The 115,343-nt window shown below is 48.3% G+C and carries 82 protein-coding genes and 1 tRNA gene (2 of these 83 cut by a window edge); 55 read left to right on the top strand and 28 right to left on the bottom strand.

Going from position 1 to position 115,343, the window contains the following annotated elements; translation table 11 throughout:
- The 3 genes in view from C8N47_RS00660 to C8N47_RS00650 are tightly spaced (at most 30 nt apart) and all read right to left on the bottom strand, a layout consistent with a single transcriptional unit that may run on beyond the window.
- Window positions 1-542 carry the 5' portion of an FkbM family methyltransferase gene (locus C8N47_RS00660; protein WP_107820583.1) on the bottom strand. The gene continues 208 nt to the left of window position 1, outside the view, so the window shows 542 of its 750 coding nt (coding positions 1-542); it begins with the start codon at window positions 540-542; its stop codon lies off the left edge, out of view.
- A gap of 30 nt (window positions 543-572) precedes the next feature.
- The gene (locus C8N47_RS00655; RefSeq protein ID WP_483869231.1) at window positions 573-1,574 is read right to left on the bottom strand and encodes a glycosyltransferase family 2 protein; all 1,002 of its coding nucleotides are present in this window, start codon (window positions 1,572-1,574) and stop codon (window positions 573-575) included.
- A gap of 10 nt (window positions 1,575-1,584) precedes the next feature.
- Complete coding sequence (locus tag C8N47_RS00650) at window positions 1,585-3,084, bottom strand: lipopolysaccharide biosynthesis protein (protein ID WP_107820581.1); 1,500 nt, start codon at window positions 3,082-3,084, stop codon at window positions 1,585-1,587.
- A 73-nt stretch (window positions 3,085-3,157) separates the two neighbouring features.
- On the opposite strand from C8N47_RS00650, the gene C8N47_RS00645 reads away from it, so the two are divergent.
- The 10 genes from C8N47_RS00645 to C8N47_RS00600 all read left to right on the top strand — a co-directional run bounded on the left by C8N47_RS00645 (window position 3,158) and on the right by C8N47_RS00600 (window position 15,216).
- Entirely contained in the window at window positions 3,158-5,659 is a 2,502-nt protein-coding gene (locus C8N47_RS00645) for a YfhO family protein (RefSeq protein ID WP_107820580.1), read from the top strand.
- A complete protein-coding gene (locus C8N47_RS00640) occupies window positions 5,637-6,512 on the top strand; it encodes a cell division protein FtsX (protein ID WP_107820579.1) in 876 nt (291 codons plus the stop codon). Before C8N47_RS00645 ends, C8N47_RS00640 begins: the two co-directional genes overlap by 23 nt.
- A gap of 26 nt (window positions 6,513-6,538) precedes the next feature.
- Window positions 6,539-7,315 carry an FkbM family methyltransferase gene (locus C8N47_RS00635; RefSeq protein ID WP_107820578.1) on the top strand — a complete coding sequence of 259 codons (777 nt, stop codon included), beginning with the start codon at window positions 6,539-6,541 and terminating at the stop codon, window positions 7,313-7,315.
- Between the two features lie 104 nt (window positions 7,316-7,419).
- Entirely contained in the window at window positions 7,420-7,677 is a 258-nt protein-coding gene (locus C8N47_RS00630) for a DUF3098 domain-containing protein (RefSeq protein ID WP_107820577.1), read from the top strand.
- Complete coding sequence (locus tag C8N47_RS00625; protein ID WP_107820576.1) at window positions 7,677-8,459, top strand: undecaprenyl-diphosphate phosphatase; 783 nt, start codon at window positions 7,677-7,679, stop codon at window positions 8,457-8,459. The genes C8N47_RS00630 and C8N47_RS00625 overlap by 1 nt, the downstream gene beginning before the upstream one ends.
- Before the next feature lie 51 nt (window positions 8,460-8,510).
- The gene (gene truB, locus C8N47_RS00620; protein WP_107820575.1) at window positions 8,511-9,224 is read left to right on the top strand and encodes a tRNA pseudouridine(55) synthase TruB; all 714 of its coding nucleotides are present in this window, start codon (window positions 8,511-8,513) and stop codon (window positions 9,222-9,224) included.
- A gap of 89 nt (window positions 9,225-9,313) precedes the next feature.
- Window positions 9,314-10,363: a tRNA preQ1(34) S-adenosylmethionine ribosyltransferase-isomerase QueA gene (gene queA / locus C8N47_RS00615; protein WP_107820574.1), complete on the top strand. Its 1,050-nt coding sequence runs from the start codon at window positions 9,314-9,316 to the stop codon at window positions 10,361-10,363.
- 194 nt (window positions 10,364-10,557) lie between these two features.
- Window positions 10,558-11,028, top strand: coding sequence for a ribonuclease HI (gene rnhA, locus C8N47_RS00610; protein ID WP_107820573.1), 471 nt, complete (start codon window positions 10,558-10,560; stop codon window positions 11,026-11,028).
- 65 nt (window positions 11,029-11,093) lie between these two features.
- On the top strand, window positions 11,094-12,332 hold the full coding sequence (locus C8N47_RS00605) for a 3-deoxy-D-manno-octulosonic acid transferase (protein ID WP_107820572.1): 1,239 nt from the start codon (window positions 11,094-11,096) through the stop codon (window positions 12,330-12,332).
- A 322-nt stretch (window positions 12,333-12,654) separates the two neighbouring features.
- A complete protein-coding gene (locus C8N47_RS00600) occupies window positions 12,655-15,216 on the top strand; it encodes an adenosylcobalamin-dependent ribonucleoside-diphosphate reductase (protein ID WP_107820571.1) in 2,562 nt (853 codons plus the stop codon).
- A 733-nt stretch (window positions 15,217-15,949) separates the two neighbouring features.
- Here C8N47_RS00600 and C8N47_RS00595 read toward each other — a convergent pair.
- From C8N47_RS00595 to C8N47_RS00575, 5 genes are all read right to left on the bottom strand, one after another.
- Entirely contained in the window at window positions 15,950-16,984 is a 1,035-nt protein-coding gene (locus C8N47_RS00595; protein WP_107820570.1) for a DUF4837 family protein, read from the bottom strand.
- Window positions 16,985-17,104: 120 nt separating this feature from the next.
- Window positions 17,105-17,311, bottom strand: coding sequence for a twin-arginine translocase TatA/TatE family subunit (gene tatA / locus C8N47_RS00590; RefSeq protein WP_107820569.1), 207 nt, complete (start codon window positions 17,309-17,311; stop codon window positions 17,105-17,107).
- A 52-nt stretch (window positions 17,312-17,363) separates the two neighbouring features.
- Window positions 17,364-18,698 carry an RIP metalloprotease RseP gene (gene rseP / locus C8N47_RS00585; protein WP_107820568.1) on the bottom strand — a complete coding sequence of 445 codons (1,335 nt, stop codon included), beginning with the start codon at window positions 18,696-18,698 and terminating at the stop codon, window positions 17,364-17,366.
- An 18-nt stretch (window positions 18,699-18,716) separates the two neighbouring features.
- Window positions 18,717-19,877, bottom strand: a complete 1,161-nt coding sequence (locus tag C8N47_RS00580; protein ID WP_107820567.1) for a 1-deoxy-D-xylulose-5-phosphate reductoisomerase — start codon at window positions 19,875-19,877, stop codon at window positions 18,717-18,719.
- Between the two features lie 9 nt (window positions 19,878-19,886).
- Window positions 19,887-20,747, bottom strand: coding sequence for a M23 family metallopeptidase (locus C8N47_RS00575; RefSeq protein ID WP_170111251.1), 861 nt, complete (start codon window positions 20,745-20,747; stop codon window positions 19,887-19,889).
- A gap of 210 nt (window positions 20,748-20,957) precedes the next feature.
- On the opposite strand from C8N47_RS00575, the gene C8N47_RS00570 reads away from it, so the two are divergent.
- The 3 genes from C8N47_RS00570 to C8N47_RS00560 all read left to right on the top strand — a co-directional run bounded on the left by C8N47_RS00570 (window position 20,958) and on the right by C8N47_RS00560 (window position 21,692).
- Window positions 20,958-21,030 (top strand) — tRNA-Met (locus C8N47_RS00570).
- 51 nt (window positions 21,031-21,081) lie between these two features.
- The gene (locus C8N47_RS00565) at window positions 21,082-21,333 is read left to right on the top strand and encodes a GIY-YIG nuclease family protein (protein ID WP_107820565.1); all 252 of its coding nucleotides are present in this window, start codon (window positions 21,082-21,084) and stop codon (window positions 21,331-21,333) included.
- A gap of 107 nt (window positions 21,334-21,440) precedes the next feature.
- Entirely contained in the window at window positions 21,441-21,692 is a 252-nt protein-coding gene (locus C8N47_RS00560; protein WP_107820564.1) for a GIY-YIG nuclease family protein, read from the top strand.
- 167 nt (window positions 21,693-21,859) lie between these two features.
- Here the strand turns inward: C8N47_RS00560 and C8N47_RS00555 are convergent, their stop codons facing one another.
- From C8N47_RS00555 to C8N47_RS00545, 3 genes are all read right to left on the bottom strand, one after another.
- Window positions 21,860-22,492, bottom strand: coding sequence for an NAD(P)H-dependent oxidoreductase (locus C8N47_RS00555; protein ID WP_107820563.1), 633 nt, complete (start codon window positions 22,490-22,492; stop codon window positions 21,860-21,862).
- A gap of 38 nt (window positions 22,493-22,530) precedes the next feature.
- Entirely contained in the window at window positions 22,531-22,965 is a 435-nt protein-coding gene (locus tag C8N47_RS00550) for a MarR family winged helix-turn-helix transcriptional regulator (protein ID WP_107820562.1), read from the bottom strand.
- Window positions 22,966-23,275: 310 nt separating this feature from the next.
- Window positions 23,276-24,133: an AraC family transcriptional regulator gene (locus C8N47_RS00545; protein WP_107820561.1), complete on the bottom strand. Its 858-nt coding sequence runs from the start codon at window positions 24,131-24,133 to the stop codon at window positions 23,276-23,278.
- A 408-nt stretch (window positions 24,134-24,541) separates the two neighbouring features.
- On the opposite strand from C8N47_RS00545, the gene C8N47_RS00540 reads away from it, so the two are divergent.
- From C8N47_RS00540 to C8N47_RS00520, 5 genes are all read left to right on the top strand, one after another.
- Entirely contained in the window at window positions 24,542-26,797 is a 2,256-nt protein-coding gene (locus tag C8N47_RS00540; RefSeq protein ID WP_245915642.1) for a GH92 family glycosyl hydrolase, read from the top strand.
- Window positions 26,798-26,821: 24 nt separating this feature from the next.
- Window positions 26,822-28,120, top strand: coding sequence for an MFS transporter (locus C8N47_RS00535; RefSeq protein WP_107820560.1), 1,299 nt, complete (start codon window positions 26,822-26,824; stop codon window positions 28,118-28,120).
- A gap of 80 nt (window positions 28,121-28,200) precedes the next feature.
- Window positions 28,201-29,169 (top strand): glycoside hydrolase family 130 protein, encoded by a 969-nt coding sequence (locus C8N47_RS00530; protein WP_107820559.1) that lies wholly within the window; start codon window positions 28,201-28,203, stop codon window positions 29,167-29,169.
- Between the two features lie 23 nt (window positions 29,170-29,192).
- A complete protein-coding gene (locus C8N47_RS00525) occupies window positions 29,193-31,394 on the top strand; it encodes a GH92 family glycosyl hydrolase (protein WP_107820558.1) in 2,202 nt (733 codons plus the stop codon).
- A 59-nt stretch (window positions 31,395-31,453) separates the two neighbouring features.
- Window positions 31,454-32,584 carry a glycoside hydrolase family 18 protein gene (locus tag C8N47_RS00520; RefSeq protein WP_107820557.1) on the top strand — a complete coding sequence of 377 codons (1,131 nt, stop codon included), beginning with the start codon at window positions 31,454-31,456 and terminating at the stop codon, window positions 32,582-32,584.
- Window positions 32,585-32,633: 49 nt separating this feature from the next.
- Here the strand turns inward: C8N47_RS00520 and C8N47_RS18630 are convergent, their stop codons facing one another.
- The 12 genes from C8N47_RS18630 to C8N47_RS00455 all read right to left on the bottom strand — a co-directional run bounded on the left by C8N47_RS18630 (window position 32,634) and on the right by C8N47_RS00455 (window position 57,971).
- A complete protein-coding gene (locus C8N47_RS18630; protein ID WP_146161394.1) occupies window positions 32,634-32,897 on the bottom strand; it encodes a hypothetical protein in 264 nt (87 codons plus the stop codon).
- Window positions 32,898-33,433: 536 nt separating this feature from the next.
- Entirely contained in the window at window positions 33,434-35,968 is a 2,535-nt protein-coding gene (locus tag C8N47_RS00515; protein WP_170111249.1) for a glycoside hydrolase family 95 protein, read from the bottom strand.
- A gap of 521 nt (window positions 35,969-36,489) precedes the next feature.
- Window positions 36,490-37,611 carry a glycoside hydrolase family 88/105 protein gene (locus C8N47_RS00510; RefSeq protein WP_107820555.1) on the bottom strand — a complete coding sequence of 374 codons (1,122 nt, stop codon included), beginning with the start codon at window positions 37,609-37,611 and terminating at the stop codon, window positions 36,490-36,492.
- Window positions 37,612-37,653: 42 nt separating this feature from the next.
- On the bottom strand, window positions 37,654-38,988 hold the full coding sequence (locus C8N47_RS00505; protein WP_107820554.1) for a rhamnogalacturonan acetylesterase: 1,335 nt from the start codon (window positions 38,986-38,988) through the stop codon (window positions 37,654-37,656).
- A 40-nt stretch (window positions 38,989-39,028) separates the two neighbouring features.
- Window positions 39,029-40,951 carry a rhamnogalacturonan lyase gene (locus C8N47_RS00500; protein WP_107820553.1) on the bottom strand — a complete coding sequence of 641 codons (1,923 nt, stop codon included), beginning with the start codon at window positions 40,949-40,951 and terminating at the stop codon, window positions 39,029-39,031.
- Window positions 40,952-40,973: 22 nt separating this feature from the next.
- The gene (locus C8N47_RS00495) at window positions 40,974-42,497 is read right to left on the bottom strand and encodes a rhamnogalacturonan acetylesterase (protein ID WP_107820806.1); all 1,524 of its coding nucleotides are present in this window, start codon (window positions 42,495-42,497) and stop codon (window positions 40,974-40,976) included.
- A 282-nt stretch (window positions 42,498-42,779) separates the two neighbouring features.
- The gene (locus C8N47_RS00490) at window positions 42,780-45,680 is read right to left on the bottom strand and encodes a glycoside hydrolase family 2 protein (RefSeq protein WP_107820552.1); all 2,901 of its coding nucleotides are present in this window, start codon (window positions 45,678-45,680) and stop codon (window positions 42,780-42,782) included.
- Between the two features lie 28 nt (window positions 45,681-45,708).
- Window positions 45,709-47,856 (bottom strand): hypothetical protein, encoded by a 2,148-nt coding sequence (locus C8N47_RS00485; RefSeq protein ID WP_211315996.1) that lies wholly within the window; start codon window positions 47,854-47,856, stop codon window positions 45,709-45,711.
- 1 nt (window position 47,857) lies between these two features.
- Window positions 47,858-50,725 carry a glycosyl hydrolase gene (locus tag C8N47_RS00480; protein WP_107820551.1) on the bottom strand — a complete coding sequence of 956 codons (2,868 nt, stop codon included), beginning with the start codon at window positions 50,723-50,725 and terminating at the stop codon, window positions 47,858-47,860.
- A 1,328-nt stretch (window positions 50,726-52,053) separates the two neighbouring features.
- The gene (locus C8N47_RS19075) at window positions 52,054-52,599 is read right to left on the bottom strand and encodes a transposase (protein ID WP_107820548.1); all 546 of its coding nucleotides are present in this window, start codon (window positions 52,597-52,599) and stop codon (window positions 52,054-52,056) included.
- Window positions 52,523-56,905, bottom strand: a complete 4,383-nt coding sequence (locus C8N47_RS00460) for a hybrid sensor histidine kinase/response regulator transcription factor (RefSeq protein WP_170111247.1) — start codon at window positions 56,903-56,905, stop codon at window positions 52,523-52,525. Before C8N47_RS00460 ends, C8N47_RS19075 begins: the two co-directional genes overlap by 77 nt.
- Before the next feature lie 55 nt (window positions 56,906-56,960).
- Entirely contained in the window at window positions 56,961-57,971 is a 1,011-nt protein-coding gene (locus C8N47_RS00455; RefSeq protein ID WP_107820804.1) for a bile acid:sodium symporter family protein, read from the bottom strand.
- A 310-nt stretch (window positions 57,972-58,281) separates the two neighbouring features.
- On the opposite strand from C8N47_RS00455, the gene C8N47_RS18725 reads away from it, so the two are divergent.
- From C8N47_RS18725 to C8N47_RS00420, 8 genes are all read left to right on the top strand, one after another.
- On the top strand, window positions 58,282-58,434 hold the full coding sequence (locus tag C8N47_RS18725; protein WP_170111246.1) for a hypothetical protein: 153 nt from the start codon (window positions 58,282-58,284) through the stop codon (window positions 58,432-58,434).
- 34 nt (window positions 58,435-58,468) lie between these two features.
- Window positions 58,469-59,065, top strand: coding sequence for a CPBP family intramembrane glutamic endopeptidase (locus C8N47_RS00450; RefSeq protein WP_107820546.1), 597 nt, complete (start codon window positions 58,469-58,471; stop codon window positions 59,063-59,065).
- Window positions 59,044-59,955 carry a CPBP family intramembrane glutamic endopeptidase gene (locus tag C8N47_RS00445; RefSeq protein WP_107820545.1) on the top strand — a complete coding sequence of 304 codons (912 nt, stop codon included), beginning with the start codon at window positions 59,044-59,046 and terminating at the stop codon, window positions 59,953-59,955. The genes C8N47_RS00450 and C8N47_RS00445 overlap by 22 nt, the downstream gene beginning before the upstream one ends.
- A 219-nt stretch (window positions 59,956-60,174) precedes the next feature.
- Window positions 60,175-60,900, top strand: a complete 726-nt coding sequence (locus tag C8N47_RS00440; RefSeq protein WP_107820544.1) for an ABC transporter ATP-binding protein — start codon at window positions 60,175-60,177, stop codon at window positions 60,898-60,900.
- 7 nt (window positions 60,901-60,907) lie between these two features.
- Entirely contained in the window at window positions 60,908-62,161 is a 1,254-nt protein-coding gene (locus C8N47_RS00435) for an ABC transporter permease (RefSeq protein ID WP_245915641.1), read from the top strand.
- A 185-nt stretch (window positions 62,162-62,346) separates the two neighbouring features.
- The gene (locus tag C8N47_RS00430; protein ID WP_245915640.1) at window positions 62,347-63,555 is read left to right on the top strand and encodes an ABC transporter permease; all 1,209 of its coding nucleotides are present in this window, start codon (window positions 62,347-62,349) and stop codon (window positions 63,553-63,555) included.
- Window positions 63,556-63,651: 96 nt separating this feature from the next.
- Window positions 63,652-64,779: an efflux RND transporter periplasmic adaptor subunit gene (locus C8N47_RS00425; protein ID WP_107820542.1), complete on the top strand. Its 1,128-nt coding sequence runs from the start codon at window positions 63,652-63,654 to the stop codon at window positions 64,777-64,779.
- 142 nt (window positions 64,780-64,921) lie between these two features.
- Window positions 64,922-66,238 (top strand): TolC family protein, encoded by a 1,317-nt coding sequence (locus C8N47_RS00420; RefSeq protein ID WP_170111245.1) that lies wholly within the window; start codon window positions 64,922-64,924, stop codon window positions 66,236-66,238.
- Window positions 66,239-66,477: 239 nt separating this feature from the next.
- Here the strand turns inward: C8N47_RS00420 and C8N47_RS00415 are convergent, their stop codons facing one another.
- Complete coding sequence (locus C8N47_RS00415; protein WP_107820540.1) at window positions 66,478-67,176, bottom strand: MarR family winged helix-turn-helix transcriptional regulator; 699 nt, start codon at window positions 67,174-67,176, stop codon at window positions 66,478-66,480.
- Between the two features lie 425 nt (window positions 67,177-67,601).
- Between C8N47_RS00415 and C8N47_RS00410 the strand changes: the two genes are divergently transcribed.
- Window positions 67,602-68,015: a GreA/GreB family elongation factor gene (locus C8N47_RS00410; RefSeq protein WP_107820539.1), complete on the top strand. Its 414-nt coding sequence runs from the start codon at window positions 67,602-67,604 to the stop codon at window positions 68,013-68,015.
- 204 nt (window positions 68,016-68,219) lie between these two features.
- On the top strand, window positions 68,220-68,627 hold the full coding sequence (locus tag C8N47_RS00405; RefSeq protein WP_170111244.1) for a GreA/GreB family elongation factor: 408 nt from the start codon (window positions 68,220-68,222) through the stop codon (window positions 68,625-68,627).
- A 102-nt stretch (window positions 68,628-68,729) separates the two neighbouring features.
- Here C8N47_RS00405 and kbl read toward each other — a convergent pair whose 3' ends face one another.
- The 3 genes from kbl to C8N47_RS00390 form a co-directional block, all read right to left on the bottom strand.
- Window positions 68,730-69,917, bottom strand: coding sequence for a glycine C-acetyltransferase (gene kbl, locus C8N47_RS00400; protein ID WP_107820802.1), 1,188 nt, complete (start codon window positions 69,915-69,917; stop codon window positions 68,730-68,732).
- A 276-nt stretch (window positions 69,918-70,193) separates the two neighbouring features.
- Window positions 70,194-70,811, bottom strand: coding sequence for a ribonuclease HII (locus C8N47_RS00395; RefSeq protein WP_107820537.1), 618 nt, complete (start codon window positions 70,809-70,811; stop codon window positions 70,194-70,196).
- 526 nt (window positions 70,812-71,337) lie between these two features.
- On the bottom strand, window positions 71,338-72,465 hold the full coding sequence (locus C8N47_RS00390) for a glycosyltransferase family 4 protein (protein ID WP_107820536.1): 1,128 nt from the start codon (window positions 72,463-72,465) through the stop codon (window positions 71,338-71,340).
- Window positions 72,466-72,557: 92 nt separating this feature from the next.
- Here C8N47_RS00390 and C8N47_RS00385 point away from each other — a divergent pair, with 92 nt between their 5' ends.
- The 13 genes from C8N47_RS00385 to C8N47_RS00325 all read left to right on the top strand — a co-directional run bounded on the left by C8N47_RS00385 (window position 72,558) and on the right by C8N47_RS00325 (window position 94,777).
- Window positions 72,558-74,003: an oligosaccharide flippase family protein gene (locus tag C8N47_RS00385; RefSeq protein WP_107820535.1), complete on the top strand. Its 1,446-nt coding sequence runs from the start codon at window positions 72,558-72,560 to the stop codon at window positions 74,001-74,003.
- Window positions 74,000-74,641 carry a DUF3267 domain-containing protein gene (locus tag C8N47_RS00380; RefSeq protein WP_170111243.1) on the top strand — a complete coding sequence of 214 codons (642 nt, stop codon included), beginning with the start codon at window positions 74,000-74,002 and terminating at the stop codon, window positions 74,639-74,641. Before C8N47_RS00385 ends, C8N47_RS00380 begins: the two co-directional genes overlap by 4 nt.
- A 41-nt stretch (window positions 74,642-74,682) precedes the next feature.
- Window positions 74,683-76,896 carry an APC family permease gene (locus C8N47_RS00375; protein WP_107820533.1) on the top strand — a complete coding sequence of 738 codons (2,214 nt, stop codon included), beginning with the start codon at window positions 74,683-74,685 and terminating at the stop codon, window positions 76,894-76,896.
- Window positions 76,897-77,085: 189 nt separating this feature from the next.
- On the top strand, window positions 77,086-77,643 hold the full coding sequence (locus tag C8N47_RS00370; protein ID WP_107820532.1) for an RNA polymerase sigma-70 factor: 558 nt from the start codon (window positions 77,086-77,088) through the stop codon (window positions 77,641-77,643).
- A gap of 1,609 nt (window positions 77,644-79,252) precedes the next feature.
- Window positions 79,253-80,422: a FecR domain-containing protein gene (locus C8N47_RS00365; protein WP_107820531.1), complete on the top strand. Its 1,170-nt coding sequence runs from the start codon at window positions 79,253-79,255 to the stop codon at window positions 80,420-80,422.
- A gap of 164 nt (window positions 80,423-80,586) precedes the next feature.
- Complete coding sequence (locus C8N47_RS00360) at window positions 80,587-83,772, top strand: TonB-dependent receptor (protein WP_170111242.1); 3,186 nt, start codon at window positions 80,587-80,589, stop codon at window positions 83,770-83,772.
- Window positions 83,773-83,783: 11 nt separating this feature from the next.
- Complete coding sequence (locus C8N47_RS00355) at window positions 83,784-85,301, top strand: RagB/SusD family nutrient uptake outer membrane protein (RefSeq protein ID WP_211315995.1); 1,518 nt, start codon at window positions 83,784-83,786, stop codon at window positions 85,299-85,301.
- Between the two features lie 15 nt (window positions 85,302-85,316).
- Window positions 85,317-86,204, top strand: coding sequence for a DUF4984 domain-containing protein (locus C8N47_RS00350; protein WP_107820530.1), 888 nt, complete (start codon window positions 85,317-85,319; stop codon window positions 86,202-86,204).
- A gap of 12 nt (window positions 86,205-86,216) precedes the next feature.
- On the top strand, window positions 86,217-87,752 hold the full coding sequence (locus tag C8N47_RS00345) for a DUF5003 domain-containing protein (protein ID WP_170111241.1): 1,536 nt from the start codon (window positions 86,217-86,219) through the stop codon (window positions 87,750-87,752).
- Window positions 87,753-87,781: 29 nt separating this feature from the next.
- On the top strand, window positions 87,782-90,388 hold the full coding sequence (locus C8N47_RS00340; protein WP_107820528.1) for a leucine-rich repeat domain-containing protein: 2,607 nt from the start codon (window positions 87,782-87,784) through the stop codon (window positions 90,386-90,388).
- Between the two features lie 31 nt (window positions 90,389-90,419).
- Window positions 90,420-92,102: a BACON domain-containing protein gene (locus tag C8N47_RS00335; RefSeq protein ID WP_107820799.1), complete on the top strand. Its 1,683-nt coding sequence runs from the start codon at window positions 90,420-90,422 to the stop codon at window positions 92,100-92,102.
- Between the two features lie 6 nt (window positions 92,103-92,108).
- On the top strand, window positions 92,109-94,160 hold the full coding sequence (locus C8N47_RS00330) for a S8 family serine peptidase (RefSeq protein ID WP_107820798.1): 2,052 nt from the start codon (window positions 92,109-92,111) through the stop codon (window positions 94,158-94,160).
- A gap of 122 nt (window positions 94,161-94,282) precedes the next feature.
- Entirely contained in the window at window positions 94,283-94,777 is a 495-nt protein-coding gene (locus C8N47_RS00325) for a hypothetical protein (protein WP_107820797.1), read from the top strand.
- Window positions 94,778-95,887: 1,110 nt separating this feature from the next.
- On the opposite strand, the gene C8N47_RS00320 is transcribed toward C8N47_RS00325, so the two are convergent.
- The gene (locus C8N47_RS00320; protein ID WP_107820527.1) at window positions 95,888-96,331 is read right to left on the bottom strand and encodes a DUF4395 domain-containing protein; all 444 of its coding nucleotides are present in this window, start codon (window positions 96,329-96,331) and stop codon (window positions 95,888-95,890) included.
- Between the two features lie 155 nt (window positions 96,332-96,486).
- On the opposite strand from C8N47_RS00320, the gene C8N47_RS00315 reads away from it, so the two are divergent.
- The 14 genes from C8N47_RS00315 to C8N47_RS00245 all read left to right on the top strand — a co-directional run.
- Complete coding sequence (locus C8N47_RS00315) at window positions 96,487-97,770, top strand: S28 family serine protease (RefSeq protein ID WP_107820526.1); 1,284 nt, start codon at window positions 96,487-96,489, stop codon at window positions 97,768-97,770.
- A 170-nt stretch (window positions 97,771-97,940) separates the two neighbouring features.
- Window positions 97,941-100,061, top strand: coding sequence for a glycoside hydrolase family 36 protein (locus C8N47_RS00310; protein WP_107820525.1), 2,121 nt, complete (start codon window positions 97,941-97,943; stop codon window positions 100,059-100,061).
- A gap of 137 nt (window positions 100,062-100,198) precedes the next feature.
- Window positions 100,199-100,642 carry a PaaI family thioesterase gene (locus tag C8N47_RS00305; protein ID WP_107820524.1) on the top strand — a complete coding sequence of 148 codons (444 nt, stop codon included), beginning with the start codon at window positions 100,199-100,201 and terminating at the stop codon, window positions 100,640-100,642.
- Window positions 100,626-101,798, top strand: a complete 1,173-nt coding sequence (locus tag C8N47_RS00300) for a chorismate-binding protein (RefSeq protein ID WP_107820523.1) — start codon at window positions 100,626-100,628, stop codon at window positions 101,796-101,798. Before C8N47_RS00305 ends, C8N47_RS00300 begins: the two co-directional genes overlap by 17 nt.
- The gene (menD, locus tag C8N47_RS00295; RefSeq protein WP_107820522.1) at window positions 101,737-103,419 is read left to right on the top strand and encodes a 2-succinyl-5-enolpyruvyl-6-hydroxy-3-cyclohexene-1-carboxylic-acid synthase; all 1,683 of its coding nucleotides are present in this window, start codon (window positions 101,737-101,739) and stop codon (window positions 103,417-103,419) included. The genes C8N47_RS00300 and menD overlap by 62 nt, the downstream gene beginning before the upstream one ends.
- A gap of 296 nt (window positions 103,420-103,715) precedes the next feature.
- The gene (locus tag C8N47_RS00290; protein WP_107820521.1) at window positions 103,716-104,171 is read left to right on the top strand and encodes a transposase; all 456 of its coding nucleotides are present in this window, start codon (window positions 103,716-103,718) and stop codon (window positions 104,169-104,171) included.
- A 306-nt stretch (window positions 104,172-104,477) separates the two neighbouring features.
- Entirely contained in the window at window positions 104,478-105,302 is an 825-nt protein-coding gene (gene menB / locus C8N47_RS00285; RefSeq protein WP_107820520.1) for a 1,4-dihydroxy-2-naphthoyl-CoA synthase, read from the top strand.
- A gap of 154 nt (window positions 105,303-105,456) precedes the next feature.
- A complete protein-coding gene (locus tag C8N47_RS00280) occupies window positions 105,457-106,365 on the top strand; it encodes a 1,4-dihydroxy-2-naphthoate polyprenyltransferase (RefSeq protein ID WP_107820519.1) in 909 nt (302 codons plus the stop codon).
- The gene (gene menC / locus C8N47_RS00275; RefSeq protein WP_107820518.1) at window positions 106,366-107,391 is read left to right on the top strand and encodes an o-succinylbenzoate synthase; all 1,026 of its coding nucleotides are present in this window, start codon (window positions 106,366-106,368) and stop codon (window positions 107,389-107,391) included.
- A gap of 135 nt (window positions 107,392-107,526) precedes the next feature.
- Window positions 107,527-108,597, top strand: coding sequence for an AMP-binding protein (locus tag C8N47_RS00270; RefSeq protein ID WP_170111240.1), 1,071 nt, complete (start codon window positions 107,527-107,529; stop codon window positions 108,595-108,597).
- 547 nt (window positions 108,598-109,144) lie between these two features.
- Window positions 109,145-109,858 carry a hypothetical protein gene (locus tag C8N47_RS00265; protein WP_146161393.1) on the top strand — a complete coding sequence of 238 codons (714 nt, stop codon included), beginning with the start codon at window positions 109,145-109,147 and terminating at the stop codon, window positions 109,856-109,858.
- A 977-nt stretch (window positions 109,859-110,835) separates the two neighbouring features.
- Complete coding sequence (gene era, locus C8N47_RS00255) at window positions 110,836-111,720, top strand: GTPase Era (RefSeq protein ID WP_107820514.1); 885 nt, start codon at window positions 110,836-110,838, stop codon at window positions 111,718-111,720.
- A 107-nt stretch (window positions 111,721-111,827) separates the two neighbouring features.
- Window positions 111,828-113,141 carry a ribosome biogenesis GTPase Der gene (gene der / locus C8N47_RS00250; RefSeq protein WP_107820513.1) on the top strand — a complete coding sequence of 438 codons (1,314 nt, stop codon included), beginning with the start codon at window positions 111,828-111,830 and terminating at the stop codon, window positions 113,139-113,141.
- An 865-nt stretch (window positions 113,142-114,006) separates the two neighbouring features.
- Window positions 114,007-115,343, top strand: partial view of a SulP family inorganic anion transporter gene (locus C8N47_RS00245; protein WP_107820512.1) — the 5' portion only. Its footprint extends 262 nt past the window's final position; 1,337 of the gene's 1,599 nt are visible here — the first part of the coding sequence; it begins with the start codon at window positions 114,007-114,009; the stop codon falls past the right edge of the window.

The following is a 115,343-nucleotide window of genomic DNA, read 5'->3' as shown; positions in this document are numbered from 1 at the left end:
AAAATGTCAATTGTCGGTATGTTGTAGTCCTCAATGAGTTCTGGTATTGTATAGGCTTGAATTCCTTTGTCGTCATTTGATTCTGTGACCTGTATTGCCCACTTGCTTGCAGTAGGATTCACTACTTTAAGTTTGCATTTTGAATTCCAAATGCCTCCTTCAATTCCAATAATGTTGGAACGATTTGCTGTGTTTTTGCAGAGCGCCGAGAAGTTCTCGCGGTCTGGCTCCAAAGCTATTATTTTGCTGTCTTCGAATCTGTTGGAAAAGAATATGCTGGTGTATCCGACATTGGCTCCGATGTCTATAATGTGCAAAGGATTAAGGTTTTTTAATTGTTGAAGATCGTATTCTCCCTGAACTATAATTTCCTCAAAAAGAATACGATCTGAGGTGTTCCTGCGTAAGTAAACTGTTTGTGATAATTGATTAATAAAGATTTCTTCGGAGTTAATCATTCTTATCCTAATGTAATCAATAAAACCACGAATGAGACCAAAGAATTGAATATACTTTCCAAGGTGATAGATTGATTCATACATGATATGGGGCTTCGTTTGGGTTATGTAATCTTATTTCGACAACAAAATCGACATCGCTTTGACGAGTTTAAAATAATTGAAATGAATGAAATTTATTGATAAAATGTTGTGGAGTTTTTTTGTGTGAATGCAATAGACGATCCACCGGCTTAGTAGAAAGCTTTCAAAAATAAATGGATTGTACTGTTTTAACTGACGGTTTGCCAAGGCCAGTTTTTCCAGCCATCCTCGAATTGCGGGACCGGAGTAAGAAGATTTGATCTTCTGGTCGAAACGGTATAGATTGAATGTTGCTAAATGCAGATCAAGGTCAATGTCGTGGGTATTCAGTAGTTTCTGTAATTCTTGTCGGAGCAGTTCTTTCTTCTTTTCGTACTGAAAGTTGTCATTGACAGCCGAGATGTTTGAATAGTGCCATCGGTAGTCGAGTAGGAACTCCGGCAGGTTGTGAAATTCAACCTCCGGATCTTTGGCAATTTTAATCCACAGGTCAAAGTCTTCAGTGTGTAAAGCGTTTTGGTTGTATTGGAATTTTTTCAGGATATCGGCCCGAACCATTACTGATGGGTGAAGAATCGCTGGTGTAAATAAAAGGCTGGCTCGGATCACCGGGTTGCTGACCGGGTTTTTAATCCGGCCGGTTTTCTGATTCTGCGCATCGATAATTCGAGCCCAGCTACCGCAAACACCGCAGTCGGGGTGTTTGGTCATATAGGCTATTTGTTGTTCAAACCTTGTCGGTGCACAAATATCATCAGCATCCATTCGGGCAATATATTCGCCCGAGCAAACTGTTATCGCAAAGTTTAAAGTCTTGATCAATTTCAGGTTGGTTTGGTTGCGGTAGTACCTGATTCTTGGGTCGCGGATCGCTTGGATGATTTCCTCGGTTCGGTCGGTCGAGCCATCATTGATAATGACCAACTCAAAGTTTGGATAGCTCTGATTTAGTACACTCTGTATTGCATCGTTTAGATATTGCTCGCCATTGTAGACGGGCATAATGACCGATATTAAAGGATTTTCTTTCACTTCTTCGAGGCTAGTTTTCAGGCGTACCGGTTGATATTTTGCGCAACCGTTCCATCACCTGACGAAATAATTGGTTAATATCAGCCGAAATTGGGAGAAAAGCAAAAAACAGGCCCGACAGAATTGTAATAATTCCACCACGGAGTAGGATATCCGGAATTAATGGCAGTTGGGGAATAATAAGGAGGCTTATGTAAATGCCGAGGTAGAAAAAGGTAATAACAATAAAGCGCCAATTGAATGGTTGGAATCTGTATTTCCACAGTAAAAAAATAAATCGTAGAAAATTATTCAGAAATAATGAGCTGGCGATGGCAATGGCAGCTCCAACGATCCCCCATAGCGGGATTAGCGAATACATCAGGGCGATCGCAACAACCACAAGAATAGCCAGCGAGGCCAGATTGAAGCGGTAGTACGGTGATAATCCGATAATCTGACTGTTGGTGCCGGTCATCATGTCGAACAGGTAGCCTAAACCGATAAAGAAAATCACCCATTTGGATTGCAGGTAGTCCGGCCCCAGTATGGTGAGAATGTTGTCGATGTTAGCCCAGATCCCCAGAAAAAGGAAGCCGCCGATGATAAATTGGTTTAAGCAGCTGCGGGTGTATATATCTTTGATTTTCGGAATAGCGTTTTCGCGCCATGCATCGGCAATTAAGGTTCCCGAAATTTTCAATAGCGGACGTGAGGGGATGATCACCAGTGTTCCAAAATAGAATGCAATGGTGTAGACGCCGGTGTCATTCAGGTTAACCATCTGGTTGACGATGATCTTATCAATATTGAAAACGAGCATATAACCAATTCCACCAAGAACAGAAAATAGTGCGACATCCAGAATTTCACGGCGAAGATTTTTGTCGATAAAATTTCGTTCTATTCTGATTTTTAACTCTCCTTTTCGTGTCATAAATACTAACATTATCAGGCCTTTGGCAATAAGGGCCAGGGCATAGCCCATGATGAGTTGGGAGAGTGATATAAGCTGAACAGCATAAAGGAGCGTGACGAGCAAAACCAGTACACGTTGTATAAATTCCTGGAGAAATGTCCCGAATACAGCATCGTACAATACTTTGTTATAGATGTCAAGAAATAGGTAAAGCATTGTAAAAAAGCTTAACGGAATGATCAGGTAAGTGTAGTCCGCAAATAATTGTGATTTTTCAATATTGCTTTCAATCAGATAAGGAGCAAAGAAATAGTAGGCTACCAAAAACAGCGCAAAACCAGTAGCCATAAAGCCGGCAGGTATCAGTAAAAAACCATGATGGCCGCTCTTTTTATCCCTGAAGTAGGGGAACAGCCGGGATGTTACACCATGCACACCCAATAGCGAGAACTGTCCGAATAAAGTAGAGTAGGCAACAAGCAGTCCGAATAGCCCAACGATATCCGGACTCAGAAAATTAGGGTATAAGTAGGCGGTGGTCACAAAGCCAATAATGACACCCAGATACGACCAGATTGTCCCTTTGATTGATTGCTTTATGATAATCCCCATTTTTGTCGGTTTCCGTAATTATTTATTTACTTTTGCTTCAATCCAAAAACAAATGAAATCCATTTCTTGAACTATGGCAAAGATAAAAGGCAATCGCAATATTTTCATTACAACCGCAATTATTCTCTTTTTCATTATTCTCTCGTTTGTTTATTACTCGCCCCAATTAGAGGGCAAGCAGCTGATGGCGTCCGATTTGTTGAACTACAAAGGGATGTCGAAAGAAATTAGCGACTACCGGGCCGACACTGGCGAGGAGGCGCTGTGGACCAATAGCATGTTTGGTGGTATGCCGGCCTATCTTATCTCTGTCGGTTACGGAGGTGAGCTGGTTGCGAAAATTCAGCATTGGTTTTTGTCGGCTTTCCCGCGTCCTGCGGGCTACCTGGCCTTAGGCTTTATTTGCTTTTTTGTGATGTGTCTGGTGCTGGGTGTTGACCGCTTTATTGCTTTGGCCGGAAGTATGATGTGGGGCTTTGGAACCTATTTCTTTGTGCTCATCGAGTCGGGGCACTATACCAAGGTGCACACGCTGATGTATATGCCGTTGATTGTTGGCGGCGTGTTAAGTGCTTACCGCAATAAACCTTTGTGGGGCGCTTTACTGACGGCCTTGGGCTTGTCGTGGATGCTGAGTGCCAACCATCCGCAAATGACCTACTATGCCGGGCTGATGGTTTTGATTATCGGAATTACGTACCTGGTTTATGCTTTTCGGGAGAAGACTTTGCCCGCTTTCTTTAAGTCGACTGCTTTGTTGGTGGTTGCCTTGCTGTTGGCGGTCGGGACGAATTTTGGCCGCTTGTATTCGGTTTACGAGTATGGTAAATATTCAACCCGTGGTAAATCGGAATTGAAGGTGGACGAGCAAAATCAAACCAAAGGTTTGGATAAAAATTATATTCTGGAGTACAGCTACGATCTTGGCGAAGCGATGACTGCCTTTATCCCTCGCTTTAAAGGCGGTGGCATGAGTGAGCCGCTGGGAGAAAAATCGGAAGTTTATTCGTTTTTTGAGAAAAACCAGGGCAGGGCCGCAGCAAAACAGGTTACAGAGTCGCTGCCGCTGTACTGGGGAAGTCAGCCCATATCGGCGGCACCTTTCTATTTTGGGGCGGTGGTGTTTTTCCTGTTTGTGTTTGGTTTGTTTGCCGTGAAGGGCAAGGACAAGTGGTGGATTGTTGCCGTTGTGGCGGTTTCGTTCTTGCTTTCGCTCGGAAAGAATTTTGCCACGCTCAGCAATTTTATGATCGACTACTTCCCCGGCTACAATAAGTTCCGCGATGTGAAGAATATCATTTTCATCCAGCATTTTGCCATGGTGGTTATGGGAATGCTGGCCGTTCGGGAGCTGGTGCTGGGGCGTATCGAGAAAAAAGAGTTACTGAAATCATTAAAATATTCGTGGTTCATTGTAGGAGGTGTAGCCCTGTTGTTTGCTGTATTACCAGGAATTGCGGGTGACTTTAGAGGCCCTTCTGATATTCGCTTGGCACAAGCTGGCTGGCCCGAGCAATTACTGAATGCACTGCGCGACGACCGGCGATCGGTATTGCGAATGGATGCTTTCCGCTCGTTGGTGTTTGTGTCGCTCTCGGCCGGCGTCGTCTGGCTTTTCATTCAGGAAAAATTGAAAGCCGCTTATGCCGTGGCTTTATGGGTATTGCTGATCCTGGTTGATTTGTGGCCCGTGAACAAGAAATATATGAACAACGAAAGCTTTGTGGCGAAGTCGAAGGTTGAAAAGCCCTTTACGCCTTCCAAAGCCGATCAGGCGATTCTGAAAGATCCGGATCCGGATTATCGGGTGCTGAATCTGACGGTTAGTCCCTTTCAGGATGCGTCGACTTCGTACTTTCACAAATCGATCGGCGGTTACCATGGCGCAAAAATGGAGCGTTACCAGGAGCTGTTCGACCATCAGCTGTATCCCGAGATCCAACGACTGATCGGAGGCTTCCGGAACCCAACAACGCTGGATTCGGTATTGACATCGCTGGATGTGCTGAATATGCTGAACACACGCTATTTTATTTACGATCCGAACAGTGCGCCGCTACCGAACCCGAATGCACTGGGAAATGCCTGGTTTGTAAACGATTTTAGGGTGGTAGCCAATGCGAATGAGGAGATCGAGGCGCTCTCGGATTTTGATGCGGCGAGCGAGGCCATTGTCGACGAACGCTATGCCGATCAGCTAAAAGAGGTGAGCCTGGGTACCGGCCGTAATTCGCAGATCAAGCTGGTTGAATATCAACCGAACTATCTGAAATATCAGGCTAAAGTGGCCGGAGGTACGGCGCTGGCCGTGTTCTCTGAAATTCATTACCCGAAAGGTTGGAATGCCTATATTGATGGTGAAAAGGTTGATTATTTAAGAGCCAACTATGTGTTAAGGGCGATGGCAATCCCTGAAGGAAGCCACGAAGTTGAGTTTAAGTTTCACCCGTCATCCTATTTTGTCGGTAATAAAATATCGCTGGCAAGTTCGTTGCTGCTGCTCATCGCCGCTGCCGGTCTTATTTTCGTGGAATGGAAAAGAAAACCAAAGCATGAGGAAGAAGCGGCCCAGTAAATTGAAACGACGGTTGTTCCGCTCGTATCTGACCGTCACCATCAGTATCAGCCTGATCCTGTTTATGGTTGGGCTTTTGTCCTTGCTCGTGCTAAATGCCGGGCGGTTGACAGATTACGTGCGCGAGCATGTTGGCTTTACCTTGGTGCTGCAGGAAAACCTGCGCGATGCAGAGGTTCTGCGGCTTCAGAAAATATTGAGCGCCTCAGCGGCTGTGAAGTCAACCGAATATATCAATAAGGAAGACGCTGCGGAGAGTTTGGCCGACGATATGGGCGAGGATTTTGTCGACTTTCTGGGATTCAACCCGTTGTTCTCGTCCATCGACCTGAAGCTGCATGCGCCCTATATGCAGGAAGATAGCTTGCTGGTGCTGGAAAACGAATTTTTAGCCTATCCGCAAGTCCGGGAAGTCTACTACCAGCGCGATTTGGTGAAGGTAATCAATAACAATGTCCGGCGAATCAGCTTGTTTCTGCTGGTTTTGGTGTTCTTGATGTTGTTCATTTGCACGGCTTTGATCAATAACACCATCCGCATATCGATATACAGCCAGCGATTTGTGATTAATACCATGAAGCTGGTTGGGGCAACCAGATCCTATATCCGCCGACCGTTTGTTGTGCGCACTGTAAGCTACGGCTTGCTGGGAGGCTTGTTGGCTAACTTTGTGATTTGGGCATTGGTGCTGACCTTTTACGATAGCCTGCAGAACTTTGTGGACACCAACCAAATTGATGCTCTCGGAATTACCTTCGTTGTTACCTTGCTTTCGGGGCTTATAATATCGTGGTTGTCAACTTATTTTGCCGTTAATAAATATTTGCGAATGAGTTACAACGAATTATTCTAATTTTTAAACGAACTAATCTCTACCGAATGGATGTTTTTAAACGATTCTTGTTTAGCTTTTTGGGGCTCAAATCGTATTTGAGAACGGTAAGCCGCTTATTCTTTATTTCTTACGATTCAGGCGTACTAAAAGGGAAGCCAAAGTTTGCATGTCACTATTTTATCAACAATATTTTAGCGCCGGGAGATGTAGTCATCGACCTGGGGGCTAATTTGGGCTATTATAGCCGTAATTTCTGCCGGTTGGTTGGCGATACCGGTTGTGTGTACAGTGTGGAGCCGGTAGGGGTATTTCGCGAGGTGCTGGAGAGCCATACCCGGAAGTATAAGCAAATTCGGATTTTGCCCTTTGCCGTAGGAGAAACCGATGGCCTTAACGTAGTGCTGGGAGTGCCGGCCTCGTCAAAATATTTTAGTCACGGACGTACGCATCTGTTGGATGGCCAGCAGGAAGAGTTGGCAATGCGTTTCCCGGCCGAAATGAGGACTCCGGATTCCATGTTCGCCGGCCTCGAAAGACTGGATTACATTAAGTGTGATATCGAAGGCTACGAGGGGGTTGCAATTCCCTTAATGGATCGCTTGTTGAAACAGTTTTTCCCCATCCTGCAACTGGAGTTGGATAAAGATAATCAACGAAAAATATTCGGTTATATGGATGCTTTGGGCTACTCTGCCTATTTTTTGGCGGACGGGCAGCTTCGTAGAATTGATACTTCGAAGCCCAAATTTCAGGGAGATATTTTCTTTGTGCATCCTTCCAGATCAACGAAACTTGCACCTTTTATTCATTCGTCGAACTGATGTCTTTTCATGCTGTCAAGCTATTTTGCAGTAAATAAATTTCTAAAGCTCAAGTTCGAAGAGTTATTTTATTAATTAACTTTGGGGCTCAATTCAGAAACAGTATGGCTAAAAAAGAAACTCCACAAACAGACGTGCAATTCGCGTTGGGAAAAGAGAATTACCGCTTATTGCTGATCGGATTTGTGATCATCGTCATCGGATTTATCTTGATGGTCGGCGGTAAAAGTGAAGATCCATCCATTTTCAATCCCGAAGTGTTTAGCTTCCGGCGGATAACTTTAGCGCCCGTTGTGGTGCTCTTCGGATTTCTGTTCGAGATTTATGCCATCATGAAGAAACCCCGTAACAAGCAGGATTAATGAGCGAAATACAGGCCCTTATTCTGGGCATTATTCAAGGATTAACCGAGTTTTTACCGGTTAGTTCCAGCGGACATTTGGAGTTAGGGCATGCCTTGTTGGGGGTTCACGGTCACGATCACCTTATTTTTGCGGTTGTTGTTCACGGAGCTACGGTCTTAAGTACCCTGGTTGTTTTCCGAAAAGATATCCTGACGCTGTTCAAAGGTTTGTTGCAGTTTAAATGGAACGAGGAAACCCGTTATGTGCTCAACTTGCTGCTTTCGGCAATTCCGGTTGTTGTGCTGGGCTTGTGCTTTCGCAAGCAGATTGAAGGCCTCTTCTCGGGCGACTTGTTTTTTGTGGGCTGCATGCTGCTGATAACAGCCAGTTTGCTGGCTTTTACCTATTTCGCCAAGTCGAAAGTTAAGCCTATCCGACTGCCCGATGCACTGATTATCGGCATTGCGCAGGCGCTGGCCGTCATGCCGGGGATTTCGCGTAGCGGCTCCACAATTGCTACCGGCTTAATACTGGGAAAAAAGAAAGAAGATGTTGCCCGTTTCTCCTTTTTGATGGTGCTCATCCCAATCCTGGGAGCCAATTTCCTCGATCTGATCAGTGGTGATTTAACCGGCGGAGAGCAAGTCGGATTTTTGCCCTTGGCCGTTGGTTTTGTTGCCGCTTTTGTCTCCGGCCTGCTCGCTTGTAGCTGGATGATTAATATTGTCAAGCGCGGGAAACTGATTTATTTTGCCGCTTATTGTCTGATTGTCGGCTTAATTGCTATTTTTGCAGCCTGAAAAATCCGCGCCGTCGGATTTTGTTAATTCGATAATTAAAGCGTTCATTTCATGGGGGAAACACCCAAACAATACGATTTTCAACAGGGCGAAATTTTACTTTTCGACAAAGCCCTGGACTGGACTTCTTTCGATCTTGTAAAAAAAGTGCGGAATAAACTTACGCGTGCTTTAAAGTTGAAGAAGATAAAAGTAGGTCATGCCGGAACGCTGGATCCCAAGGCTACCGGCCTGATGATTTTATGCACCGGCAAAGCAACCAAGCAAATTGATCGTATTCAGGCTCAGACAAAAGAGTATGTGGCAACCCTGAAATTGGGGGCTACAACACCCTCTTTCGATCTCGAAACCGAAGAAGATCAGCACTATCCGGTCGATCAGATCAGCCGGGAATTGATCGAGCAAACGCTCGGAAAATTTTTGGGCGAACAGATGCAGGTGCCGCCGGTTTTTAGTGCCGTTCGGGTGGCTGGTAAACGTGCCTACGAGCATGCCCGTAAAGGGCAGGAGGTCAAGTTGAATGCCAAATTAATTCACTTGTATGCTCTGGAAGTAGTCGATTTTCAGAACAATCTGTTGGTGATCCGGGTAGAATGTAGCAAGGGAACTTATATTCGCGCTTTAGCCCGCGATTTGGGTGAAGCCCTGCAGTCGGGAGCCTACCTGGTTGGTTTGAAACGAACAAAGATCGGCGACTATCGACTGGAAGAAGCCATGGATATCGACTATTTCTTAGAAAATATCGATCTTTTTGTAACTAATTAACAAACGCTCCGTAGAAGGTACCTTTGAAATACAGCGGCGCGATTGTCTGAGCAATCAGATTTCCGTAAGAAAAACAGAATTAGATATATATGAAATTATCCAAGTTTAAGTTTAAATTGCCTGAAGAGTTAATTGCACTTCATCCGGCAGATAATCGTGATGAGTCACGTTTAATGGTTGTCGATCGGAAGACCAGATCAATTGAGCACAAGTTGTTTAAGGATGTTACCGACTATTTCGACGACAAGGATGTGATGGTGTTTAACGATACAAAGGTGTTTCCGGCACGTTTGTACGGGAACAAGGAGAAAACCGGAGCTGAAATCGAAGTGTTTTTGTTGCGCGAGTTAAATCGCGAACAGCGCTTGTGGGACGTGTTGGTTGATCCAGCCCGTAAAATCCGGATCGGGAATAAACTTTACTTTGGGGAGGATGATTTGTTGGTTGCCGAGGTGATTGATAACACCACTTCGCGCGGACGAACCCTTCGCTTCTTGTTCGACGGTCCTTATGACGAGTTTAAAAACACGCTGTTCGGACTTGGAGAAACTCCGCTGCCTAAATTTATTCAGCGTCCGGTTCAGCCCGATGATAAAGACCGTTACCAAACAATTTTTGCCAAGCACGAAGGCGCTGTTGCCGCTCCTACGGCCGGTTTGCACTTTAGCCGCGAGCTGATGAAGCGTTTGGAAATTATCGGCGTTGACTTTGGTTTTGTAACGCTGCACGTTGGACTGGGTAACTTCCGCAGCGTGGATGTTGAGGACCTGACCAAGCATAAAATGGATTCGGAGCAAATCTGGATTTCCGAAGAGGCTTGCGATATTGTGAATAAAGCCAAAGAGGCCAAGCGCAACGTGTGCGCGGTTGGAACAACGGTGATGCGTACCCTGGAAAGCTCGGTGTCGACACAAGGTTTTCTGAAGCCCTTCGAAGGTTGGACGAATAAGTTCATTTTCCCGCCTTACGAGTTTAGCGTGGCCAACCGCATGATCACCAACTTTCATCTGCCGTTGTCAACGCTGATGATGATGGTTGCTGCTTTTGGCGGTTACGACTTAACCATGGAAGCCTACCAGGTTGCCATAAAAGAAGGCTACCGTTTTGGAACTTACGGCGATGCGATGTTGATTTTGTAATTCAATTCGAACCCGATGATACAGGGCTGTTCTCGTTTGGGGACAGCCTTTCTTTTTGTCTGAAAGTCTCTTTGGGTGATGCTGTTTGTTAAGGATTGGTCGAATTCCGGCAAATCGAGCCGGTGTTGTTTTCGGGCAAGCGGGCGTTTTTGGTTTTCGATTGCTTCGTTTATCTTTGCCCGAAATAAAAAATTATGGCTGCAGGTCCCCGAATTATAATCTATACTGATGGTGCTGCCCGTGGGAATCCCGGTCCGGGAGGTTACGGAGTGGTGCTGATGTCTGGTCAGCATCGTAAGGAGCTATCGGATGGTTTTGAGTTAACAACCAATAACCGGATGGAGTTGTTGGCTGTGATTATCGGGCTCGAAGCGCTGAAAGTGCCCGGCAGTCAGGTAACCATCTATTCGGATTCGAAATATGTGGTCGATGCTGTTGAAAAACGCTGGCTCTGGGATTGGGTGAAAAAGCGTTTTAAAGGCAAAAAAAATGCAGACTTGTGGCAGCGCTTTATTCAAATTTACAACAAACATTCGGTGCGCTTCGTTTGGGTGAAAGGGCATGCTAACATTCCTGAAAATGAGCGTTGCGATCAGTTGGCTGTCGAAGCCTCCATGGCTCCCGGATTAAAAAAAGACCTTGGCTATCTGCAAGCGCAGGCTTAACACAGTGGCGTCGTCATTTCTTGAATTGATCTTATTTGTACCTTCGCGCGACTAATTTTACGTGTATGAATTTTCTTTACCAAGTTGGAATTTACCTTTATCGCTTTGTTGCAGCTTTGATGTCGCCATTTAACGAGAAGGCCCGGTATTTTAGTAAGGGGCAGACCAGTGTGTTTGGCGAGCTGAAAGAGCGCTTTCCGATGGAGGGCGATGTTGTTTGGGTGCATTGTGCCTCGTTGGGCGAATTTGAGCAAGGACGCCCATTGATTGAAGCGATTAAGAAGCAATACCCAACTTATAAGGTGCTACTGACCTTCTTTTCGCCTTCGGGCTACGAGGTGCGTAAGGATTATGCACAGGCCGATATGGTTGCTTACCTGCCGGTTGATACGAAAGCCAATGCTCGTCGCTTTCTGGATTTGGTGCAACCTCGGGTGGCCTTCTTTGTGAAGTACGAGTTTTGGAAAAACTATATCGATGGGCTTTCGGCCCGGAGTATTCCTCTGTATTTAGTGTCGGCAATATTTCGCGAGGAGCAGTTGTTCTTCAAAAAAGGCTTGCGCGGAAGTTGGTATCGTCAGGTGCTGAGTGGTGTGGATCATTTTTTTGTGCAAAATCAGCAGTCGGCCGACTTGCTGGGGGCTGTTGGCCTCACAAATTCTACCATCACTGGCGATACGCGATTCGACCGGGTGGCTGAAATCGCTGCCGCCCGAAAAGATCTGCCGATCGTTGCTGAATTTAAAGGGCAGTCGCCTTTGCTGGTGGTGGGCAGTTCGTGGCGTCCCGATGAGGAAATCATTATGCCTTACCTGCAGGCCAATCCGGAAGTGAAGATTGTTTTTGCGCCTCACGAGGTGAAAGAAGCGAATATTACCCGATTGATGAGTATGGCAAAGGGGCAGGCTGTGCGATACACACAGGCTGCCGAAAGCGATTTGACCAATGCCCGAGTGCTAATTGTGGATTGTATCGGGCTTTTGTCGAGTGTTTATCGTTATGGTGACCTGGCCTATATTGGAGGCGGATTTGGCGTTGGGATACACAATACGCTCGAAGCGGCGATTTACCATATTCCGGTTCTTTTCGGGCCCAATTATCTGCGTTTTCAGGAGGCTGTGGAATTGGTGAGCCGGAAGCTCGCTTTTCCGGTTGATTCCGAAGAACAATTGCGCCAACAATTGGATGCGCTGTTCGAAAGTACGGATCGTCGTGCAGCGATTGCACAGGCTTGTAGCCGGTTTATGGAAGAGAATATCGGAGCGACGCAAAAAATTGTGCAAAAAGTTTTCAACAATCAGTAAAATGTCAAAACACTTTTAGGTAAATTACGTAGCCGTTTCGCGCGGGGGTAAATACTTCATTTTCTGTTCTCTTTTGGGATGGTATATTTTGTACAGTTTGCAAAATCTGTAAACATTTTCGACTTATTAAATATTTAAAGTGCGGCGCATCAATCAATTAACGAATTGAAGTTGATAACTTTCGGCTTTTTCGGAAATTAAAGTATTCTTTTTTTTGAGCCGGCGCACTATCTTGCATGTAGCATTTCCTTAACTAAACAAGCTGGTTTCTCTCTTCAAAAACAACCAGTTAATTAACGAACCGTTTTTAATTTTTTGGTGTATGGCTTTCAAAAATGTGGTTACTGCTCCCGAACTGAGCAAGGAGACTTTTTCTCAAGACGAGGCGTTTCAGGAAACCCTCAAGTATTTTAAAGGCGACGACTTGGCAGCACGCGTGTGGGTGAACAAATACGCGTTGAAAGATTCTTACGGTAATATTTACGAAAAGAGTCCGGATGATATGCACCGGCGCCTGGCTAAAGAAATCGCTCGGATTGAAAAGAAGTACAAAAATCCGATGGATGAAGAGCAGGTTTATCAACTGCTGAAAGACTTTAAATATATTGTCCCGCAAGGTGGCCCAATGACTGGTATTGGCAACGAGTATCAAATTGCGTCGCTTTCGAACTGCTTTGTTGTGGGTAACGAAGGGGATTCTGACTCGTACGGCGGTATTATGAAGATCGACCAGGAGCAGGTGCAGTTGATGAAACGTCGCGGTGGTGTGGGACACGACCTGTCGCACATCCGTCCGAAGGGATCACCGGTTAAAAACTCAGCGCTGACATCTACCGGCATTGTTCCTTTTATGGAGCGTTATTCCAACTCGACCCGCGAGGTTGCACAAGATGGCCGCCGCGGAGCACTGATGCTTTCCGTGTCCATTAAGCACCCGGACTCGGAGAAATTTATCGATGCCAAAATGGAGCAGGGGAAAGTAACCGGCGCCAATGTGTCGGTGAAAATTCACGACGATTTCATGAAGTCGGTTGAAAGCGGAAAGCCCTATCTGCAGCAGTATCCGATTGAAGCCGAAGAACCTAAATATTCGAACGAAATTGATGCCAACGCGCTTTGGGGAAAGATCGTTCACAATGCCTGGAAGTCGGCCGAGCCGGGAATCCTGTTCTGGGATACCATTATTAAAGAATCGGTGCCTGATTGTTATGCTGACCTGGGCTATCGGACTGTTTCGACCAACCCTTGTGGCGAAATTCCGTTGTGCCCTTACGACAGTTGTCGCTTGATTGCCCTCAACTTGTATTCTTACGTTGAAAATCCGTTTACCGCTGAAGCGAAGTTCAACTTCGACCTGTTTAAAGAACATGTTGCTTATGCACAGCGCATGATGGACGATATCATTGACCTGGAGCTGGAAAAAATCGATGCAATTATAGGCAAGGTGGATGCCGATCCCGAGGCTGAAGAAATTAAATATACAGAACGTCATCTGTGGGAAAAAATTCAAACTAAAGCACGCGAAGGCCGCCGTACCGGTGTGGGTATTACCGCCGAGGGTGATATGCTGGCCGCTTTAGGGCTGTGCTACGGAACTGATGACGCGACTGATTTTAGCGAAGAAATTCACAAAACAATTGCGGTGGAGGCTTATCGTTCGTCGGTGAATATGGCCAAAGAACGTGGTGCATTCAAAATTTACGACCCCGAGCGCGAGAAAAATAACCCGATGATCAGCCGCATTCGTCAGCAGGATGAAGCCCTGTATCAGGATATGGTGAAACACGGTCGCCGGAATATCGCTTTGCTGACTATTGCCCCAACGGGAACAACCAGCTTGATGACGCAAACAACTTCGGGGATTGAGCCGGTGTTTATGCCCGTTTATAAGCGTCGTCGGAAAGTAAACCCGAACGACAAAAATGTGCGTGTTGATTTTGTGGACGAAGTTGGCGACAGCTGGGAAGAATACATCGTATTTCACCATAAGTTTGTGACCTGGATGAAAGCGAATGGTATTGATACCAACAAAAACTATTCGCAGGAAGAACTGGATGAGCTGGTGAAAAAATCACCTTATTTTAAAGCAACCTCGAACGATGTTGACTGGCTGAATAAAGTGCGCATGCAGGGACGTATCCAAAAGTGGGTGGACCACTCGATCAGCGTAACCATCAACCTGCCATCGGATGTGGAGGAAGAGCTGGTTGGACGCCTCTACTTCGAAGCCTGGAGAAGCGGATGTAAAGGTGTTACTGTATATCGCGATGGTTCGCGTGCCGGGGTGTTGATCTCGAACAAGAAAGAAGACAATAAAGACGATTCGTCGGCTGGGTTCCCCACAAAACGTCCGGAAGAACTGGATGCCGAAGTGGTTCGTTTTCAAAATAACAAAGAAAAATGGGTTGCTTTCATCGGATTGGTTGGCGATCAGCCTTACGAGATTTTTACCGGTTTGCAGGATGACGAAGACGGCATTTTGCTGCCCCGCTCGGTAACCGAAGGAAAAATTATCAAGAGCCGCGACGAAGAAGGAAATTCAAGATACGACTTCCAATATTGCAACAAGCGGGGGTACAAGACCACCATCGAAGGACTGTCGTATAAATTCAACCCGGTATTCTGGAACTATGCCAAGCTGATTTCCGGAATCCTGCGTCACGGAATGCCGATCCACAAAGTGGTGAACACCGTAAACGGTTTGCAGCTGGACAACGAAACCATTAACAGCTGGAAAGCCGGTGTTGCCCGTGCGCTGAAAAAATACATTCCCAACGGAACGATTGCCGAAGGCGCTGCCTGTGGCGAATGTGGATCGAAAAATGTGATTTATCAGGAAGGATGTTTGACTTGTCCCGACTGCGGATCATCCAAATGTGGTTAATCAAAGTAAATTGCCCATACACCAACGAAAAGACTGTCCGAAAGGATGGTCTTTTTTTGCAAGTTTACCACACAGAAGTGCTAAGGCACCATGTCAATAAAGGTTTTGATTAGAAGTGGAACGACAACCCGACAACTTGAGACAACAACACAATCAGTGACAAGCCTCGCCTTCGGTCCCTGTTGCTGATTCCCCGGTGATAGGAAGGTTTTTCTGAAAATTGTAGATTGCTCAGCGCGATAGCCGGGAACCTTCTACCATTTGTAGAAAGTCCAAAGTGGTTGCTGCGGCCTTTCTACAATTTGTAGATGTTCAAATGGAGTGCCGGGAAGCTTCTACCATTTGTAGAAGTTCCAAAGTGGTCGCCGGGAAGGTTCTACCATTTGTAGAAGCTTCCCCGCGCTTCCGCTGACAAATCTACCATTGGTAGAATTGCCGTTTGTAGCCTGGCTGTGTTCATCCGAGTTGTGGCGGCGGTACGGCAGCCTGTTTGGAGCAAAAAAAAAGCTGCCGAAATCTCTTTCGGCAGCTTTTTTCTGCGTAGTCTTACACGGCAGAGGTGCTAAGGCGCAAGGCCAATAACTGTTTTTGACTAGAGGTGGAACGACAACCCGACAACTTGTGAAAACAACGACAACAGCCTGGTCGAAAATCCTAAACTTTCATTCCTGTTGGTGATTCCCGGGAATCATGCGTGTTTTATTAGTTGTGCTTCAGCAACATCGCTACGGGTTTAGTTACCCATCTCGATCTGGCTTTTTATTTTATCGTTCTTCGCCTGGTCGGGCAGTGCCAGTGAGTAGACGATGGCTTCGACCTGGCGCAGGTAGTTGCGTTTATCGTAGCGTGGGGCGTACACAAAGCCTTCGGCAACAACCACGCGGTTGTTGGCGGCATCGAGCACGGCAAGGCTCACGTAGGGGCCTCCCATGAAGTCGTTTTCAACGCGCCACAATCCGCGCATTTCGGCGGCATAGTTATTCTTGTACTCAAATACGGTGAAGGTCGGATCCAGCCGGTGTTCTGTAATCATGTAGCTGCCCGGAGTTGGCCCGTCGATGTATTGTTTAAGCACCGAGTCGCGCTTGGCAACCAGGTATTTGGCGGTAAAAGTACTGTCCGACACGTAGGGAAACGAATAAACAGCAATTCCCTGAAGGGCTTCGGCCGGGTCGTAACGGGCCCAGGTAAAATCGGCACCTTGGTTGGCAAGCTGATAGCCCACCGGAACTGTAAGTTTCACATCGACATTCTTTTTGACAGCCTCTTCCACTTTCTTTTCGTTGTATTTGGCGTAGTTCATCATCAGCCGGTCGCGTTCGGCTTTCAGCAGATAGGCCACAATCTTGTCGGAGTTTTGGTTGAACACGGTGTTGAAATCCTCATTGTTCTTGGCCGATATGTTGATTACGGCTTGCGGCCAGGCCCAGATATCTTTTTTGAATTCGACCCGGGTGGTGTCGGTGCCCGGCGAAATACGAACATTGATGATGTTTCGGTTCGATTTAAAAATGTCCTTAAAGGCAGCCGGCGGCACATTAACCAGATCGAAGAGTGGTTCTTCCTGCGGGAGTGACAGCTGCGCCTGAGCCAGTGTCTTGCGGATGCTTTCGCCCACGCTGCTGTTCCAGCTCTCGTTGGGGATTACAACAACAACTTCGCCGGCTTTCCCGGTAATTTTTTTGCGCAGCTTGGTGTCGTCCTTGCAGGAGCTGATAAACAAACCAAGACCGATTAGTGTGAACAGAATGAGGCTTATACGTTTCATGTTGCTGATTTTTTGTTGTGGGGTAGTTAGTACAAAAATCCTACCAGATTAAATGGGTGAAATGCTCCGGTAAAAAAAATCCCGCCAGGCAATGACGGGATATATCAATCGAGTGCGGAATTATTCTTTAATTTTTCCTTTGGTCTGGGTTTTATCATCATCGTCATCGTCGTCCTCCGACGAAGCTTTCTTGAACTCTTTCATCCCTTTGCCCAGTCCTTTCATGAGTTCCGGAATTTTGCGGCCTCCAAAGAGCAACAAAACAATAACCAGGATGATAATGATCTCCTGCGGGCCAAACATTCCCAGAATAATTGATAAAAGCATAGCGAATAAGTTTATATGGTTTCTACAAAAATAGAAAAAATCTAATTTCTTCTTAATTAAACAGTTTTATAATGTCGTTGGCGTTGGCGAAGAGTACCAGCCCCAATAGGATGATCATACCTGTGATCTGGGCATATTCCAGAAACTTTTCACCCGGTTTGCGTCCGGTAATCATTTCAAACAGCAGGAAGATCACATGGCCGCCATCCAGCGCGGGAATGGGCAGCAGGTTCATCACGCCCAGAATGATCGACAGGAAGGCCGTCATATTCCAGAAGGCATACCAATCCCAGGCGCCGGGGAAAATGTTGCCAATGGAGATAAATCCACCCAACGATTCGTAAGCCTTGGTTTTAGGCGAGAAGATCAGCTTGAACTGTTTCAGGTAGTCTTTCACCGTGTTGATGCCTCGCGTAATTCCGGCCGGGATCGATTCGGCGAACGTGTATTTAATGGTTTTTGTTTCGAGATAAGCCATCGTTTCCTGATCGAACTCGGCCTGAAAGCCCAGTTTCCCGTCAGCATCAACCGTTGCAGTTACATCGGTTGCCTGCTGGTTGCGCAGCAGGTTTAACACCACTGTTTGTTCTTTATGGTCGCGCAGGTAGTTGATGAACTCATCGTAAAAGCGGAAGTTCTGACCATCGACTCCCACAAACTCATCTCCCTTTTGTAATCCGGCCTCAGCCGCAGGACTGTCTTTGACGATTTTGGCGACCGAGCAGTCGAACAAATAGCGCGGCGAGATAGTCACCTGCCCTTTAATTAAAGGAACCAGGTGGTCGTCGGTAATGGCAACGTCAACTTTTTCCCCGTTACGATCAACGGTAATGCTTTGTGCTTTGTCGAGCACAATGGTTGGCAGAATTTTTTGGAAGTTTTCGATGTATTGTCCGTCAACAGCCAGAATTTTGTCGCCGTTGTGCAGGCCTATTTCTTCGGCAGCTTCGTTTACCATGATGCCGTATTTGGCACTCGCAGTTGGTAAATATTCGGTTCCGTAAGCGTATAAAATGGCAATGTAGATCACAAAGGCCAGGATGAAGTTCATCAACACCCCACCAATCATGATCAGCAGGCGTTGGTAAGCTTTTTTCGAGCGAAATTCCCAGGGTTGCGGTTCCTGGCTCATGGCTTCTTTATCCATCGATTCGTCAATCATCCCCGATATTTTCACGTAACCGCCCAGTGGCAGCCAGCCCACACCATATTCGGTGTCTCCTTTTTTTACTTTAAACAGCGAGAACCAGGGGTCGAAGAAAAGGTAGAATTTTTCGACCCGCGTTTTAAACAGGCGGGCGAAGGCAAAGTGCCCGAATTCGTGGAGAATCACCAGTAGCGAGAGACTTAAAATTAATTGGGCAGCTTTTATGAGTACTTGTTCCATTCGTTTTTACTTGTGTTTTTAGCTTCGTTTTTTAATTATTGAAGTTGTTAACAATCGTGTTTCCTTGTCGGTTTGAATATAATCATTCAAATCGGGATTTTTTATGAAAGTCATCTTTTGCATGCTTTCTTCAATGATGTCGGGCATTCCCACAAAGCGTATTTTCTCGCGCAGGAAAGCTTGTACAACAATTTCGTTGGCGGCATTCAGGATGCAGGGCATGTTGCCCGCCTGATCCAGGGCTTCGAAGGCCAGTGCAAGGTTACGAAAAATTTTTGTATCAGGCTGTTCGAAGCTCAGTGTGGGGTAGTCCATGAAGTTGAAGCGTTCAAAATCAGAAGGCAGACGCTTGGGGAAATTCATGGCATACTGAATGGGCAGCTTCATGTCGGGCAGTCCCATTTGGGCTTTCATCGAGCCGTCGCGAAACTGAACCAGCGAGTGCACAATACTTTGCGGATGAATTACCACATCAATCTGTTCGGGTTTCAGGTCGAAGAGCCATTTGGCCTCAATCACCTCAAAGCCTTTATTCATCATGCTGGCCGAGTCGATGGTGATTTTGGCCCCCATATCCCAATTGGGATGTTTCAAGGCATCGGCGGTCGTTACGTGCTGCAACTGTTCCAGGCTAAATCCCCTGAAGGGGCCGCCTGAGGCAGTCAGGTAAATCTTCTCAATTTCGTTCATGTGCTCGCCGGCCAGGCACTGAAAGATGGCCGAGTGCTCGGAGTCAACCGGGTAGATATTCACCTTGTTTTGGATGGCTTCGCGGTTCACAATTTCACCGGCAACAACCAGTGTTTCCTTGTTGGCCAGGGCAATATGCTTGCCGGCACGAATGGCATTCAGCGTTGGCAGCAGGCCCGAATAGCCCACCATGGCCGTCAGCACCATGTCGATGCTGTCCATCGCCACAATCTGATCCAGCGCATCTTTGCCGGCATACACCTTGATGTCTTCGTTTTGTAAAGCTTCCTGCAAGCTGTGGTAGCGGCATTCGTTGGCGATAACCACGGCGTTGGGCTTAAACTTGCGGGCTTGTTGAATCAGTAAATCAATATTGTTGTTGGCAGTCAGCACTTCAACGGAAAAGTGATCCGGATTTTGTTCAATCACTTCCAATGCTTGGGTGCCGATCGATCCGGTTGATCCCAGGATTGCGATTCTTTTTTTCATGATGCGGGCTTAAAAGTCGATATATTCTTCGGGGTTTAGTGGAACGCCTTTGTGCCACAGTTCGAAGTGAAGGTGCGGCCCGGTCGACAGTTCGCCGGTGTTCCCCATGTAGGCAATTATTTCGCCGGCTTTAACCAGATCGCCGGTTTTCTTCAGGAGTTCCGAGTTGTGTTTATATACTGAAATAAGATTGTTGTCGTGCTGAATGTACATCACATAGCCGGTGTTCACGGTCCAGTCGGCAAAAATGACCGTTCCGTCCATAACGGAGGCGATGCGAGCGTTGGGAAGCCCCACAATGTCGACCGCAAAGTGGTTGATGCCTTTGTTGAAGCCCTCGGTAACCATGCCCTTCATGGGGTTGAAAAGATGCAGGTTTGCCAGACTTACATTCTTTTGGTCTTCGGCACCAATCGACAAGTCAAGCTGTTCTTCCAGCAGATGTTGCTCAAAAATCGAGTCGTGGTTGTAGCTTCGTACGTTCAACTCGGCCGGTTTTAATACCGTGTCGGCCAGGTTGGCCTGTTCGGCCGGAACTTCTCCGTTGAGCACGGTTTGAATGGTCTTCAGGTAATTGTCGCGTAACTGAATTTGCTCTTCCAGCGAGTCGAGCATCACCGCGTTTTGAACCATTAACTCGCGGACATCGCCTGTTGGATAACCGGGTATGAGCTCTTTTACCGGGGTGGTGGCAATAATCAGAACCGTGAGGGCAATGAGTAAAATGCTACCCAAACCCAGAATAAGAAATACATTGATTCGTGTGAGGCGCGTACTCCAAACCGTCTGAAACGAGGTGTCATTATAGATGATCAGCCGGTAGCGGTTTTTTAATTTCTCTAAAAGTTTCTTTTTTTTCTTCTCTTTCATGCCTCCGATTTGGGACGTCAAAATTAGCCAAATTAGGCGGATAGCCATCTTTGCGGGCCTGAAATTAATACTTTTTAACGCATGAGGAAAATTAAAAAAAATGCCTCCGGTGTTTGGTAGTTGAAAAACTTGTTCTATATTTGCAACCGCATTCGGGAAATGAAACACCGAAAGACGTTCAAAAAAAGACTAAAAATAGTTAAGATATATTGCGGGGTGGAGCAGTTGGTAGCTCGTTGGGCTCATAACCCAAAGGCCGTCAGTTCGAGTCTGGCCCCCGCTACAAGTGAAGGAGAATCAACACGTTGGTTCTCCTTTTTTCATTTTTAGCGCTATGGAATTTCATGTTTATGTACTTTATTCGGCAGCTCACGACAAAATTTATGTTGGCATGAGCACCGATCCGGAGAAGCGGTTGTTTGCACATAACCATCTGCCCAAGGGCTGGACCCGTCACTATCGCCCGTGGAAGATGGTTTATACCGAAGTATTTTCGGATAAATATTCGGCATTGAAACGGGAACAGGAATTGAAATCGCACCAGGGACGGGATTTCATCCGCACAAAAATATTAGGGCCGAGGTAGCTCGTTGGACTCATATCCGGCAGCTGCCGGACGCAGTTCGAGTCTGGCCCCCGCTACAAGTGAAGGAGAATCAATACGTTGGTTCTCCTTTTTTCATTTTTAGCGCTATGGAATTTCATGTTTATGTACTTTACTCGGCAGCTCACGACAAAATTTACATTGGCATGAGCACCGATCCGGAGAAGCGGTTGTTTGCACATAACCATCTGCCCAAGGGCTGGACCCGTCATTATCGGCCGTGGAAGATGGTTTATACTGAAGTATTTTCGGATAAATATTCGGCATTGAAACGGGAACAGGAATTGAAATCGCACCAGGGACGGGATTTCATCCGCACAAAAATATTAGGGCCGAGGTAGCTCGTTGGACTCATATCCGGCAGCTGCCGGACGCAGTTCGAGTCTGGCCCCCGCTACAAGTGAAGGAGAATCAATACGTTGGTTCTCCTTTTTTTATTTGGCAGAAATCGATCAAAAAAAAGACCAGCCCGCAGGATGGTCTTTCATGGCGTATTCTTTGGGTTGGCTTAAAATTCCAAAACAAATTCTTCTTTGGGGTTGCGGACTTTTTTCATGCCGGCCAACCAGTCGGCAGAGTCGTCGCGGTAGCCAATCGGAAGCATGGTTACGCTTTTCAAGCCTTTTTCTTTCAATCCCAGCAGTTCGTCCAGTTCTTCCGGGGTGAAACCTTCGACCGGTGTACAGTCAATCTTCAATTCGGCGGCTTGTGCCATGGCCAGGGTAAAGCCAATGTATGATTGGCGTGCGGTATGAATAAAATTTTCTTCGGCTGTTTGAGGCAGGTAAGCGGCTTTCAACTTGTCGGTGTACGAGCCGAAACGTCCGCGGGGCAATCCGCGTTCATCGGTTGTTCGGTTGTAGATGGCATCGATACGCTCTTCGGTATAGCGATCCCAGGCCGCGAAGACCAGTACATGCGAACAGTCGGCCACGATTTCCTGTCCCCAGGCAATGGGAACCATCTTTTTTTTCAGTTCCTGGTTCGCTACCACAATTACCCGAAACTGCTGTAAGCCGGACGACGTGGGTGCCAGCCGCGCCGCTTCAACGATTTTGTCAACGTCTTCTTGTGCTACTTTTTTTGTCGGGTCGTACTTTTTGGTGGCGTAGCGCCAGTTTAAATTTTCCAGTAATGACATTTCTGTTTTCTTTTTTTATTGTTCGTGTAATAAAATACTTAGCTGTTGCACGACTGCTTGTCCAGAATTTTCAGAACCACTTCCTTCAATTCCATCAGTTCCTCAGCCGTTACGTTCATGGCTTTCATCACTTTTTGCGGAACCTCGGCTGCTTCTGTTTTTAGCTTACGGCCGACATCGGTCAGGTTGATTTCAACCACCCGTTCGTCGCACGATTTGCGCCTTCGAGCGAGTAGTCCCTTAGCTTCGAGCCGTTTGAGCAAGGGCGTTAAGGTGCCGCTATCCAGATGTAGTTTACAACCAATTTCGTTCACGCATTGCGGTTCGTTTTCCCACAAAGCCATCAGTACCAAATATTGCGGATAGGTCAGCCCTAGTTCATCAAGAATGGGGCGGTACTTGTTCGTTATTTCCCGCGATAAGCTGTAAACAGGGAAGCAAACCTGGTTTTTTAACAGTAAAGGATCGTCCATGATTTTCGTTTATGCCGACAAATGTAGGTTGATATTAAATTGCGCACAATATAACATGGCATCACTTAATAATTTGGTAACAAAAAGAGATCTCGTGGTCTTTAATTAAGGCGGATTCAGTTCTGCTAAAGGTGTGAATCTTTTCGTTTGAAGCGATCGGCAGAAGAGCATTTGCTTTACGCTAAGAACCATGCTACGATTGACATCGGCATGAGCATAGATCGGCAGAAGCGGTTGTTGGCACATAACCATCTGCCCAAGGGCTGGACCCGTCACTATCGGCCGTGGAAGATGGTTTAGACCGACCTGTTTACTTCTGAAATACCCGGTGATTGATCGCCCTGTATGTGTTGGGCGTCATGCCGTTATATTTTCGGAATACTTTATAAAAATGTCCGATGGTATTAAAGCCGCAGTCGTGGCAGATCACCTTGATCGGAACATTAGTCATCGTCAGACGCTGAGCTGCGTAATTTATCTTGATTTTGGTTACTGTTTCGGTTAATGTTTGATTCAGATGCTGCTTGATGACTTTGTTCACATGATCCAAAGTGCGCCCGGTGAGACTGATGAATCCGGGTACTCCTTCTCTGAACAGCTGGGGGGTGTTGTATTGTTCAAGTGCAAAAGCCAGCCAATGGGGGATGCTGGTTGACTGGGCGTTAAAATCTTCCGTAAGTAATTTGAAGACATGCAATATAAGCATGTCGAGATGAATATAGTCCCGTTTTTTCGAGAGAACATAGTCTGTCAGTGTCGATATTTCATTTAGCTGATCAATGTTCAGGTCAACGGTATAGGGCGTTTCTTCTTTTGTCCAAAAGAAGGTCTCCGAATCAGGGAAATAACGCGCTTTGTATAAGCTGAGACTCTCCAGGTTGAAAGCAATGTTGGTGACAACTAAACCTGCATTTTTTCCGGTGCAGATAAAGGTGTGTGTGTCTTGCGGCCTGATCAGGCACAGTGTGCCTTTTTTAATGGGGTGTTTTCTGCCGTTTATGACATGGATGCCGGAGCCTTCTTTGATCCAGAACATTTCCGCATAATCATGATTGTGATAATCAAGATTTTCTTCAGTCGAGATTGTGCGCCTTACAATGTGAAAAACATCATTGGGCTCAATCAAGAATGATGGCAGGCTAATTCTGACTTTTTTATCTGGTATCATGCAACACAAAAAAACGTTGAATCAGAACAAATCTCATTTTTCAATGAGGTCATTTCCAAAAATTGAAACAGGCGCAATTTAGTCTATTTTACGGATTTAATCAAAGACAGCAGAAATGTCCGGGCGGTCGTTGAAGCAGGAGATCTCCGTCACGAATCTGTTTGGTTTTTGTTACATCACGCTTGTCAGGGATATGTCGTTCACCACGGAATAGGATAATAAATCTCGGTTTGTGCACAATATATCTGTTTGTCAGGTCCTTTAAATAGGCGTACTTTTATTTTTTGAATTTCGCTAAATCCGGGCACGAAAGGATCGGCTCGGGATATTGCTGCAACTTGTTTTCTTTCAGGGGAAACAGACCGACAGATTTAGTTTATTTTAGTTGAAAATTAACAGTGATAAACAATGTTATTTAATTCAAGGCAAGCAAAAGGGAGCCTGCTCCTTTTCATGATTATGGTTTTGACCAGCCATATATCGACGATAAAAGCACAGGAATACACAAGGTATGTGAACCCATTTATCGGAACCACCAACTATGGAACAACAAATCCCGGAGCTATTGTACCTCAGGGAATGGTTTCGGTAGTCCCATTCAACGTTAGTGGATCGGCCAGTAACAAATGGGATAAAGATAACCAATGGTGGTCAACGCCTTACTCGTGGGATAATCATTTCTTCACCGGCTATTCACATGTCAATTTAAGCGGAGTCGGTTGCCCCGAGCTTGGGGTAATCCTGTTGATGCCAACAACCGGCAAAGTTGAAGCCAGCAATAGCCTTTATGGTTCTCCAATGACCAATCAGAAAGCTTTGCCGGGCTTCTACTCGAATTACCTGGAAAAATACGGCATTACCACTGAAGTTACAGCCAGTGCCCGGGTGGGATTGAGTAAGTTCAGGTTTCCCAAGGGTGAATCCAACATTCTGCTGGACCTTGGAACGGGATTGACCAACGAGAGCGGAGCAGCATTGCGCATTGTTAACAACCGCGAAATTGAAGGATGGCGTATGACGGGGACTTTTTGTTACAATGCTGGTACCGAGCGCCCGGTTTATTTTGTTGCCCGCTTCAGCAAAGCTGCCAAATCATTCGGAGCCTGGAAAAAGATGCCACAAATGAAGGCCGAATCTGCCTGGTCATCCTCCGATGGAGCATTTAAATTTTATCCTGAATTTCAAACCCAAATGGCTGGTGACAGCATTGGCGCTTACATGACATTTGATACCGACAATAACGAGGAAGTACTGGTAAAAGTGGCTGTTTCGTATGTTAGCATTGAAAATGCCCGCCAGAATATGGAGTTCGAAATGCCGGACTTCAACTTTGATCAGACACGGGCGGATGCTCAAGCCAGTTGGGAAGAAGCGCTATCGCGCGTGTCGGTTAAAGGAGGAACGGATGATCAGAAAACAGTTTTTTACACGGCACTGTATCACATGAACATTCACCCAAACGTAATCAACGATGTTAACGGACAATACCCTTTGATGGAGTCCTTTGGAATTGGCGAAGTTCGGGACGGCGACCGTTACACTGTTTTTTCACTTTGGGATACGTATCGCAACTTTCATCCGCTGATGAGTTTGATTTACCCGCAGCAACAGTTAGACATGGTGCGCTCAATGGTGGACATGTATAAAGAAAGCGGCTGGTTGCCTAAATGGGAGCTCAACAGCACTGAAACGCATGTTATGGAGGGCGATCCCGCTATTCCGGCAATTGTGGATACTTATATGCGCGGATTGCAAGACTTTGATGTGGAGGCAGCCTACGAGGCCATGTATAAGTCGGCCACCACCAAAGGAGCTGAAAATAAACTTCGCCCCGACATCGACTTCTATCTGGAAAAAGGATATGTGCCTTACCTGGAAGAATACGACAACTCGGTATCGCACGCCCTGGAATACTACATTGCCGACTGGAACCTGGCTCAATTTGCGAAAGCTTTGGGCAAAGATGCAGACTACAAACGCTTCCTGGCACAGTCGCTGCGTTACAAAGAATACTACGATAAGGATGAATTTCAGATGATTCGCCCCAGAATGGCCGATGGCTCATTCTATAAAGATTTCGATCCAAAACAAGGAGAGAACTTTGAACCAAGTCCTGGTTTCCACGAAGGAAATGCGTACCAATACACCTTTTGCGTGCCTCACGATATTAAAGGCCTCATGAAGTTGATGGGTGGCAAGAAAAAGTTCACCCAAAAATTACAGGGTATTTTTGATGATGGGCACTACGATGTGGCCAACGAACCCGACATCCATTATCCGTGGTTGTTCAACTACCTTAAAGGCGAAGAATGGCGCACCCAAAAAGAAGTGAGCCGCTTGCTGAACGAACATTATAAGAATGCGCCGGGCGGAATTCCGGGGAACGACGACTGCGGAACACTTTCAGCATGGGCTGTGTACAGCATGATGGGTTTCTATCCGGTTTGCCCCGGAAATACCGACTACAGCATTGCTCAACCCGTTTTTGACGAAGTGAAAATTCGTCTGGATCAAAATTTCTATCCCGGCAAAGAGCTCATTATCCGCACCAAAGGCGATGGGCAATACATTCGTAAGATAAGCAAAGACGGTCAGCAGCTGAATGGTTATTTCATCAGCCACAAAGAGCTTGTTTCGGGTGGTGTTCTGGAAATCGAGAAATAAAAAAACACAAAAATACCAACGAACATGCGTTTTAATCAACTAAAAAAAATCCACCCTGCGGCCTGGATCCCCACGGTGTACTTTGGCATGGGGCTGCCTTTTGCTGCCATTAACCAAGCCTCGCCATTGATGTATGAGAGCCTGGGCATTAGCGATGCAATGATTGCCTTTTGGACTTCGCTGCTTCTGCTGCCTTACACGCTAAAATTTTTATGGAGTCCGGTGCTGGAAATGTTTAAAACAAAGAAACATTTTGTGGTAGCTACCCAGTTTGTAACCGGCGCTACTTTTGCTCTGGTTGCCTTTTCATTACAACTGAACGAGTTTTTCACCTACTCCATTGCGCTGCTGGGCGTGATCGCCCTGAGTGGATCAACCCACGATATTGCCACCGATGGGGTGTATATGAATGTGTTATCGTCGCAAAACCAAGCCCGGTACATTGGCTGGCAGGGAGCTGCCTACAACATCGCCAAGGTGTTAACGGCTGGCGGACTGGTTTATTTGGCCGGAGTATTGGAAAACACCATTGGCGCCGTTCATGCCTGGATGATTATCATGATAATTTATGGAGCAACCATGATCCTGCTTGCCCTTTACCATACGCGGATGTTGCCCTCCGGAGGGGCTGCCACGGGCCAGGTTGATTCATTGAAAGAAGGTTTTCAAACCCTCTGGGATGTGTTGCGAACATTTTTTCAGAAGAAATACATTGGCTGGTATATCGGCTTCATCATTATTTACCGGTTTGCCGAAGGCTTTGCCGTAAAAATTGCACCCCTGTTCTTCAAAGCATCCGTTGCCGACGGCGGACTTGGCTTAAGCACTTCTGAAATTGGGCTTTTGTATGGCGTATTTGGGTCAGCTGCATTTGTGCTGGGCTCCTTACTTGCCGGCTATTTCATTGCGGGCAAAGGATTGCGAAAATCGCTTTTCACCCTCATCTCTATCTTTAACTTTCAATTTGTCGTATACGCGTTGTTGGCTGTTTTTCGCCCCTCAAACATCTATTTAATCAGTTCGGCCGTTGTTGTTGAATATTTTGCCTACGGATTTGGCTTTGTCGGACTGACCTTGTTTATGATGCAGCAGGTGGCTCCGGGAAAATACAAAATGGCTCACTACGCTTTTGCTTCGGGGATCATGAACTTTGGCGTTATGCTCCCGGGTATGTTTAGTGGCTTTATAAGCGACTCAGTTGGCTACAAAGCATTCTTCCTGTTTATTTTAGCAGCCATGATTCCGTCGTTCTTTGCAGCCCGGTTTGTACCCTTTACCCACCCCGATAATAAGGAAGAAGCTGAAAAAGGCATCGAAGAATAAAAAAATCAAATAACACAGCCCGGATGAGCTGAATTCATCCAAACAACAAAACAGAGATTAATCATTATAAGAATACAATCATGAGCACAAATCCAATGATTCCTTGGGAAGACAGACCAGCCGGTTCAACCGACGTAATGTGGCGTTATTCGCAAAATCCGGTGATCGGACGTTACCAGATTCCTACTTCAAACAGTATTTTCAATAGTGCTGTAGTACCTTTCGGCGATGGTTTTGCCGGCGTTTTCCGCTGCGATAACAAAGCTGTACAGATGAACATTTTCGCTGGTTTCAGTAAAGATGGAATCAACTGGGACATCAATCACGAGCCGATCGTATTTCAGGCAGGAAACACCGATATGATTGAGTCGGATTATAAATACGACCCGCGTGTGACGTTCATCGAAGACCGTTACTGGGTAACCTGGTGTAATGGTTACCATGGTCCGACAATCGGCATTGCTTACACCTTCGACTTTAAAGAGTTCTTCCAGTGCGAGAATGCATTCCTGCCATTCAACCGCAACGGGGTGTTATTTCCTGAAAAAATTGACGGCAAATATGCGATGCTGAGCCGCCCGAGCGACAACGGACACACACCGTTTGGCGACATCTACATCAGCTACAGTCCGGATATGAAATACTGGGGCGAACACCGTTGTGTGATGAAAGTAACCCCGTTTCCCGAAAGCGCATGGCAATGTACCAAAATTGGTGCGGGTTCAGTTCCAATTAAAACCAAAGATGGCTGGTTGGAATTTTACCATGGCGTAATCAATACCTGCAACGGATTCCGTTACTCAATGGGAGCGGCGCTGCTCGATCTCGAAGATCCGTCAAAAGTGTTGTACCGCACACAACCTTACCTGTTGGCTCCCGCTGCTCCTTACGAACTGGTTGGTGATGTTCCCAATGTGGTATTCCCTTGTGCTGCACTTTGCGATGGTGAAAAGGTAGCCGTTTATTACGGTGCCGCCGATACGGTTGTAGGCATGGCTTTTGGCCATCTGCAGGAAATTATCGATTTCATCAAAAACAATTCGATTTAATACGCTGAAAAATAGTTATACGAATGCGATTAATTAAAGGACTAAGCCTGTTAGCTTTACTGATGGCTGTTTATTCGTGCAAACAGCCCAAAGCCCAGTTAGCCTTATCTTCGGATTTAACACAGTATGTCGATCCGTTTATTGGAACTGACGGCCCCGGGAATACCTATCCCGGGGCTGTAGTGCCGTTTGGTATGGTTCAGCTGAGCCCCGACAACGGCTTGCCCGGATGGGATCGCATAGCCGGTTATTTCTGGCCGGATTCTACCATTGCCGGATTTAGCCATAAACACCTGACCGGAACAGGTGCCGGAGATTTGTACGACATCCTGATAATGCCTTACAACAGTCGTTTTACGGCCGATCTTTGGCCCGACCAGGAGGACTATCGCCCCTATTCCATGTTTAGCCATGATCAGGAGTCGGCTTCGCCAGGCTATTACCAGGTCCAACTCTTGAGCTCAGGCATTAAAGCCGAGTTAACGGCAACCAAACGGGTGGGAGTGCATCGCTATACCTTCCCGCAGGACGATCAATCTAAAATTTTGATCGATCTGGGCTATAAGCTGAACTGGGATAACCCGACCGACACGTACCTGAAACTTCAGGATGAACATACCATTGTGGGCTACCGATATTCAACAGGCTGGGCTCCCGACCAACGCGAACATTTTGTGATAGCATGTTCCAAACCAATTGAAGCAATCGATTTTTATTCGGATGGCAACAAACTGCAATCGACTGAAGCCAAAGGACCGAATACCAAGGCTGAAATTACATTTAAGTCAACCGAAGGAGAACAGCTTATTTTAAAAGTAGCGTTGTCTTCACACTCCATCGAAGGTGCACGGAATAATTTGAAAGAAGAGTGTGCCGATTGGGATTTCGACCGGATTGCAGAAGAGGCCCGGGAAAACTGGAACGACCAACTCCACCTCATAGAAGTACAGGGAACTGAACTTCAAAAAACGATCTTTTATACCAATTTGTACCATTGCTTTTTGACTCCGTCGCTGCACTCCGATGTGGATGGATGGTATAAAGGAGCCGACGGGCAAATGCACCAGGCCAAAGGCTACGATAAGTATGATACCTTTTCGTTATGGGATACTTACCGGGCCGCTCATCCGTTGTACACGATTATTGCTCCCGCGAAGGTGAAGGATATGATTGCTTCGTTTCTTAGTCATTTTAACGAAACAGGCTTGTTGCCCGTTTGGAGTCTTGCCGGCAATGAAACCAATATGATGATTGGCTATCACTCGGTTCCTGTTATTGTGGATGCTTATTTAAAAGGCATTCCAATGGATGCGGAGAGAGCCTATGAAGCCTGCAAAGCAACAGCGAACAGTAACGCCTGGAGCCTGCAGCCATATAAGGAATTGGGATACATCCCTTACGATCTGGAAAATCACGGACACTGGTCGGTATCGAAAACCATGGAATATGCTTACGACGACTGGTGCATTGCACAGTTTGCTCAAGCGTTGAATAAGGACGACGATTACAGCTATTTGTCAGAAAGAGCCAATTACTGGAAGAATCTGTACGACTCGCAATCAACCTTCATTCGTCCGAAGGATAAAAACGGGAAGTTCCTTGCTCCGTTTCAGGCAAAAGACTACACCGAGCCATACTGTGAGAGCAATGCCTGGCACTACTTTTTCCATGTTCAGCATGATATTCCCGGCCTGATTGAACTGATCGGGAAGGACGCTTTTGCCGCCAAACTCGACAGCCTGTTTAGCTATCATCCCGAAGCCGATGATGAGTTGCCGATTTTCAGTACCGGAATGATTGGCCAATATGCGCACGGAAACGAACCCAGCCATCATGTGCCCTGGTTGTTCAACGAAATTGGTCAACCTGAAAAAACACAGGAAATGGTTCGCCGCATCCTCAATACCCAATACAGCACCAAACCCGATGGCTATTGTGGCAACGAAGACTGCGGACAAATGTCGGCCTGGCTGGTTTTTGCCTCCATGGGGATGTACCCGGTTAATCCGGCTGACGGAATCTACCATCTGAATTCCCCCTGGCTGAGCGAAGCTGTGATCAATTTGCCCAATGGGAAAACCTTTAAAATAGTGACAGAAAATCAAGCTCCTGAAAACCATTTTATTCAGGAAATGTTCCTGAATGGAGAAAAACAGACGAAACTGACCATTTCGCATGCCGATATTTTAAAAGGCGGTGAGTTGAAGTTTGTATTGACGAAGTAAAACTTTAGTGATCGGATGACTCTGGGTCGTCCGATCGCTGATAACTAAAAGATATAGCAATGAGAGTTTCAATTTTTATTTTACTGATTTCGGTGTTGGTTGCCTGTTCACCCAAAACCGAAACCCCGGCTCCGGCAAATAAAGAATATAAAATAGTTGGTTATGTAGCGGGATACGAGAACTTTGATCCGGCACAGGTCGACGCCAACAAGCTGACACATATTAATTACGCATTTGCGAACATCAATATGAAAAACGGTGGCGTACAGTTTGAGCTGGACACCGATTCGCTGAAAATTGCCAAACTGATGGCGCTGAAACAAACCAACCCGAATCTGAAAGTATTGTACTCGGTGGGCGGCTGGGTTTGGTCTGACCAATTCTCGCACGTGGCTGCTTTCGAGGCATCGCGAAAAACCTTTGCTGCGGCTTGTGTGCAACTGATGAAAAAGCATGGTTTCGACGGCGTTGATCTGGACTGGGAATACCCCGGGCAACGAGCCGAAGACAACGCTTTCCGCCTGTCGGACAAAGGGAATTTCACCTTGCTGCTGGCCGAAATTCGCCGGGCACTCGACGAACAAGGCAAACAGGACAACACACATTATCTGCTAACCATCGCCACCGGAGCCGATCAGGCTTATATCGATCACACCGAGCTGGGAAAAGCTCAGGAATACCTCGATTTCATCAACGTGATGTGTTACGATTACTATCATGGCTGGCATTATCAAACCGGGCATCATGCCAATTTATTCCCGTCTGATCAGGAAAAATTTGGTGGTAACAGCGGCTTGGAAGCGATTGAACGACACCTGAAAGCCGGAGTGCCAGCTGAAAAGCTCGTCATGGGAATTCCGTTCTACGGAAGAGAATGGGAAAAAGTAAATCCCGAAAATGGTGGACTGTACCAACCAGCCATGGCTACCGGAATGATTGTTGCCTACCGCGATATTGTTGAAAAATTACAGTCGGGCAAATACGAAAAACGGTACGACGAATCGGCCAAAGCATCTTACTTATGGAATGCGGAAGACAGCATCTTCATTTCGTGGGAAACACCGGCTGATGTAGCGCAAAAAGTCGCTTTTATCAAAGAAAAAGGCTTGGGCGGCGCCATGTTCTGGGAGTATAGTCTGGACCACAACCAAGAGTTGCTCAACAGCATAAACGCAGAATTTGGCAAGTAATACCATTTTGCAGGCTAAATTCCACACTGAACCAGAACGGTATAACGTACTATCGTGAAGCGCAAAAAAGCGGATGACCAGAATCATCCGCTTTTTTTATGATCGTTTCTTCGGGTGATGCGGTTTTTAACCGCATCGGGGATGCTTTGAATGGCGATTCAGCTCGAACCTGGAGCAAAGGCTCATCCTGTCGCAAACTTTTGTTGGTGAGTCTTGTTTCAATCCGACTGCTTTTTCTATTTCTACTTTTGATCAAATAGGAACCTTGTCCTACCGGACGGGTTTTCATTTTTGTAGCAATGGCTTTAGCCATTCAATACCGATTAGCTTCAAAAGTGTCGCATCCAATCACTTCGTTTCAATGCTCCTTTTTCAGTCTATCGGCATTATACCGTCCTATTTCAGAGTATAAATTAGCCTGTAAAACGGTATAATTTGGGTCGCACCAAAGGCAACACCAAGATTCCCCCGGTCGTCGTTAAGCTACCCAAATTACATCCCTCTGGGATTGCAGAAAGCTTTTCGTTTGATTTTCGGCCTCGATAAAACCAGGCCAACCGCCTCCCGACTTTTCCTGATTGATCAGAAGACCTTCTTTCTTGTTGATGGCATTATCATTTAATGATGGCTTCCCCAACGGCAGGTGGGCTCGTTATCATTTAATGACGGCTTCCCCAGCGGTTGGTGGGCCCGTTATCATTTAATGACGGCTTCCCGAAACAGCAATTCGCATCATCAGTCCGATGATCTAATGCCACCTGTTTTTCAGCATGCACCTTACGCGAAACGCTGAAATTCCAAGGATTAATGCGATAGACAATTGAAAAGGCGAACGAATGGAAGCTCAAATCAATTGCTTATCGGTCTTATTTCTTGCTTTCCACCTTGGGGAATTTCGATCAAATACCGGTGATATTTCTTTTTGTTTTGGGGTTGAAGGTCGGGTGTGCCGACGACTTCGGGGGCTGCTACTGCTGTGGGCATCATCAACGGGTTGGGCTCTGCGTCAGCACTGGCTTCGGGTAGATCCAGCGGCCACTCCGAACGGATGAGGCATTTTCCACCCAGTGCAGAATGAATTGTTGCTGAAGTCAGTTTCCCATCTTTCCAACTCAGGTCGACTGTAAAACCACCGCGGGCTTTCAATCCGCTAACAGAACCGGCAGGCCATTGGTCGGGCAGTGCGGGCAGCAGATGAATGGCTCCGGCATGGCTTTGCAGCAGCATTTCGGCAATACCTGCCGTAACACCGAAGTTGCCGTCGATTTGGAAAGGCGGGTGGGCATCGAGCATGTTCTTGTAGAGGCCACCGCCATGCCCTTCCCGTTTTGGGCCGAAATCCATTGGAGTAAACAAGTTGTTGACGATTTTCAAGGCGTGATTGCCATCGAGCATGCGGGCCCACATATTGGTTTTCCAACCCATCGACCAGCCCGTTGCCTCGTCGCCGCGTCGAAGCAGCGAGTTTTGTACTGCTGTGAATAGTTCCGGCGTGTCCCACAGGTTGATTTGGTTGGCCGGGTGGAAACCGTACAGATGGCTTAGGTGACGATGGTGTGGGTCCATTTCCTCAAAGTCCTCGTTCCACTCCATCAGGGTGCCTTTATCATTTACTCGGAAAGGCTGCAAACGAGGAATCAGGCTATCCAGTTCGGCCCTGAATTCGGGGTCAGTATTCAATATTTTTGTTGCCAGGAGGCAGTGATTCAGCAATTCATTGGTCATGGCCAGGTCGCTGGCCGGACCGGCACAAACCGACACTGCCTCACCGGTCACCGGATCGTGGAACTGGTTTTCGGGCGACGTGCCGAATCGGGTTTCCAGGAAACCTTCAGCGTTTTCAGCCAGCATACCAATCAGGAAACGGGCAGCACCTTTCATGCGCGGATACATGTCGGCGAGGAAAGCGGTGTCGCCTGTAAAAGCGTAATGTTCCCAGGCGTGGCTGAGCATCCAAACGCCGCCCATTGGCCAGTTGGCCCACATGGGATCGTCGTGCCCGTTGTCTCCAACCGGCGCGCAGTGTCCCCAAATATCGCCGTTGTGGTGGCTGCACCAGCCATCCAGGTTATAGTAGGATTTGGCGATGGCTTCACCTTTCACCGAATTGGTTCGGATCAGGTTCATCAACGGATCAGTCAGTTCGCTCAGGTTGGTGAGCTCGGCCGGCCAGTAATTCATTTCCAAATTGATGTTCTGCGTGTAGTTGGCGTTCCAGGGTGGCTGGACCGAACGGCTCCAGATTCCTTGCAGGTTGGCGGCCTGTGTTCCGGGGCGCGAACTTGAAATTAACAGGTAGCGGCCGTATTGAAACAGCAAGGAAACCATGGCCGGATCTTCGTTCTCGTGAAAGGCAATCAGGCGCTGATCGGTCGGGATGGTGTCGGTGCCGGGTAGCTGTCCCAAATCGAGCTGCACCCGGTTGAACAGCGACTGGTAGTCGGTAGTGTGATTCTTTTTCAGGTTGTTCCAGTCCGATTGTCCCGCGTGATGCAGGATGCTGTCGGCAATGGCGGCGTAATCTTTTCCTTCGAAAGCCGGTGATTTAAACGGGCCGTTGAAGCTGGTCGCCGCTGAAATCAAAATAAGCGCTTCCTCTCCGTTGGTGAGCTGGATTCCTTCATCCGAAACCGACAGGTCGGCATGGTGAGCCAGCACGCGGACATCAACCTGGGCAAACATGCCTTCGCCATCCCAGCCGTCGTACACGCGGGCTTCGTTGTCGCGAGCCCGATAGTTGGGGAGGATGTCTTTATCGGTTTTAACAAGCATTTTGTAAACGTCGCCTTCCGCTTTTACCTGGTAATGAAGTAGGCTTTTCAACCCTAGTTTGAAGTTGAGCGAATCGGCAACCGAAGCGGTCAGGTGGATGGCGATAACCTGATCCGGAAAGCTGGATAGCAATTCGCGGGTATAGGTCACGCCATTGTTTTCGTAACTCAGGTTGGCAGAAGCGTTGGAAATATTCAGTTCGCGCTTATAATTCAGCGGGGTTTTATGGTCGAATTGCAGGTTGAGGTCGCCCAAAGGTTGGTAGGGTTCGCTGTAAGGACCTTGAATTTTTCGAATCAGTTTGTTGGCTTCGGCATACTTCCGTTCTTTAACCAATTGCGCAACCTGGTCGGCAACGCCCGCTGCATTCGGGTTGGTGAGGTCGCGGGGAGCGCCGGCCCAAAATTCGTCGTGGTTCAGTTTGATGATCTCTGTGTCGGTGCGGCCATAGACCATGGCGCCCAGCGAGCCGTTGCCAATGGGCAGGGCTTCCATCCACCCGGCGGCGGGTTGATTGTACCAAAGCTTCAAATCGGGTTTTTCTGCTTCGGGGGTTTGGCAGGCCGCAAGTGCGAATAAGAGAAAAAGGTAAAGGGAGGTTTTTTTGAACATGATTAGTTTTGATTTCCGTTTACCCAAAAATAGCGTAAATGCAAGTTGTTTCAATAAAAAACATTCATGATTCTGAGAAATTTTAAACAGGGATGAAGACTGTTGAAGGCGTTGAGAGGGGGCCGCAGAGAAGGTGAGAATTGGAAAAGGTCGTTGGTGGTAAGAAATGAGTATGTATGCCCGAAGCGATTCCGGCCTACTTTTTATCGATGGTGAGAGGCGAACTGAAAGCATAGTGAAACCGGGAAGCTCCGACGATAGGAGGAGATCACCCGGCTGAACTTAGCTTTCAGGAGTTGACACCTGAAGATAAAAATAAGCCTGGACTTTTTTGTTTCGTTTTTGTGTCAGTACAAAAATGAAAACCCGTCCGGTAGGACAAAATACCGGCATTGAGCATAAGTAGAAGTATAAGAACAGGCCTAGACGAGTCTGAAGATCGACTTTCACAGAAAAAAGGGTGAAAAAATGTTGCCATCAACACTTCTTCACCCTCTTTTTTTAAGGATTCCGGCGATTTCTTATTCTGCCATTTTGTACACTTCGCTTCCGGCGAGCAGGTAGCAACCCAGGCCGTAATCTTCAAAATCGGGCATGCTGGTGTACGTTACCGGTTGGCCGTCTTTCGGTTCTTTCCCGGTTCCTTGTACATAACCCAGGAATCCGTTTTCGTGAACTGCGTCTTTCGCCATGGCATTCCATGCTTTTTGAATGATTGGTTTGTAGGTGGCTGCATCAACCAGGTTGTTGTTCACCGCCCAGGCCATTCCGTATACAAACAAAGCTGTTCCGGTTGTTTCTTTGCCCCCAAAATGATCCGGATCGTGCAGGCTGCAGTTCCAGAAACCGTCTTCGCGTTGCAGGTGAGTCAAGGCTTCCAGCATCTGCAATAAGGTTGTTTCGTATTCGTCGCGATGCGGATCGTTTGGCAGAAGGTCCATCACACGAACCAAAGCTGCAACAACCCAGCCGTTTCCACGCGACCAATAGCAATCTTCGCCGTTGGGCTCGGTGTACGGAGGCAGGAAATCGGCATCGCGCCACCACAGGCTGTCGGCGGCATTCCAAAGTCCTTGGGTTACTTTGCTGTCCATATACATGTCGTAGGCACGTTCTGAGTATGCCGTGTCACCAGTCAGTTTTGTCAACTGCGCAAAAACAGGCATTGCCATCTGGATGGCGTCAATCCAGTCCCAGTCGTCAATTTTATCGGTCACCATCATCGAGTCAATCGACGCTTTGATGTCGTGAATACGAACCGAATCCTGCTCGATGTTATACAGGTCGATGTAGGTTTGGCCACAGCACTGGTTGTCGGCGTTGCGGGTGGTAATGCCGTCGCGCAGTCCCCAGTTGTGGTTTTCACCCCACGACAGAGCGTAGTCGTGGAAAGTTTGATCGGGATCAATTGAATACAGCGCCATCAAACCTTCATAGTAAACGGCACGGGTCCAGATGTTACTCGGACGTTCTTTATTGGTGATAATACTTTTGCCGGTGTCCGGCCATTTGTCCATAAAGTATTGGTTGGTTAGTACCATTTTATTGAGTACTTCCTGCTTCGTCGGGAAGGTTTCGGCCTTCGGTTGGCACGACATCAGCGCTGCTGTGAGGGCTACAAAGCCCAGAATTTTTGATTTCATTGTCTAGTTGTGTTTAAGTATTTATTTCTGAATACATAGTTACTAATTTCCGTCGGGTTTTATAACATCGGCAGCCGGGCTCAGCGGCCAGAAGAAGTTCTCGAAATCGTCTGGCGTGGCCGGATCAAAACCTGCAAAGTCGTCGACAACATAGTTTGCCAGTTCCAGCTTTTGGTCGATGATGCTTTGAACCACACATTTGGCCAGTTCGTACGCGCCATAAGGGTTGAAGTGGGTGTTGTCGGCCAATGGTTTATCCTGTCCCGGGAATGTGTTTGCCGGATAGTGTACAAAGGCATGAGTTGAATTTGCAACGCCCAAAGTTTCGTAGAGCACTTTTGTCATCGCGTTCAGGTCAACCAAGGCAACATTTTCTTCTTTCGCTAATTGGCGCATGGCATCAGGATATTCCAAAAGGGTTTTTTTGATTTTGCCGTTTTCGTCGAAAGCCCTTCTGGCGGTTGAGGTAACCAGTACCGGAATACCACCTTTTTTGCGGGCTTCGTTCATGTAGAAGCGAATCTGTTCCTGATAAGTCGTAAACGGATCGACATGGTTGCCTCCCGGTTTTTGGTCGTTGTGTGCAAATTCGATAAACAGGTAATCACCCGGCTTCATCACGCTGATGATTTTCTCCAGTCGGTTTGCACGGCGGAAAGCTTTCAGGGTTTCGCCGGATTCAGCATAGTTACAAACAACGATCTCCGGTTTCAAGAATCGTGGAAACATTTGCCCCCAGGAAGCCCAGGGTTCGTTTTCCTGATCGGTAACGGTGGAGTCGCCGGCGAGGAAAATGGCACGCAGGCCATTGGCGCTTTCGATCACGATGGATGAAACGCAGGGTTTTGGGCCGTTGAATTCGAGTGTGAGGCTGTTGTCCCAGTTCAGGTAGGTCATCTCGCGTGCTTTGCGATGTACCTCCAGCGTGTCGTTAATGCGCGGCGTACGAAGATCGACAACAAAGGTCTTCGTGATCACTTCACCTTTTGGGGTTTCAATATTTTCGAGCATCAGGCGACGCGACTCTGCTTTTACGGTTGTAGCCGTCGCTTCTTCCGAGTTACCCAATGTCACCGTAATCCGGTAACGTCCTTCCGGCAAGTCTATTTTGAAGTAGAACGGAGCGTCGGAAGTTACCCAATCGTTGGTCAGATTGCATTCTCCTTCTCCCGTTTCTGCTTTTACCGGTGAAGCACTGACAATACCGAATCCATTTTCAGGAGTGTAAACTGACTGAGCATTAACCTCGGTGAAGCCGCTGTGCACTGCTCCGCTTCCAAAGTCAAACTTCCGGACAATGTCCTGTGCCGAAATCGTTTGGCTGCCAATGATCCCGGTAGCGAGCATTAAGATGATTTTTTTGAAATGTAGTTTCATGAGTAGTTGTTTTTATCTGATTCGTTTGTTTCACCTTTACTTAATTGCCCCGGTTGCCGGATTCATCACGCTGGTATTTCACCAGTTTGAAGTTTGTTTTTTCGGGCGCTTTCATTTCATCACCGATATAAAAACCAGGATGCGGCGGTTGGTTGTAGCCCACATTTTGCCAGGCAATGCTTAACCGGTAAATCGGGTCTTGCATCAGTGTTACAAAACGATGTGTTGTCGGGATGGTTGTCGTATAAATTCGCAGTGATTGGTTGTCGCGTGTGCGCAGGATAACTTCCTCGCGCCAGTCGCCAAACAGGTCGGCGCTGAGCACCGGAGTTGATTTTGTACCGTTGTTGCTCCAGCAGCCGTCGGCCTCCAGCAAAGTCACCAACTGTTCGTTTTTCCAGTCCCATTTCATCACGCGGTTGCGGTCGAGCAGTTCGCGAAGCAGATCGCCGTCCCACCAAACGGCAAAGTTGCAGCTGCGTGGCGTTGTCTCGCTGATCTTTTTACCTTGGGCATTCCACATCCCGTCGATGCCGGCACCAAAGGCCCAGCATTCGTTTCCGGGGTAGCGCGGGTCGACGTTGAAGGCCACGCCGCGGCCCGGTCCTTCGCCTTTATCGCCACCTGATTCCGCCGCGTGAACGGAAGCCACTTTCCACAGTATTTCGCCGGTTTTTGCGTCGCGGAAGTTCATGCCGGCATCGTCAAAACGTTCCTGAATGTTGAAAACTTCCAGTCCCGGGTGTGTAGGGTCGAGATCCGAAAAATGCAAAGCATCAGCGTGTCCCAAGCCGGTTGAATACAAACCTTTGCCATCATTATCAATCACTGCGGCTCCGTAAACAATTTCGTCGCAACCGTCACCATCCAAATCACCAACGCTCACGCTGTGGTTTCCTTGTCCGTGAAAAGCGCTGTTTCCGGGTGTGCCGTCGTCACTGTCGAACAGCCAGCGGTTGGTTAATTTTCCGCCTTGCCAGTCAAAAGCTGCCAGGGTGACGCGTGTGTAGTAGCCCCGGCACATCACGATCGACGGATGAATGCCATCCAGGTAGGCCACGCAAGCCAAATAGCGTTCCGAGCGGTTTCCTCGTCCGTCACCCCACACTTTGGCCAGATCTTGTGGCGTTGGATCTGCTTTTGTCGGGTGGCGGCGCGGCTCATAAGGGACAGTTGCCAGTTCTGCACCGGTCATTCCATCAAAGACAGTGAGGTACTCCGGTCCTTCCAAAATATGGCCCAACTCGTTTCGGTGGTCGGCTTTGGAGTCACCAATGGTTTTGCCCATTCCGTCAACACTGCCATCGGCGGTTTTCATCACAACTTCAGCCCGGCCATCGCCATCGAAGTCGTACACCAGGAATTGCGTGTAGTGCGAACCTTCGCGAATATTTTTGCCCAGGTTGATGGTCCACAGTAGTGTTCCGTCGAGCTTGTAAGCCTGGAAAATAGGCGGATCGGTCGGGCCATTGTGGCTGTTGTCGTGGCCTTTGCCAGTCGTATGGATGACCAGTTCGTAGTCGCCGTCGCCATCTAAATCAGCAGCCGATGCATCGCCCGGTGAGTAGCCCGGGGGAGTTTGAAGCGGGACGGTGAAATAGGCTTTCCCTTCGGACGATTTATTTAGGGTGAATTTGCAGTCGTGAATATTCTCGCGACCATTGACGGCGGCATTTAAGCTGTAGGTAATTTTTGTGTCGGGGAGCTTGGCCACATCCAGATAAGAAGTCGCCTTGTCAATCGGCTGCTCGTTGATCTGAACGGGCTTGTTATTGCCGATTTGACGGTACAGGTTGAAGGTGGTGTTCTCGTCGTCGGAAGCCAGCAAACGCCAGCTCACAAAAACACTGTCTTGTCCGGCCTGCACGGCAACAAGTCCACGGCTAAGAAATTCCATCTGTCGCTGGGCTTGAGTAGTAGTCAGCCCAACGACAAATAGAAGGATTGTTAGTAATTGTTTCATGGTAGTAGGTTTGTCGGAAAAATCAGTTCTTCGGAATTTCCACGTACCCGGACAACGGGCACTCGCGCATATCTTTTATTTCTTTTGCCAGAGTCAACGCGTTTAATTTCGCGCCTGCATCGTTGGTATGGGTGTGGTCTTTCGGGAAAAACTTTTTGACGATGTCTGGTCCCATGGCTTCGTATTCTTCGGCAACTTCTTCATTCAGATTGATGAAGAATGCGTCTTCTGCCTGCGCTGCTTCTGCCGCCCAGCTTCCGTACGAACCGGTAGCTCTTTCAACCTTGCCGTCTTTCCAGATGTTGCGTGGAATCATGCTGATCACGATTGGCGTGGCACCTTTGGCTTTGGCTTCCGAGATGTATTTTTTCATATACCAGCCGTAAGTGTGAACGACTTCGATACCAGCGCTGTCGCGGTGAGCTTCCTGGGTTTCTTCGCCCATTCCGGGCAGCGAGCCACGGTATTTGGGTTCGTCGATTTTTCCGCCATCGTTATGGCCAAACTGCATCAACAGGAAGTCGCCTTTGCCGAGTTGGGCCAATACTTCATCCCACAGACCTTCGTAACGGTAGCTGCGGCTGCTGCGTCCACCACGGGCTTTGTTGATGATTTCAACACGGCTCGTATCAAAAAACTGCGGCAGTTCAACGCCCCACCCAACAATCGGATCTTGTCCCTTTGCGACAGTTGAGTCGCCAATGATGAAGACTTTCTTTTTCACCGGGAAGTTGATCAGCGGGTTATCAAGCAGGTAGTCTTTCAGCCAGCAGTCGTCCAGCTCTTTTAGACCTTCAACAACTTTACTCGCTGATAATAATGCTCCTTTAGCAGTCGTGTGCGTGTGATCCCAGTCCCAAAAATAAGTTCCGGTTACTTTGGTCTCGCCCAGCGAATCCAGAACATCAGCCATTTTGGCATTTAGGTCGATGAATGGTACTTCTTCGAGCTCTGCAATTTCTTTAGCCCATTTACCGTAGCTCTCATCATTACGTCCCACCTTGCCATCTTTCCAAACATTACGCGGGATGGGGGCAATTACGACGGGATGTGCGCCTTTCGCTTTCGCTTCGTTGATGTATTGACGAATGTACCAACCATACGAGTGAACGATCTCGTGTTCGCCGGTCAGCATGTTGTCGATTTCTTCGGTTTCCTCGCCAATACCTTTGAAGGTTCCGCGGGCACGGATGGTATCGTTGATCGGGCCGGCATCGTTGTGCCCGAACTGCATTAAGACGTAATCTCCCGGTTGCAATTTCCGAAGCACCTCATCCCACAAACCTTTGCTGCGGAACGAGCGGCTGCTGGTGCCGCCAAGCGCATGATTTTCAATGTTGATTTTAGCTGTGTCGAAATACTGTTGAATGGGATCACCCCAACCCCAGCGGCCGGAAGCACCGTCACCGCGACCATGTTTTACGGTCGAGTCACCAATAATGTAAAGACTGGTTTTTCCAGTGATGCCTTCATCTTGTCTCTCTCTCTTGCTTTGACAGTTTGTCAATAAAATTACGAGTAAACTAAGGGTTAATAAACGTATCATCTTTTTGGTTTTTAATTGGGCCAGGCCCTTATTGTTTGCTGTTTGAAGTATTGTTTGATTTGTTATTCTGAACACAAACGGCGATGCGGTTTGGTATTTTCCACCTTGTGAAGTTACAAATAAATAGGTGGGCTTAGTCTGTTACATCCGGATTTTGGCCGTTCGAAGCGTCCGTATTTTTTTAGTGTGTCGGGGCAGGAGGCTGCACGAATTCCGCGACGAGCGAGTCGTTTATGACAACGTTGAGGGCTTGACTCGAAGTCAAACCCTCAATAAGCTTGTTTATCTCAATCCAAAATAGAAATAGAGGGTGCGGTTAACCGGTTTTTCCATCACATTCAATTCGCCGGATGGCCCCAGGTTCCAGGTGTCGTTGCTGATACCCATGGCCAGTTTTGTTCCGATTGGAGGAATGCCGTCCAGGAAGCTGATGTCGCCTGCCGGCAGTTGCGGGTAATTTTCAGGACCTGAAATGCCGTAGAAGCTGAACAGGCGCACGAACAGATCCGGCTCCTGCGCAACAACGGTGAATTTGCCGTGAACCGTGTTGAACTCCATCCAGCTAACGTCGGCATAATACCCTTTGAATTGGTCGCCCCAGCTGTTTGTCGCAGGCAGAATGGTGTTGTACAAACGTTGGTAAACGTCCAGCTGGCCTCCTTGCAGGCGGTTTTTCCAAACATGCGCAGGACCATCGCCCAGCCACTTCGCGCTGATGATGTCCGACTCGGGAAAGCTGAAGGTGATACCGGTAAACAGTTGCTTGTCGGCAACCTGGTATTCATAGTTCAGCTCCAACCAGCCGCTGGTGTACATGGTCCAACTCAGTTTTTTGATGTCGCCGCTGTAAGTCATTTCCAATACTTGTGCGCCCTCTGCTTCGTGATGGCTCACACCTGTTAATTCAGCGTTGCCGCTCACCAAAACAGGACCATTGCCGAACGGAATTGGCAAACCAAAGTCGTTGGTGACTTTCAGGATTGTTCCATTTTTTTTGCTGAAGCTTACGGCAATTCCCGATGCTTTTAGGATCACTTGCTCTTCGTCTTCGGTCAGCTCAACTTTTGAGCTGAGGCCGGAGTCATCTCCTTTTTGCTGCTCAATCGGCAGAATGTTGTCTTCTTCAACACCTTGTGCTTTCAGTTCTTCCAACAGTGCTTTTTCGTCTTCGCCCAGCGATTTCTCTACGAGTTTCAGAACCTCTTTGCGGTTGCCGTTTGTTTTCCAGCTCCAGCAGTACAGTTCGTTTCCGTGTTGGTCGAAGGCTCGGAGGTACAAGCCGTCGTATTTTTTATAGTCTGAAGGTAAATTTAGCTTCAATTCTCCTTTGGATACCGGAGCAACGTCGGGTGCTGTTGCCGTTCCGTTGGCCATTACTTTGTGACCGGCTTCGCGAACTTCGGGTTGTACGAAGTTGACCAGCTCCCAGGTGAATTTGCATTCGTTGAGGTTGGTAAAGTGGAAGCGGTTTTCAACGGCAATCGTCCCGTCGAAATCGCCTGGCAGTTTCTTGAGGTCAATCTTTACCGGGCTGTAGATTTGACGCAGCGCATAGTAGCTACCTTCTTTTTCGCGATGCGGCCCGAGTACGCCGTCGGGAGCATTTACCCGGTTTACATCAATGGCGTTGTCCAGGTCGGTGCGAACGATACCTTCGTCGGAGAAGTTCCAGATGAAACCGCCGGCACCCAGTTTCGAGTTCCAGTGCAGTTCCCAAAAGTCGGCCAGGCTGGCAGCAGCGCCACCATCGTCCTGTGCATGCAGGAATTCAGTTGGCATGTAAATCAACTTGTCTTCCAATATTTTTTTTGTGCTGTAGTAGTTTTCGTAGTGGTTACAGTCGATGCCGTTGTAGTCGTTTCCCGGTTTGTGGTGGGCATGAATGACCGGGCGTTTCGATGGATCGTAAATATCGAAATCGTCGTCCAGCTCTTTGTTGGTGCCGCCTTCGTTTCCGTTGCTCCACAAGATGATAGACGGGTGGTTTACATCGTGGATCACCATCTCGCGAACCAACTTGCTACCCGATTCGGTGTCGTACGCATTTTGCCAGCCAGCCAATTCATCCAACACATACAGGCCCAGTGAGTCGCAGAAGTTGAGGAAGCTCTTGTCCGGGGGGTAGTGAGCACAACGCACGGCATTCAGGTTCATTTCTTTCATCAGCTTTACATCGTTCAGGTCGATGCGGGCGTTGCTGCAACGGCCGGTTTCGGGCCAGAATACGTGGCGGTTGATCCCTTTGATTTTGATTTTCACGCCATTCACATAAATTCCGTCTCCCTGGCGGATTTCGATCGTACGGAAACCGAATTTTTCGTTCAGCTCGTATTTTGTGTTGTTTCCTTCTTTCAGGCTAACTTTTACGGAATAACGATTTGGTGTTTCCGAAGTCCAGGTAGCCGGGTTATCAACTTGACAACTCAATGTCACCAATGAGTCTTTCGGGCTGATTTTCGTTTCGCAGGTTTTCACCACCGCTCCGTCAGCATCAATGATTTCGGCATAAATTGACTGTTTCTTTTGCGCATTTACCGGGAAAGCATCCATGCTGAACGAGCCGTCTGCTTTAGCTGCAATGGCAACACGTTCGATATACGATTTTGGAAAAGCTTCTAAGTAAACCGGACGGAAAATGCCTCCGAAGATCCAGTAGTCGGCGTAACGTTCGGCACGGTTCACCGATGCATTTGCGGAGTTTTTGTGAACGGTAACTTCCAGTTCGTTTTCACCGGCTTTTAGTTTGTCGCTAATGTTGTAGCGGAACTGGTAGAAAGATCCCTGATGGATCGGGCCAGCCAGCTCGCCGTTGACCTTCACTTCGGAATCAGTCATCGATCCGTCGAATACGATGAAGATGTCTTTGTCTTTCCAATTTTCCGGAACCGTGAAGCTGTGTTTGTAGATGCCGGTTTCGTCGGCGAACTTGAACTTTTTACCGTAGGTTCGGTAATCGCGGCCGTAGTCGTATTCGCCAAAACCTTGCTGTTCCCAGTGCGAGGGAACTTCAATTTTTGACCAAACACCGCTTTTCCGACCCGAGGTGCAGAAAAAGTCCCAGGTTGCTGTGTTTTCGTTGTCAGTGCCGGAAAGAAACATCGTCTCCTTCCGGTCTTGTGCTGACAAATCAATCGAGTAGTTAGTTAGTAGTAGTAAAAAAGCCAGAAAAAAGTAAGTCTTCATTATTAGTTTTAGTTTTCGTTGAACGTTGTTAAAACATCGGGCTCAGATCTTCCCATTTCACATCCCACTTCCCGTCTTTCGGGAAACCCGGATTTTTTTCAGTACATCCATCCCAACCGGCACACATCATGGCGATGGTTGTCAGGAACCCGCCGTTCCCCGGCAGATAAATCCGTAAGCGTTCGCTCTGATAATTGTGGCCGTTTTTCAGGTAAGTATTTTTTTGAACGTCTTTCAACAAGAATTCGAGCGCCAGTTCCGGCTCGTTTAAACGGATGGCCGACATGGCAGCCATCGGGTAATCCCAGCCCCAGGTCGAGGGCCAGTCCCAACGCTCAGCGATAACATGCATCGTTTTGCGCATCACCTCCGGATCGATTTTGTCCCAGGCCGGCAGGATGCCGTAGGCGCCTAACACAACCGGGTGATCTTCCATCAACTCCATATTGGTGTAGGAGTCGGTTGCACCCTGAATGCCGAGGTAAACGCCATCTGCCTGATCGGGCTTCGCCAGCTTCAGACGAACGTCTTCCCATTTGTCATCCTTCGTTTCGCCGGCACGTTCTTTCCAATCGTTGGCAACGGTAAGTGCCCAGTGCCAATAGGCCAGTTCAAATGGTGGGTTTTCAGTTGTTTCCCGATTCCAATGCTCTTGCGCTGGAATGAGTGGAGGCTCCAGGTTGTATTGTTGTTGCTCTCCATTCCAAACAGGGAAGTCGGCCATGAAATCAGCAGTTGCGAATACCAATTTCTTATATTTTTCGATTGTCTCCTCAGTTGGATTGGCGCGATACATTTGTTCGGCAAACCAAATGATGTGCGGCTGTTGCCAGATGAGATATGAACCAACCGAGGAGGGACTGTTTTCACCGTCGGGGCCAATCATTTTTGGCCAGCGCACACCTTTGTATCCCTGGGCTTCTGCCGTTTGAAGCGACTTGTCATATATTTTGTTGTAGTAGTCCATTTGTTCAAGCATGTACTCGGGACGGTTCCACTGCGCAAAATGCGCAATGTGCCACCAGTGCATTTCCAGGTGGAATTTGCCATACCAGCTGTTGTAAGTCAATCCGGTTTCGGCCGGTGGCAGATTTCCGGAACTCTGAATCTGGATCAGGTATTGCGAAAGTACCGTTCTGCGTTCCAGTTCTTTGGCTCGTGGATCGCTACAAGCTGAGAAATCAACAGCGCCGCCCGATTGCCAGAAAGTCGGCCATTTTTCTTCGTTGTTGGCTTTGGTTGCTGTAAAGTCTGCTAAAGTTTTGTCACCCACTTCCGGAGCAAACAGGCAGTTCACTTCCAGGCTTTCGCCAGAGGTTGGTTGAAGCACGAAGGTGTGTGGTTCAGCCTCACTCAGTTTGGCGTCGCCTGTCCAGTTTAAGGCAAGCTCGTAACTGTCGGCGTCCAGTTGGCGATGGATTTTCGCTTCGTTGCCGCCATTCTCTTCTAAAACAGACTGGTGTTTTTCAGGCGAGTTGAAGTCGTAACCGGCATGCGTGTTCTCGGCTACTGCTGCCGGGAATTTCCATTGAACAGCCAATTGCCCCTTTGCGATCAAAGGGGATTCAATATGAGCAGAAATTTGATCTTGATCCTGGTTGCAGTAGGTTTCAACGGTTACCGGTTCACCTTCGAATTCAAAATGGCTGGTAATTTTGCCGGTCCACAGATCCAGTTTGTGGCTTGCATTTTTGATATCATCGATAACTGCAGGCGTTCCATCCGCTTTGTTCAATTTCAGCCCAACCATTCCGAGGTGAAGACGGTGCGGGTTTTCACGGAAATAATTGCAGGCTGCGTTTTTTCGGGGATTGTCTTTTATTTGGTGACGGTAGGGAACCTCGCGTCCCTGAACATCCCAGTATTTCAAGGTCTCCGACCATTGATAATTTTCGGTATTGGGGTTGCTGTTCCATCCCCAGTTGCTCTGCGTTCCGAGCGGCACCCCGTTTTCGTATTCGCTGTAAAATGTTTGCAAACCTGTGAGGTCGGTGGTGAAGGCGAAGTTGCCGTTACCAACCGAAAGGCTTGCCAGCGAATCGAAGCCTTCAACAGTCACGTTATTTCTTGTCACCAACGCATGGCGGTCAATCTTTGCTGCTGGTTTTTCAACGCATCCGAAAGCGCCGAATAGCAGAGCCAGTGCAACAACCATTATGGTTTTTGGTTGAATCATCTTAGTTCACGGATTTCAGTTGCATAGCTGACAGAGAAACGGGCCCAACCAATCCGGAAGGAAGTGGCTCCCAGGCCGCAGCAGAAAACAGTCCGTCAGCACCACGGTTTTCGCGTTCGTGAGCGGCGAAATTGGTATTGTAAAATTTCTTGTATTGACCGCCCTCTTTATCCATCTCAATCATCCGGTTTGCCATGAGGTTCGACACGCGGATTTCCAATTCGTTACTGTCTTTTAGTTTTTCAGAAGGAATGATCAGGCTGTAAGTTGGTCCGTAAAGCGTCTGTAATTCTTCGCCGTTCAGAATCACTTTTGCTGATTGGTAAACTTCTCCCAAATCCAGTCGGTAGCCGGCGGCTGCTCCTGCTGGTTTTGCAAATTGGGTTTTATACGAAGCCGTTCCGGAGAACACTTTCAGCTCGTCCGAGATCTCGGGCCACGATTGCAGTTTTTCGGTTGTGAAGGTTGCCGGTAGTGTTGGACCTCCGTGGATGAAGGAAACGGTCCATTCTCCGGCCAATTCGGTTTGTGTTTTATTTTGCTCGTAAACCGGGTAGTTATCCAGGTCGAAACTGTACGGATACCATTGCAGAATTAAGGTTTCGCCTGGTTGCAGTTGAAGGTAAACTTCTGACTGGCTGGCCGAGATTTTTTTCACCTCTGCTTTCCCGATCGCCCGGTTCATGGGGTTGAACCAAGCGGCTTCTTCGCCCGATGATTCGATTTTCACCCACTGATCGACCACTTTGTCGCTCCAGTTGCAGATGAAATAGCAGGTTCCTTCGTCACGTTTCACCCGGTTAAACCAAAGTCCTTCACTGGCCAGTTGTTCCGGATAAACCGCTTGCTTTTTCAGCATCGATAAAACATCCTGATTGCGCATGAAACGTCCTTCGCCAACTGATGCGACATCAATACCTTCTTCGCTGTTGAATTGAATGCTGTTTAGCAATTCTTCGTAGGCTTGTTGGCGTTCTTTCAGCTTGCCGGCTCCGGGGACATCCATCGGCAGTGAGTCCTGGAAGATAACTGTTGCACCGCTTTCGGCCAGTTCTTTTAGCTTTTGCATACTCTCAAGCGGAATATATTCACAGGAAGGGATAAGGATTGTATGATAAGTTGCTCCTTTGGCTTTAATCCTGTTGTTTTCGGCTTTCAGGCTTTGTATCTGTCGATCCGAAATATAGTCGAAGCTGTAGCCTTCGTTCAATAGCATTTCGCTGATCTCTTTAGTCAGATCTTCGGTGTGCATGCCAAAGTGGCGAAGCATGCTGCGTCCTCGTTCCGACCAGGCATCGTAAATCGGGAAATAGAGTAACATGTCGTTGTCGGGAGTTGACTTTTGCAGAAACGACTGGCTGTTGGTGACGTACTGGTTCAGGCTTTTCAGGTCATTCCACCACGAGTTGGTAGGTGCATAGTGTACCGCCGCATAGAACATCCATCCGGGGAACGGATCGTTGATGGGCGAATAAGGTGTTCCGTGATAAACAATGTGGTTGACCCCGTTGGCCAGGTAGCGGTCGAAGTTTTGTTTCGATTCGGCCAGGGTGGCTAAAAAGTGGTCGTTGAGCCAAGTTGCCGCTTCGCAGGCGATCAGTGGTTTGCCGCTCACGTGACCTGCCGAGGTGGCCATTTTGATGCGCATCGGGTCGGTACCTTCGGTTTCCGGAATACCGCTTGCCTCGTACAAATCCAAAATGGCGGCAGGCGAACCGTGTGCCTGGTTGCGGATCAGTGCCTTGTGCGATTTGGCCCAGTCGGCCCAAACGTTGGTAAAACGGCTGAGTAGCAAGTCGGATATTGTTTCGCGGTAGTCGCACATCACGCGGCTGTTCATTTCTTCGGAATCTTTGCCGAACAAGGCCGGTAAATATTCACGCAGATCGTAGCCGCGCAAGGTTTTAAATTCGTCGAAGAATTTGGGAGTCCAGTCAGCCTCGCCGGCCGCATCGTCCACTTCGTACGAGTCGTTGAAGAAGGCTCGTAAGCCGGAAAGGTCGTGTCCCGTAGCCGTAGAGTCGTAAAAAGCTAAAAAGTCTTTCGTGGCCTTCTCCGAGAAGTGGTCAATCACATTACCTTCGCCCCCTTTGCCGGCGCGTTCAACCATTTTACCATGCCATCCTTCAAAAACGGCATACAGGTCCCATGAGCTGTCGGGAGCCGTCCAGTCGAGTTGGCCATTGGCATCCACCTTGTCGGTCAGGTCCAGAACATCAGCCCGGCTGTTGTATGCCATGAGCGATTGCAGCGGGAGGGGCTTCTCGAAACGTACCTGGTCGAGCGCTATTTCCTGTAAGTTGGTGTTGGTGCTGATCGGAAATTTTACGTCTTCCAGTTTCAGCTTGGTTCCAACGGTGCGTAAAATGGGTTTTTGAATAAATTCTACTTTTTCATTCAGTTTATGACCTCTTTTAACATGATATTGTTTGTAGGCAACGTATTTACAGGCATCGTCGGCCTGAATCCAGGGGCCGCCAAATGGCCAGCCGGATGCGTTGGCCAGGTCGATTCCGAGGTCGAGCCGTTTTCCTTCTTTCAGCGTGTGCTCAAACATGTCCATCCACTCGTTCGACTGGAAGCTCAATTCCTGATCTTCATAACCCTTTACCCCATAGATTGGAGTGATCTCCAGTCCGCCGAATCCGGCCTCGTGCAGTTGTTCCATGTTGGCGGTTAGGTCTTTTGCATTTACCGCACTCCCGTGCCACCACCAGCGGGTCCACGGATGGGTTTCGTTGGTTGTTGAGGGCCAGCTCGGTGCCGGTCCTTTGGAGGTACTACACGAGATCATTAAAAACAAAAACACCAGAATGAGGGAGGTTCTGATGTGATGGATAAGGACTATGTTGTTGATTTTTTCTTTCATTTTGCTTGTTATTGGCGGATGGTGTTACGTCGTGACTTTGTTTTGCGTGAATAAAAATGGCTTAGCCGGTTTGATGGTTTTTGCAGCTATCCGGCAGCTCAAACCTCAGGGAACCGGTGTTGTGAACCGGTCCGCTTTGGGTTTGACTTCGTGTTTGTAGTATATCGAGTAGTAGTAGTCTTGCGTAGCTCATGGGCTTCAGGTTTTATCGACAAAATGACGGTGGCGGCTTGTTTAAATTGCTTAAGTACGCGGGCCATTTTTAGGATCAAACAAATAAGCAGGTATTGCTTCGTGCATTCGAAAATCCTCAGGCTCCCTGAAGAACCTGAAGATTTTTTTTAGAGTAGTTATTTTAAGGAGATCTTGGTCTCCTCGTGTCTCTATATAATTATTTGTAGTAGTTCGGTTTGATTGGGACAACGATGGGTATCTGCCGAAGTTTAAAGCAGTGGTCGGAGTGGAGACCCGGCCAGCTTGGTGCTTTGTTATGTTCGTTAGGTTTTGCATCGTTGATCGTTCAGTTTTATTGGTTTCTGTTTGTGCTTCCGGATTAGCGGTAAAGCACATTGCAAATGTCGCAGAAATGGCCGTTTGTCAGCTGTAATTTTGTACACAATTGACTGGACAAACTGGTTTTTTTGCTGGAAATAGTGGTTGTACGGCCGATTTTGCGGTTTTTGTTGGATTTATTGCACGTCTTGTTTTCGATGAAAGCTGGTCCGGGTGACGTGGTTTCCAAACCGTATCGGGCATGCCTTTGAATTGCGATTCAGCTTGAATTTGACGCAAACACTCGGTTTGTAGCAATCTTGTGTTGACGGGCGTTGCCAAAATCGCGGCTGCTTTTTGCTTCTACTTTTGATCAACAAACATCATTTGTCCTACCCGGCGTTTTTTCACTTTTGTAGTGACACAAAAACGAAACAAACCGGGCAGCGGGCTTCCAATCTCTCTTCGTTGATGGAGCGTCTTCCTTGCTCGTTGATGCTAATGTGGCACGATAACCCGACAACTTCTGAAAACAACGACAACAGCCTGGTCGAAAATCCTAAGCTTTCATCCCCACCTGCCCCTCGATTGAGCGCTAGCGGTAACGAGGGGCAAGTTGTCTTGAGTTTTTAACTCACTTCACAGCGTGGTTTGAACCTTCACAAACCCTTTTCCTCCGGCATAATCCCGCGCCGAGCTGTAAAGATAGTCTTCCGCCCGGAAAACAATTAAAGCACAAACCCGATTCTCATGAGTATAATTAATCCGTTGGTCAATCAATATTGAATCATCCAACAAAATAGCAGGGTTTGTTTCCTGCCAGAATTTGTGTGTTTTCACCCGGTTATCAAACTTGCCCGCATACCGGAAACGGTACAAGATCCCTGTCTGCCGCCAGGCAGGCACTCTTTTCTGCTTTCCGTTTCTTTCTCAATCATTCTCAAAATTGCTTTTGCCGTGAACTTTTTAAAATCCCGGATAATGTCACTGATTCTGTAGTTTTCCTTTGCCCGACATACCAGATGGATATGGTTTGACATCAGGCACCAGGCAAATACCTCCAGACCCTTATTCTCGATGCAATGTGTTCGTCTAATGTCGTTACAAACGACAGCCAATTTACCCCTCGTCACCGCTAAAGCTAAGACGAGGGGGAGGTGGAGCGTTTCCCTTACTCGGTGATGCTGTTTTGGACAACAACTTGATAACTTTTGAAAACAAGACAACCCGACAACTTCTGAAAACAACGACAACAGCCTGGTCGAAAATCCTAAACTTTCATCCCTGTTGGAGATTCCCGCCGAATCAGGCCTGTTTCTTCTGAAATTCGGAGGGGGTTTCCCCAAAGTGTTTCTTGAATTGTTTGCTGAAATAATTGGCATCGCTGAAGCCAACTTCAAAAGCCACTTCACTTACCGTGACGGAAGAATCAGACAACAGCTTTCCGGCTTTTTTCATGCGGATAATCCGGACAAAGTCCTTGGGTGAATAACCGGAAATTCCTTTCATCTTTTTATAAAAGACCGTGCGCCCAAAACTGAAATGCGGAAGCAGGTTGTCGATCGAGAATTCCGGATCAGTCATCTGTTCCTCAATCAAAGCAATCACTTTGTTCATGAACTCCTGGTCGGCGGTTGAGGGGCTGAGCTCTTTGGGCTCGGCATTCACATCGCGGCTGAAACGTTCGCGAAGCTGTTTGCGCTGTCGCAGGATGTTCTCAACCCGCTTTCGCAGGTAGATCATGTTGAACGGCTTGGTAATGTAATCGTCGGCACCGGTTTCAATACCTTCAATTTTATGCTCTTCCAACGATTTTGCCGTTAGCAGAATTATGGGGATGTGACTGGTGTGAAACTCGCTTTTCAGCACCGAGGTTAGTTCAATACCATCCATTTCGGGCATCATGATATCGCAGATGATCAACTGCGGATCTTCCTTTCGGGCTATCTCTACGCCTATTTTTCCGTTTTCGGCTTGCAAAACATGAAAATATTGTCCCAGTTGGGTGGCCAGCCAGCTGCGTAGGTCGGGATTGTCCTCAACTACCAAAATGGTTTGCTTTTTCACCATTCTCCGGTTGTCGGTGGTTTCCGGCGGTTCTGGTATTGCGGGTTCTTCATGCTCGATAAACTGGGTGGTGTAGGCTAAGTCGTGTGTGTGCGCACTTGGTGCCTCGGTGGGCACGTAGGGCAGGCTGACGGTGAAGCAGCTTCCTTTACCAAAGGTACTTTCAACACGAATCTCGCCATTCATCAATTCAACCAGCTCTTTGGTGAGCGACAGGCCTATTCCGGTGCTCGATTCATCTTTCCACTTCGAGCGCCGGCCAAAGGTAAAACGCTCAAACAGGTGGGGCATGTCTTGCTCGCGTATGCCTTCGCCCTCGTCGGTAACCGACAAGGCAACGGTTTGTTGGCTGGTGTCAACGACCAGTTGTAAGTGTACGGCTTGCTGTTCGGCGGTATGTTTAAAAGCGTTGGATAACAGGTTGAAAACAATTTTTTCCAGCGATTTGTAGTTCATGCTGGCATCCAGGCGGTCTGCATTGCTGACAAACGAAAAGTTAATTTGCTTTTTGTCGGCAACGGTCTGGAAGGCCTGTACAATTTCTTCCAGAAAATAGACCAGGTTTCCGGGACTGATTTCATTGTCCATGAAGCCTTTCTGAATTTTCCGGAAATCCATTAGTTGCTCAATCAATTCCAGCAGGCGCCGTGTATTGCGTTTCACCATTCGTAAGGATCCCGACACGTTGGGTGGCAGGTTCCGGCTGGCCAGCAAATCTTCAACCGGACCCAAAATCAGGGCTAAAGGTGTTTTAAACTCGTGCGAGATGCTGGTGTAGAACTTCAGTTTATCGTCGGCCAGTTGCTTTTCAAATTCAACTTCGTGTTTCAGCTTGATACGCTCCAGGGTGATCCGCCGGATTAGCACGAACAGCCCCGAGGCAAGTAACAGGTACAGCAGGTAGGCCCAGCCGGTTCGCCAGGGCGGCGGGCTGATGGTAAAGGGTAGTTGCAGTTCGGGGTTTACCCACAAACCATCGCTGTTGCTGGCTCTGAGCCGGAAGATGTAGCTTCCCGGTTGCAGCTCCCGGTAGATGGCTTTGTTTAGGTTGCCGTTTTTATTCCATCCCCGCTCGTAGTTTTCCAGTTTAAACTCGTACTGAATTTTCGATGGCGCTTTATAGTCGAGTGCTGCAAAGCCGAAACTGATGAAGTTTTGCTTGTATCGGAGCTTAATGGGCTTTTGGGGATGCTTGAGCTGCCGGCGTGCCTGACTCAACAGCTCCCGGTTGGTTTGGTTGTTCACCTGCAGGTCGGTTAGCACGACCGGCACCTGGCGTTCCTGTTTTTTGATTTGCCCGGGTTGAAACCACAGAAAACCCGACAGGTGACCAAAGAGAATGTAGTTGCTGCGGGTACAGATTCCTGTGCTTTCGGAAAAAGCGTTCTCCGGCAGCCCGTCCGACTCGTAAAAATTTTCAATGGACCGGTTTTGCGTGTTTATTTTTGCCAGCCCGAAGTCGGTGGACACCCACAAGTTCCGATCCTGATCTTCAACAAATCCTAAAACCAGGTCGCTCGACAGGCCATCCTGTTTTTTGATTTGCTCAAAATCGAACCGACGGTCCTGGTGCAGCCCCGTATAGCGGTTGATGCCTCCTCCGTAGGTTCCCACCCAAATAGTGTGCTGCGAATCTTCAAACAGGCAGATGATGTCGTTATAGGAAAGACTTGACGGTCGGTTTTCCTGAAAGATGGGGATGAAGCGTTTGTTGTCCGATTCCTGGTAGTTGGCACTCACAAAGTTGAGCCCGTTGGCTGTGCCAATCCACATATTGTGCTGGCTGTCTTCCAGGAAACAGCGCACCCGGTTGTCGGTGATGGAGAAACGGTCGTCGCTGTTTTGCAGGTAGCGCAGAATTTGTTGATTTTTGGTCATCGCGTGGCGGATGATGTTGATGCCGCCGTGGTAGCTGCCCACCCACATCTGTCCTTTCGAGTCCAGATGAAGGTCGAAAACATCGTTGTAGGAAATGCTGTTCTCGCCCGAGTTTTTGGCATAGCGCACAAGCTCGGGATTTAGCCGGCGGTGTTGCCCGTCTGTCGGAAGTCCTTTCAGTACAACAATTCCGTTTCCTTTGGTGCCAATCCAAATATTCCGTTGCCGATCTTCCTCAAAACAATAAATCCCGGCAGTGATCTGTTCATCAGCCAGAAAATCATTTAGCTTGAAAAGTAGCTCCATCTGTTGGTTGTACACCAGAATGTCGCCCCGCTTGTTGCCCGTCCAGATCCAATGGCGGCTGTCCTCGAACAGGGCTCTCACCTCCGTCTGAAAATTGGAGTTGGCGCTGAGGGTGTTGTCGTTGTTGTGAAAATTATTTTTTTGAAGATTAATCTTATTCAGGCCTCGTTTGTAAGTTCCTACCCATAAATTGCCCGATCGATCGCCAAAGAGTGACAAAACCAGGTTGGATGATAGGCTTCCCGGGTTGTTTTCCTGATGCAAAAACTGCTCGAAGTGTTCCGTTTCGCGGTTAAAGCGGGAAATGCCTCCGCCGTAAATTCCTACCCACAGGTTTTTGTTTTGGTCTTCAACAAAAATTTGTTTTTCGCCCTCTACGATCGATTGGCGAATGTCGGGCGAAAGTTCAAAATGAGTGAACTGCATGGTCGCGGGTTGAAAACGAATAACTCCCCGCAGGTTCGACACCAGCCAAAGGTCGCCCTCCTGATCCTGGTAACAGGAGCTGATGTAGTTGGTGATTAGTCCGCTGTTGCGGGCCGTAAGATGATGGATTGCACCGCTTGCCGGGTCGTATTGCACAAGCCCGTTGCGGGTGCCGCCATAGATCAGTCCGTTGCGGCTCTGCTCAATGAAACAAAACTGGTTGAAAGCGTTGTTGTTGTTGTTGCTTTTCCACAGCAGCTTCTCTTGGCCCTGGCTTAAGGCAATAAACTCACCGTCCCGGCATCCCAACCAGCAGCTGTCGCCTCGGTCGAGAATTGTACATACATCCAAGGCGTTGTCGGTCAGGTAATATTGTGCCGAATCGCGGGTCTCCGGGGCCATACGGTCATTCGCCAGGTGACATAACCCGGCCGATGTGCCAATCCACAAGCCACCGTCGGTGGCCTTTTTGCAAAAATTGACCTCGTCAGAAGGCAGCAGGTTCGACTGGTTAAACCAGCTCCATTGGAAGTCCGATGTGTTTTCCGACGAGATGATGCGCAGGCAGCCGCGATTCTCCAGGTACAGCCACACCACCCCCGGCGAACTTTCATAAATCGCTTCAACGGTGATCTTGTTAAAGGTGTCGGACAAGGCTGCCGGTAAGTTGACAAATTCTTCGCTTCGCGGATCGTAACGGTGAGCCTGGTCATCGTAGGTGGTTAGCCAGATGTAGCCGGCGCCATCCTGAAACATATCCCGTATTTTATTATTGCTGATGGAGGCTGCATTGTTCGGATTGTAATAGAAATTCTGAAAGCTCTGGCCATCGTATCGACTTAAGCCGTTGAGCGTGCCAAACCACAGGTAGCCGTCGCGGTCCTGAATGATGGAGCGCACGGAATTGTTGGCCAGGCCTTCCTCAATGTTCAAATGATCGAAGGTCGAAGGCTCCTGGGCAGAGCCCCATCGTGCAAGGCAGCATAATATGACAAGCAGTACAATTTTCACTCGGGCAGGTTGATTAGCACCTGCTAAAATAAGATATAATCTTGAAAAAGATGAGCTAGCGTTGCGAATGTTGCTGTTGGTAGGGGATTTCGAGGCTGTATTTGCGGGCCACCAAACTAATATAAAAAAGCTGGAAAGCATGATAAATCATCACCGGAACCAAAAAGAGGCTCCCCAGCGTGCTTCCGGCAAAGAGCACCCCCACCATCACCGATCCGTGTACCAGCGATTTTTTCGACCCGCAAAACAAAACGGTAATGCGGTCTTCACGGTCGAAGTGCATCAGCCCGGTGAGCCATTTGGTTCCTTCAAAAACCACAAAGAATAGGGCAATCACGCCGCCCGAGAGGACCAACAGCGCCGACGCCGGTATGCTGCTGAAAATACCATTGGTGAACGAGTCGCTAAAACTGCGGTAAACAATGGCCAAAATAACCGACTTGTCGAATAAACTGATTCGTTGTTTGTGCCGGTTGGCCCAGCTGCCCCAATAGCGGTGCATGAAAAGCCCGATGGTCACGGGAATCAGAATCTGAATGACCAAATCACGAATCACTTCACTGAAGGCAAAGGCTTCGGCTTGCTGATCCAGAAAAATGCCCATCCAGGCAGGCGTCAGCAGGATGCCAATTACACCCGAGATGCTGGCGTTAAAGATAGCGCTGGGGATATTGCCGCCGGCAATCGATACCATCACCACCGACGAGGATACCGTGCTGGGCAAAGCTGCCAGAAAGAACACGGCCAGCCATAAAATTTCCTGTTCGCTTTCTTTAAAAAACGGATAAAACACCAACAGTAACAGTGGAAATACCAGGAAGGTAATTAGCTGAATGAGCAGGTGTAACCGCCAGTTGCTCAGGTCTTTTTTTAGATTTTCGGGGCTCAGTTTCAAGCCATAGAAAAAGAAAAGTAAGCCAATGCCCCCTTTGATGAGCAGCGAAAGCTCGATAAAACTACCCTCGTGTCCGATTCCCGGAATAAGCCGGGCAAGTAAAATCATCAGCAGGATGCCGCTGATAAAGCCATCGGGCATAAAACGTTTAATAGGAGAAGGAATCCTCATGGTTTTGAATATAATGCTGCAAAGATGGCAATTTTACCGGAATAAGGATGCCGTTTTGCCGGAAGCTTCGGCGCCGAAAAAGCCGGTTCGCAAAAGCGCTTTGTTCGAACGCACTGCACAACCGGACGGAGTGATGCCGGATAATTGCTGAAAAACAGTCCTCCGAAGGGTTACCTTTTTGTGTTTTACGGAATATATTATTGATGTATCTGACAGAATTGTATTTTAATCATTCAGGTTTTTGAGTGAATATACCGAATCGCAGACAAAGTAGCTATTCGGTTCTCTTAATTTAAAAGCATCGTTAATTATGGATAAGAAAATAGTTCGAACATTATTGTTCTGTGTTGTTTGTCTGTTCCTGTTTTGCATATTTGGGAAAGAAGTTGGCCGAGTCTTGAAAAATTATGAAGGGAAGAAAACGGCAACAGAACAGGTTGACGCCGCTAAAGTTAAAGAATGAAGGCATCTTCTTTTAAATTTTAATAAGTTGACTTATGTTGAAATTTGGAATACGCGATTTGACACTGTTCTTTTGGGGCTGTTTAATATCGGTATGCTCTTTCCTGTTCATATTTCTGATTGAGTATGCTCAGGAGACTTACATTTTTAATTGCAATATCACATTTTGGGCTATCGTGCGGGCCATTGGATATTGTTTGTCTGTCGCCCTGTTGGAAGAATTTCTTTTTCGTTTTCTGTTTCTAAAGAAGTGGATCATGAATAAGGCGAAGCCGTTCGATCGACGTGTTGTCTATCTGGGCGTGGGAAGTTCATTATTGTTTGGTTTTCTGCATCTTAATTTGGATGAATTTCCTGCTATGCAGATAAATATGGCGTTAAGTGGTGCGTCTCTTTTTTTTGCTGCTTATGTTTTTAGGTCGTTAGGAATTGCCGTGGGCATGCATTTTTCGTGGAATATTATTCAGGGGGTGATCTTCCCATTTGAAGGCAGTGGCTCTAATCTGGATCGTTTATTTGTGTTTCGCGATGCCAGTATGCGAGTCTTCCCGGAAGCGAGTCAACTTTACTTTGTACCGTTTTTCGTGGAGCTTATTTTGATTTCGGGATTATGGTGGAAAACGCGAACATAATTAAAACAGCTGGGCGCATGAATTCTGAAAGTCAATCCAAGAGTGCAGGCTGGGGGCGTTGTCTCTTGTTTGCTGTTGCCTTTTTCGTTTTTGTAGGCCTTTCAGAAGCAATCGGAATGCTACTGGTTGATGCACCGTTCGACATGAAGGTTCCGTTAAGTGAAAATCAACGTTTAATAATTCGGATATTTTCGGTGTGCGGACTTCTGTTGCAAATGGTTGTTTTTTCCCGATTTATAGATCAGGAACCGTTTCGGGTATTTGGATTTAACAGTCGCTTTTCCAAGTCCGAATTTTTTTACGCTATGGTTGCTGTCCTGATGATTTTTACTGTCGGATTTAGTTCGTTGTACGTAACCGGACAGCTTACTATTGGCGGCATTAACTGGCGGAACGATTCTATCTTGCAGTCGGTTCTGTTTTTTCTGTTGGTAGCTTTTGAGGAAGAACTCCTGTTCCGAGGCTATTTGTTGAAAAATCTCTTACAATCGACGACGGAGCCGGTGGCACTGGTAGTTTCTTCTATCACATTTGCTCTCCTGCATTTGATGAACCCGAACATTGATTGGATTGGTTTTGTGAATCTTGTTTTAGCCGGTTTGTTTTTGGGCATCGCATGGTTGTATCGGCGTAACTTGTGGTTACCGGTCACCATTCATTTCTTCTGGAATTTCATTCAGACTCATCTGGGCTTCGAAGTGAGTGGTAATCCAAATTATTCAATTCTTGTTACCGCCGTACCTTCCCAGTCAATCTGGAACGGTGGCAAATTTGGGTTTGAAGGCTCCATAATCTGTGTCGTGTTGCAGTTGCTTACTGTCGTTCTGTTTTGGATGTTATACCGCAAACGAAAAGCTTCGGAACTTAAATTCGTCAATTTACCGCAGTAGTTTGACGCTTCTTCCAAGAAAAGTTCAGAATCATGTAACGTCCGCGGCTTTTGCTCGTCCTATGTACATGTAGATGTCCTTAACAGGTCGTAGGTCATCCAGGTTACCATAGTCAAAAACGTAGCTTACGCCAAAAAATCGGCAGTTCATCGAAATAGTTCTGCAAAACGGTGGCGGAATCGTCAACTTTGAAAACAGAAACAGAAAAACAAACAAACCATGATTAAACTGAACGATATTCACAAATCGTACGCGATGGGAAGCAGCAAACTGCATGTTTTAAAAGGCATTGACCTGGACATCCATCAAGGCGAATTTGTTTCCATCATGGGCTCCTCCGGCTCCGGAAAATCAACCCTCTTGAATATTTTAGGCATTCTGGACAATTACGACCAGGGAAGTTACCATTTGGGAGGTAAGCTGATTTCGAATATGAGCGAGAAAAAGGCGGCCCGGCTTCGCAACGAAATGGTGGGCTTTGTTTTTCAGTCGTTTAATTTAATTTCTTTTAAAAATGCCATGGAAAATGTGGCTTTGCCGCTTTATTATAAAGGGGTGAATCGGAAGAAACGCAACCTTATGGCCATGGAGTATCTGGATCGTTTGGGCCTGAAAGACTGGGCGGCGCACATGCCCAACGAACTGTCGGGTGGGCAAAAGCAACGTGTGGCCATTGCCCGGGCGCTGATCTCGCAGCCCAAAATATTGCTGGCCGACGAGCCAACCGGTGCCCTGGATACGACAACATCCTACGAGGTGATGGCCATCCTCCAGGAGATTAACCAGGCCGGAATAACGGTGATCATCGTGACCCACGAGCACGATATTGCCTCGATGACCAAGAAGGTTGTTCGTCTCAAAGATGGCCTGATTGATGAAGTGATCGTAAACGGTGAGCTGGCGGATTTTAGCAGTCAGTATGCCCGGGAAATTCAATCCGTTTAATACCAGAATGATGTTCGACCTCGACAAATGGCAAGAAATTCTTGCCACCATCCGGAAAAATAAAATGCGCACTTTCCTAACCGGCTTCTCGGTTGCCTGGGGGATTTTTATGCTGATGATTTTGCTGGGCTCCGGAAATGGACTGAGCAACGGGGTGGCCAGTAATTTTATGAGCGACGCGGTAAATGCGATGTGGATTTGGAGTGGAGAGACAACGGTTCCCTACCAGGGGCTGAAATCCGGACGACCGATCCGGTTCCATAACGACGACTACGAGCAGCTGAAAAATATGCCCGGCGTGAAAACCGTTTCGGGGCGTTTTTTTATGGGCAATACCCGCTACGCTTACGGCAAAGAGTCGGGCGAATATACCACGGTGACCTGCCATCCCGAACTGAATGATGTGGATCAGAATGTGATGCTTGAAGGGCGCTACATTAACCAAATTGATATTGAGCAGCGGCGTAAGGTTGTTGTGCTGGGTAAAGATATTCGCGATGCCTTGTTTAAGGATCAACCGGCGTTGGGCGAGTATGTGAAAATCAATAACGTTCCGTTTCGGGTGGTCGGCGTTTGTATGGAGCCCGAGTCGACCCGCAACCGCAATGCGTTTATGCCGGTGACCACCGCGCAAACGGTTTTTAACGGCTCCAACCGATTGCATAACTTCGCGCTAACCATCGACGGGGAAACCCTGGCCGAAAGCCAATCGATTGAAGAAAATATTCGCCGGATGTTGGCCAAGAAACATCGCTTTGCCGAAACCGACGACGGTGCACTGGGCATGTATAACCAGCTTGAAAACTACATCCAAACCATGCGGATTTTTCAGGCCATCAAAATATTTATCTGGATTATTGGCATCGGTACGCTCATTGCCGGCATTGTTGGTGTGAGCAACATCATGCTGATTGTGGTAAAAGAGCGTACCAAGGAAATCGGAATCCGCAAAGCGATCGGAGCCAGTCCCGCCTCGGTGGTTGGCCTGATTTTGCTAGAGTCGATCCTGATTACAACGGTGGCCGGTTATATTGGGCTGGTACTTGGCTCGGGCCTCATGGAATTGGTGAACCTGGCCATGATGCAGTCGCCCGGGGGGGAAGCACAGCAAGGAGGAACGCTGTTTCTGAATCCAACGGTCGACTTTGGAGTGGCGGTGTCGGCAACAGTGCTGCTGATTATTTCGGGCACCATTGCGGGCTATATTCCCGCCAAGCGGGCTGCCAGTATTAAACCCATTGTGGCGTTGAGGGATGAGTAGCCCCTCCCAACCCTCCCCGGGGGGAGGGCTAAAAAACTTTGTTCAACCTTTTTCGCGTTACAAAATGAAAACAATTAATCATTCAGAAACAATTAATCACCCCTCCACCGGAGGGGCTAGGGGGAGGCTCTATGTTTGACCTTGACCTGTGGAAAGAAATATTAAGTGCCCTGAAACAAAATCGGATGCGCAGCTTTATGACGGCCTTTGGGGTGTTCTGGGGAATCTTTATGCTTGTCATTATGTCGGGGGCCGGCCGGGCGCTGCAAAATGGCGTGCTCGACGGGGTGCGGGCCTTTGCTACCAATTCGGCATTCTTCTGGACCGAGCGAACCAGCGTTCCGTACGAGGGTTTTCAACGCGGCCGCCGCTGGAATTACGACAACCAGGATTTGGAATACATCCGCAGCAATGTGGCCGAAATCGAATATCTGTCGCCCCGCTTATTCGGCTGGCAGCAGGATGGCGACAATACTGTTCGAGGCGAGCGAACCGGTGTTTTCAACATCTATGGCGACTATCCCGACTACTTTAAAATTGATCAGTGGACCACCCTCAAGGGGCGGTTGATGAATGAGATTGATGTGATGCAGAAACGCAAAGTGTGTTTTATTGGCGAGCGGGTGGTCGAAACCATGTTCGACAAGGATGAAGACCCGATTGGGCAATACCTGAAGCTTAGCGGGGTGTATTTTCAGGTCGTGGGGGTTATTCATCCCGAAACACGCATCAACATAGGCGGCGGTAAAAAGGAAGAAACCATCATTATTCCTTTTACCACCATGCAAACGGCTTATAACTACGGCAATATCATCCACTTTTTTTCTGTTACTGCACGCAAAGGGTATAGTGTGAGTAGCTTACAGGAGAAACTGAAGAAGATTCTGAAGGAACGTCATCAGATTGCGCCCGACGATTTACAGGCTGTCGGCTCGTTTAATATTGAAGCCCAGTTCATCAAATTCGGGAAGTTATTTACCGGGATTCAGGTGTTAACCTGGATTGTTGGTGTGGGAACGCTCTTTGCCGGTATTATTGGTGTGAGCAATATCATGCTGATCATTATCAAGGAACGAACACAGGAAATAGGCATTCAGCGGGCCATCGGCGCCACGCCGGGTAAAATTATGACCCACATTGTTGCCGAGAGTGTCTTCTTAACCTTAATGGCCGGCTATATCGGGCTTTCACTGGGGGTGTTTATTTTGGCCATGCTGAACAAATTCCTGGAGTCGCAGGGTGACGAACTGTTTTTCCGAAACCCGCAAATCGACCTGCGGATGGCCCTGTCGGCACTGGCAATTTTGGTCATCTCCGGCGTTTTTGCCGGACTCATTCCCGCCAAACGAGCCATCAGCATTAAGCCCATCGATGCTTTGCGCGATGAAGGGTAGGAGAGCAACCAGCAACCAGCAACCAGCAACCAGAAACCAGTACCCAGAAACGAGTAACCAGTAACCAGAAACAGAAAACAATAAAAACCAGATAAAATGAAAAAGCTTTTTAAAATTTTAGGAATTATCGTTGTGGTAGCCATCTTCGCCGGCACGCTGTATTTCCTGTATACCAAGTCGAAAACGCCTGAGGATGTTTTCGAGAACAAGTCGCCTTTTATTGCCAATGTGATTAAAAAGACGGTGGCAACCGGTTCGGTTGTTCCGCGTCAGGAAATTGAGATTAAACCGCAGATCTCGGGCATCATCGACGAGCTGTTTGTCGAGGCCGGCGACTTTGTCAGCAAAGAACAGGTGATTGCCCGCATCAAAATCATCCCCGATATGGTAACCCTGAATGCTGCGGAGTCGCGCCTGAACCGGGCAAAAATTAACTTGGAAGATGCCAAGATCGATTTCGATCGTCAGCAGAAGCTGTTCGACAAGGAGGTCATCTCGTATCAGGACTACAAAGATTCGAAAGTGGCTTACGACTCGGCCAAGGAAGAGCTTACAGCAGCGGAGAACAACCTGGAGCTGGTGAAAAACGGCGTGCTGAAAAAGGCACAAACAGCGAGTAACACCCTGGTGCGGTCAACTATCGACGGCATGGTGCTCGATGTTCCGGTGAAGGTGGGCAATTCGGTGATTCAATCGAACACCTTTAACGACGGAACCACTATTGCCATGGTTGCCAATATGCAGGATATGATTTTTGAGGGCAAGGTTGATGAAACCGAAGTGGGTAAAATTGAGGTGGGAATGCCCATCGAATTGGAAATCGGAGCCATTGAGAAAGATAAGTTTGCTGCCACCCTCGAGTATATTTCACCCAAAGGGGTCGAGGAAAACGGCGCAATTCAGTTTGAGATTAAAGCCGATGTCCAGCAGAAGGGCGATCGCTTTATCCGGGCAGGCTACAGTGCCAATGCCAACATCGTGCTCGATCGAAAAGATAGTGTCATGGTCATTCCCGAGGGGATGCTTAAGTTCGAAAATGATTCGGCTTATGTTGAGGTGCTGAAAAATGTGGAAGAGAATACCTACGAAAAGCGCAAAGTGCAAACCGGCCTTTCCGATGGAATTAACATCGAGATTGTGGAAGGTTTGTCGAAGGATGACAAGGTAAAAGGAGATAAAATAGATCCGAAGAAGCCGAAAGAACAGGAGAAAGCTCAAGGCTAAAAAATGCGGATTCGCAACGAGGCTGCTTTAACCGGACCATTCACCCGGGGTGGAGTAGGGGAGCCGGGCTTTTTGATGGATAACTTTAAAAAGGGTCAATCCAGATAAATCGTTAACTTTGTGCAACATGAATAAAATCAATATGAAGATTATAAAACTCGTAATTATTGCCGTCATTTTCGCGGCTGCACCATCGTTAAAGGCGCAGCAAAACTGGAACTTACAGCAATGTATTGATTACGCCCTGGAAAACAATATTCAGGTTAAGCAACAACAAATAAATGCCGATTATTACGCCAACGAGTTCAAGCAAGCCAAAAATAACCGGCTGCCGAGCCTGAGCAGTAGCTTGTCGAACAGTTTTAGCTATGGCCGCTCCTTGCAGTCGGACGGAACTTACGATAACTTTAATTCGAATGCCACGCAGCTGGGCTTAAATGCCAGCATTCCGTTGTGGCGCGGCTTTCAAATTGGTAACAGCGTGCAACGGGCCAATTTTTCGATGCAGGCACGCTTGCAGGACTTGCAAAAAGCCAAGGATGACCTGAAACTGAATATTGCCGCCGCTTATCTCGAGATCTTGCTCGATGATGAACTGATTCAGGTGGCCCGCGATCAGATGGCGGTGACTACCCAGCAGGTGGAGCGCACCAAGCAATTGGTCGATGCCGGCAGCCTGGCCAAAGGCAGCTTGCTGGAGATTGAAGCGCAGCTGGCCAACGAAGAACTGAACCTGGTGCAAGCCGAAAACAGCCAGCAGTTGGCCTACTTAAATTTATACCAGATGCTGGAACTGTCGGCTACCGAAAGCTTCAAAGTTGAAAAGCCCCTGTTGCCGGTGGTGTCGGCTAACAACTCGCTAATCAATTCGATGGAAGTGTTTCGCAACGCTGTGAATTTCCGCCCCGAGGTAAAAAGTGCCGAGTTCGATTTGCAGGCCTCGCAGAAAAGCGTATCCATCGCGAAGGGACAGTTTTATCCTTCCCTCAGTTTGGGCGGTAGCTATTCAAACTGGTACAATAATAAATATGCACTCGACTTTAACGATCAAATCAAGAATAACGAAAGTTATGGATTTGGGCTGAGCATGAACATTCCAATCTTCAGTAAACTGCAAGTGCGTACCGATGTGAACAATGCCAAGCTCGAGGTGCTGACCAAAGAACTGGATGTGCAGGCGGTGAAAAATAACCTGCGCAAGGAAATTGAACAAGCTTATACCAATGCCGTAGCGGCCCTAAAAAAATATATGGCCAGCAATAAAGCTGTGGAATCCATGCAGGAAGCCTTCCGCTACACCGAAGAGAAATTCAACGTGGGGATGGTGACCTCGGTGGAATATAACCAGGCTAAAAACAACCTGACCAAAGCGCAAAGTGATCTGGCACAAGCCAAGTACGATTATATTTTCCGAACCAAGATCCTCGATTTCTACAATGGCATTCCAATAAGCCTTTAAGCGGGAATCCGGTTTTAATTAAACAGAAAGCTCCGTTCTGCAAGCAGGACGGAGCTTTCTCTTTAGTAAAATAATGGGTTAAACCATACCGCCAGACAGTTGAAGAGGTTTTGAATGTAACCATTTTAAAACACAATTCAGTTGATAATCGTTATAATTGTCTTGTACATCGATTAATCTTTCGACCTGACGGGATTAACCAATGTGAATTGCCGCATCAGGGATTCAGCGGGCATTATCTATTTATAGTAATGCTTTAGCGAGTCCATCAGGTTCGAGATCTCGGCGAAGGGCTTGTCGCCATGATTTTGGTAAACCTCATCGTGAAACACATCAATCTCCTCCAGAACCGGCAAGACCTTTTTCCACTTATTCTCGCTGATAGCAGCAAAAAACAGGGTGTTTTCATCCGCAATTCGCTTGATCGACTGGTTTAAAACCTGTTTGCCTTGCTCGGTAAGTAACAGCAGTTTGGCCCGTTTATCCGATTCGTCCTGCTTTTCATCCAGTAAGCCATTGTTCTTCAGTCGCCGGATTGTATCCATGCCGGTGGTGTATTCCAAATGATAAGTATTGATGAGATCCGTTTTTTTCGCTTTTTCCATCTGATCGATGGACTGGAGAAATAGAAATTCGAGGCGAGTGTTTATAATGAGGTCTTTCAGGGCCTTGCGGGTGTAAAATTCATGATAACGAGCCATGCGGGAAATAATTTCCAGAAAACGGGCTTTTTCATTCAACTCCAGCAAAAAGGAACTTGAAGCCCCATTATGGGGGATCTTTTTTTTCGGTACAACTTTCTGATTGATTTTTGGCTCTTCTTCCAATCGATCGCTCATCCAGCGCGAAAATCCAAGCAAATCCAGATGTTCTTCTGCCTGCTCGTATTCTTCGAATAAATCAATCAGCTGTTTAAAAAGTGCGTATTTACTTTTCATCCACTAAAATTTGTGTGAAAATACAAAAATATTACTTACATTTACATCGGATGCGATTCGTTTAGGTCGTATCCGTTCTATGTGTGCAATGCGTTGCCTCTGAAAGCGACCTAAATAAGCACACAGCAAAAGTAGGAATGATTAAGAACCTGATAGTACATAAGGCGTTGATTCGGAACGGGCATTACCTGATGCTCCGCACACCCGATTTGTGTCCCTTGGTGTTCCGAGATCAGGGTGACGGTAAAATTTTGGCCTCGCAGCAACATTGGCTATCCCTTGTTGCCATGCGGACTACGAAAGGTTTACTTCTTAAAGCCAGAAGTCATTCTGACTTCAGCATTTCCCGGTTGTTCAGGTAATCCGCCTAACAACCCTTATCAGCTTGTTTCTTTTCGTTTAATAATAATTAATCTTTTACACTTATGGATAACCAAATTACACTTACGGAATTGGATTATGCCCGTTTGAGCCAACTTACGCTTTCGGAAAGGAAGTTTCAAATTGTTGAACTCAGGAACTTATCCTTCTTACGGGCCGTGATTAACCGGGCTTCGAAAGTTGAATCCAATGCGATAGCTCCGGATTATGTTACGATGAATTCAAAGGTAGAAGTTCTTGACCCGGATACAAAGAAGGTTATGACAGTTCAGTTGGTTTACCCCGAAGAGGCGAACCTGAAGAATGGCAAAATTAGTGTGCTTTCGCCCATGGGAAGCGCACTGCTGGGCTATAAAGTGGGAGATACAATCTCCTTTCATGTTCCAAAAGGAATTAAGGCAATGAATATCAAAAGCATTTTATATCAACCCGAGTCGCAGGGAGAGTATACCGTGTAAACGACGGATTATTCTTTACAATATGTCTTGTCTTTATTAATCTTAAAAATTTAGAATCATGGCAAAAGGTAATTTGAAAGAACCGAAAAAAAGTTTGAAAGAACGAAAGCTTGAAAAAAGGCTAAAGAAGGAGGAAGAAAAAGTTGTCAAACGCAAAGGAAGATAGAGCCGATGCTGGTATCAATTGTTGATTTTAACAAAATCATGCCGCTAGTGAATACCATCGAACCCGCTTATTCATCGCGTTCGGCATGCATTCAGCTGGTCAAAAAGAAGCTACTTTCGGCTCAAGTTGTCCATCCCGATGAAATGCCGTCCAACATTATTACGATGAACTCGGTTGTGACACTGAGGCAGACAGCCCCGATACTTACCTACAGCATCAGACTGGTTTATCCCACGTTTGACAATGTCCGTGAAAACAGGATTTCGCTGTTCTCGGCATTAGGCGTTGCTATTTTCTTAGGGAAGATTGGCGAGGAACTGACTTACACAAACTGGAAAGGCGAAAAACGGATTCAAATCCTCGACATTCCCTTCCAGCCGGAAGCCAATGGTAATTATGTTTCTGCCAAAACCTATGGAATGGATAACTCTCCGTTACTGTTTTAATACAAATTCATCTTCCCGGAGGCATCTGTAGTCTCCGGGAAGTTGGCTATTGGGCTATTTCGATTGGTGTTGAAATTACCCCGTGAGAAGAGATAAAACGTGCTAAATCACCTTCAGTTCTTTACCTACCTTGATGAAGGCATCAACCGCTTTCGAAATTTGCTCGGGGGTATGCGCTGCCGAGAGCTGAACGCGGATGCGGGCTTTTCCTTTGGGCACAACCGGGTAAACAAAGCCAATCACGTAAATACCTTCTTTCAGCAGCATATCGGCAAATTTTACGGCTAAAGGAGCATCGTACAGCATCACCGGAACGATGGCCGTTTCGCCTTTTACCAGGTCGAAGCCGGCAGCTTCCATCTTGCTGCGGAAATCGTTGGCATTGGCCATGGTGCGGTTTTGCAGTTCTGAAGAGCTGGTTAGCATTTCCAACACCTTCAGGGTGGCGCCAACGGTTGCCGGAGCCAGGGTGTTGGAGAATAAATACGGACGCGAACGCTGGCGCAACATCTCAATAATTTCTTTGCGGCCTGAGGTACAACCACCGTTGCCGCCACCCAGGGCCTTGCCAAAGGTTGTGGTAATGATGTCGATCTTGCCCAGCAGGCCAAAATGCTCGGCCGTACCGCGGCCTGTGGCACCAATGTAGCCCGAGGCGTGCGAGTCGTCAACCATCACCAGAGCATCGTATTGCTCACACAGTTCAACAATCTCGGGGAGCTTGCAAAGGTCGCCGTCCATCGAGAAAACACCGTCGGTTACCACAATGCGGTATTTGGCCGATTGGGCATCTTTCAGGCATTGCTCCAGCTCGGCCATATTGGAGTGTTTGTAGCGGAAACGTTGCGCTTTGCACAAACGCACCCCATCGATGATGGAAGCGTGGTTCAGCTCATCCGAGATGATGGCCGAATCCGGGCCCAAGAGCGGCTCAAACACACCACCGTTGGCATCGAAGGCGGCACAATACAAGATCGTATCCTCTGTTCCCAAAAATTCCGATGTTTTTTGCTCCAATTCCTTATGGATGGCTTGTGTACCACAGATAAAACGTACCGACGATAAGCCGAAGCCCCAGTCGTTCATGATGTTTTGTGCGGCTTTAACCACTTCGGGGTGGTTGGCCAGCCCCAGGTAGTTGTTGGCGCAGAAGTTTAACACCTCTTCGCCACCACCAACGCTGATGTTTGCACTTTGTGAGGAACTGATAATCCGTTCAGCTTTATAAAGTCCTTGTTTCTTAAGTTCTTCAAGCTCTTGTTGAAGATCCTGTTTGATTTTTCCGTACATGCCTTTCTTTTGATTTATTTTGTACCAAAAATAAGGCTCTGTCGGCAAATAAAAGGTGATAAATGCCATTTAATAACACGTACTGTTGAATTTCTATGGCGTGAAGAAAAGAGAGATCATGCCTCCCAGGATTCTCTGGCTATTGGAGGGGCGTCGCAGTCGCGGTTTTGAGTAGTCAGTTCCGGCTCCCGGGCATCCTGCAAATCAAAAATAGGAAGGGGATTTGTTTCATGTAGAACCCCTCTGGTCCTACCCTCGGGTGAGGATGAGAGGGCTCTATAAGTTTAGCTTCAGCTGGTCGTCCAGTAGCCGAAAGCTGAGTCGGTGGTGCGGCGACACCCCATATTGAGCAATGGCCTGACGATGTGCCTTGGTCGGATAGCCTTTGTTTTTATCCCAGGCATAGTTGGGAAACTGTTGATGTATTTCGTTCATCAGATCGTCGCGGTAGGTTTTGGCCAGGATCGATGCCGCAGCAATGGGTAGTAGCTTACCGTCGCCCTTAACGATACAAGTATGCCCGATGCCCGGATAAGCTTTAAAGCGGTTGCCGTCGATGAGCAGATGCTCGGGTTGCTGCTGCAGCTGCTCTACTGCCCGGTGCATAGCTAAAAAAGAGGCATTCAGAATGTTGATTTCATCAATCTCTGTATGGCTGACAATGCCTACACCAAAGGCCAAAGCTTGCTCCTCGATGATGGGGCGAAGTTGGTAGCGTTGCTTTTCGCTCAGCTTTTTGGAATCGTTGAGCAGCTCGTTTTCAAAACCTGCGGGTAGAATTACGGCCGCGGCTACCACCGGTCCGGCCAGACATCCGCGTCCGGCTTCGTCGCAGCCGGCTTCCAGACGCCCTGGCAGCAAGGATAATTGAAGGGTTTGTTTTTTGTTTTTCATGATGCTTGCGTTGCGCAAAGATAGCGGAAAAGAGGAAACAGTGGAGAGACATGTCACAAGCTGCACGAAATGGCTCAGTATAATCCCGGAGGGATGCTATTGGGGTAGATTGATGATGCGATTGTGCACAATTCCGTCCCGGATCGGACGGTACAATCATCGAGTGGTCTTCGGTACTACTTAAATTATAGCAATTGTTTTTCTGCGTGAGCCTTAAGCGAAACGTTGAAATTACAAGGATTAATGTAGATAGACAATTGAAGAGGCTTAAAGAGTGCAACGAATTTGAGACTCAATTCAATTGCTAATTGGTATCAAATGGCTAAAGCCATTGTTGCAAAAATATGCACTGACGCGTCGGTGAAGAGACTTTAACAGAAAATATACCTGCACGTTCTTGCAACTCTCCCCTCTTTGCGCACAGAATAGGGTGGCGCCAGCTCTGCGATCAACAGGGTGAGTTAAAAAGCATCCTCGATGCGGTATGGAAAACCTGCCTACCGCAGGCAGGCGCATCACCCGATTTCTAGCTGTTCATGCAAATCTGGATACTTCCCCAAAGCAAGTCGGCGGTTTTGTCCCAGCTGAATTTTTGCTGTTGCTTTTGGCCTTTGGCAATGAGGGTTTCGCGCAGCTCGGCTTCGTTGGCAATGCGGATCATGGCATCTTTAATTTGCGAAACTGCAAACGGATCGGCGTACAGCACAGCATGGCCGCCAACTTCGGGTAGTGAGGTGGTGTTCGAGCAGATGACCGGTATGCCGGCACTCATCCCCTCAATCACCGGAATGCCAAAGCCTTCGAAAAAGGGAACAAAGGTGAGCGCCATGGCAGCTCCCAGCACCTGATGCAGGTCGTCGGTCGACAGGCGGCCGGTAAACACCACATCTTTGCGGTGGCGCATTCCCTCGTAGGTTTTTACAATGTCGTCACTCTTAAACATGACATCGCCGGTAATCAGCAGCTTGCTGTCCTTTTCGGTGGCCGTTTTAAACGCATCGAAGGCGCGCAGCAAACCACAGATGTTTTTGCGCGGATGCAAGGAGCCAATAAATAAAAAGTAAGGAATGCCGTCGGCGTATTTGTTACGGGTGGCGGCCTGTTGCTCGGGAGTGGTGGGCGTGTACAGCTTGTTCACCCCGTTGTACACCACATCAATTTTTTCGGGATCGATGCCGTAGGTGCGCACAATATCTTCTTTCGAGTAATAGGAAACTGTGGCGATGCGCTTGGCCCGCCGGGCAAAACGGGGAAAAAAGTGATTGTAGTACAGCGCGTATAAAAAGGGGAGATCCTTGGGGCGGTGGGCAAAGTTAATGTCGTGAATAACGGCCAGCTGCCGAACGCGTGTTCGCAACGTGAGGTAGCCGTCGGGCGACAGAAAAAGATCGGCCTTGTACTTGCGCAAAAGCTGCGGAATGCGCCATTCGAACCAAATATACCATAAAATGGGGTGACGTGCCGGTGGCCACACCACAACAGGAGTGACATTGTCGGAAAACACAAATTCCTTGTCGTAAGGCCGGTCGAAAAAGAAAATGAATTGATGCTCGGGGTGATTCCTTGTAATCCGCTGAAGCGTTTCGCGGCTAAACCATCCGATTCCTTCGAGCTTCCCTTTCAACAACATCCGGGTGTTTACGGCAATAATCATCGGCTAAAATTGTTTTCCTGATTCATCTCAAATGTACAAAGTCTGGCTAAAAAATGGCTACTTTTAGCCGATAAACTGCAAACTCCCGAGCCTTGAAACGAACCTTTTTGACCAATCTGTTGCTGCTGTTGTTGCTGAATTTGCTCATCAAGCCTTTTTGGGTGCTGGGCATCGACCGCACGGTGCAAAATGTGCTTGGCGCCGGAGAGTACGGAATGTATTTCGCCCTGTTCAACTTTTCGCTGGTGCTGAACATTTTTCTCGACCTGGGAATTACCAATTTTAACAATCGGGCTATTGCCCGGCATACCCGGCTGTTGCCCAAATACCTGAGCTTTTTGCTAAGCCTGAAGCTGGTGCTGGCCCTGCTTTATGCGGCGTTGTGTCTGTTGGTGGCCTGGTTGGTGGGCTATCAGGCAAGGCAGTTTTATTTGCTGTTTTTCTTAATTTTTAACCAATTTCTGGTGTCGTTCACCGCTTACCTGCGCTCCAATATCAGTGCGTTGCACTATTTCCGAACCGATGGTTTTCTCTCGGTGGTCGACCGCAGCCTGATGATTGCCCTTTGTAGCGCCCTGTTGTTTACCAACTGGCTGGGAGGTGCTTTCTCGGTCGAGTGGTTTGTGTATGCCCAGACGGCTGCATACCTGCTGACCAGCCTCATTGCTTTGGCCTTTGTGCTCCGCTATTCGGGGCGCTTTCGCTTGCGCTTCAACCGGAAAATCTACCGCTCGTTTTTGCGGCAAAGCATGCCCTATGCCTTGTTGGTGCTGCTGATGTCGGTCTACACCCGAGTGGATTCGGTGTTGCTCGAGCGTTTCCTGCCCCTGGATGGCGATCAGCAGGCCGGCATTTATGCCCAGGCCTTTCGCTTACAGGATGCCGCGGCCATGCTAGGCTTGTTGTTTGCCGGTTTGTTGCTGCCCATATTCTCGCGCATGATCAAACAGGGCGACGATATTGCCCCGCTGTTGCGCTTTTCGGTCGAGCTGATGATGGTTCCCGCCTTGCTGGGTATCATGCTGTGCCAGTTCTACGCCACCCCGCTGATGACACTGTTGTATCATCAGCACCTGGAGGTGTCGGCGCGGATTCTACAGCTGCTGATGATCGGCTTTGCCGGCATTGCCACAAGCTATATCTTCGGCACCTTGCTCACCGCAAACGGCAGCCTGAAGGCGCTCAACCTGGTGGCGCTGGCCTTTATGCTTTTCAACTTCTGCTTAAACCTGATCCTGATTCCCCGCATGAAGGCCGAGGGAGCTGCCACAACGGCCCTGGCAACCCAGCTGGGCATTGGTCTGGCGCAAGTGCTGCTGGCCTCCTTCTATTTTAAGTTGAAGGTGAATTACCTGCTTTTGTTGCGCCTGGCGGGTTATTTGCTTTTTCTGATGGTGGCCGGAAAAATCAGCCTGTGGTTTGCCAACTGGCTGGCAGGAGTTGCATTTTTAACTGCCACCGGACTGGTTTATGCGCTGTTGACAAAATTGATTAGCTTCAAAGCTTTATGGTCGGTTTTAAAAGAAGGAGACGCATGACGAAATATAGCCCCGAAGAGCTGAAAAACGATCCGCATTTTGAGCTGCTGCGCGAGATTGATCATCACCGGATCAAAGCCTTTATTCTGGAACAGGTGCACCAGCCCGGACGCTTGATGCGCTGGTATGGCGTTTACCAGGTGGTCATGATGTTGCTGTACCTGCTGCTGTTCGGAATGAGTGTTGTGCCGGCTTGCCATGGGAACTGGAAGCCGCTGATGTGGATGGGCGCAGCCCTGTTGTTTGCCCTGAGCCTGCTGATTGTGTTGCACGAGCTGTTACACGCACTGGCCTACTGGCATAGCGGTGTCCGTAAGCTGAAGGCCGGAGCGCTCTGGCGCAAGTTTATCTTTTATGTGGCAGCCGACCGGCAGGTGGTCGATTATCCCGTCTTTCGACGCGTAGCCTGGGCGCCTTTTGTTGGGGTGAAGCTGTTGACCCTGGTGCCGGGACTCCTGCTGTGGGGGTATCCGTCAGCATATTTCTTTTTTAGTTTGATGTGTATACACTCGCTTTTTTGTGCCGGCGATGTGGCCATGCTTTCTTTCTATGAAAGGCATTCGGGCTTGGTGATCTATAATTTTGATGACCTGTCGGAAGGCAAAACCTTCTTTTATGTGTTGAAAAACGAAGCATAATTTATCGTTTCTTTATCCGGATTACATTAACTTAGGCTTCTATGAGCGACAAGATCAAATCATTTGGAACGGCGCCGGTATTTTTTACGGCTATCTCAACCATCTTGGGGGCAATTCTGTTTTTGCGCTTCGGCTTTGGTGTGGGAACCCTAGGCTTCTGGGGAGTTATTCTGATTATTTTAGTAGGGCATCTGGTCACTATCCCCACGGCATTGGCCATCTCCGAGCTGGCCACCAACAAGCGGGTCGAGGGTGGGGGCGAGTACTTTATCATTTCCCGCTCGTTTGGCCTGAATATAGGGGCAACCATCGGTATCGCCCTTTATTTGTCGCAGGCCATTAGTGTAGCCTTCTATGTGATTGCCTTTACCGAATCGTTCGAGCAGCTTTTCAACATTGCCAAATACAACTGGGGGCTCGATCTGCCGCGGCAGGTGGTCAGTCTGCCGGCCATGGCCATCCTGGCGGCTTTAATCCTGACCAAGGGTGCCAATATGGGCGTGAAGACCCTTTATGTGATTGTTGGCATCCTGGCCGTTTCGCTGGGGATGTTTTTCATCGGCACAACCGATTATGCCGAAAACGCCACCTTTAGCCTGGCCTCGGCCGATTTGCGCAATATGGATCAGTTCTTCTTTATTTTCGCCATTATCTTCCCGGCTTTTACCGGAATGACTGCCGGCGTAGGCTTGTCGGGCGACCTGAAGAATCCGGCCAAGGCAATTCCAATTGGCACAACGGTGGCTACCGTGGTGGGTATGATTGTCTACGTCTTTGTGTCGTGGAAACTGGCCGCCTCGGCATCGGAGGCCGATTTGCTGAACCGGCAGCTGATTATGGGCGATATAGCCATTGCCGGGAATATTGTGGTTCCCATCGGCTTGGCCGCCTCTACCATTTCCTCGGCCATTGGCTCCATCCTGGTAGCCCCGCGCACCTTGCAGGCCCTGGCGGTCGATGCCTCGTTCCCCAGTCGCAAGATAAACCTTTTTCTGGGGGCTAACGATCAAAAGGGGGAACCTCAAAAGGCGACCATCATTACCATCGTTATTGCCTTTGTTTTTGTTGCCTTGGGAAATGTAAATGTGGTTGCCCGGATCATTTCCATGTTTTTTATGGTCACTTATGGTTCGCTCTGTCTGATCTCGTTTTTAAATCATTTTGGTTCATCGCCCTCTTACCGTCCTTCCTTCCGGTCGCGCTGGTATTTCTCGCTCATCGGTTTTATAACAGCGCTTTATGTGATGTTTAAAATTGATACGGTGTATGCGTTGGTGGCTCTCATGGCCATTGCTATCATTTACCTGGTGGTCGATTACTACCATAAGGATCGCAAAGGCCTGGAGATTATCTTCACCAACTCGATCTTTCAGTTGAACCGCTCGATGCAGGTTTTTCTGCAAAAGGCCCGTAAACGAAGCTCCTTCAAGGAATGGCGCCCCAGCTCGATTTGTATTACCGATCGCAGTTTCGACCGCAAACATGCCTTCCGGCTGCAAAACTGGCTGGCCTATAAATACGGCTTCGGAACCTACATTCATTTTATGGAAGGTTATTTTTCGAAAGCCGCCAATATGGAAGCCCGCAAAAACCTGGAGTCGCTGATTAGTCAGTTCGACCGGATTGAAAGTCATGTGTATGTCGATACCATCATCTCGCCATCGTTTACCTCGGCCATTGCACAAGCCATACAGCTGCCGGGAATTGCCGGGATGGAAAACAACATGTTGATCTTCGACAGCGATGTGGAGGACTCGGTGAGCCTGGAGCGCATCATCGATAATTATGCCCTGGTGAACGCCGGCGGCTTCGATGTGCTGATCCTGCGAACCGGGAAACGTAAAATCGACACCAAAAGTGACATCCACGTTTGGCTGCAACGAACCGACGAGCACAATGCCAACCTGATGATTCTGCTCGGCTTTATCATTGGCGCCCATCCCGACTGGAAGAAAACCAATATCAAGATTTTTGAGGTGGCAACACCCGAGAACATCGAAAAAAGCAAGGTTGAACTGCAAGAGCTGATTACCAAAGGTCGTCTGCCCATCACCTTGAAAAATATTGAGATCCTCGAAGAAAAGCCCGGCGTCGGTATCCGCGAAATGATTAATGAACGCTCGGTAGATGCCGGCCTGGTGATTACCGGCTTTCGCGGCGACCACTTGAAACACGACGGCCGCAAAATTTTTGAAGGCTTCGAAAGTAACGCCGTGCTGTTTGTCAACAGCCACGACGAAAAGGCAATTGAATAGGGGAGAGCGATGGGCGGGTGGAAGACACAGCGTGATGAATGTGGTTCCGGAAGGCATTCACTGATAGTTTCGCACGTCTCGGCGGAGCCGAGTACATTAAGCCGGCCTGATATTATCCTTTTGTAATAAGCTTTGTTTGCCCGATGGGCTTCTTGGCCTCTTTCGGGCTATTTATTATTTTTGAGCCCGATGAACGACCGCGAATCAGAGATTTTGCTGCAACTGAAAGCTGGGGAGGAGAAGGGTTTTCGGGCATTGTTTGAGTTGTATTACACGCCGCTCTGCGTGTTTGCGCTCAACTATGTCGATTCGTTTGAGAAGGTGGAGGATATTGTCCAGGAAGTTTTTATCAATTTCTGGGAAAATCAGAAAGCCAACCAGCTGAAAAGTTCCCTGCGTAGCTATCTTTTTACAGCGGTACGTAACAACTTGCTTTACGATTTGCGAAGCTCCAGCCGCTACCGACACGAGGCCATTGATGCCCGCTTTGAACTGGCTGACGATGTGTTGGACGATCAGTCGGAGCTGGAAGAAAAAAAGCAGCAGATTTATCAGCAGCTGGAGCAACTCTCGCCACAGGCCAGGGCGGTGTTCGAGCGGCTGGTATTCCGAAATATGAAATACAAAGAAGTGGCCAGTGAACTGGGCGTGTCGGTCAATACGGTTAAAACAACCTTTGCACGAACCCTCAAACGGCTGCGAAGTTCCTTCGACCTGATTCTCGTCATCCTGTTGAGTTCCCTTTAACCTTTTAGGTTATCCAGTCGCAGATTGTCAGTTGTCAGATTCTCGGATGTTCGGATTACTGGACTGACAAACAAATGACAATAATTGACAACCAATGACTTCTTATGACTCATTATTCCACGATAAGGGCGCTTTTCCCAACATTGTAGGATCAGGAGGGAGCTCCGAGCTACAAAGATGACACCGCTACGCGGCTTTCACGATGCTGTAGCCCAGCTTGTTGAATCGTTGAGCTACGACTTATTGTTGACTTTGAATTTCCAATAACCAATATTCAAGATCGACTAGCCATAAGGGAGCCGAACCAATACTCCTCTTTCCAATTGTAATTGGTAAATTGTCCCTGGCAGCGACTGGCTCCTGGCTCCTGGATTGTCGGATATCCGGTTGTCCTTGTTGTCCTGTTGTCTGGTTATCGTCCAATAACAGTATCAACGAGCAGGGAAGACGCTCTATCTACGAAGAGGGATTGGGAGCCGGCTGGCCGTTTTATCTGTGGTGAGAGGCGAACCGCAAGCTCAAAGCAATCCCGGAGGGATGACATTTGGGTAGCTTTGGCATGTCCGTGGGCAAAATTCCGTCCCTACGGGACGGTACAATCTACCTCAGATCTTTAGTGCTACCCAAATATAATGGCTAAAGCCATTGCTGAGATGAAATGAAAACCCGTCCGGTAGGACAAGGTTCCTCTTTTATACACATTAGAATTGACGGAACACTCGCTTAAGCGTCGAAAAAGGAACTTTCCGAAAAAACATTCATGATTCCCGGGAATCACCAACAGGAATGAAAGTGTAGGGTTTTTTGACGATGCTGTTGTCGTTGTTGTCACAAGTTGTCGGGTTGCCATCCCCAAAAGCATTAACCAGCAAGAAGGTCTTCTGATCAATGAGAAAAAGTTGGGAATCGGTTGGCCTATTTTTATTGAGACCGAAATCAAACGAAAAGCTTAGTGAATCCGGGAAGCTCCGACGCGAGTCGGAGATCACCCGGTTGAACTTAGCTTTTCGGCAGATGGCGGTTGCAGATAAAAATCAGCCATGACTTTTTTGTTTCGTTTTTGTGTCACTACAAAAATGAAACCCCGTCCGGTTGAACAAAAGATCCGAATTAATCAAAAGCAGGAGTGAAAAACAGCTCGGGTTGGGGCAACGCACATCAATACAGCTTTCTATAAAAGAAGCCTGACTCCAGGCTCAAGCTGAACCGCTATTTAAAGCTTCCCCGATGCGGTTGAAAACCGCATCACCCGAAGTGGCTTTCAGAAAAAAAGCAGATGATTCGGAGGGAATACCTTTGCGACTCGGCGTCTTGGCATTCATCGACTTTTACCGAAAACTGGGTCAGGAAATCAATCTGAAAGAATAATTCGTCAATTTTCGATAACAGTCTGGTTTGTTCCTGTTTTGTTGGCTGGTTGTCTGGTTTGTCAAAGCACGCTAAATTAAGGTATTACAAATATCTGACAGTCTGAAGTCTGAAAATCCAATGATCTGTTGATAAAGAAAAGTGTAATTAAAAGTGAAAAAAATGACGAGATGTGTCACCCATTTTTAATTTTTTGCATCTGTATTGTAATTGAAGCGTTAATTTTTAGAATTATTGATTTGTGAGACATATCGAGGAAGAACAAATTATAGAATGGGCGGCTAAGTACCATGGCGGGGGAAAGTTTAGTCCCCAAGAGGTTGAGGCACTGGAAAACTGGCTGGCAGAGGATCCTGCCAATGTGGAGCGTTTTTCAGCCTTCCGTAAGCAGTATTGCGAGCTGCGGCAACTTGCTTTTACCGAGGTAGTTGACGAGGATCGTGCCTGGCAAAAGGTACAGCAGGCTATCCGTAAGCCGGTTCGTCGCCTGGTTCCGCAGTGGGCTTATTACGCCGCTTCGGTATTGCTGCTGCTCGCGGCCTCGTTGTTTTGGTTGCAATACCAGCAGCAAAACGATCCGGTTCCGCAGACCGGCTTCGATCAGCTGGCCGAAATCGGTAGTCCCAAAGCTACGCTTATCCTGGGCGATGGTTCGGAAGTTAATCTGACCGATCAGCAGGAGCAGTCGTTTAGCGAAAGCGATGGTACCGAAATCCGTAAAGATGAAAAAAATAACCTGAGCTATACCGGCGCGGCCGAGAGCGGGGAGCTGATCTATAACACCATTAGCGTGCCACGTGCCGGCGAGTTTAGCTTAAGTTTGGCCGATGGCACCAAAGTGTGGCTGAATGCCGACAGCCAGTTGCGCTACCCGGTTCGTTTTGGCGCTCAAACACGCGAAGTATTCCTCATTGGTGAAGCCTATTTTGAAGTTTCCCACCGCGACGACCAACCGTTTGTTGTGCATGTTAATGATACCAAAGTCAGGGTGCTGGGCACCAAGTTTAATGTTTCGGGTTATGCCAGCCAGGCCTTCATTGCCACCACCTTGGTTGAGGGGAGTGTACAGGTGGGCTACCTGACCGATGATGTGCTGCTTCGTCCGGGGCAGCAGTCGGTGGTGAGCAAAGGAGTTGATGGCATTGCCGTGCAGGAAGTTGATGCCAGCATTTATACCTCGTGGATTAATGGGGTGTTTGAATTTGAAAATGCCGATTTGCAATATTTATGCAACCAGCTTGCCCGCTGGTACAATGTTGATTTCTTTTTTACCCAGCCCGATTTGAAGGAAATCCGGTTTACCGGCGCCTTTAAACGCGATCAGAGCATCAACTATGCCATTGGCTTGATTGAGCAGCTTACGAAGGTGAACTTCCGGGTAGAAGGCAACCAGATTATTATAGAAAAATAAAAGCAGGAAATAGGGTCAGTATTTCCTGCTGTTTTAATAAAGGCGCATTGCCCTGAAGCAATGCAACCAAAAACCTCAATAACAAAAGTATGAAAAAAAGACACTGGTGGAAGGGATATCCCCGTTCCATTCGAAAGCTTTTGCTTGTCGCAAAGCTTAGTTTGATGCTAGTCCTTCTTTTAAACCTGCACGTTAGCGCTGCTGCGCTGCTGCAAACGGTGCAGATTAAAAGCAAGGGAGTTGCGGTACGTACTGTGCTGAAAGAGTTAAAAAAACAAACAGGTTTTTACATCATGTTTAACGAAAAGGACATTGATAAAAACCTGACAGTGGCGGTCGACATTCAGGATGCAAGCCTGGAGCAAGCCCTGGATGCTATTCTGGAAGGGCTCCCTTTGCAGTACAACATTGTTGACGACTATGTGCTGATTACTCACAAACCCAAGGAGAAGGCTGCTCCCCGGCCCCAAAAGCAAGAGCAGGAACAAAAGGTAAAGCTTCAGGGGGTGGTGACCGACGATAAAGGAGAGCCACTGCCCTTTGCAGCTATTCGGTTGAAAGACACAACAATCGGGACGATATCGGATGTGAACGGTGAGTTCACCTTCGAGTTCGACCGCGACAAAGGGGCTGTTATTGAAGTGTCGAGCATGGGCTATATCACCCGCGACATTCCCTATGAGGGGCAGCTGGCGCTTCATGTTAGCCTGGAAACATCGGTTTCGGATTTGAATGAAGTGGTGGTTGTCGCTTACGGAACCCGGAAAAAAGGAACCATTACCGGTTCGGTATCGACCGTGAAGGCCGATAAGATGGAGAACATTCCGGCAGCAAGTTTCGACCAGGCCCTGCAGGGACAGGCTCCCGGCCTGATGGTAACGTCCAACTCGGGTGAGCCCAGTAAGGCCGCCGTGTTCCAAATTCGGGGAACCAACTCGCTGAGTTCGGGAACAGCTCCCCTGTTCATTCTGGATGGTCTGCCCATTAGCAGCGCCGATTTCAATGCCATCAGCCCGAACGATATTGAATCGATCTCGGTTTTGAAGGATGCTTCGTCGACCTCTATTTACGGGGCCCGTGCTGCCAATGGGGTGGTGGTGATTACCACCCGCCGCGGAAGGGAGTCGGGAGGCGCTAAAGTGACGGCTCGTGCGCAGTTGGGTTTCTCGAACCTGGCGCAAAACGACTGGACGCTGATGAATACCGCCGAGCGCATTCAGTATGAAAAAGAAATTGGTATGGATGCCGGGCAGGACTACGATGCCCTGTCGCAGATCGACATCAACTGGCTGGATATGGTGTTTAATAACAACGCGCCGCTGCGTAACTACGAGCTTTCGGTGAACGAAGCAACCGAGAAGAGCAATTATTTCATCTCGGGAGGCTACTACGATCAGGAAGGGATCGCTACGGGATCGAATTTCACGCGTTACAACTTTCGCGCAAATATGGAGACCAAAGCCAAGCAGTGGCTGAAGTTGGGAACCAATACCATGATGGCTTACGAGGAAATTGAACAGGCCGACGAAGGGCAGTATGCCTTATACACGCCAATTTCGGCAACACGTTTTATGTTGCCTTACTGGAATCCGTACCAGGAAGATGGCAGTTTGGCATCGGAAAGTGATGGCAGCTGGAAAGGAACGGGTCAAAACCCGTTGGAGTGGATGCAAAACAACCCGCTGACCTATAAAAAATACAAAGCGATCTCGACCTTTTTTGCTGAGTTGAGCCCTGTAGAGGGATTGGTGATCCGCTCGCAGTTGGGCGCCGATTTCTCACACACAACCGGCTACATGCAGTCGTTTCCGAGCTACAGCCCAAACAACGGATCGGGGAGTGCCGGACGTAATTCGTCGGATATTTTGAACCTGACCATCACCAACACGGTGAACTATCGTTTTAAGGCCGATGATATCCACGCCTTCAATTTTATGGTTGGCCAGGAAGGGGTCGACTATCACTCTGAAGCATTTCAGGTGGTTAGTCGCGGACAAACCAACGATCAATTAACCAACGTGTCGTCCGGAACGCGAGCTTCATCCTGGGGCGATTCAACCAGCGAGTACAGCTATATGTCGTTCTTTGGCCGCGGCGAGTACAACTACGACTCGCGCTACTTTGTGGACCTGTCGGTTCGTAGCGATGCTTCATCGCGCTTTGGAAAAGCCGGCCGTTGGGCAACATTTTGGTCGGTAGGCTTGATGTGGAACATGATGCAGGAAAACTTTATGGCCAACAATAAATGGCTGAGCAATGCCCAGCTGTCGTTAAGCACCGGTACTTCCGGCAACTCGGCTATTCCGAATTACGATCACCTGGCCCTGGTTGGCGGAGGCCTTAACTATGGCGGAGAAAGCGGTATTGCGCCTTTGCAACGTGGTAACGAGTCGTTGGGCTGGGAGCAGTTGTGGGTTAGTAACCTGGCGCTGCATCTGGGATTCCTGAACCGCATTAATTTGGATGTTGAACTCTACAATAAGCGAACAACCAATATGTTGATGGAAGTTCCGGTGTCGATGGCTGACGGTGGTTTTGGTTATCGTTGGGATAATGTTGGCGCCATGGTTAACCGTGGGGTGGAAGTAGCCGTTAATGCAGCTGTTTTGCGCACAAAAGACTTCAACTGGAATGTGAATGCCAACATTTCCTATAACCACAACGAAATTACCGAGTTGTACAACGGACTGGACGAGTACGAAATTTCGAGCACCGGAACCAAGTTTGTCGTTGGTCACTCGGCCAACGAATTCTACATTAACCGTTACGCCGGGGTGAATCCGGTCAATGGCGATGCCCTGTGGTACACCAAGGATGGTGAAATCACGAATGAATATAGCGAGTCGGACAAAGTGATGATCGGTAAAAGCTTTACGGCTCCCTGGCAAGGTGGTTTTGGCACGGCACTGTCGTGGAAAGGCTTGACACTGAGCGGTCAGTTCAGCTGGGTGTGGGATCGCTGGATGTTTAACAACGACCGTTTTTTCGAAGAAAGCAACGGCCTGTATGCCGCCTACAACCAATCGGAGCGGCTGTTGTACGACCGCTGGAAGAATCCCGGTGATCTGACCGATATTCCGCGTCATGGTGTAGCCCCACAAATGGATTCGCGCTTTTTGGAGGACGCTTCATTTCTGCGCCTGAAAAATGTAAGCCTGAGCTATTCGCTGCCCGAGAAATATCTGGCTAAAACCAAATTCTTCAGTGCAGCCAGGGTATACGCGCAGGGCCAAAACCTGTGGACTTTAACCAAGTTCAGCGGTCTTGACCCCGAATCGACATCGAATGTTTATAAGGCCCAGTATCCGGCATCGCGTCAGTTTACCTTAGGCTTGGAGGTTTCATTCTAAAAAACACCACAATGATGATAAAACAGATAAAGCGATTAATAGTATGGGCAGCCGTCGGCCTAATGGCGACTTCCTGTCTGGACAAATACCCGGAAGATGCTATTCCGGCGAGCGAGGGAATGACAACGGTTGACGAGGCCAACCAGATTGTTCTCGGCATCTATTCGGCCTATAAAAGTTCGGCCCTTTACAGTGGCTACCTCACCTTGCTGCCCGATTTGCAGTCGGATCTGGCTTATGCCGTGCAGGGATATTCGAATACCTACGGCGACATCTGGCGCTGGGATATTTTGTCGACCAACAGCGAGATTGAAGCGGTTTACCAGCAGTTGTATGTGGTGATTGGCCGTTGTAACTACTTTTTGGAAAACGTAGATAAAATTGCCCAAAATACCGTTGATGATGATGAGCTGGCCCGGCTGGATTTATACAAAGGCGAGGTTTATTTTGCCCGCGCCCTGGCTTATTCGGAGTTGATTAAATCGTTCTGCAAGGCTTACGACCCGGCAACAGCAGCTCAGGAGTTAGGCGTTGCCCTGGTTTCGAGCTATTCCAACGCCGGACGTCCGACTCGGGCTAGCCTGGAAGATTCGTATCAGTTTGTACTGAATGATTTGGACGAAGCAGCTCTGTACTTGCAGTTGGATGACGATAATACCGATGTGCTTTACAATACCGGTTATTTTACCATTGGTGCCGTGAATGCCTTGTATGCCCGGGTGTACCTGTATATGCAGGACTGGCAGAAAGCGGTGGATTATTCGTCGAAAGTCATCGACAGCAAGAAATATTTCCTGTCGAGTGTAAATCAGAGTTCGTCGGATGCCAATTTCAATGCTTATGAATATATGTGGCAATACGATGCGTCGACCGAAATTATCTGGAAGGTGCAGTTCGAGGTGAGTTCGTATGGTGGCCGTTTGGGGCAGGTATTTTTGAACTACGACTACTCGTCGTACAAACCCGACTATGTGCCGGCCCGCTGGGTGCTGGAGCTGTACTCGGGAACAGACCTGCGTTACGATGCGTTTTTTGCAACGATGACCACCGGTTACAGCCACGGATTGAGATATCCGCTGTTGATCAAATATTTTGGTAATCAAAATTTCCTGGCCAGCAACATTCTGCATGTTAACATGCCCAAGCCTTTCCGCCTGTCGGAACAATACCTGATTCGTGCCGAGGCCTACTGTAACCAGGGAGCCGCAGGAATTAGCAAAGCGGCTAAAGATCTGGCTACCTTGGGCAATGCCCGCTATTCGTCGTACGGCTCCAGCTCGTTGACGGCCTCCAACTGGCAGCAAGTAATTGAAGAGGAACGCGTACGCGAATTGTATATGGAAGGCTTTCGCCTGAACGACCTGAAACGCTGGGGCAAAGGCTTTGAACGCGAAGCGCAGACGGCAACTGTTGCTCCGGGAAACAGCCTGGAAATAAAAGCATCGAACCCGCTTTTTGTGTGGCCTATCCCGCAGCACGAGCTGGAGTCGCCTGATGCCGATATTCAACCCAATGAAAGCAATAAATAAGAAAAAAGGATTGTAATGAAATTAATACAAACAGGAATAGCAATACTCTTTGCGCTGATGGTCGCCCTGACGGGCTGCGACTCGTCGGCCGACCGGGTGGTGTACGACGGACCTGAATATGTGATGTTCGCCGATACCTTAACATATTTCCCGGTATCCAACAGCGAGGATTATCTGGAGTTGAACCTGGGCTCGACCGTGGCTTGCCCTTACGACCGGACCTATGCTGTTGAAGTGGATGATGCCAACAGCACGGCCGTGGAAGACTATCATTTTGTGATCGAGTCCAACTCGGTGACCATTAAAGCCGGCGAACGCTCCGCGAAATTCCGGATCAAGGGAATTTATGAGCATATCGATATGCTGGAAAGCTTGTCGGTCAGCTTCAACCTGATTGCTGACGAAGCGGAACAATGGGACTTGTACGGCACTAAAACACGGGTGCAGATCATGAAAGCCTGTCCTTTCGATCTGAATACCTTCACCGGATATTGTAAGCTTACATCAACTTACTACTCCGATTACATGACGTCGACAGACATGCGACTGCTTGAGACGGAAGCTGCCGATGATGATTTGTCGGTTGTGTTGCACGACTTCTATTACGATGGCTACGATCTGACCATCAGTTTTGATCCGACAAACCCGCTGGAGCCATTTGTAAGCATGGACGATCAGTTGCTGGGAAGCACGGCTGAAGCTTTTGGTACGGTGTACGGAAACGGTGAGCTGATGATTGGACAGCCTTCGGCTTATATCTCCTACTATAACGTTTGTCAGCAGTTTGTGGTGCTGTATGTGACCGTTTATGTTGAAAATGTTGGTACGGTAGGAACTTACGTGAATGTACTGGAATGGATCAGCGACCAGGAAGCTGAGCAACTCAAAAAAGAAGGATATTAAAACATGAACGATATGAAAGATTTTAAATATTTTTTCCGTTTTCTGACAGTTGCCCTTTATATCGTTGTGCTGGCATCCTGTAGCAACGATGATGAGGAGCCTGCGTTGACCTTTCCGTCTGTGCAGCAAGTGGATTGCCTGGTCGGCGACCAGAAGCAACTGAGCTTCGAGGCCGGCGCCGACTGGTCGTTAACCTCATCGGCGTTGTGGTGTACCTTTGTGGTGGACGATGAGGCCGTGTATTCGTGCAACGGAACGGCGGGCGCACAAACCGTGAGCATCCGCATTAACGATGATGCAACCAGCCCATTGAAAAGTTATAAGGCTGAATTAACGCTGATTATGGGAAATGAGCGTCAGGTTATTTTCGAATTGACCCGCCCCGACACCGGTTACGAGCTGAAGGCCTTCGATGCCGAGCAAGACTTGGTTTATAACGCGGAAAACCCTTTTGAACAAAGCTACGCGGGCACAACAGCTTTTGCAGTTACGGCCAACGCCGACTGGGTTGTTGAAGCCAGCGAGAGCATCGACCTGAGCGAAACAAACAACTATGGCTATGCGGGCGATGTGGTGAGCATTCAGCCTCGTTTAAAAGAAGGGCTGCAATACCGCAAGGCCGCCTGGGATGAGGAGCTGTTGTTTAAAAATGCCGATGGTGTGCTGATTGGCCGCCTGCCGGTACATTACGATGGTATGCCGGCCGACAAGGTTGAGTTCAGCAACACCAAACCCTTTGCCGACGAGATTGCTTTTGCCTACAACGGCTACAGTTACGTTTGGCAGGATCAGGATGGTTATGCCCCCATGCCGCTGAGCGTTGCTGCGCGCAACGACGACTATCAACTGGTTTACGTTGATTATGTGCGTGAAATAAACGAGATGACCTGGCAATACGAATTCACCTGTACCCGTATGTCCGATGAGAGCAGTTGGATTTTTGCCGACGACGACCAGGCCGGTGAGCTTTCGGTTTATATGTCGATGAATGAAGGGATGGCACGTAGCGCTTATCTGATGGTCTTCCCGCGGGTCGTTTACGAAAGCCTCGAAGCAGATTTCGACAATCTGGTGTTCTCAAGCGAGGAAGGAGTTGTGTCGGAATATTCGCAGTATGTAGCGGGAACATTCACCCAGGAAGGGAATCCCAAGTTTACTCGTGGTTTCACCTTTGCCGACATGAATGGAGATCCGCTGTACGATGCTTGGGGTGAACCCATTGAAGCCATTTCGTATATGGATGCCATTGGCGATATGAGCGAAGATGAGCTGATTGCACAGTACGGAACATCCAACGTGTACATTCTGGCCTTGCCGCTGACCGTACCTTACGATGCGATTATTACCAAACCCAACGGATATACCGGTTACTACCTTCAACCCGTAGCCATGAACTACTGGGACGGAGTTGATGTAATGATGTGGAGTATGCTGGAGACGATGATCGCGGGAATTGGCGAATCAACCAGTGGCGACAGTCCTTTGACGATTGCCTTTTACGATGATATGGGCGAAACGTATGCGGTGCTGATGGTTATCCGTTATTAATTGATTCAAGAATAAAATATTTTCCGATTATGAAATCTAAAATATTAGCAATAAAAACGCTTTTTCTCTTCAGTCTGGTGCTGTCCCTAAGCCTCGGCTTGGGTGGCTGTTCCGACGACGACGAGGCGTTGCAGGTGGAATACGGCTATGCGCAATTTAAGCTGTTTAAAAGCGCATCCTACAAAAAGCTGGCGAGTACGGGGAGCAACGAACTGGATTACTTGGGCCAGGCCGAGAAAATGAAAATTGTAATGACCAACAACCAGGATGGCTCAGAGCTTATTCAAACTGTTGGCTTAAATCAGCTGGGCGATGATGCCGAACAGGGGCTGCGCAGCGAGAAGCTCAAACTGATGGCCGGGAGCTATACGGTTGTCGGTTTTTACCTCTATCAGATCGAAGGACAGGAATTGACCCTGGTGCTCTCGGGCGAACCAGAGGAACCAACGGTTATCGATGTTGTCGGCGGAGGGCTGTGTGTGAAAGATCTTCCGGTGAAGGTGGTATCGCGCGGAAAGCTGCAATTTTCGTTGAAGAAAAATTTTGTTGCCGACACCAAAAGCGCCGACAACGCCGACCGCTACCGTTTCGACGAAGTGGCTTATGCAACGCTTTATGTGCAGAATGAATTTACTATGGCAGAGGAAGTCTTTGAGATGGTTCCGTTTGAATATGCGGAGAAACTGAGCGAAGACGGTGTTTTGTATGCTGTGGCAACAAGCGACTCGATCTTTACGGTTCGTGCAGGTAGTTATAGCGTTGTCAGCTATGTTTTGTACGACAAAAGTAAGAAAATGGTGGATGGTGACCGTGTTCTGCTGGATGGCAGTTTTCAGATTGCCGATAATCAGCAAACATCGGTTGATGTGGCGGTTAACCTGTATCCTTCGGCAGCTTATATTCAGGACTATATCGCACTGCGCCGGATTTGGGAGGCGCTGGACGGCGAAAACTGGAGCTACGACGATATTGGCTACAGCAAGGGAACCAACTGGGATTTTAATAAAGATATTGACTTGTGGGGTCAACAGCCCGGCGTTAGTATCGACAGCAGAGGGCGGATTGTGAACCTGAACCTGGGCTCCTTTGGGCCGAAGGGACGTGTGCCCGACGAAATTGGCCAGCTCACCGAGCTGAAGATCCTGACCTTGGGAACCCACTCCGACCGCGTGGGGGGCAATATGCCTGAGCAATGGGACGAGGCCGGAACTGCTGCTCAAAAGCAAGCCTGGCGCGACGATTATTACAACCGTTTCATTAAAAAGGATGTACGGGCTAGTTTTTCGGAGCCTTTACAACTGGCCTTCGATCTGAAAGCCGAGGAAGACGGAAAAGCAGGCCTTGCATCGGCGAGTCCGCTGATTTCGCGTAAAGATGTGCAGCCGGGCGTTTTCACCAATGGCATTACGGGAATTTCCAGTGAGATTTCGAAACTCACCAAGTTGCAACAGCTGTTTATTGCCAACGGAAAGTTTGCCGACTTCGAAGAAGGGACCGATTTTTCACAAATGGAAGATCTGACCGATGTGGAATTCTACAATTGTCCCCTCATGGAAGCCTTGCCCGAAGCTTTGTTCACCATGCCGAATGTTGAGTTGCTTAACCTGGCCACTAACCCGCAGATCGAAGCTGCTGTTCTCGAACAGGGATTGGATCAGCTGGCACAATCAGCTACGGCTTCCAAATTGCAGATTCTTTATTTGGGCAATAACCGGTTGACCACCTTGCCCGAGAGTTTCCGAAACTTCAAAAAACTGGGTAAGCTGGACTGTAACAATAACCAGATCCGGACGATTCCGGCCTTCGGAAAGGACGTTAACCTGGTGCAGTTAACCATGGATTATAACCAAATTACGGAGATCCCCAATATTGATGGTTATTTCTGTGGCTACGATGATGTGGAGACTTTCTCCTTTGCTCATAATAAGCTGACGGTATTTCCCAATATCTTCGATGCCAAATCGGTCTACGGAATGTCGACTGTTGATTTCTCGTACAATCAGATTGCTGAGTTCGAAGGAGGTGATGATTTCCGCGGTATTCATGTGGGCACCTTGTCATTGGCCGGTAACCAACTGAAAACATTCCCCGCGATTTTCTTCCAGACCAACTCCATTATTGGCGCTTTGGGACTAAGCGGTAACGGCATGGAATCGTTCCCCGATGGATCGCTGAAAGGTGAATATACCTATTTTTTGGAGTCGCTTGATCTGTCGTACAATAAATTGACGGAGCTGCCCGTGGAGTTTCTCGCCTCAACATTGCCCTACTTGTATGGTCTTGATTTAAGTAATAACCGTTTTTCTTCGTTCCCTTACGGGCCGCTTAATATATCGCGTTTAACAGTTTATGCACTGAGGAATCAACGCGATGAAAACGGTAATCGCACCCTGCGCGAATGGCCGGTCGGCATCAGTACTTGTCCGAGCTTGAGAGCTTTTTATATGGGAGGTAACGACCTGCGGAAGATCGATGATACCATTTCGCCCAGCATCTACATTTTTGAGATTAAGGATAACCCCAACATTTCCATCGATATGTCGGATGTGTGTGCCTACATTGGAGCGGGATATTACATTTTGGTTTACGACCGCACACAGGATATTCGTGGTTGTGACTATCTGGATTTAGACTAAAGGCTTGGTAGTAATGAAAAATACATTGAATATGAAATTGTTATTTAAAATAGCTTGCTGCCTGTGTGTCGGGTTTTATCTGATTACGGCATGCAACGACGACAATGAACTTGCCGTGTCGGGCTTTTCGTTGGGAACCAAGGAAATAACCCTGGGAGCTACAGGTGGTGCCGAGACTGTTCGTGTGGCCTCGGCAACCCAATGGACCGCTAAGGCAGACCAACCGTGGGTGAAAGTGATACCTGCCAACGGGGTGGGCGAGATTGACTGCGAAATCGTGGTCGACACGACCTTAACCAATGAGCTGCGTAATGCCGTGGTTACTTTCATTCCCGAAAACCAGGGGCGCCAGGATTTGTTGGTGCACCAAACCGGTTACGGAAAAGTGATTGGCCTGAATGAGCCTACGCAGGAGATTGCCAATATGGGCAAGTACGGCGAACGCTTTTTTGACCTGTCGGTGACCACCAATGTGGCCTTTAAAGTGCTCATCCCCGAAGAGGCCCAAGAGTGGATCTCGCTGGATGAGGAACCCTCGCTTAGCTTCGACAAAGGAGCACGTCCGCAAACAACAAAGCTGCGTTTCAACTGGAAGATGAATACCACGCCCCAAGAGCGGATCGCTGCAATTGAATTTCTTCCGTTAAATGAGGACGATGTGCTCGAAGACGAGGCTGTGCTGACGGTAACCCAGCAGGCAGCGCCCGAAATTGAGGACAACCGCGCCGGTGACTCACTGGCCATGGTCATCATTAAGGAAAAACTGCAATCGATGATTAGCTGGGATATGAACGAAAAAATCGATTTCTGGAATGGCGTTACCCTGTGGGAGAAAACCGATGAAGGTGTACAACCCGAGTGGGTGGGGCGCGTCCGCGGACTCGATATTCGGCTGTTCAACACCAAGGAGAGTTTGCCCGACGAATTGGGAAAACTAACATATCTGGAGACGCTGGTACTTTACGGTAATTCCAACCGTCATCTGTTGCCCGAAACCTTGTACATGGGCACGGCCCTGGCCAATCTGGAACACCTGAAACATCTGACTATTTCGTCTTATGGGATAACAACGATTGACCCGTCAACCGAACTCACCAAACCCAAGGAAACCCTGGAGAGCTTAAACCTGAGGGGTAATAACTTCACTTCGCTGCCTTATGCTATCAGCAGCTACAATTTCCCGAAACTGACAAGTTTGAACCTGGGGGGTATGCGCCGATACGATACGCGTAAAGATCTTCGCGACGATGTGTGGCAAACCAGCTGGGGGATGCGCATCGATGCGTCAAGTTTAACCAGTTTGTTTCGTTGGGATGCGTTGAAACATCTCTCGCTTTCGTATGGTTACATTTACGGTGAACTGCCTGAGATGAAGGGGTGGAGTGCCCGCTATTATACGGCCGAGCAAATTGCAGCGAACGACACCCTGAATAGTGCCTCGCCCGAGAATAAGCAACGCCTGATGACGGAGATTCCCTGCGTGTTGCCAAACTTGGAAAGCCTGAACCTGAACCTGAACTTTTTAACGGGCAAGCTGCCGGACTGGTTGTTGTATCATCCGCGTCTGACACTTTTCGACCCGTATACGTTAGTTTTCACGCAGGAAAATGGTTATGACCGTCAGGGACAGGTGCCCGGCTTTACCAATGAGCCGGACGATTTGGATTATTACTACGAGTTTTACCCGGCTGCTAAACCTCAAATAACAGAATAGATGATGATGAAAAAAATATATTTGTTACCCTTGCTCGCTCTGGGCTTGTTTGTTGCATCGTGCAGCGACAACAGCATTGTTGCCGAACTCAACGATTCGGATGGCAAGTTGGCTCCGGTGATTGATGTGCCGGTAGGCGCCAAACAAGGCGAGCTTCTGATTAAATTTAAAGCATCAACCCTGGCGGCTACGGAGCCGGGGCAGCTGAAATCGGCCCGCATTAACCGGACTGCCCTGGGCTGCCTGGCGGTGGATACGGTGCTGACCCGCATTGGAACCAGCAAGCTCGAACGTGTGTTCCCGGTTGACCAGCGTACCGAGGCCCTGACACAGGAAACAGGCCTGAGCCAGTGGTATGTGGTCCGGTTCGACGAGAATACCGACCTGCAGCAGGTGGCCAATAGTTTTGCTGCCCGCGGCGAGGTTGAAAAAGTTCAGTATAGCCGTACCATTCAACGTTCGTACCAGCCCGGCATACGGGCAACCAGCCCCGGTGCCGCCACGCAGGCAGCGCTGGATGGAAGTAACAATACCACCGCTTTCTTTAACGACCCCGGTTTAGCTGCTCAATGGGGCTATGTGAACAAGGGCCGTTTGTTGCCCTATGGTACACTCAACAGTTTTGGTGAGCAAATTGTGCAGGCCGTTCAGGGCGTGGACGTGGGCTGTGAGCAAGCCTGGGAACTATGTACCGGCGACCCGTCGGTAATTGTTGCGGTCATGGATGAAGGGGTGATGTGGAACCACCCCGACCTGAAAGCCAATATGTGGGTGAATGAAGGGGAAGTGTACGGTTCGGACGAAGATGCCGATGGTAACGGTTACGCCGGCGACCGCTACGGTTATAACTTTGTGGACGATATCGGGATAATCAGCTTTAACGGAACCTACGACACCGGGCATGGAACCCACGTTGCCGGAACCATTGCCGCTGTAAACGGAAACGGGCTCGGCGTATCCGGTATTGCCGGGGGCGACGGAACAGCCAACAGCGGCGTGAAAATCATGTCCTGTCAGGTGTTTGCGGGCGCCGGTGGCGTGTCGATGTACGAAGAAGCGAAAGCCATTAAATATGCTGCCGACAACGGAGCGGTGGTGTTACAGTGTAGCTGGGGCTACAACTCGGGGCTGGCCAACATGTTGATGTATACGCCGGGATTTACCGAAGATGGCGATTGGGTAGACGGTGCTCCCCTTGAAAAAGAAGCGATGGACTATTTCATCCATAATGCCGGTTCGCCCAATGGGGTGATTGACGGTGGTATTGTGGTGTTTGCCGCCGGTAACGAGTATGCAGCGATGGCCGGATATCCGGGGGCTTATCCCGATTATATCTCGGTAGCTGCCGTTGCTGCCGATGGAACGCCGTCGAGCTATTCCAACTACGCAGCCGGGGTAAGAATTGCCGCACCGGGTGGCGACAGCGAGTATCATAAATGCGACGAAGGGAAAATCTATTCGACCATTCCGCCTTTGGATGGTGAATACTATGGTTTTATGGAAGGTACCTCCATGGCTTGCCCTCATGTGAGCGGCGTGGTTGCCCTGGGACTTTCGTACGCCTCCAAGTTGCAAAAGCATTTCCGTGCGGCCGACTTCCGTCAGCTGGTTCTGCAGTCGGTGTCCGATGCCTCGCTTGAGTCCTATTTTCAGGATACCAAGACCTATTACAGCAATTACGCGTACTACGGCTCGGTGTCGCCCATGCAGATGGAGCCGGCAAACTACGCGGGCGAAATGGGCAGCGGACTGATTAATGCCTACAAATTGCTGAAAGCTGTTGAAGGCGCCGGTGTGGAACTGCGCGTTCCCAACATGTTTGTATCGGTCAACGAGCAAACCACCATTAACTATGCGCGTTTCTTTGCCGATGGTAAAAACCTGACCTTTGACTGTACCATCGAAGATACTTCGGTTGCTACGATGAGTTCGTCGGATCAGCTCAACTTTACCCTCACCGGGCTAAAGAGTGGTTCGACCAAGGCAACGGTTACCGCCAGCAACGGAACAAGCCAGGAATTTTACATTACCGTCCGCAAAACCGACGGATGGCTTTAACAGCTTGATACACCCGCAAGCTTCGGTTTGCCCTACGCAAAAAGGCATACCCTTTGAGTGGAACCGGAGCCTGCGGGAATCAACTAAATACAAATCAGTAACCCGAAAGAAAATCGATGAATATGATGTTTAAACAATTGAGGATAATAGCCGTTTTAGCACTCTTCGCTGCCTTTACTGGCTGTAGCGACGACGATGAGCCGGTGGTTGAACCAACCTTGGAGGTCAACTACGCCAATGTGGCCGGTATCTGGCAGCTGAGCGAGTGGAATGGCGAGGCCATGGATGCCGATAGCCGGTATTTTTATATCCGTCTGAGCCGCAGCCAGGAAAATGGCAGCCGCTCGTACGAAATTTATACCAACCTGAACAGCTTTGTATCCGAGTATATCAGCGGAACTTACGAGCTGAACCTGGAAGAACCAAACTTCCCGTTAATCAGCGGTACCTACGATTATACGCTGAGCACCGACGATGAATGGGCGCATCAGTTTGTGGTATCCGAGCTGTACCAGGCCTCCATGAAATGGACTGCCGAGGATGACACCGACGAAGTGCGTGTGTATAAACGTTGCGACGAAATTCCGGCCGACATTGTGGACGGAGAACGACTCTAAAACCACGGGCTTCTGCCTGTGTTAACTAAAAAGATCATGCCGGGCGTTGGAAACAATCGCGCGGCATGACTTTTTTTTGCGTGAAGGGAAATGAACGCACGAGCCAACCCGCCGATCATCAAATGGCTTTGATGCTATTTGGGACGACAGGATATATGAAAAGCCAGTGTTCAATGATAAGTCGTGAGTCATGAGACATGAGTAGCGAGGTTCTTCTTTATCTTTGATTGTCAATGAGTCATTCGGTTGTTATTCTATAGATATATAAGTCCAATATTCAGAACATCCGGTGATTTTAACCGCGGAGAGCGCAGAGAAGACGCAGAGAAATACCCCGAAACTTGTTCCGAGTTCACCTTGGGAGGGGTAAATGTTTATAGAAAAGCCTCCTCCTGATCCCGTAATGCTGGGAAAAGCGCCCTGGTCGTGGAATAAAGAGTCATAAGAAGTCATTGGTTGTCAAATATTGTCATTTGTCGTTAGTCCATAAATTTTAACCACGGAAGACTCCTAAGGATAGCTCAAAGTCCGCAAAGCGTTTAAATTGGTTATTGGAAATTGAATATTGGTGATTCACCGTCAACAATAACTCGGAACTCAACGATTTAAAAATCAGTCCTGATACAGCCGAGGGTACAGTATGGTGAAAGCCGCGTAGCGGCGTCATCTTTGTAGCTCGGAACGCCCCCTCTCGATCCCGTAATGCTGGGAAAAGCGCCTTGGTAGGTTAGTCGGAAGACAACATTGATGGTCATTTGTCGTTAGTCCATAAATTTTAACTACGAAGAACCCCAAGGATAGCTCAAAGTCCGCAAAGCGTTTAAATTGGTTATTGGAAATTGAATATTGGATATTGGTGATTCAACGTCAACAATAACTCGGAACTCAACGATTTAAAAACCAGTCTTGATACAGCCGAGGGTACAGTATGGTGAAAGCCGCGTAGCGGCGTCATCTTTGTAGCTCGGAACGCCCCCTCTCGATCCTGCAATGCTGGGAAAAGCGCTGCGGTAGGTTAATCGGAAGACATTATTGATGGTCATTTGTCGTTAGTCCATAAGTCTATAAGTCCGAGAATCCGGTAATCCGTTCTGATAGCCGTTAAGGTCTTTACGAGTTCTTGAAAAACGGAAGAACAAAAAGGGTATAGATGGTACATCCGGCGCAAAAAGCGATAGCAAATTCCAATCCGGCGAAGAAAACAAGTACCCCGGCAACGACTTTCGAGGCTGTCAGCAAGCCCGCCATGTAGAGCAAACAAATGGCTAATGCCATCACAAAGCCCATTCGGGCGGCAAAAATCTTGGGGGCTTTGTCGATCGGTTTTTCCCGAAGGCGCAGAATCCTGGCGAGCCAGTAGGCCATACAGCTTAACAGGCTAAATCGGGCCTTGGTGAAGGCTCTCACGCCAAAATCGGCTAATACCAACAACAAAAAGGCGGAGCTTTCCATCGCAAAACCCGCGATGATCAGTAAAATCACTAAAAGTGCTGTGATGCGTGGTACTTGTTCGTTAATTCGATCTTTCGAAATGGGACAAAAAATGTTTTTCATGGGCTATCAATCTAATTAAGACAAAGATATCTAAAAATCTCAAACGAATAGCTTTTATCATGAATTGTAAACTTAAGCTTAACGGATTGCGCAAGAATCCCGCGAAAATTGCGTTCTTTAGGTATTGATCCAATCACACTTCACAACTTTCAAACATGAAACTAAAACAGGTTATTTTCTTACTGCTTTTTTTATTAGCGATTTTTCCGGCAGATGCGCAGGATTTGCAGGCCTTTATGAAGGAGCAGCCGCAGATTAAAAAGATTGAAAAAATTGATGGAAATCCCTTTTTCAAAGCTACCTATCAGCTGCTGGTTCGTCAACCGTTGAATGCACAGGATACGACGGATGGATTTTTCCTGCAGCGGGTATTTGTAGCCGAAAAGGCTCCCGACAAGCCTACGGTGCTGATAACCGAAGGTTATGCGGCCAACTACGCGGCGACTCCGGAATATATTAATGAGCTAAGTGAGATTTTGGATGGAAATCAGATTTGTGTGGAGCATCGTTATTTTGGACAATCGAAGCCGGAGCCGCTGAACTGGGAGGATCTGACGGTCGAAAACGCGGCGGCTGACCATCACCGGATTGTGGAGCTGTTTAAACCCTATTTTAGCGGGAAATGGTTGAATACCGGAATCAGTAAAGGCGGACAGACAGCTTTGGCTCACCGGACCATCTTCCCGGATGATGTTGACCTGACGGTGGCCTATGTGGCGCCGCTGAACTTTGGTGTTGAAGACGGTCGGCACGAGGCATTTATCCGCGCCTTGGGAAGCGACTCGTGCCAGCAGGCGATTCTTCAACTTCAACAGGAATTTCTGAAACGACGAAAGGCGATGACCGGTTATCTGAAGAATTATTGTCAAGAGAAGGGCTATCATAGCCGTATGAACTACGATGAGATGCTTGATTATCTGACACTGGAGTTTCCCTTTGCCTTCTGGCAGTGGGGCGCTTCCTGCTCTCAAATTCCCGATCCGGCGGTGGACGACTCCACGCTTTACTGCTATTTCACGAAAATAAGCGAGCCCGATTATTTTACCGACGAAGGTTCCAAAGCTTACCAGCCGTTTTTTTATCAGGCGGTTCGCGAGCTGGGCTATTACGGATACGATGCCGAACCCCTGACGGGCTTGATCTCTGTTGACTCAACCCAGGGCTATCTGGCGAAATATATGCTTCCGGAAGACTGCCAGGTGAGCTATCATCCGGAAACCTCCTTGTTGGTCGACTGGTTTCTGAAAAACCAGGCCCGGAATGTGATGCTTATTTATGGGCAGACAGACCCGTGGTCAGCAACCGCAGCCGAGCTGAATGACGATCCTTCGAACTGGAAGATTGTTGCTCCCGGGGGAAGCCATAGAACACGTATCCGTACATTGGATGAGGCCACCCAGCAGCGGGCTGTCGCGTTTATCCGAAAGATCATGCAATAGCAGCCGGAAGGGGATTTGGACCAGTGGAACCTTTTCTATAACATGCCTGTTCTGCCATACTTAAAGCAGGAAACGGACATTGGAAACAGAACTTTTTCCCATTTTTGCAGGTTGGAATGTTAAAAGGTGTTAATTTGGCACTGCGGCTAAACGAAAACTAAGATTGCGACATGAGCTCTAAACCTATCGAAAGACGAAGTTTTATCAAATTACTGGCTGCCGGAATGGCTACTGCAATGCTGCCCATTCGGTCGATGGCTGATCTGCCGCCTGTTGTTGGACAGGCGGCAGGCCCGGTGAAGTTTAAGCTGGGCAAGTCGGACTGGATCCTGCACAGCGACGGCACTTTCGACCTGATTGCGGGATCGATCAGGCTGCGTAATTGTCGGCCGACGATCGACGGACAGAGTATTTTTGTGCGTAACACGTTTATGGGCGATTCCCCCAAAGGCAAACGCATCATTTACGAGCTCGAAGGAAACAGCTTCGTGATGCTCGACCTGAAAATTAACAACGGCTCATTGTCGGTAGGAGCCGAGTTGAGCAGCATGTCGCGCGCTCCTTTTTACTTTTCGCCCCTGGGGCAGGCGCGTGTCGAAAATGTAGACCGTTTTTTTAAGCAGGGATTAGGGCAGGGCGGTCCATCGGGTATTTACACAATCCCCAAGTCGTCGGATGCCAACTGGGGAAATACCGCCGGCGAGCAAGCCTGGTCGTACGACTCGTATCTCACCACAGCGCTATTGTCGGCTCGTAATGAAACCCTGGCCATTAGTGCCTACGATCATTACGACTTCATTCAGCAGTGTACCGTTTACAACCGTCCGCACCGCAAAGGACTGTATGATCGTTATGCCGATAAGGAAAATGTCTTTTTCGATGCCGGGTTCGTTATGGAAAATGTGCCTTTGCAGAATGATTTTATCAAACTGCCTGAGATTTATCTTGTTCAGGGAAACAACCCTTTCGATACCTTGCAACATATTGCCTGGAACATTTCGGAGAATATGGTGGCCCGCAAGGATACCAAGACCAGCTATCACTGGAACTCGTGGTACGAGTATCAACATGATTTTTCGTTCGAGCAGTTGAAAGAGGTTTTGCTGGGGCTGGATGAGATCAAACCCAAGATTCCCTTGCAGACCATTCAGATTGATGATTGCTACTGTGTTTTGGGCGACTGGCTGGAGACCAATGAACGTTGGCCACGAACCATGGAGGATGCAGCCCGCGAGATCTTTCAGCGAGGCTATCGGGCGGGGATCTGGGTCGCACCTTTTGTGGTGGACAGCCGCAGCAAGATCTTTAAAAATCACCCCGATTGGTTAATCCGAAATTTCGATGATCAGCCCATCCGGCAAGATAACTTCAGGGAGGGCAGCTATTATGCCCTGGATGGTAGCCACCCTGATGTGCAAAAATATATCGCCCGTGTTTTTCGGGCCTTCCGGAAAATGGGTTTCACCTTTTACAAAACAGCATACCTGGGCTGGGGCTTGAAGGATAGTACCGACATAAAACGCTATAATCGCGATAAAACCTCTGTTCAGATTTTGGTTGATGTGATGAAAATCATCCGCGAAGAAATTGGTGCCGGCGCATACTGGATGGCCAGTAATTCGCCTTTTGCCCCCCTGATTGGATTTGTTGATGGCATGCGGATATCGGCCAATGTTGATGCCGACTGGACAGCCGCCGGAATTGGCAATATGTTTCAGGAATCGTACAATTGTCAGTACTTCAATAATGTGTATTGGCAAAACGACCCGGACACGATCTTCCTTCGCGACGAAAATAATGAGCTTACCGACACCGAGAAGCGCAGTATCGCCTTGTGGAACGGAATTCTGGGAGGAACGGTGAATACCTCGGACCGTTTTTCAACACTCACTGAAGAGCAGCTCGATCTATGGCGCTTTTTGCAGCCGCAGGATCGTCCGCAAAGTGCAGTGACACCACTGTGGAGTTACGATGAACAGGGGAAAGTGGCCGTACGAAGATATAAATCGGAAAGAGCCTGGGGGATACTCATTGTGAATGATACCGAGCAAAGGCTGAAAAAAAACTATAAGCTGGAGTATTTGACCGGAGAAGAGAACTGCTGGCTGTTTCGGTGGAACCAGTCGGATTGTATGCCCTTGGGCGAGCTGGACCAGATCGAGATTACATTGGATCCGCACGATTCGGTTTTACTCTATGCCAGCGAAAGCAATCACGAAGCCCCTTCCGACTTGTCGATTAGCGGTGTAATGCTGGAAAAATACCTGCGAAAACACAACCTGCTCGACTAATTATTGGCTGCCTCACAAGATCGAAAGCGTCTTGCGGGGCTTGTTGGTTGCCGGGTTCTTCGCCCTTTAAATTCAGATGGACTTCCTGAAATAAAAACTTAACACTATTTTAGACCTTCAAAATAAGAAAGAAGGAAATGGATCTTAGTCAGTTGAATGCTAATATCCCGGTTGACCTGTTAAATGCCTCGATGCAAAACAGTTTGATCAGCAACCTGGGAATTCAGATTGAAGCGGTTAGCGAAGGAGAAGTGGTGGCAACGATGCCGGTGTCGGAAAAAACCATGCGCCCCGGAGGAATATTACATGGTGGCGCCAACCTGGCTTTGGCCGAAACCATTGCCGGGCTGGGCAGTATCCTCTTAATTGACAGTGCGGAGTACGATGCCCGAGGCATCCAGGTATCAGCCAATCACGTGGGCGGCGCCAAGGAAGGGCAGGTCGTAGCAACGGCAAAAATCATTCACCGGGGAAAACAAACACACATTTGGAATGTTGACATAACCAGGCAGGACGGGAAGTTGATTTCTTCAGCCCGCGTAACCAATATGATTATTAAAAAGGATGACCAGGGGAGATAGTTATACGGTATTTTTCGATCAGCTTTTGCAGAAGAACCGCCCCTTTGCGGCTTGGTCGCTGCCTGGCGAAACAGCACCTGAAATATTGCTTGGTGAACCTTCCGACATTTTGTTTCTTGAAGATTTCGATCGGCTTAACGGACAGGAGGGCTTCGTTTTTGCCCCTTTCCGGATTGACGAAAATTCACCGCTTATTTTGATGAAGCCCGGCGTTTATCTGAAAGATGAAAAAGCTATCAAAGCGTTCGATATCGAAGCACTTCCGTCGTTGGAATGCAAAACTCCTGCTTCCCGCGATTTCTACATTATCGCCCAGGAAAACTACCTGAAAGATATTGATGAAACGGTTCGCGTTATTCAAAGCACCAAACTATCGAAGGTGATTGTTTCGCGCATTATTCCGGCCAAACGCGGAAACGAATCGATTGGTGAATTGTATATGCAATTGCGGCGGCAAACGCCCAATGCCATGGTTTACCTGGTTAATCTTCCGGGCGCCGGACTTTGGATGGGTGCCACTCCCGAGGTCCTTTTACAATCGAAAGGAAAAACGCTGGAAACCGTTTCGCTGGCCGGCACACAAAGCCGACGCGACGACTCGGATTACCGCTGGCACACCAAGGAAATTGAGGAGCAGGCCTTTGTTTCGCGCTACATGCTCGACGTTTTTTACAAGTTCAATATCCATCCTTACACCACGCAAGGCCCGGAAACACTGGAGAGCGGCAGGGTGGCCCACCTGAAAACCAGTTTCAATTTTTCGGCCAAAAAGGTGGAAGACAAATTGGGTGATTTTGTCGCACAGCTGCATCCCACACCGGCTGTTTGCGGATTGCCTAAGTCGAAGGCCCATCGTTTTATCTCAACCATCGAGAAGCATGATCGGCGATACTACTCCGGTTATCTCGGTCCCTGGCGCATGAACGATTGCATCAGATTATTTGTAAATTTGCGTTGCATGGAAATTACCGCCGACAACTACATGCTGTACTCGGGAGGCGGAATTACCGCGCGTTCCGTTCCGGCCGAGGAGTGGGACGAAACAACGAAAAAAGCAACAACGCTATTATCAGCCATTGAGGCTGTTCAGACCAATGATTTCAACAAAGAAACACATTCAGCAACTGGCCTCTTTACTGCTGGCCAAAGGAATTGACGATATCATCATCTCGCCCGGATCGCGCAACGGCCCGATGACACACACCTTTGCCGGATCGGGACTGTTTAATTGCCGCAACATTGTCGACGAGCGCAGTGCCGCCTATTTTGCGATGGGTTTGGCGCAGGCCAAGCAAAAGCCGGTTGCCATTGTTTGCAGCTCGGGCACCGCAACCTTGAACTATGCGCCTGCCATTGCTGAAGCATTTTACCTCAATATTCCGCTGATTGTGCTCACTGCCGATCGTCCGGATTACTGGATTGACCAGGCCGAAAGCCAATGCATCCAACAAAAGGGAGTTTATAAAAACTTTACTAAAAAGGAAATTAGCCTGCCTTTGGGCGAAAGCGAAAAGGAGCTCTGGTTTGCCGCCCGCGAAATTAACGCGTGCCTCAACCTGGCCGTTTCGGGAACTCCCGCACCTGTTCATATTAATGTTCCGTTGGAAGAGCCCTTGCACGATTTACTGGACACACCCCTTTCACCAGTAAAGGTGATTGAAGAGGAAGAAACCATTTCTGCGTTGAGCGCCACAACTATTGAAAAACTGGCAAGCAGTTTCAACCAAAGCCAAAAAGTGATGATCTTGACAGGTCAACAAGTGCCCAACCCGGGATTGGAAAACCTGCTGGCAGAGATCGTTGAAAAAACAGGAGCTGTTGTTCTGAAAGAACACTTGGCAAACCTGAATGACCCGCAGTTTTGCGGAAACATCGATACCATTATGGCGGCCATGTTGGAAGATGTACCGGAACATTTTCAACCGGATCTGCTGATTTCATTCGGAGGCCAATATGTATCGAAAGCATTGAAACAGTTTCTGCGCAAGAACAAAGCCAGCCAACACTGGCATTTGAGCTTGTCGAATGAGCATTTCGACACCTACCAATCGCTGACCAAAGTGATTGCCATGGATGCGGTTGATTTCTTCGAAGCCCTTCTACCCGAATTGCAAGAAAAAGGCAAAGACTATCTTCAACTTTGGAAGAAAAAGGAAGCGCAGGTAAACCAGCTGCGCGATCAATATATTTTGAGAACAGAATGGTCGGACCTGACCGTTTTTGAACAGATTCGAAATGCAATTCCCGAGAACTCGGTGGTTCATTTAGGAAACAGCTCCCCGGTTCGTTACGGGCTGATTTGCGAGGCTGTTCCAAACACGCAATATTTCAGCAATCGTGGCACAGCTGGCATCGACGGCCCAATGTCGACTGCTGTTGGATTTGCCCACGAGTCAGAAAAGCTGAATACGATTATTTTGGGCGACTTGTCCTTTTTCTACGACTCCAATGCCCTGTGGAACAATTACGTTGGAAATAACTTCCGCGTAATTGTGATCAACAACCGGGGTGGCAACATTTTTAGCCTGATCAAAGGGCCGGGCGAATCACCGGCATTCCGGGAACATTTTTTCACCGAGAACAAGTTCAAAGCAGAAGGCATCGCCAAAACATTCGGACTGGATTATTTCAAAGCGGAAAACACCGAAGAATTGGAAGATGCTCTGGCTGATTTCTATTCCTCTGAACAACAAGGCCCCGCTTTGCTCGAAATATTTACCGATGCGGAAGTCAATACGAAAACCTTCCGCGGATTATTCAAATTTGTCAAGGGATAAAAAAAAGTTGCCCTTACAGGGCGCAGCGCTGGCATTTGCCCATTGAGTTCCCGGGGTGTTGCCCCGGGCTGAATTAAACAGGGCTTTCAGCCCGGAAGAAACGAAAAAGGCAATAACTGGCTGCCTTTGCGTCCTGAGCGGACGGGTTACTTCAGCCCAATGCAGCGCGGAGAACTTGTTTTCTGCCCCAACGTCCCGAAGGGACAGCTTATTTCAGCCCAACGGCAACGCCTTGGGTTTACGTGACGAACAAATTTGCGAGATCACGCCCTGAAAGGGCAACTTAAAAATGAAATATGTCTCAGTCGCTATCTAAATTATACGTTCATTTGATTTTTCACATCAAAAGAGACGAGGTGAAAATTATGGAGGAAGATTGTAACGAACTGTACGCTTATGTCGGTGCAATTATCAAAGACAACGAATCCATTCCTCTAAGTATAAACGGAACTAACGATCACGTTCATATCCTTTGTATCATGTCAAAAAATATTGCTTTGGCAAAACTGGTCGAGGAAATCAAAAGGCACAGCAGCAGATGGATCAAAGAAAAAGGTTCCCATTATAAACAATTTGCCTGGCAAGGGGGCTACGCTGGTTTTTCGGTCAGTCAATCCGTTCACAACAAAACAAAAAAGTATATCGAAAATCAACGAGAGCATCACAAGACAATTTCCTTTAAAGAAGAACTGCTTGCATTTTTGAAAGAATATGGGATTGATTACGATGAACGTTATCTTTGGACAGACTAAGCTGCCCTTACAGGGCGCAGCGCTGGCAATTGTCCCATTGAGTTCCCGGGGTGTTGCCCCGGGCTGAATTAAGCAGGGCTTTCAGCCCGGAAGAAACGAAAAAGGCAATAACTGGCTGCCTTTGCGTCCTGAGCGGACGGATTACTTCAGTCTAATGCAGCGCGGAGAACTTGTTTTCTGCCCCAACGTCCCGAAGGGACAACTTATTTCAGCCCAACGGCAACGCCTTGGGTTTATGTGACGACCAAATTTGTGAGATCACGCCCTGAAAGGGCAACTTAAAAATATAACAATAAACACGATACAATGAGTACTAAAAGACAATGGGAAACCATTAAAGAATACGAAGATATTTTCTTCGACTATTACGATGGAATTGGTAAAATCACCATCAACCGCGAACAGGTGCGCAACGCTTTCCGCCCAACAACGGTGAACAACATCAGCGATGCGTTGCACATCTGCCGCGAGGACAATAACATCAATGTGATTGTACTGACCGGTGCCGGTGACAAAGCATTCTGCTCGGGTGGCGACCAAAACGTGAAAGGCACGGGCGGTTACATCGACGAAAACGGTATTCCCCGTCTGAACATCCTGGAAGTGCAGAAACAAATCCGCAGCATGCCGAAACCAGTGATTGCGATGGTGAACGGCTATGCCATTGGCGGCGGACACGTGTTGCACGTGGTTTGCGACATCAGTATCGCCAGCGAGAACGCCATCTTCGGACAAACCGGACCGAAAGTAGGTAGCTTCGATGCAGGTTTGGGATCATCGTACCTGGCCAGCGTGGTTGGACAAAAGAAAGCCCGCGAAATCTGGTTCATGTGCCGTCAATATAACGCAGCAGAAGCATTGGAAATGGGTTTGGTGAATAAAGTTGTTCCATTGGATCAGCTGGAAGACGAAGTGGTTGCCTGGGCTCAAAAAATGCAGGAACACAGTCCGTTGGCTTTGCGCATGCTGAAGCTCGGCATGAACGCCGATCTGGATGGTCAAATCGGTATCCAGGAGTTTGCCGGTAACGCAACCCTGCTGTACTACCTGACCGAAGAAGCACAGGAAGGAAAGCACGCATTCCTGGAAAAACGCAAGCCCGACTTCAAAAAATATCCGAAGTTCCCTTAATTTGGGTTAACCACAGAGAACACAGAGTTCCCGGAGATTGATTTCCTGCAATGAAACTTCTCTCACAACTTTGTGTTCTTGGCAATATCAATTCATAACCCCGGTATTCGGCTGTTTGCAATCAGCAACAAGAAACCGGCAACCAACAACAAGTATGGCAACACCCAAAAGTTGGATCAAAGCAGCACGGCTGCGCACTTTACCGCTGGCTTTGTCGGGCATTGTAATGGGCTCGGCGCTGGCTGCCTTTTACGGGGCTTTCAACCTCACCGTTTTCATTTTGGCCGTTGTGACGGCAACCCTGATTCAGATTTTCTCGAACTTTGCCAACGACTACGGCGATTTTCAAAAAGGAACCGACAATCACCAGCGGTTGGGACCAACGCGTACCATGCAGGGAGGAGAAATCACGCCGTCGGAAATGAAAAAAGGCATGATCGTCGTTGGCGGGCTAAGTTTCATTTTAGGTATTGCCCTGGTTTACGCCGGAACCTGGGCATTTTGCAAAATTGCCTTTTTCGGCTTCATCGGCTTGGGTATACTGGCACTACTGGCTGCCTATTTTTACACAGCCGGTAAAAAGTCGTACGGATACATTGGGCTGGGCGACCTGTCGGTGTTCCTGTTCTTTGGCCTGTTGCCTGTGATTGGCGTCTTCTTTTTGCACAGCAACTTTTTCGAAACAGCCATCATGCTTCCGGCCATCAGCATGGGATTTTTTAGTGCAGGGGTGTTAAACCTGAACAACATGCGCGACATCCAGAACGACCAACAGTCGGGAAAGATGACCATGGCTGTGAAAATGGGAAGCCGCAACAGCCGCATCTACCACATCGCCATCATTGCGTGGGGATGGATCGCGGCCATCGTCTTCACCCTGCACCAACAGGAATCGGCCTGGCAATGGTTATTCCTGCTGACTTTGCCGCTCTTCCTGATAGATTTGATCAAGATATACAACACCAAAGAGGATCGCTTACTCGATCCATTCCTGAAACGCCTGGCTTTGGGAACGCTGGCATTCACGCTGCTGTTCTCGCTCGGGTTAATCTTAGCTTACTAGATGATTGGTTACTTCAAGAAATACGAGCTCGAATTTAAACAGCCGGCAGGTACTTCGCGCGGGGTGTTGAAGACGCGAACGGTATGGTATCTCTATATCGAAGAGAACGGGAAAACCGGTTTGGGCGAATGTGCCCCGCTTCCCGGACTGAGCAAGGAAACACCCGAGCAAATTGACTACCTGATCGAAGATGTCTGCTCGGACCCGATGCACTTTTTCGAGAACGAGGAACTGCTGCTCGACTACCCGTCGCTTCGTTTTGCTTTGGAAACGGCTTTGCTCGACCTGCAAAACGGGGGACAACGCATTCTCTACCCCTCAGCTTTTACCGAAGGGAAAGCCGGAATTTCGATCAACGGACTGATCTGGATGGGCGAGGCCGAGAGTATGCAACAGCAGATTGAAGCCAAGCTGGCCGCTGGTTTCCGCTGCATCAAGCTAAAGATTGGTGCCCTGGATTTTGAGAAAGAGCTGCTTATGCTGCAATCCATCCGGGAACGCTTCAGCCCCGAACAAATTACGCTGCGGGTTGATGCCAACGGAGGTTTTAAGGTCGATGAGGCCTGGCAAAAGCTCGAACGGCTGGCAGAACTTCAACTACACTCGATTGAGCAACCGATTATTGCCGGACGCTGGGCCGACCTGGCCAAGCTGTGCGACGAAACGCCCCTGCCCATTGCGCTGGATGAAGAGCTGATCGGCCTCAACAAACGCGAAGACAAGGAACTGCTGCTGGATATGGTCCGCCCGCAATACCTGGTGTTGAAACCCAGTTTACACGGTGGCCTGGCGGGTTGCGACGAATGGATTGAGCTGGCCAGGGACCGAAATATTGGTTGGTGGATTACCTCGTACCTGGAATCAAATATCGGGCTGAACGCCATTGCACAGTGGACTTTTACGAAAAATGTGCACATGCATCAGGGCCTCGGAACCGGACAGCTGTTTACCAACAACATTGAGTCGCCGCTGGAAATCCGGGGCGAGCAGTTGTGGTTTGACCCTGCGAAGGGATTCGGACTGTAGCGGCCGGGAGCATGGGGAGAAGAGCATGGCGATGGGACCTGAGAAATGACATCAGATAGTCGCAGTGTTCAGTCGCAGTCGCAGAAAACGAACTTGAAACTCGAAACCTGGAACTCAAAACTCGAAACTCATAACTTGAAACTCTTTCCCACACATATCACCCTCAACAATCGGCCAACAAGGGTTGACGAGCTGATCGCCGGTCGCGAAAACGCCACTGGCTGGGAGCGCGACTGGCTCGACTTTCTGGCCGAATGGTACGACGCCCGGGATTATATCGAGGTGAAGACTTCGGGCAGCACGGGCGAGCCCAAAAACATCCTGCTGAAAAAAGATTTTGTGGCGGCCAGCGCGCTGCGCACCATTCGCTTTTTCAACTTAAAAGCGGGCGATCGTGTGCTGCATTGCCTGCCTGCGCGCTACATTGCCGGGAAGCTGATGATTGTGAGGGCGTTGATCGGGCAACTGGATTTGCATCTGGTGGACCCCGCCACCGACTTCGAGGTCCTTCAATCCGGCCTTCACTTTAAATTTGCCGCGATGGTCATCAACCAGGTCTCCAAAATTTTGGAGTTTGGAATTTGGAATTTGAAATTTGACCGGCGGAATCTGGACTTTCTGCTCCTTGGCGGCTCTGCCATCCCGGTTTCGCTGGAAGAAAAGCTGCAGCAAGTTCAAACCACCTGCTATTCGAGCTATGCCATGACCGAAACGGCCACCCACATTGCCCTGCGCCAGTTGAACGGCCCCGGGAAAGACGGCTGGTATCACGGCCTCGACGGGATCAGCGTGAAATTGAATGAGAACGGATGTGTCCGCATTGAAATGCCCGGGCTGGAAAACGGCTTCCTGCAAACCAACGATCTGGGCGAACTGAAGGATGAACGCACCTTCCGGATCCTCGGGCGGGCCGACAACCGCATCATCTCGGGCGGCCTGAAGTTTTCGCCCGAAGAGCTGGAGGGGAAGCTGGAAAGCGCCATCGACCTTCCTTTTTACATTTCCTCGAAACCCGACGAACGCCTGGGCGCCCGCCTGGTACTGGTTGTTGAGGGAACCGAAAGCGCCGGACTGATTTCCCAACTGCGCGAAAGCTGCAACGAGCGCCTCAGCCGCTACGAACAGCCCGGCGAAATTATTTTCACCCCGGCCCTTCCCCGCACCGGCAATGGCAAAATCAAACGTTTGCCGCCCGACCAACTGTGAACCGGCCATTTTTTTCGGTTGCCTCGATTTTGTGTCGGTTGGATCAATGTTGAAGGCAAAGTTGACCATGTTGAGCTCTGGTGGACCTTTCGTGAGTGCAGAACGACCTTCCGTGAGCACGGGTGGAGCCTCCGTAAGTTCTGATGGGGCTTCGTTGAGCTCTGGTGGAGCCTCCGTAAGTTCTGGTGGGGCTTCGTTGAGCTCTGGTGGAGCCTCCGTAAGTTCCGGTGGGGCTTTGTTGAGCTCTGGTGGAGCCTCCGTAAGTTCCGGTGGGGCATCGTTGAGCTCTGTTGGAACCTCCGTGAGTCCGGGTGGAGCTTCCGTGAGTTCTAGTGGGGCTTCGTTGAGCTCTGGTCGACCTTCCGTGAGCTCTGGTGGACCCTCCGTAAATACGAAACCGCCGTTCCGGATTGTTAATGAATGGGGCGGCCTTCGTTTAGTCGGATATTTTTCTTCTTCTGTAAAAATAATGAAAGCCGCTCGCAACCTTTTCGCAATACGACCATCTATCGGTCATAACATTCAACTTAAAAACGATAAAAAAGCTATGAAGAAAATTTTTGCAAAAGGATTGATCCTGGCCATGTTTGCCGGTTTGACAGCTTGTAACGACGACGACCCGACTCCGTACGGAGTGGGAGAAGCTTATGTGATTTCGAAACTGGAGGCACCGGCCACCGAAGGAGAAGATGCGACTGTGGTTTACGCATTGCATCTGGAGGCTGTTGGTCAATATGAGGTACCTACCTCTGTAACGGTAAGCGGTCCGGGAGGGGCGACTTATACCTTAAGCAGCGAGTCGGGTTACTTCTCCAATAATGAAGTGTACACCACCAGCCTGCCTGCCGAGGGTAGTTATACGTTTAACTATACGTTTGCTTCGGGCTTATCAACGACTTCGGTTGATGCTTTGAGCGACGAAGTGTTGGATCCTGCCATCATCACGAGCGTGGTTGTTTCGGATGATGAAGTAGAGCTGAGTTGGGAGGAAGTGGAAGATGCGGACGCCATTGTGGTGTCGTTGCGGAACCCGGAAGGCGAGATCATTTTTAGCTCAACAACTAACGCCGGTTATTTAGTTGGAAATAAAACCGACTATACCATTTCAACCCAACAAGGTTCGTGGGCTGAAGCGCCGGCCGAGGGAACAACCTATACCTTGGAGATCACGGGCTTGCTAAGTGGCAGCGCAAGTTACTACCAAGCAATTTCAATAGCTGAGGATCACATTGTTTGGGGACAGACAACTCCTGCTGAGTAAGGATCATGAACTCATTCTGTTCGTAGGAACGATAGAACAACAAAAGGGTTAAAAGCAGGCGGCGATTCCAGAGGTGGGGTCGCCGCTTTATTTTTTCTGAAAGTCTTACCACCCAGAGGCGCTAAGTTGCAAAGCCAATACTTGGTTTTGATGAGAGGTGGAGCGACAACCCGACAACTTCTGACAACAGGCTATCAGAAAGTCATTTCAGAACCGAACCATTTCCATTTCGACTTTTGATCAAAAAAGGAACTTTGTCCTACCGGACGGGTTTTCATTTTTGTAGTGACACAAAAACGAAACAAAAAATTGCAGAAAGCACTACGCTCAGCAAAAATCAAGCAAGCTTGTTTTGCATTCACTTAAACGTGCTTTTCATGGCTGATTTTTATCTGCAACCTCCATCTGCCGAAAAGCTAAGTTCAGCCGGGTGATCTCCGTCTCGCGACGGAGCTTCCCGGTTTCTCTAAGCTTTTCGTTTGATTCCGGTCTTGATAAAAATAGGCCACTCGGTTCCAACTCTTCCTCATTAATCAAACCACCTCCTTGCTCGGTGATGCTGTTTTGGACAACAACTTGATAACTTTTTGAAAACACGACAACCCGACAACTTTTGAAAACAACGACAACAGTATAGTTGAAAGAATCCTAAACTTTCATTCCTGTTGGTGATTCCCGGGAATCATGAATGTTTTTCGTGAAAGTCTACCACGCAAAGACACTAAGGTGGAATGCCAATAACTTGTTTTGATGAGAGGTGGAGCGACAACTTCTGACAACCACGACAACCGGATAACCAGGCCAACCGGCTATCCGAAAACTCTTGCTTTTCATCGCTGTTGGCTATTCCTGCGGACTCCTGCTGCTTTTTCCGGTTGCAGTAATTTCGCAAAATCAGCGATGTTTGATTCCGCGCTGTTGCAATTCAATTTATTGATTATCTTTGCGGCGTTTTTAAATCATTCATTTTTAAATAAATGGCGCATAAATCAGGTTTTGTCAATATTATCGGAAACCCCAATGTCGGGAAATCAACGATCATGAACGCTTTGGTGGGCGAGCGTTTGTCGATCATTACCAAAAAGATGCAAACAACCCGCCACCGGATTAAAGGGATTGTCAATGGTGAAGATTTCCAGATTGTTTACTCGGATACCCCCGGGATTCTGAAGCCCAATTACAAGTTGCAGGAATCGATGATGGGCTTTGTGAATACCGCTCTGATTGATGCCGATGTGATTCTGTATGTCACCGATGTGGTGGAAAAAGCCGATAAAAATGAGGAGTACCTGGAGAAAATCCGCAAGTCGAATGCGCCGGTTATTGTCTTGATTAATAAGATCGACCTGTCGACACAGGAGAAGGTGATGGAGCTGCATAACTATTGGCGCGATTTGTTGCCGGCAGCGGATATCTATGTGATCTCGGCAACCGAAAAATTTAACATTGCACCCATTTTCGACCGGATTTTGGAACTGCTGCCCGACGGACCACCGTATTTCCCGAAAGACGAGCTGACCGACCGCAATGAGCGTTTCTTTGTCACCGAAATTATTCGCGAGAAGATTTTGCTGAACTACCAAAAGGAAGTTCCCTACTCGGTTGAGGTGGAAGTGGAAGAATTTAAAGAACAAGATAAGATTATCAACCTGCGTAGCGTGATTCACGTGGCACGCGACAGCCAAAAAGGGATCATTATCGGGCACCAGGGCAAGGCACTGAAGAAAGTGGCCAGCCAGGCACGCATGGATCTGGAAGAGTTTTTTCAGAAGAAAATATTTATGGAGTTGTACGTAAAAGTGAGCAAAGACTGGCGCGATAAAGATGGTCAGCTGGGCCGCTTTGGATACGATTTTCAGTAACGCAATTTGAGCCATGAGTCGCCAGCAGAAAGTCAAGACTTGGCACTCATGACGCACGACTAAAAAAAGAGGAGGGTGAAAACCCGGAACATATAACAAAGAAAGCAATGAGCAATATTGTAGCAATAGTAGGTAGACCCAATGTTGGTAAGTCAACCTTTTTCAACCGTTTGGTTGAATCCCGTCAGGCCATCGTTAACGAGACTGCCGGAGTAACGCGCGACCGGAACTACGGAAAGTCACTGTGGAATGGCGTCGAATTTTCGGTGATCGACACCGGAGGTTATGTGGTGAACTCGGACGACGTTTTTGAAGACGAAATCCGCAAGCAGGTGCGATTGGCCATGGACGAGGCCGATGTGATCATCTTTGCGGTTGATGTTGAAAGCGGTATTACCGACCTCGATATCGCGGTGGGCAATATTCTGCGACGGGTTGATAAGCCTGTTTTCCTGGTGGTGAATAAAGTCGACAATGTGCAGCGTCACATGGAAATACACGAGTTTTACGCACTGGGACTGGGCGAAAAGCTATACCCTATTTCGGGGATGAATGGTAGCGGAACCGGCGACTTGCTGGATGACGTTGTTGCTGCTTTCCCGAAAAAGGAAAAAGAAGAGGTAATTGAAGAAGGTATTCCGCGCTTTGCCGTTGTTGGTCGCCCCAACGTTGGAAAATCATCTTTCATCAATGCGCTGACCGGTGAGGATCGGAACATTGTGACCGATATTGCCGGAACAACCCGCGATGCCATCAACACGCGCTATAACAAATACGGGCACGACTTTTACCTGGTTGATACAGCCGGTTTGCGCAAAAAAGCCAGGGTGAAGGAAGATGTTGAGTTTTACTCGGTGCTTCGCTCTGTGCGCGCCATCGAAGAAGCCGATGTATGCCTGGTGATGATTGATGCAACCCGCGGCATGGAAGCCCAGGATGTGAATATTTTCAACCTGGCCATTCGAAATAAAAAAGGAGTGGTGCTGCTGGTCAATAAATGGGACCTGATGGAGAAGGATAACTCGTCGGTGAATAAATTCACGGAAATGATTCACGAGCGTATTGCTCCCTTCACCGATGTGCCTATCATCTTCATGTCGGCCATGACCAAGCAACGTATTTTTAAAGCCCTGGAAACAGCCGTTGAGGTTTATCAGAATAAGTCTCAAAAGGTAAAAACCTCTACCTTGAATGAGGTGCTGTTGGCGGCCATCGAAAAATACCCGCCACCATCCATCAAAGGGAAATACATTAAAATTAAATACGTAACGCAGTTGCCAAGTCCAACGCCTTCGTTTGCCTTGTTTGCCAACCTGCCTCAGTATATTAAAGATCCGTATCGTCGTTATATTGAAAACCAGATCCGCGATCAATTTAATTTTACCGGTGTGCCCATTCAGATTTTCTTCCGGAAGAAGTAAACCCAATCACGATATGTTCAAGGTCTGATCTCTCAAGGTCAGGCCTTTTTTTATGAAAGTCTCCTTCGGGTGATGCGCCTGCCTGCGGTAGGCAGGGTTTCCAAACCGCATCGGGGAAGCATTGAATGTCGATTCAGCTTGAAGCTGGAGCTACGGCTCACTTTGTCGCAAACTTGTGTTAATGGGCGTTGTTCCAAACCCGACTGCTTTTTCTATTTCTACTTTTGATCAAATAGGAACCTTGTCCTACCGGACGGGTTTTCATTTTTGTAGTGACACAAAAACGAAACAAAAAGGTCATGGCTGATTTTTATCTTCAACCGCCATCTGCCGAAAAGCTAAGTTCAACCGGCTGATCTCCGTCTCACGACGGAGCTTCCCGGTTTCACTAAGCTTTTCGTTTGATCTCGGTCTCGATAAAAATAGGCCAACTAACTCCCGACTTTTCCTCATTGATTAGAAGACCTTTTTGCTGGTTGATGGCGTTTTGGATGACAACCCGACAACTTATGAAAACAACGACAACAGCATAGTCGAAAACGACTACACTTTCATCTCTGTTGGTGATTCCCCGGAATCATGAAGGTTTTTCTGAATGCCAATTGACGCGAAGCCTTGTTTTAAGCAGGTGATATGAACCGGCCTCGAGCGCCTTGATTAGTAACCCGGAGTTTGCTACAAACCCAAGCATCGTTTATGCCGGCTGATCTTCAGCTGGTTTTTCCTTGGTTGACGGGAACTTACAGCTCATTGTCACATTAAGCCTTTATTAACATCACGATCGAAAATATGCTGTAAGGCATATTTTGGGCTTTAAAGTCTATTTTTGCGCTCAATCCAATCAGCCTCTTGAAAAAATTAGCAGATGAAGTATAAGTTCAATTTTATCGATAAAAACCAGGGAAGTATTAAAGATGATGTGCTTTCCGGCTTGACCGTTGCCTTGGCCTTGGTGCCCGAAGCGGTAGCCTTTGCTTTTGTGGCCGGGGTATCGCCAATTATTGGTCTGTACGGCGCCTTTATGATGGGGCTGGTGACTGCCGTGCTGGGCGGACGCCCCGGAATGATCTCCGGAGCCACCGGAGCAACGGCCGTGGTGATGGTCTCGTTAATTGCCAAAGGAAATGAAATGGGAGCGCCCGGCGACAATATGGGTTTGCAATACCTGTTTGCCACCTTGCTGCTGGTTGGTGTGTTGCAGATGACTGCCGGCTTCCTGCGTCTGGGGAAATTCATCCGCATGGTGCCTGCATCGGTGATGATGGGCTTTGTGAATGGCCTGGCGATTGTCATTTTTCTGTCGCAGCTGAATATGTTTAAAATTGGTGGCGAATGGATGGCTGGTTCCCAGATGTGGACCATGCTTGGGCTGGTGGCATTAACCATGCTGATTATGTACTTGCTGCCCAAGGTGAGTAAAGCCATTCCGGCAGCCTTAGTCGGTATTCTGGTCGTCTCGGCAATTGTTATCTTCGGAGGAATTGATACCCAAACGGTGAAGTCATTCATCCAGGCTGGTGGCGGAACGGGCATTAAAGCCGGCTTGCCAACGTTTAATATTCCGGTCATTCCGATGACTTTCGACACGCTGAAATTTATTTTCCCTTATGCGGTTATTCTGGCGTCGGTAGGCCTGATTGAGTCGCTGATGACTTTAAATCTGGTTGACGAGCTGACCGAAACCCGTGGTAGCGGTAACCGCGAATGTGCTGCGCAAGGTGCTGCCAACTTTGTGAACGGCCTGTTTGGCGGGATGGGTGGTTGTGCCATGATCGGACAGAGTATCATCAATATTAAATCGGGTGGCCGTAACCGCTTGTCGGGAATTGTGGCAGCCGTTTGTTTGCTGGCCTTCATCTTGTTTGCGTCAACTTATATTGAAATGATCCCCATAGCAGCTCTGGTGGGGGTGATGTTTATGGTGGTGATCGGGACCTTTGCCTGGAACACTTTCCGGCTGATGGACAAAATTCCGTTGGCCGACCTGATTGTCATCATTCTTGTAACGGTGCTCACGGTCATCTTCGACCTGGCCATTGCTGTATTTGCCGGGGTGGTTGTTTCGGCTTTGGTTTTTGCCTGGGAAAATGCCGTGCGTATTCGTGCCAACGAGTCGGTTGACGAGCATGGCATTAAGCACTATAAAGTTGTGGGGCCTCTGTTTTTTGCTTCAACAACGGCTTTCAATCAGAAGTTTAATGT

The sequence above is a fragment of the Mangrovibacterium marinum genome (assembly GCF_003046625.1).
Lineage (GTDB): Bacteria > Bacteroidota > Bacteroidia > Bacteroidales > Prolixibacteraceae > Mangrovibacterium > Mangrovibacterium marinum.
Note: the sequence above shows the minus strand (reverse complement) of the source record. Positions and strands in the feature narration are given on the sequence as shown.

What these genes read in the sequence shown, in the direction of transcription:
- C8N47_RS00650 (WP_107820581.1), bottom strand. Translation starts at nt 3,084, where the DNA reads ATGGGGATTATCATAAAGCAATCAATCAAAGGGACAATCTGGTCGTAT.
- C8N47_RS00645 (WP_107820580.1), top strand. Translation starts at nt 3,158, where the DNA reads ATGGCAAAGATAAAAGGCAATCGCAATATTTTCATTACAACCGCAATT.
- C8N47_RS00640 (WP_107820579.1), top strand. Translation starts at nt 5,637, where the DNA reads ATGAGGAAGAAGCGGCCCAGTAAATTGAAACGACGGTTGTTCCGCTCG.
- C8N47_RS00635 (WP_107820578.1), top strand. Translation starts at nt 6,539, where the DNA reads ATGGATGTTTTTAAACGATTCTTGTTTAGCTTTTTGGGGCTCAAATCG.
- C8N47_RS00630 (WP_107820577.1), top strand. Translation starts at nt 7,420, where the DNA reads ATGGCTAAAAAAGAAACTCCACAAACAGACGTGCAATTCGCGTTGGGA.
- C8N47_RS00625 (WP_107820576.1), top strand. Translation starts at nt 7,677, where the DNA reads ATGAGCGAAATACAGGCCCTTATTCTGGGCATTATTCAAGGATTAACC.
- truB (WP_107820575.1), top strand. Translation starts at nt 8,511, where the DNA reads ATGGGGGAAACACCCAAACAATACGATTTTCAACAGGGCGAAATTTTA.
- queA (WP_107820574.1), top strand. Translation starts at nt 9,314, where the DNA reads ATGAAATTATCCAAGTTTAAGTTTAAATTGCCTGAAGAGTTAATTGCA.
- rnhA (WP_107820573.1), top strand. Translation starts at nt 10,558, where the DNA reads ATGGCTGCAGGTCCCCGAATTATAATCTATACTGATGGTGCTGCCCGT.
- C8N47_RS00605 (WP_107820572.1), top strand. Translation starts at nt 11,094, where the DNA reads ATGAATTTTCTTTACCAAGTTGGAATTTACCTTTATCGCTTTGTTGCA.
- C8N47_RS00600 (WP_107820571.1), top strand. Translation starts at nt 12,655, where the DNA reads ATGGCTTTCAAAAATGTGGTTACTGCTCCCGAACTGAGCAAGGAGACT.
- C8N47_RS00595 (WP_107820570.1), bottom strand. Translation starts at nt 16,984, where the DNA reads ATGAAACGTATAAGCCTCATTCTGTTCACACTAATCGGTCTTGGTTTG.
- tatA (WP_107820569.1), bottom strand. Translation starts at nt 17,311, where the DNA reads ATGCTTTTATCAATTATTCTGGGAATGTTTGGCCCGCAGGAGATCATT.
- rseP (WP_107820568.1), bottom strand. Translation starts at nt 18,698, where the DNA reads ATGGAACAAGTACTCATAAAAGCTGCCCAATTAATTTTAAGTCTCTCG.
- C8N47_RS00580 (WP_107820567.1), bottom strand. Translation starts at nt 19,877, where the DNA reads ATGAAAAAAAGAATCGCAATCCTGGGATCAACCGGATCGATCGGCACC.
- C8N47_RS00575 (WP_170111251.1), bottom strand. Translation starts at nt 20,747, where the DNA reads ATGAAAGAGAAGAAAAAAAAGAAACTTTTAGAGAAATTAAAAAACCGC.
- C8N47_RS00565 (WP_107820565.1), top strand. Translation starts at nt 21,082, where the DNA reads ATGGAATTTCATGTTTATGTACTTTATTCGGCAGCTCACGACAAAATT.
- C8N47_RS00560 (WP_107820564.1), top strand. Translation starts at nt 21,441, where the DNA reads ATGGAATTTCATGTTTATGTACTTTACTCGGCAGCTCACGACAAAATT.
- C8N47_RS00555 (WP_107820563.1), bottom strand. Translation starts at nt 22,492, where the DNA reads ATGTCATTACTGGAAAATTTAAACTGGCGCTACGCCACCAAAAAGTAC.
- C8N47_RS00550 (WP_107820562.1), bottom strand. Translation starts at nt 22,965, where the DNA reads ATGGACGATCCTTTACTGTTAAAAAACCAGGTTTGCTTCCCTGTTTAC.
- C8N47_RS00545 (WP_107820561.1), bottom strand. Translation starts at nt 24,133, where the DNA reads ATGATACCAGATAAAAAAGTCAGAATTAGCCTGCCATCATTCTTGATT.
- C8N47_RS00540 (WP_245915642.1), top strand. Translation starts at nt 24,542, where the DNA reads ATGTTATTTAATTCAAGGCAAGCAAAAGGGAGCCTGCTCCTTTTCATG.
- C8N47_RS00535 (WP_107820560.1), top strand. Translation starts at nt 26,822, where the DNA reads ATGCGTTTTAATCAACTAAAAAAAATCCACCCTGCGGCCTGGATCCCC.
- C8N47_RS00530 (WP_107820559.1), top strand. Translation starts at nt 28,201, where the DNA reads ATGAGCACAAATCCAATGATTCCTTGGGAAGACAGACCAGCCGGTTCA.
- C8N47_RS00525 (WP_107820558.1), top strand. Translation starts at nt 29,193, where the DNA reads ATGCGATTAATTAAAGGACTAAGCCTGTTAGCTTTACTGATGGCTGTT.
- C8N47_RS00520 (WP_107820557.1), top strand. Translation starts at nt 31,454, where the DNA reads ATGAGAGTTTCAATTTTTATTTTACTGATTTCGGTGTTGGTTGCCTGT.
- C8N47_RS18630 (WP_146161394.1), bottom strand. Translation starts at nt 32,897, where the DNA reads ATGGCTAAAGCCATTGCTACAAAAATGAAAACCCGTCCGGTAGGACAA.
- C8N47_RS00515 (WP_170111249.1), bottom strand. Translation starts at nt 35,968, where the DNA reads ATGTTCAAAAAAACCTCCCTTTACCTTTTTCTCTTATTCGCACTTGCG.
- C8N47_RS00510 (WP_107820555.1), bottom strand. Translation starts at nt 37,611, where the DNA reads ATGAAATCAAAAATTCTGGGCTTTGTAGCCCTCACAGCAGCGCTGATG.
- C8N47_RS00505 (WP_107820554.1), bottom strand. Translation starts at nt 38,988, where the DNA reads ATGAAACTACATTTCAAAAAAATCATCTTAATGCTCGCTACCGGGATC.
- C8N47_RS00500 (WP_107820553.1), bottom strand. Translation starts at nt 40,951, where the DNA reads ATGAAACAATTACTAACAATCCTTCTATTTGTCGTTGGGCTGACTACT.
- C8N47_RS00495 (WP_107820806.1), bottom strand. Translation starts at nt 42,497, where the DNA reads ATGATACGTTTATTAACCCTTAGTTTACTCGTAATTTTATTGACAAAC.
- C8N47_RS00490 (WP_107820552.1), bottom strand. Translation starts at nt 45,680, where the DNA reads ATGAAGACTTACTTTTTTCTGGCTTTTTTACTACTACTAACTAACTAC.
- C8N47_RS00485 (WP_211315996.1), bottom strand. Translation starts at nt 47,856, where the DNA reads ATGATTCAACCAAAAACCATAATGGTTGTTGCACTGGCTCTGCTATTC.
- C8N47_RS00480 (WP_107820551.1), bottom strand. Translation starts at nt 50,725, where the DNA reads ATGAAAGAAAAAATCAACAACATAGTCCTTATCCATCACATCAGAACC.
- C8N47_RS19075 (WP_107820548.1), bottom strand. Translation starts at nt 52,599, where the DNA reads ATGCCAATTATTTCAGCAAACAATTCAAGAAACACTTTGGGGAAACCC.
- C8N47_RS00455 (WP_107820804.1), bottom strand. Translation starts at nt 57,971, where the DNA reads ATGAGGATTCCTTCTCCTATTAAACGTTTTATGCCCGATGGCTTTATC.
- C8N47_RS18725 (WP_170111246.1), top strand. Translation starts at nt 58,282, where the DNA reads ATGGATAAGAAAATAGTTCGAACATTATTGTTCTGTGTTGTTTGTCTG.
- C8N47_RS00450 (WP_107820546.1), top strand. Translation starts at nt 58,469, where the DNA reads ATGTTGAAATTTGGAATACGCGATTTGACACTGTTCTTTTGGGGCTGT.
- C8N47_RS00445 (WP_107820545.1), top strand. Translation starts at nt 59,044, where the DNA reads ATGGTGGAAAACGCGAACATAATTAAAACAGCTGGGCGCATGAATTCT.
- C8N47_RS00440 (WP_107820544.1), top strand. Translation starts at nt 60,175, where the DNA reads ATGATTAAACTGAACGATATTCACAAATCGTACGCGATGGGAAGCAGC.
- C8N47_RS00435 (WP_245915641.1), top strand. Translation starts at nt 60,908, where the DNA reads ATGATGTTCGACCTCGACAAATGGCAAGAAATTCTTGCCACCATCCGG.
- C8N47_RS00430 (WP_245915640.1), top strand. Translation starts at nt 62,347, where the DNA reads ATGCGCAGCTTTATGACGGCCTTTGGGGTGTTCTGGGGAATCTTTATG.
- C8N47_RS00425 (WP_107820542.1), top strand. Translation starts at nt 63,652, where the DNA reads ATGAAAAAGCTTTTTAAAATTTTAGGAATTATCGTTGTGGTAGCCATC.
- C8N47_RS00420 (WP_170111245.1), top strand. Translation starts at nt 64,922, where the DNA reads ATGAAGATTATAAAACTCGTAATTATTGCCGTCATTTTCGCGGCTGCA.
- C8N47_RS00415 (WP_107820540.1), bottom strand. Translation starts at nt 67,176, where the DNA reads ATGAAAAGTAAATACGCACTTTTTAAACAGCTGATTGATTTATTCGAA.
- C8N47_RS00410 (WP_107820539.1), top strand. Translation starts at nt 67,602, where the DNA reads ATGGATAACCAAATTACACTTACGGAATTGGATTATGCCCGTTTGAGC.
- C8N47_RS00405 (WP_170111244.1), top strand. Translation starts at nt 68,220, where the DNA reads ATGCCGCTAGTGAATACCATCGAACCCGCTTATTCATCGCGTTCGGCA.
- kbl (WP_107820802.1), bottom strand. Translation starts at nt 69,917, where the DNA reads ATGTACGGAAAAATCAAACAGGATCTTCAACAAGAGCTTGAAGAACTT.
- C8N47_RS00395 (WP_107820537.1), bottom strand. Translation starts at nt 70,811, where the DNA reads ATGAAAAACAAAAAACAAACCCTTCAATTATCCTTGCTGCCAGGGCGT.
- C8N47_RS00390 (WP_107820536.1), bottom strand. Translation starts at nt 72,465, where the DNA reads ATGATTATTGCCGTAAACACCCGGATGTTGTTGAAAGGGAAGCTCGAA.
- C8N47_RS00380 (WP_170111243.1), top strand. Translation starts at nt 74,000, where the DNA reads ATGACGAAATATAGCCCCGAAGAGCTGAAAAACGATCCGCATTTTGAG.
- C8N47_RS00375 (WP_107820533.1), top strand. Translation starts at nt 74,683, where the DNA reads ATGAGCGACAAGATCAAATCATTTGGAACGGCGCCGGTATTTTTTACG.
- C8N47_RS00370 (WP_107820532.1), top strand. Translation starts at nt 77,086, where the DNA reads ATGAACGACCGCGAATCAGAGATTTTGCTGCAACTGAAAGCTGGGGAG.
- C8N47_RS00360 (WP_170111242.1), top strand. Translation starts at nt 80,587, where the DNA reads ATGCTAGTCCTTCTTTTAAACCTGCACGTTAGCGCTGCTGCGCTGCTG.
- C8N47_RS00355 (WP_211315995.1), top strand. Translation starts at nt 83,784, where the DNA reads ATGATGATAAAACAGATAAAGCGATTAATAGTATGGGCAGCCGTCGGC.
- C8N47_RS00350 (WP_107820530.1), top strand. Translation starts at nt 85,317, where the DNA reads ATGAAATTAATACAAACAGGAATAGCAATACTCTTTGCGCTGATGGTC.
- C8N47_RS00345 (WP_170111241.1), top strand. Translation starts at nt 86,217, where the DNA reads ATGAAAGATTTTAAATATTTTTTCCGTTTTCTGACAGTTGCCCTTTAT.
- C8N47_RS00340 (WP_107820528.1), top strand. Translation starts at nt 87,782, where the DNA reads ATGAAATCTAAAATATTAGCAATAAAAACGCTTTTTCTCTTCAGTCTG.
- C8N47_RS00335 (WP_107820799.1), top strand. Translation starts at nt 90,420, where the DNA reads ATGAAATTGTTATTTAAAATAGCTTGCTGCCTGTGTGTCGGGTTTTAT.
- C8N47_RS00330 (WP_107820798.1), top strand. Translation starts at nt 92,109, where the DNA reads ATGAAAAAAATATATTTGTTACCCTTGCTCGCTCTGGGCTTGTTTGTT.
- C8N47_RS00325 (WP_107820797.1), top strand. Translation starts at nt 94,283, where the DNA reads ATGATGTTTAAACAATTGAGGATAATAGCCGTTTTAGCACTCTTCGCT.
- C8N47_RS00320 (WP_107820527.1), bottom strand. Translation starts at nt 96,331, where the DNA reads ATGAAAAACATTTTTTGTCCCATTTCGAAAGATCGAATTAACGAACAA.
- C8N47_RS00315 (WP_107820526.1), top strand. Translation starts at nt 96,487, where the DNA reads ATGAAACTAAAACAGGTTATTTTCTTACTGCTTTTTTTATTAGCGATT.
- C8N47_RS00310 (WP_107820525.1), top strand. Translation starts at nt 97,941, where the DNA reads ATGAGCTCTAAACCTATCGAAAGACGAAGTTTTATCAAATTACTGGCT.
- C8N47_RS00305 (WP_107820524.1), top strand. Translation starts at nt 100,199, where the DNA reads ATGGATCTTAGTCAGTTGAATGCTAATATCCCGGTTGACCTGTTAAAT.
- C8N47_RS00300 (WP_107820523.1), top strand. Translation starts at nt 100,626, where the DNA reads ATGACCAGGGGAGATAGTTATACGGTATTTTTCGATCAGCTTTTGCAG.
- menD (WP_107820522.1), top strand. Translation starts at nt 101,737, where the DNA reads ATGATTTCAACAAAGAAACACATTCAGCAACTGGCCTCTTTACTGCTG.
- C8N47_RS00290 (WP_107820521.1), top strand. Translation starts at nt 103,716, where the DNA reads ATGTCTCAGTCGCTATCTAAATTATACGTTCATTTGATTTTTCACATC.
- menB (WP_107820520.1), top strand. Translation starts at nt 104,478, where the DNA reads ATGAGTACTAAAAGACAATGGGAAACCATTAAAGAATACGAAGATATT.
- C8N47_RS00280 (WP_107820519.1), top strand. Translation starts at nt 105,457, where the DNA reads ATGGCAACACCCAAAAGTTGGATCAAAGCAGCACGGCTGCGCACTTTA.
- menC (WP_107820518.1), top strand. Translation starts at nt 106,366, where the DNA reads ATGATTGGTTACTTCAAGAAATACGAGCTCGAATTTAAACAGCCGGCA.
- C8N47_RS00265 (WP_146161393.1), top strand. Translation starts at nt 109,145, where the DNA reads ATGAAGAAAATTTTTGCAAAAGGATTGATCCTGGCCATGTTTGCCGGT.
- era (WP_107820514.1), top strand. Translation starts at nt 110,836, where the DNA reads ATGGCGCATAAATCAGGTTTTGTCAATATTATCGGAAACCCCAATGTC.
- der (WP_107820513.1), top strand. Translation starts at nt 111,828, where the DNA reads ATGAGCAATATTGTAGCAATAGTAGGTAGACCCAATGTTGGTAAGTCA.